This window comes from Waltera sp., assembly GCF_046969025.1.
GTDB classification, from domain to species: Bacteria; Bacillota; Clostridia; order Lachnospirales; family Lachnospiraceae; genus Acetatifactor; species Acetatifactor acetigignens.
Window position 1 is genome coordinate 57,672 of record NZ_JBKVQF010000007.1, and the last position, 94,735, is coordinate 152,406.

Sequence of the window (94,735 nt, forward strand, 5' to 3'; positions counted from 1 at the left end):
GAGCCTGGTATGTATAAAAGATTAAAAAAAATAAAAAAGCTTTTGCCACTATACATTATGGCTTTGCCGGCATTGGTTTATTTGTTTATTAACAATTATTTACCACTAACGGGTATGGTGGTAGCTTTTAAAGATTTCGACTACAGCAAAGGAATTTATGGAAGTGATTGGGCAGGCTTTAGAAATTTTTTGTTTTTATTTAAAAACTCAGTTGCTTTTATTATTACCAGAAACACAATATTGTACAATGTGGCATTTATTATAATTAATACATTTTTAGGTATTTTAGTAGCAATTCTTTTGAGCGAAGTGACAAGCAAAAAGGCTTTAAAAGTATATCAGACAGTGATTCTTTTGCCATATTTGTTTTCTATCGTCATTATCAGTTATCTGGTATTTGCTTTCTTAAGTACGGATGTAGGCTTTATTAATAAAGGGATCCTGGAGCCCTTGGGAAAAAGCACGATATCCTGGTACAATGAGTCAAAGTACTGGCCTATAATATTACCGATCGTAAATACATGGAAGTCATTTGGATTTCAGGCAACTATTTATTATGCCAATGTTATTTCTATTGATAGGTCTTACTATGAAGCGGCTCAACTGGATGGGGCATCAAAGCTTCAACAGGTACGGTATATCACACTGGTATTGTTGAAACCGGTTATTATAATGATGATATTATTGGCGGTAGGAAAGATTTTTTATTCTGATTTTGGTTTATTTTATCAGGTTACGCAGAACTCAGGAGCAATATACAGTACTACAAATACAATAGATACCTATGTGTACCGCACATTGATACAGACAGGAGACGTGGGTATGTCTGCAGCAGCAGGAGTATATCAGTCAGTAGTCGGCTTTTTAATTGTTTTAATTACAAATTTGTTACTTCGGAAGATCAGCCCGGAAGATTCTCTGTTTTAGGAGGTGTGAGATGAAACGAATGAAAGTAAACAAATCAGCATTAGTAGCACATATAGTTTTAATTTGTTTCGTGCTTTTCTGTACTCTTCCTACGTTGTTGCTGGTAACGTCTTCTCTGTCGGATAATGATAGTGTGTTCCGAAATGGTTATTCCTTTTGGCCCAAAGAGTGGAGTCTGGAAGCATATCGCTATATGGCGACGCAGGGGCAGACAATATTCCGTGCATACGGGATTTCAATACTAACTACATTTATAGGTACGATTTCCGGATTGATGCTTACAGCCATGCTGGGATATACACTTTCGCGTAATGAATTACCCGGAAGAAAGATAATCAATTTTCTCGTGTTTTTTACATTGCTTTTTAACGGAGGTATGGTTCCCACCTATTTATTATATGTAAATACGTTACATGTCAAAAATACTATATTTGCATTACTTTTGCCAAATAATATTTTGGTAAATGGTTTCAATGTTCTGCTGGTGAGAACATACTTTAATAACAATACGCCTAAGGAATTGATCGAATCAGCTATGGTAGATGGCGCTAAGGAGTTCCGAATTTTCTTTAGTATTATTATGCCGATTTCGAAACCCATCCTGGCTACGGTAGGATTGTTGATTGGTATTGGTTATTGGAATGACTGGTATAATGGTCTCCTTTATCTTACGAATACAAAATTATTCAGTCTGCAAAATTATTTGAATAGAATTTTGCTGGATATTCAGTTTATGACACAAAGTATGGCAGGAAGCGCAGAGGCTGCCAATGCCTTGGGTAAAATGCCTACCATCACGGTTCGTATGGCAATTGCAGTAATCGGTATTTTACCTCTTATGATTATATTTCCGTTTTTCCAGTCCTATTTTGCAAGAGGTATGACAGTTGGAGCAGTGAAAGGCTGAGAAGTGTTTTAAAAGGAGAGCGAAGGATGAATATTGTAAATTATAAAGGAACAAATTTGCGAGTGTCAGATATAGCGTTGGGAGGTGGAGTGCTCGGGAGCCGTATTTCCGACCAGGCATCATTCGATATCCTCGATTGTTTTGTAGGAAATGGGGGTACATTTATTGATACAGCGAATGTGTATGGAAGGTGGAATCCAGGAAATCTTCCACTATCTGAATTATTGATTGGAAGATGGATGAAACAGCATAGATTGAGAAGCAAGCTGGTAGTTGCGACCAAAGGAGCCTGCCATGCACTTGAAACACCGAACATAAAAAGGCTGGCGCCGGAAGAGATACGAGAGGATCTGGAGAGCAGTTTGAAAAGCTTACAGACTGATTATATAGATTTATACTATTTACATGCAGATGATCCGAAGCGTGAGGTTGGTGAAATTATTGAAACTTTGAACAGCTTTGTCAGAGAAGGAAAGGTGAGATATTTTGCTTGTTCGAACTGGTCGGCAGAAAGAATGTGGGCTGCAGATGCTTACGCGAAAGAGCATAATTTGAAATCCTTTGTCGGGCATGAAATTATGTTCAATTTGGCAAAACCGAATGACGAGGCAGTGGAGGCAGCTGTACAGACCCATATGACAGAGAACATATATGAATATCACCAAAAAACCGGTAAACCGGTAACTGCATATACTTCTCAGGCAGCAGGATTTTTTGTATTACATAAGGAAGAGGGATTTCTCAAGGACGATAAATTTGCTTTCCCCAGAGATATGTTTTATAATGCGGAATCCTTAAAAAGAGCGGAGAGAGTAGACGAACTATGCAAGCTCACGAATGCCACTCCATTGGAAATAACATTAGCATATCTTTATGCGCAGCCTTTTCAGGTTATTCCGATCGTAGGACCTTGCAGGGTTAAGGAACTGGAAGAGAGCCTTCGTGCATCAGAAAAGAGATTAACGCAAGAGGAAGTAGAGTTTTTGTTTTCATAATGGAGAGAGCTGACTTAAATGACATTCTATTTTTGCAATACATTTGGAAACACATCGACAGATGGGATATATCGTATTGACCTGGGGAGAAATGACAGCAGGGAAACTTTGGCTGCACCACTGAAAAATCTGGAATGGGCGTGTATTGCGCCCAACGGAATACTGTATGCGGTAGGACAGGAAGAATCAGGGGGAAGTTATATTCAGTCGTTTTATTTGAAGCAACTTACAGGAGAACTGTTTTTTTTGGAGAAAAGCTGTTTCCCTTGGAGAGGGATCAGCCATATGAGCTTTTGGGAGCAGGGAAAGGCTCTTTTGATTGCTGTGTATGGAGAACAAATGGTTGTATCAGTGGACGTAGCGGAGGGGCGCATCGGCAAAGAATCTGGAAGGGTGATTTTCAAAGGAAATGGTCCGGTAGTTAGCAGGCAGGAAGCGTCTCATCCGCATTTTGTAAAGTGGATGCAGGAGGAGTGCTGGATTGCCGATCTGGGCGCGGATGCAGTATATCATAGTAGTGAGAGCCAACTTTGGGGAAACCGGGACAACTGGAGAATAGAGCAACAGCCCCGGGGATCAGGTCCAAGATTTCTGGAGATACATCCATTAGGAAAAATCGTATACCTCGTTACAGAATTATCGAATGAATTGATCGTGTTGGAGAAAAATTCAGACGGAGGTTTGAAAGAAAAGCAGCGTGTCAGTTTGCTCCCTGCCGGAGCACGAAAAAGTCTTTCTTCAATTTTGTGTCCAGATTGGACAAAAGGAAGATTGTTCGTAGGAGTACGGGGAGCTAATCTGATCCGGGAATTGGTCGTTGAGCAAAACGGAATGATCCGGGAAGGGAGAATTTTGCAAACACTGGGATGGCCCAGGAGCTTTCTGTATCTGAAACAGCTGGATTGTTTGCTGATTGCTGATGAAGAATTTGCGGAATCAACCGGAAGACTGGAGCTTTTTGATCTATGTGAGGGAAAACGTTTATGGGAAAAAAGAATGCCAAGAGCTTATCAAATTTACAACGGAGAGTACAATGACGAAACGGAAAGGTAAAGATATGGAGAAATGGATGAAGTGTTACGTAGGAACGAACTCCTTGAGAGGATCGAAAGGTATTTACACATTGGAGATAAATACTCAAAATGGGGAAATGAGGGAAGTTTCAACAGTAGAGGCTGACGATTCTGCATATTTATATGTTTCGGAAAAGAGAAAATGTCTGTATGCGGTTATGGAATCACTGGAATATAAAGGTGTACCGGGTGGAGGTGTTGCTGCTTATCGCATAGAGGATAATAAACTTTCATTTTTAAATAGCAGATATGCTTATGGTGGCTGGCCATGTCATGTTATAGCGGATGAGGAAAAAGATAGTCTTTTAGTATCTGTTTTTCGTAATGGATTGCTGGTGGTGTACGGCATTAATCAGGATGGAAGCATTGGGGAGGAAAGACGAGTAGAGCATCACCAGGAACCAAATGGAAGGATGTCTCATATTCATGCATCCATGCCTACACCGGATGGAAAATATATTGCGGTTGCGGATTGCGGTCTTGATTATATATATCTTTATGATGCAAAAACGTATCAAAAAGTTTTCGAGTGGAAAGCACCGGAAGACAGTGGACCCAGACAACTCCGTTTCAGTCCGGATGGAAAATATCTATATATGGTATCTGAATTGAGCTGTCAAATTTTTGTGTTTGAGTATCAGCCGGATTGCAAAGATATGTTACGGAATGTCCAGGTAATATCGACGAGACGTGAGGATGGTTATGACCGGGAGAACTATACTTCGGCACTACAGATGCATCCATCCGGTAGATATCTTTTGGCTGGGAACAGAGGGCACAATTCAATTGTTGTCTATGAGGTAGATAAGGAAACCGGTTTGTTGATGTTGAAAGGACATACAATGTTGGCAGGTGATTTTTGCCGGGAGTTTTGTTTTGTACCAGATGGCTCTATGCTGATAGTGGGTATTCAGCATACAGATGTGGTACAGACCTTTTTCTTTGATGAAAATAAAGGGATTTTAAAGTGGAGCGGACAGGAAATTGTAATTCCCTCTCCTTCCTGTGTTATAATGGGCGACTCTGCAAAGTAATGTTGGCAGCGGTTAGAGATGCATTTGTAAGAACGTATAATTTGCGAGCTTATATATTTACTATATGAAGGTGTTGTATGCTTTTACTCCAAAAAATGATAATGTTTTTCTTGATTATGCTCATCGGATATATCTGTCGGAAAATCGGTGTGTTTAAAGATACTACAGGCAAAACAATTTCAAGTATAGTAATCAATATTGGAAATCCTGCGCTGATTATTGCCTCTGGTATGAATCCTGAGAGACTGGAGAATAAAGGAAAATTGTTGTTTACTCTGGGTGTTGTGCTGATCTATTTTGCAATTATGTTTGCTGTCGCGGAACTATTGCCCAGATTGCTTCATGCAGACAGAGAGGACTACGGCGCTTATCAGGTCATGACGCTTTTTTCCAATATTGGATTTATGGGTTATCCCTTGCTGGATGTCATGTATGGCAGCAATGCAATAATTCACGCTGTAATCTTCAACTTGTTATATAATGTCTTGATCTATACTTATGGCATCCACAAAATGCAGATTGGTGGTTGTCAGAAAAATATAAATTGGAAACAACTCGTGAATATAGGCGTAGGCTCTTGCATTATTGCGATAATTCTGTATATCACCAATCTTCCGGTCCCATTGATCCTTGAAGATACAGCAACTTTCACTGGTGCCATCACAGGTCCGTTAAGCATGTTGGTCATTGGTGACTCTTTGGCGCAGACCCGGTTAAGAGATTTGTTTACAGATGTGCGCCTACTCGTTTTCTCTGTAGTAAAACTGGTACTATTGCCGGCATTGCTTCTGTGGGGACTGTGCTTTTTTATCAAGGATCCGATATTCCGAGGCGTTTGTCTGGTAATGATGGCAACACCGGTAGGCAGCATGACAGTAATGTTGGCACAGCAGTACAATGGCGATTATCGGTTGACATCCAGGGGCGTGGCTCTGACCACATTGCTTTCCGTGATCACAATGCCGTTTTTGTTCTGGGCGCTGAAGCTATAGCTACCAATTTTCTGAGTGTAGTTCTATTCTGAATGTAAATATTCGTTTTTTGCGTTATCAAGATGTCGGGAGCAAAAGCTCCCGATTTTACTGTGTTGTCTATATAAACTTTTTTGTAGAAATTATCGCCATTGGAACCTAAAACAATGTCTGCTGCACATATCTCTCAGGGAATTCATTCAGGTAAGCGAAGCATTCCTTCGGGGAGCATAGAATACTATTGGCTGAGCAGGTATTGCGAATTAAGGCCATAAGTTCTTTGGCGTGAGGGCTGGGAATATCATAGGCATTTCCGTAAGTATGGACATATTTTTGCCGAATGCCGGGAAAATCACGATCCAGAGCCTGATAGAAAAATTCCCGATCTCCATCCCGCAACGTGACTCCTACATCGAACAGCAGGATTCCCTGAACTCCTGCCTGCAGGCAATAATCAAGCAAGCCTTCTATATTCTCCCTGGTATCGTTAATAAAAGGAAGAATCGGTGTCATCCACACAAGAGTCGGTATTCCTAACTCTTTACATCTCATCAACACTTCAAAACGCTCTCCCGTAGTAGACACATTCGGTTCAAGCTTCCGGCACAGATACTCATCATAAGTAGTGAGCGTCATCTGTACGACTGCCTTGGTCTTCTTATTGATAGATTGCAGCAGATCGAGATCCCGAAGCACCAGATTGGATTTTGTGAGTACCGTGACACCATATTCATACCGATCGATCAGTTCCAGACATCTTCTGGTCAGTTGCAGCTCTTTTTCAGCAGGAAGATAAGGGTCACACATGGCGCCCGTACCGATCATACATTTGTGTCTCTTTGAACGTAATGCCTGCTCCAGCAGTTCCGGCGCATTATCTTTCACTTCGACGTCTTCAAAGGCATGCGTAAAACCGTAACATTTGCTGCGGCTGTCACAATAAATGCAGCCGTGGGAGCATCCACGGTAAATATTCATTCCATTATTCTGAGATAAAATCCCCTTCGCCTGGACAAAATGCATGGCAATATTCCCCTCATTTGATCGTATAACTTTGTTTTTATGTTAACATAGGAAAAGTGAGAAAACAAAAAATAATTTTAACTAAAAATAAGCTAAAATAACTAGCTAAATAAAGATAATAATGATACAATACAAGAACAGGGATCGGCAAAGCTTTATGATAAAACAATTATGGAAAGGAAAACTATTGATGCAGAAATTTGATACAGAAAAATTTCATGGGGTGAATTTTGCGGTTTTTCCGCACAAAGGATTACTGGAATCTGGAGAAGCCAGAAAAAGTATGGAGGAAATGATACATAAGACCCACGCTAACTGGGTGATACTCACTCCTTCGGGGATGCAGGAGACCCCTTATAGCGAAGAAATTCGTTTCGATGGGGAGAAAAGCTGCACGGATGAGGAACTGTGTGATATGATCCGATATGCACAGAGTCTGGGATTAAAGGTGGCATTAAAGCCTACCGTGAATTGTGACAATGGTGTCTGGAGAGCAAGGATAAGCTTTTTTGATCATGATGTTCCTTGCGAACCGAAGTGGGGCAACTGGTTTGAAAGCCATATTGCTTTTCAGAAGCATTATGCACAGATCGCACAGCGGACAGGGTGTGAATTATTTCTTACAGGCTGCGAGATGACGATGACAGAGCACCGGGAGACGGAGTGGAGAATGCTGATCGCAGAGGTCCGCACAATATATGACGGGCCTGTCGGTTATAATTGTGACAAATACGGGGAAGATCATATTACATGGTGGGATGCAGTGGATGTGATCGCTTCCAGCGGATATTATCCTATCGATGATTGGGAGAATCAGTTGGATCGTATTGAGAAAGTGGTTCGAAAATATCAAAAGCCTTTTCTGTTCGCGGAAGCAGGATGCATGAATATTCATGGTTCCGCGCAGGTGCCAAATAACTGGGAACTGCAGGGTAAAGAGGATGATGCGGAACAGGCAGACTGGTACCGGGCAATATTTTCTGCCTGCCAAAAACGTGACTGGGTGAAAGGCTTCGGAATCTGGGACTGGCCGGGAAGTATGGAATGGAAGAGTCCTTATGCGGTCTGTGGTCGCCCTGCGGAGGCTGTGATCGCCGAAGAATACAGCCGTTGTGCCAAGAACCGGTGATAAGAAGGCGGGACAGCGAAAATCAGAACGACAGATAAGACAATGCACAGAGAGGTGTGGGAGAAAAGATGGAGCAAAAAAGGACAGTCAGTGTGGCAGCATTGCCGCAGGTACGGGTGTTGGGACGCACCACGGGAACGGACGTGGTGAATTTATTCTGGACAGGCAGCGGAATAGAATTTATCTATACCGGAAGTGAACTTCAGGTGGAGGTAAATGCCGATTACGACGCTTATGAACCTTGGCTTGCGGTGGAACTGAACGGCGTGCAGATCAGTAGAGTTCCATTAAATAAAGGGAAAAACGAAGTGTGCCTGTTCCGGGGGATGACGGTAGGAAAACCGAAGCATGTACGGATACTGAAGGAAGTACAGGCAATGCATCAGGATCCCGGGCATCTGTTACAGATTGTGGGATTGCAATATGCAGACGGTGAATTCCTGCAGTTGCCGGAGCCGAAGTACCGGCTGGAATTCGTGGGAGACAGCATTACCAGTGGGGAAGGTACGGTGGGAGCCGCCTGCGAAGAGGATTGGATCAGCGCTTTTTTCTCAGCAGTGAATACTTATCCCTGTGTGGTGGCAGACGCGCTTTCTGCGGAGTATCGTGTGGTATCCCAGAGCGGCTGGGGAATTGTCACCGGATGGGATGGAAATGTGGAGAATAAGATTCCTCCGTTTTACACACAGGTCTGTGGATTACTCACCGGGGAGAGGAATGCTTCCTTGGGAGCGTTGGAAGACTATGATTTCGAAGCATGGCAGCCAGATGCGGTCATTATCAATCTGGGAACCAATGATGCCACAGCGATTCAGTCCGCAGCGGAACTGGGGCAGGAATGGGCAGGAACACGGGACATAGAAGAAGTTAAAGAGATTCTGACAACAGCTATCTGCGATTTCCTGAAAGTAGTGCGGAACAGCAACCCCACAGCACAGATCATCTGGGGTTACGGCATGCTGGGAGACAACTTTCTGTCCGTCATCCGGGAAGCTGTGGAAGGCTATGCGAAGCAGACCGCCGATTCCCGGATTCACTTTTTACATCTCCCCGACACGACACCGGATACCGTTGGCAGCCGCCTGCATCCCGGAGTGAAAGCTCATCAAATCACCGCGAAAGAGATCGAAACATATCTGCAAGCACTGTTATAGAAGAAATTTATAATTTCTTAAGAAAAATGTGACGTAAAATGTGACAACTCCGCGCTATATTGAAACCCATAGAAAGTAATTCATTTGGAGGGGCTGGCAATATGACGCAGGAAAATCGTTCAAGCAGACAGGCAGAGATCCATATAACGCAGATGCGGAGGAATCCGTATCTGGTGGATTATCAAACCGGGAAAAATATGGGCAGACATATGGGAAGGCGCACAGAACGGTCACAACACAGCACACCTGCAATGCCGCAGGAGGGCACAAGGACAAGAACATATCCTCAGCACAGTGTAGCACCCCGGCAGGAAAATAGAACCCACCAGCAGAAGCAGCGAACTGCGGATGCGGTATATGGGGAAAATGTATACAAAGACAATACCTACAATACCCGTGCCAGGCACCGTCTGGCGAGGGCGGAGAGACAGCGCCGCCGCAGACGGGCAAGAATCCGCAGATATATTCGGCTGACTCTGCTTAGTGCAGGAATTCTGGTAGGAATCATTGCGTTGACAAAGCTTCTGAATGTGCCTGCCGGTACTGCGGAAGCCAGCACACCGATGGAAGCAATAGACATGGCGCAGCAGGTGGAAAAAGGGATTGAGAATACTATAGGAACCCGGATTCAGGGACTGTCGGCGGAGACTTACGCAGCGCACCCTGACTGGACAGAGGATTTCCTCACGGTAAATGAATATTCCAGACCGGGAGATCCTTTGACGGAGGTGAATAATATTTTCGTGCATTATACTGCCAACCCCGGCACCAGTGCAGCACAGAACCGCAGTTATTTCGAACAGCTTAAGGACAATCATGAGCGCAGTGCCAGTGCGCATTTTATCATCGGCTATAACGGGGAGATCCTCCAGTGCGTTCCTCTGGATGAGATCGCTTATGCGGTGCAGACCCGTAACGAGGATTCCATCTCTATCGAATGCTGCTATAAGGCGGACAACGGACAGTTCACGCAGGAAACCTACGACTCCCTGATCAGGCTGTTGAGATGGCTGATCGACGCCTATGAACTGGAACCGGAGGATATTCTCCGCCATTATGACTGCGGTGGGAAAAAATGTCCCATATATTATACGGAACACGAGGATGCCTGGGACCGGTTAAAAGAGGATGTCAAAAATCTATAGAAAAGAGGAACTTTTCCCGAAAGGAAAGGTTCCTTTTAGTTTGTCTTGTTTTAAGAATGCAAGTTTGTTAGAATAGACGCATATGGAATACGATTTCCTATTCATTGGGAAAAGTGCTGCAGACAAAGCCCGAAAGGGCAGAAATGAGGAGTATCATGAATATTTTATCACCTTCAATTCTTTCGGCGGATTTCTGGAAGCTGGGAGAAGATATCAAAGCTGTGGAAGGAGCCGGCGTGCCCTGGCTGCATGTAGACGTGATGGACGGACTGTTTGTGCCTTCGATCTCTTACGGAATGCCTGTTTTGAAGGCAGTAAGACCTCACACAGATATGTTTCTCGATGTACATCTGATGATCGAGAAGCCGGAGCGTTATGTGGAAGAGTTCGCTGCCTGCGGCGCGGATCTGGTGAATTTCCATCTGGAAGCCACAGAAGATGTGAAGGGATGCATTGATAAAATACGTGCCACCGGCAAAAAGGTCGGCATCACCATCAAACCCGCCACTCCGGCAGAGGCAGTGGAGCCTTATCTGGAACTGGTGGATATGGTGCTGGTGATGACTGTAGAACCTGGCTTCGGCGGACAGAAGCTGATTCCGGAATGCCTGGATAAGGTAATGGTGATCCGTAAAATGATCACGGACAGAGGGCTTGCTACTGATCTGGAAGTAGACGGCGGCATTCATCTGGACAATGTAGCGCTGGCACTGGAGAAGGGAGCAAATGTTATCGTGGCAGGCTCTGCTGTATTCAAGGATGACATTGCAGCCAATGCGAAGGCTTTTCTTGCGAAGATGCAGTGACATCGCTATAGGCAGGAACGAGGCGGGGAACATCTTATGGAAGGCGCAGACTGCCGGCAGACGGTGACGGAAGGACAGACAGTTGTCTGCGGAATGGAGATTGATATGGAGTTACAGATATTACACGCAATACAAGAAATTCATCAGGGATGGCTGACGGACGTCATGCGTCTTTTTACCACCATAGGAGAAAGCGGGCTTGTATGGATTGCCATCGCCATCGTCCTGACATGTATACCGAAGACCAGAAAATGCGGTCTGACTATGATGATCGCAATGGCTATTACCTATCTGGTGGGGAATCTGTTTCTGAAAAATGTGATCGCCAGACCCAGACCCTGCGCAGTCGACAACAGTGTCATATTGAAGATCCCGTTTCCTTCTGAATATTCGTTCCCTTCGGGACACAGCTCCAATGGATTCGCCGGTGCAGTGACGATCTTCTGCTATTATCGCAGAGCAGGACTCTTAAGTCTGCTCATGGCGGCACTTATTGCATTTTCCAGACTTTACTTCTTCGTGCATTACCCGACGGATATCCTGGGTGGAATCCTGCTGGGAACGCTGGATGCACTATTGGCGGTCTGGCTTGTGAAACATCTGGAGAACCGGGCGGATGCGCAGTCTGCATCGAACGCAGATAAATCCGAACACGTGCAGGAAAAATAAAATAATGGGACAGAAACCGGGATCAGACAGAAAGGGCAAAAACGGTGATGAACAGCAGAACGTTATGGAATGATAATTGGTATTTTGCCAAAACGGAATTAGGTGTGAACTGGGAAGACAGGCAGATCTGGGAAGCCAAAATGCAGCCGGTGGATCTGCCCCATGACTGGCTGATCTATGATACGAAGAATCTCTATGAAGACAGCATCGGCTGGTATCGGAAGAACTTTGCCTATGCCCCGGATAAAACAGAAAATGATGACCGTGTCATCCTCCGCTTTGAAGGTGTCTACATGGATTCTTCTATTTACGTAAATGGTGAGCACCTTGGTGACTGGAAATACGGCTATTCTACCTTTGACTGGGATATTACGGATGCTTTACATGAGGGAGACAATGAAATCATTCTGCGCGTCGTATTTCAGGCGCCCAACAGCAGATGGTACAGCGGTGCCGGAATCTACCGGAATGTGTGGATGATCCGGCTGCCGGAGACACATATTCCTCTGGACGGTATTTACACATCTTCTGTTGAGACAAAAAAGGGTTATGACCTGACCATCGACACGGAACTGGAATGGGGAACCGATAGTGGAAACTATGAACTGGAATACTGTCTGCGAGATACTGATAACAGCAAAAGTCCCATAGGAACAGAAACCCAGGAGCTTTTCCGGGTAAAACAGCCTCTCACCCGTGGACAGAACAAGATATCCATGACGATTCCTGTGGATAATCCTAGGAAATGGGATATTACGGATCCTTACTTGTATGATCTGCAGGTATGCCTGTGGAGAGAGCAGGAGACCAACAGCCGGGAACTATGTCAGCAGGAACATCTTCGCATCGGTTTCCGCACCATGCAATTTGATCCTGCCAGGGGCTTTTTATTAAACGGCAGAAAAGTGCGCCTGAACGGTGCCTGCGATCACCATGACCTCGGAGCACTGGGAGCGGCTTTTCACAAAGAAGCCATGCGCCGGAAATTTGAACTCATGCGTTCCATGGGTGTCAATGCTGTGCGGACTTCCCACAATATGCCCGCTGTGGAACTGATGGAACTGGCGGATGAGATGGGATTTCTGATCGTATCCGAAGCGTTCGATATGTGGGAGATGGCAAAGAATCCTTATGATTATGCCAGATTTTTCAAGGAGTGGATGGAGAAGGATGTACGCAGCTGGATCCGCAGAGACCGCAATCATCCTTCCGTTATCATGTGGAGCATTGGCAACGAGATTCCGGATACCCATGCGGATGCCCATGGACAGGAGATCACCCGTAGCCTCCTTGCAGTAGTCAGAAAGTGGGATTACCGGAAGGTGGCACCGGTGACGATCGGTTCCAATTACATGCCCTGGGAAAATGCCCAGAAATGTGCGGATATCGTGAAAGTGGCGGGCTATAACTACGCGGAAAAATATTATGCGGAACACCATGAAAAGCATCCGGACTGGGTCATCTACGGAAGCGAGACTTCTTCTGTCGTACAGAGCCGCGGCATCTATCATTTTCCGCTGGATCGGGCGACCTTGATCGAAGCGGATGAGCAGTGCTCCGCACTGGGTAACAGTACCACCAGCTGGGCAGCGAAAAATACGGAATACTGTATCACTATGGACAGAGATACCCCTTATTCCTGTGGTCAGTTCATCTGGACAGCCATTGACTATATCGGTGAGCCGACGCCTTATCAGACGAAAAACAGCTATTTCGGACAGATGGATACGGCGGTTTTCCCGAAGGATTCCTACTATCTCTTCCGCTCAGAGTGGACAGATGTGAAAAAAGATCCCATGATTCATGTCTACCCTTACTGGGATTTTAATCCGGGACAGCAGGTGGACGTGCGGATCACCAGCAATGCTCCGGAGGTGGAACTGTTCGTAAACGGAGCGTCACAGGGAAAACAGCAGATCGATCATCAGAAAGGAACGGTATTGCAGCCTTCCTGGAAAGTACCGTATGCGCCCGGCAGTATCTGTGCCGTGGCATACGACGAAACGGGTAGGGAGATAGCCAGACAGGAGAGACATTCCTTCGGCAACACAGATCATTATATAGTAAAAGCCAATAAATCTACCATGTGCGCCAACGGCGAGGATATGATCTTCGTGGAGATCTCTGCGGAGGACCGGGATGGATACCCTGTGGAAAATGCTTCCGATTATGTGAGAGTGACCGTGGAAGGCGCCGGACGTCTCATAGGCTTGGACAATGGTGACAGCGCCGATTACGATGCCTACAAGGGAACCGTACGTAAGTTGTTCCAGGGGAAATTACTGGCTATGATCGCAGCAAAAACTACGCCGGGGGAGATTCGTGTGACTGTGGAGGATGCATGGGCAGCCACAGTGAACAGCATGACCAATGAAACCGGCACTGGAACAGCAACGGCAGCTGCCGGACACCGCACGGCGACAGTGACGTTACAGGCAGTCGAAGCACCGATTCGTCCCGGTGTCTGCGCAACAGAAGAAAACAGAGAATATCCGCCCGCCTTTGTGGATCCCGGATTTGTTCCGGTGCGGAAACTGGAAATGAGCGCTCCCTATATGAGATTGACACCGGAGAAGCCGTATGTATTGCTACATACCCGTATCTATCCCATGGAAGCCACAGACCGTAAGCTTCTCTGGAGCATTACTGACGCTTCCGGTATCCCCAGCCCTGTGGCAAAGCTGGAGGAACTGGAAGACGGCGAGAGCATCCGGATCACAGGCGTCAGTGATGGCAGTTTTCAGGTAAGGTGTATGACCTGTAACGGAACAACCAATATTAAAATGATTTCCCAACTTGACTTTGCAGTGGAGGGCATGGGACGGACGTTCCATTCTCCGTATGAGCCGGTGGCGGGTATTTCTTATGTCGGAAGTTTTGGCGGAGACGTAAGCCGCGGAGTGGAGAACAGTGCCGGAACGGACAAGGCACAGCCTACCGGACTGGTCTATGAAGCGTTAGACTTTGGTGAATTCGGAAGTGACGAGATCACGCTGTCCATTTTTGCCAACGATAATGATCCCCACCGGATTCAGATATGGAAGGGAGAGCCCGAAGAGAGCGGTTCCGGGACACAGGGAACACTGGTGGGTGAAATAACCTATCAGAAGCCGGGCATCTGGGAAGTCTTCCAGCCGGATACCTTCGTATTGCCCCGGAGATTAAAGGGTGTAACAAAACTGACAATAGTGTCAGAAGATAAAATTTTCCTGAAAGAGTTTCATTTCACCAGACAGGAAAAAGCTTATGCAAGACTGAGTGCTCTCACGGACGGAGTTACTTATGGTGACAGCTTTGTGAGAACCGGGGATGCCGTTGAACAGATCGGCAATAATGTCTCTTTCGAATTTACGGATATGAACTTTGGAGAAGCGGGAACCGATAGCATTGTCATCTGCGGAAGAACTCCTTTACAGCAGAATACGATCCAGCTTAGGTTTACCGATGGAGCTACACAGGTACTTCCCTTCCCGCACAGCGAGGAATATAGGGAACTGCGTTTCCCTCTGGAAAGAGTGACAGGAGAGCAGAATGTGACCTTCGTTTTCCTGCCGGGATGCAATTTTGATTTCAAATGGTTCCGGTTTGAAAAAAGCGGATCTGAGGAGTAAGTGATAACTATGAGCAAATGGAACAGAAAAATATGGGCAGCAATACTGGTGGTGGGAATGACAGCGTCTCTGACTGCCTGTGGAGGCAGCAAAGGAGAAAACAGCAATGCGTCTGCTGCCGGTACACAGAATGAGACTGCCACCGTACAGGATGAGAGCACGGACAGTAACACTGACAGCACCGGCAGTACCACGTCTCTGGTGCAGGACAACCGGGTACTGCAGATCCCGGACGACAACTACCGTACCTACTATGAGCTTTTCGTATATTCCTTCTATGACAGCGACGGTGATGGCATTGGAGATCTACAGGGCGTACTGGAAAAGCTGGATTATCTGAATGACGGAGATGATACCACGGATATGGATCTGGGAATCAATGGTATCTGGCTCATGCCGGTGATGCCCTCCGTCACCTATCATAAATACGATACCACGGATTATGAGAATATCGATCCGCAGTACGGCACTCTGGAAACGTTTCAGGAGTTGCTGACGGCCTGTCATGACCGTGGGATCCGTGTGATCCTGGATCTGGCGATGAACCATTCGTCCAGTAAACATCCCTGGTTTTTGCAGGCTGTAGAATATCTGAAAAATCTGCCGGAAGGCACTGAGCCTGACTCCTCAGAATGTCCTTATGTGGATTATTACCATTTTTCAAGGGAAGCCCTGAGCGGATATGCACAGGTAAATGGGACAGACTGGTATTATGAAGCGAGATTCTGGGACGGAATGCCGGATCTGAATCTGGAGAATGAGGCGGTACGCCGGGAATTTGAGCAGATCGCGGACTTCTGGCTGGATATGGGTGTGGATGGCTTCCGACTGGATGCGGTGAAAGAGTATGTTACCGGATCCACAGAGGACAATGTGGAAATTCTAAGCTGGTTCGCGGATTATGTTCATGGCAAAGATCCGGAGAATTATCTGGTGTGTGAATGCTGGACGGATCAGAATACCTATGCCAAATATTATGAGAGCGGCGTGGACAGCATGTTTGATTTTGCTTTTGCCGACAAGTCCGGTATCATTGCCAATGTGATGAACGGTAAGGCATCGGCAACATCTTATGCAAAGAATCTGGAAACAGAGCAGGGCATGTATGCGCAGTACAATCCGGATTATATCAATGCTCCCTTCTACACCAATCATGATATGGGACGCAGTGCAGGTTACTATGCCGGGGAGAATAGCGAAGCTCAGACGAAAATGGGCAATGCCCTTAATCTCTTAATGAATGGCAATGTATTCCTCTATTATGGGGAAGAACTGGGCATGAAGGGCTCCGGCAAAGACGAGAACAAACGGGCCCCCATGTACTGGAACAAGGACGGCAATGCGGAAGGCATGTGTAAGGGCCCGGCAGATATGGATGATTTCCGGATGAAATTTGACAGTCTGGAAGAACAGCAGGAGGATCCCGATTCCATCTATAATTATGTGAAACAGGTGATCCGTGTCCGCAACCAGAACCCGGTGATCGCCAGAGGCACCACCGCTTATCTGGAGCAGTATTCCGGTGAACAATGCTTTGCCCTGACAAGAAGTGACGAGAACAGCAGCTTATTGATGTTAGGCAATACTTCTGCGGAGACCGCAACAGTAGATCTGAGCGGACTTACGATAGGAAAGACGGCAGCGGAGGAGCTGGTACTGCTTGGGGAGCTTTATACCGGAGAAGAGACTGCGGAGCGTACCGGTGCAGAAATCACGCTTCCGGCCTGGTCGATCCTGATCCTGGGAGAAGAATGATACAGAAAAAAGAATACAGAAATAAAAAACAGGTCTGTGGGCGAACCCTACAGACCTGTATGCTTTCTTACAAAATCTTCAAATTCGTTTACCGGTAACGGCTTCGAGAAGTAGTAACCCTGAATATCATCACAGTGAAGATTCTTCAGAAACTCTACCTGATCCGAAGTTTCTACCCCCTCTGCGGTAATAGTCATACCGAAGCTCTGCAGCAGCTGCGTGATGTGCAACAGCAGCTTTTCACCGTTCCGGTCACCAATGTAATCGATCAGACTCTTATCCAGCTTGATTGTATCGAAATGCATGACATTCAGCGAAGACAGAGAAGAATATCCGCTTCCGAAATCATCCAGCAGTAGAGTAAATCCCGCTTCATGGAACTGCTCGATCAGGGAGGAGATATCACTGTTATTAATGGTAGCACTCTCGGTGATCTCCAGCGGAACATATTTCGGATCCAGCTGGAAAGAATTCAAAAGCTCCCGGTACTTATCTACCACATTGCTGTAGTATAGGCTGACTCTGGAAATATTTACAGAAATCGGATACAATTTTGCTCCAGCCTGCAGCCATCTCTGCTGTTGTGCGCACACCGTGCGGAACACATATTCGTCCAGTGTTGTGATATTACCGTTTTTCTCAAATAATGGAATGAACTTGCCGGGAGAGAGCATGGTGCCGTCGGGGCGCTTCCAACGGATCAGAGCCTCCGCTCCCAGAATGTTTCCGGTGACGGGGTCTACCTTCGGCTGATACCACAGCTGGAATTCTCCGTTCTTCAGGGCATCTTCGAAGACATCTTCCATCAGACGATCCTCGGAGAGCTGTTTGATATCCAGCTCATCATAAAAAGCATAATGCCTGGTACGTTTTCCTTTTATCGGATACATGGCCTGTACAGCCTTGCCGTAATTCTGTTCGATTTCCTTATGATCGGCGGTCTCATAGATGCCGCACAGTGGGAACAGTTTCGGAATATTAAGCTTTGTGGACAAATTGGAAATATCCTGACACAGGCACTCCAATCTGGGTTCTAAGGTACACCGGTCATTATCCCGCAGGAACAGGATGAACCGGTCTGCATTGATGTGGGCAGAAAATTCACCCAGATGTGTACCGGTTTGCAGGAGCTTCCATACTTCCAACAGTGTTTCGTCACCCTTGGCCACACCACAGGTATTATTGATCAGCTTGAAATCCTGAAGATCCAGGGCAACATAGAAGCCGCTGTCTCCGCCTCGGTGGGATAATTTCTCCTTGAAGCAGGCAAAATTATCACCATTTGTCAGAGGATCCACATAAGCCAGACGATATAACTGCCTGCGCCGTGTCCGGATACTGTGCACAAAAGCAAAAGTACCGACTCCGGCGATCACAATGATCAGCAGGATCAGCAGCCGCACCTGAAACAATATCGGAGCGGAACGACTGGAAAGTACCTGATCGGGAACAATAGTCAGGGCGAACCACTGTCTGTCGCTGCGGAGATTGTCCATTGCAGCCGCATAGTAATAATACTTCTGACTGCCTCCATAGAAATGACCACCGCTGGAAGAAGAACTCTGAAGCAGCGTATGCAGATCCTGCAAGGGCTGGTCGTTACGGGCATTCTGAGTCAGATAATCGGACATACGGTCGGCTTCCTGCAGGGAAGCCGGTGCATTGGAAGATGTGGCGATCAGGTCACCGTCCTGATTTACCAGACAACTGAATCCTTGATTATTAAAGGATTGCACGCCTAAAATTTCTTCAAAATGCTGGTTCCGATAGGTGGCAAATAAAACACCGATAATGGAATTACTCTGATCATATACGGGAATGCTGAATACATTGATGGGCTCCGGAGTACCCATTCGATCCTGAAGAGTATTGGTAATACCGGGAAGCCCCTGCATACCATCTTTGAAAAAATCTCTGCTGGACAGATCTTGTACATAGCCGTCAGTGGCCATTGCCTGACCATCCGGTGAGATGAAGCCAATCCGCTTAAACCCATAGGTGGAGACGAAAGATTCCAACTGTGCGGCAATGGAGCTGGCATTGGCTGTACCCGGGGAAACACTGATCGCATCGGCAAGGCTGTATAATAAGTTGAAGTTTTCACGGATCTCCTGCTGTACGATCAGGGCGTTCTGCGTGGCAACATCCCGGAGAGTGGACTGTACTTCTTCCTCTGTATCCTGTGTGATCTGGGCAGAACTCCACATGACGGTGGAAATTACCAGTACCAGAGCAATGCCCAGAATGATCAAGGTCTGCTTTGGCAATTTACTTTGTTTCATTTTATATCCTCTTATGTATGTTATAAAAATTACCCTATATAATATAATATTATACACCTTTACGATTGCATGGCAACAAAAACTGCATTGACAGTCCGGATTTCCTGTGCTACTGTAAGAATACACAAATGCAATGAGGAAGAGAGTATCTATTTTATAGAAGTTTTACAGAGAACATTCCGGCAGGCTGAGAGGAATGAAACGGACAGATGGAGAAGATGGCTTCTGAGCGGCGCACCGAACGGACACCGGGACAGAACAAACGGTGAAAGCAAGGCTGCGACAGGATCCGCCTGTTACAGCGGATAGGGTTACGGACCCGAAGAGGTCTGTACTGTGAGGTACAGACGAAGAGAAGTGGTAACACGAGATAACGCTCGTCTTCTTGAAGAACATAAGGTTCTTTGAGGAGACTTTTTTAATGCCAACAAGGTCACAAGACAGAAATTACGATGTGCTTGCACGAGAGTAATTTTCTGTCTTGATGACCTGCCCCGATATGAGCATAGAAGAGAGGCGTAAGCCTTTCGATATGCGAATGGCGGGTAGGATTGCGGGAGCGCAAAGCGCGGAGCAATCCGTGTGGCATTAGATAGTGTTATAGGAGTAGAAAAGGAGAACAGACACAATGGAAAGCAAAGGAAAATATTATCTTACCACAGCGATTGCCTATACATCTGCGAAGCCTCATATCGGCAACAACTACGAGATCGTACTGGCTGACAGCATCGCACGTTTCAAGAGAAAGGAGGGCTATGATGTCTTCTTCCAGACCGGTACTGACGAGCATGGACAGAAGATCGAACTGAAGGCTGAGGCAGCCGGCATCACACCCAAGGAGCATGTGGACAAGATCGCCGGTGTGATCCGCGGACTGTGCGACCTGTTAAATATTTCCTATGATAAGTTCATCCGTACCACGGATGAGGATCATGAGAAGCAGGTACAGAAGATCTTCAAGCGTCTCTATGATCAGGGAGATATTTACAAGGGGGCCTATGAGGGAATGTACTGTACCCCATGTGAATCTTTCTGGACGGAGTCCCAGCTGGTAGACGGCAAGTGTCCGGACTGCGGCGGTGTCGTAAAGCCTGCTAAGGAGGAGGCTTATTTCTTCCGCATGAGCAAATATGCAGACAAACTGATCAAGCACATTAATGAGCATCCCGAGTTCATTCAGCCCGTTTCCCGTAAGAACGAGATGATGAACAACTTCCTGCTCCCCGGACTGCAGGATCTGTGCGTATCCCGTACTTCCTTCACCTGGGGGATTCCGGTGACCTTCGATCCCAAGCATGTCATCTATGTATGGCTGGATGCGCTGACCAACTACATCACCGGTATCGGCTACGATGCAGACGGCAACAGCACCGAACAGTATAAGAAGCTGTGGCCCGCAGACCTGCACCTGATCGGCAAGGATATCATCCGGTTCCATACGATCTACTGGCCTATTTTACTGATGGCACTGGGCGAGCCCCTGCCGAAGCAGGTATTCGGACATCCCTGGCTTCTTATGGGCGGTGGCAAGATGAGCAAATCCAAGGGAAATGTGGTCTATGCGGATGATCTGGTAGATTATTTCGGCGTAGATGCAGTACGTTACTATGTACTGCATGAGATGCCTTTTGAAAATGACGGTAATCTGACCTGGGAACTGGTAGCAGAGCGTACCAATTCCGATCTGGCCAACACCCTGGGCAACCTGGTGAACCGTACCATTTCCATGAGCAACAAGTATTTTGGCGGTGTAGTAGAGAATAGGAATGTACAGCTGACCGAGAACGATACAGCAGTGGATGCCGATCTGAAACAGACTGTGACCGGCACTTATGCAAAAGTAGTAGCCAAAATGGAAGAACTGCGAGTAGCAGATGCCCTGACCGAGATCTTCGGCATCTTCAAACGCTGTAATAAATACATCGATGAGACCGAACCCTGGGTACTGGCCAAGGACGAAGCCAAGGCAGATCGTCTGGCTACCGTTCTGTACAATCTGGTGGAAGGTATTATCATTGGCGCATCCCTGTTAGAGCCTTATATGCCCGAAACCGCAGAGAAGATCGCAAAACAGCTGAATACCTCCCTGCGTGACTTTGATCAGTTAGAGCAGTTCGGCCTGTATGAGAGCGGCAACAGGGTGACAGATCAGCCTGAGATCCTCTTCGCCCGTCTGGATATGAAGGATGTAGCAAAAAAAGAGGCAGAGCTGGAAGAAGCCATGATCAAGGCAGCAGCGGAGCATGAAGCGGAAGAGGCAAATGCCGAGGCAGAAAAGGCAGAGCAGGAAGCCATCGATATTGAGCCCAAGACAGAGATCGAATATGACGACTTCGCAAAAATGCAGTTCCAGGTAGGTGAGATCATTTCCTGTGAGGCAGTGCCCAAGTCCAAGAAGCTGCTGTGCAGCCAGGTGAAGATCGGCAGCCAGGTACGTCAGATCGTCTCTGGCATCAAAGCACATTACAGCCCGGAGGAAATGGTGGGCAAGAAGGTTATGGTACTGGTGAACCTGAAGCCTGCGAAACTGGCAGGAGTAATGTCCGAGGGCATGATCCTGTGCGCAGAAGACGCGGAAGGCAATCTGGCTCTGGTCACCCCGGAGAAGAATATGCCTGCCGGAGCAGAGATCTGTTAAATAGTATATGACAACGCAACTTTACGAATGAGGCGGGATGAACTGTTACTATTTTACAAAAAAAGCAATATAGGGCTTAAAATTTTATAAGAAATGATATATAATGAATAGGATGCCAAAGCAGATGATTGTAAAATTGACATTTGTTTTGTGCGTCCTATGATTTTCCAGTAACCAAGGAGGTCCTATGATTAAGGAAGAATTTTACTTTGATTCCCGGGACGGCGAAAGCCGTATCCATGCAGTGAGATATACTCCCGATGACGGCAATGTAAAAGGCATTGTGCAGGTAGTGCACGGAATGGCAGAGTATGTGGAGCGTTATGAGAACCTGGCTGAATTTCTGACTGCCAGAGGAATCCTTGTTACCGGAGAAGACCATCTCGGACATGGAAAATCTGTGGCGGAAGGCGGCACTTACGGTTACTTCTGCGAACAGGATCCGGCAACGGTAGTGGTAAGGGATGTACATCGGCTGAAGAAGATCACAGAGGAAAGCTATCCGGAGGTGCCCTATGTTATTTTGGGACACAGTATGGGTTCCTTTATTACGAGGAATTATCTGTGTCGTTACGGTAAGGGAGTCGACGGGGCGGTAATTGTCGGAACGGGAATGCAGTCCGGGGGATTGATCCTTTGTTCCAAAGCCATGGCAGGCATACAGAAGCTGTTCTGTGGTTCAAAGCATATCAGCCGTTTTATTGACAAGGCTGCTTTCGGCGGCTATAACAAGCGGATCGATGCTCCGAGGACATCCAGTGACTGGCTGAGCCGGAATCCGGAGAATGTGGACCGCTATATAGCGGATGAGCTGTGTGGATTTACCTTTACTGTGAATGGGTTCCAGACGCTGTTTGAACTGATCCGCAGACTGCAGAAGCAGGAGAATCTGGAGAAGGTACCGCAGAACCTGCCAATCCTTATGGTATCCGGTGCCGAGGACCCGGTGGGAGATTACGGTAAGGGTGTCCGGAAGGCATGTGATTCTCTGAAGAAGGCTGGTGTGAAAAATATTACCGTCAAACTGTACGAGAATGACAGACATGAGCTTTTGAATGAGGAAGACGGTGAACAGGCCATGGAGGACATCTATCAATGGATCCGCAGGGAGATTCCGGGACTGGATTAAGACCGGAAAGCTTTCGGATCAGAGAGGCGGTGCATCATGTCGGATACGGCAGCGGGCACTTACGAGATCAGATGGGCGGCAGACAAAGACTGGATTCCTGCCATGCATATGATCTGGAAGACATTTTTGAAATTTGAGGCGGTGGATTATACAGAGGAGGGAATCCGTAACTTTTATGATTTTATTACGGATGAACACCTCTATAAGTCGTTCCTGCAGGGAAGATACCAGATGATGGTGGCGCTGGACGGTGAGAGAGTCATCGGAGCGGCTTCCGTGCGGAATTATAATCATTTATCACTTCTTTTTGTCGATGAGGAGTATCATCATCGGGGAATCGGACGGGATCTGATGAGAAGAATGTGTGAATATCTGAAAAAAGAGGAAGGGGAACGGTATATGTCGCTGAAAGCAGCTCCGTATGCCGTAGAGTTCTATCGAAAACTGGGGTTTCATGCGGTACATGAAGAGGAAGCATTTTCCGGAATACGTGTGACCCCCATGGAAAAATTTTTATAAAACAGAAAAGGATAAGATGTAAATGAAAATTTTTGACCTGGATAGCCCTTTAATGAATGTACTGAACAAAATGGCAGATCTGATGTGGCTCAATATTCTGACACTGATCTGCTGCATCCCTGTCATTACCGCTGGAGCTGCGCTGACTTCCATGCATTATGTGGCATTGAAGATCGTGCGTAACGAGGAGAGTTATATTACAAGAAGCTTTTTTAAATCCTTTAAGACCAATTTCCGCCAGGCAACCCTGATCTGGTTGCTGCTTATGCTGGTAGCGGCGATCCTTGGCGGTGATTACTACATTATTACCAAATCCGGAATGCAGTTCAGCCAGGTGTTGGTGGTACTGATCATGGCAGCAGGAGTGCTGGTGATCTGCACTTCTTTATATGTATTTCCGGTACTTGCCAAATTTGACAATACAATCATGGGAACCATTCGAAATGCATTTATCATGAGTATTTTACAGCTGCCCAAGACCGTTGTAATGTTCGTAATGGCATTTTTTCCGTTGATTATTTATCTGGTATCTTTAAGACTGATACCCATTATTTTCCTGTTTGGTTTTTCGCTGCCGGCTTATGCCTCTGCCATGCTGTACAATAAATTCTTCCAGAAGCTGGAAGATCAGTTGTTGTCAGAACAGGAGCCTGCACCGGAAATCTCGCCGGAAGAGGATGAGAGAGTATTCCATGATGAACTGGATGAAAGCCTGAAAACAGACGTGAAGTAACAAAAATGTCCTGCGGGGGCATCAGACGAGAGGTGTTCGGAGTATGCAAAAGAGAAAATTTTGGGAAATTGTTTTCCAGTGGGTCTTTCCCTGCGCATTGCTGGTTGTTGCACTGGTTCTGAGTATTTACGAATTTAATAATAAAATGAATTCAGCCATACAGACGGTGGTGGATGATCAGGCAGAGCAGATCGGCTATTACTATTCCGCGGGAGTAGATGACAAGCTGGGGGCACTGGGAGATATCACGAGTGCCATGGCAAACATTATGGCGAGCCGGCCGGACAGAAGTGATGCTTTTGTATATGAGAAGCTGGACACCATTGTAAAAGCCAGCAACGCCTATATGTCTGCTTATTGTGCTGTGAACGGAAAAGGAATGCTGAGTGACCGCCGGGAGTTCGATATGTCAGAGTTAAACTATTATGGCAGCATCAGCGGAACCTCCGCCCATTATATTTATGCCGGCACGGATGGGATCAACGGACAGACTGCCTTTATCTATGTGTGTCCGATTGCGATATCCGGAAATGTCACAGGATATCTGCTCAGTTATATGAACCCGGATAACATGAAGGAATTCTTCGACAATTCTGTATATGGTGACAAGGCATTTTTCTCTCTGGTCAACCGGAACGGAACCATTATGGCATGCTACGGTGCCACTGACGGAACGGCTATTTTGCAGAATGATTTCTGGAATTCCCTGAAAGATATTTCGGAAAGCCTGGGAAGCTGGACCCTGTTTGAAAGACAGCAGCAGAAGGGCAACAGCGGCATTTTACATGTTAAGGAAGACGGTGTAGGCAAGATCGTCTGTCATTTTCCAATCCGCGGTACCGAGTGGAACCTGGTGGTCGGTATTGATGAATCCTATCTGTCTGGAATCCAGCAGTCCTTCCGCGGCCCGATTGTGAATCTGATCGTCAAGATCAGTATTTCCATTGCAGTAGCGCTTATTATTATCACCGCAATCAATATTCTGGTACGCATCAAAGCCTCTGAACACAGTAAGGTGTTGGAGGATAAAGCAGATACCGACCTATTGACGGATCTGAACAATAAGATGGCCACAGAGCGTAAGATCCGGGAATACATGGAAAAGTACCCGGACAAGCAGGGCGTATTGTTCGTACTGGATGTTGATAACTTTAAGAAGATCAATGATACTATGGGACATGCCTTCGGAGATGAAGTGCTCCGCAGCCTGGCAGTACGTCTGCAATCCATGTTCCGGGCTACGGATATCGTGGGTCGTACCGGTGGCGATGAGTTCATGGTGTTTCTGAAGGATATCCGCGAGATCAGTATGATCGAACGGGAAGGCAAGAAGATCGAACAGTTCTTCCATCAGTTTGAAGTGGGAGAATATGTAAAATATTCCGTAACGGCCAGCGTGGGAGCAGCGGTCTTCCCCGGGGACGGCAAGTCTTTCGAGGAACTGTACAAAGCCGCAGATAATGCGCTGTATGTGTCAAAAAGACATGGCAAAAACCAGCTTAGCTTCTATAAAAAGCCGGGAAATGAGACAAAGTAGGGCGATTCTTGTGGAATATGTCCAAGAAATGCGGGCGGATTTGTTCAATCTGACAAGCATTTCGAAAAAAAACAAACTTTATAAGCAATTCTTACAATAGGATTCAAAATCTTTGTGAAATAGTGGTATGGCACATTTTCGTGATTTTCGTTATACTGAATTCAGATTCAAACGAGACATATCGTTTCACAATGAGAGAAAATAACATTGGTAAATATGAAAGGAGTATTTTCAAATGGCAAGTTTATCTTTAAAGAATGTCTGCAAAGTATATCCTAACGGTTTCGAAGCTGTTAAGGATTTCAACCTTGAGATCGCAGATCAGGAGTTCATCATTTTCGTAGGTCCTTCCGGATGTGGTAAGTCCACCACCCTTCGTATGATCGCAGGTCTGGAAGATATCTCTTCCGGTGAACTGAAGATCGGTGACAGAGTAGTTAACGATGTAGAGCCTAAGGATAGAGATATCGCAATGGTATTCCAGAACTACGCTCTGTATCCTCATATGTCCGTATACGACAACATGGCATTTGGTCTGAAGCTGAGAAAAGTTCCCAAGGATCAGATCGATAAGATGGTTAAGGAAGCAGCTAAGATCCTGGATTTGACTCCGCTGCTTGATCGTAAGCCCAAGGCTCTGTCCGGTGGTCAGAGACAGCGTGTTGCTATGGGACGTGCAATCGTTCGTAACCCTAAGGTATTCCTGATGGATGAGCCTCTGTCCAACCTGGATGCTAAGCTGCGTGTACAGATGCGTATCGAGATCGCTAAGCTGCATCAGAGACTGGGCACCACCATCATCTACGTTACACATGACCAGACTGAGGCTATGACCCTTGGTACCAGAATCGTTGTTATGAAGGACGGCGTTATCCAGCAGGTAGATACTCCTCAGAACCTGTATGAGAAGCCCTGCAACCTGTTCGTAGCAGGATTCATGGGATCTCCGCAGATGAACTTCCTGGATGCTACTGTTAAGGTAGAAGGCGACATCGCTAACCTGGTAATCGCAGGCCACAGCATTCCCCTTCCTCCCGCTAAGTCCAAGAAGCTGATCGATGGCGGTTACGATGGAAAGGTTGTTACCTTCGGTATCCGTCCTGAGGATGTATATGATTCCGAGATGTACATCGAGACCTCTCCTCAGAGCGTATTTACCTCTACCATCAAGGTTTATGAGTTACTTGGTGCAGAAGTATATCTGTACTTCGATCTTGACGAGTTCCCTATGACCGCAAGAGTAGATTCTCGTACCACTGCAAGACCTGGCGATACCGTTAAGTTCGCTCTGGATGTTGAGAAGATCCACGTATTCGACAAAGAGACCGAGCAGGTTATTACCAACTAGTCTTAAGTTTCATAAGAGATTTCAAGGTCCTGTCTGTGAATGCAGACAGGGCTTTTTTTATGCATTTTGCTTGCACGAGGTGAGTAAATCAGATATACTAAGTATATATAGTTCTGACATAGATGAAAAGCGAGACTGTTTGCAGGTGGAGCTTTTCGCCTATGAACAGAACGAATGGATATGAGCAGGGAGGACAATAGTCCGGAATGCGAAGAGACGTTGCGAAATCGAGAACGCGAAGAGCGAAGAATTCGATATAGATTATGCTACAGAAAGGCGTGGACAATATGATTACAGGCCAGATTATACAGACAAGCATTGATGAATTAAAAGCAATCACTAAGGTAGACCTCGGAGTCTATGATCTGAACGGATCCGAAGTGGCATCTACCATGGAAAAGGATGACATAACCACAGATCTGATCACAGGCTTTGCGGCTTCTCCGGCGGATAGCCAGGTGATCGGAGTACATCACCTTCTGAAGATCCGTGACGAAGGGGATCTTTTATATGTACTGGTGGCACGGGGAATGACGGATGACGTATATATGGTGGGTAAGATTGCTGTCAGCCAGATTCAGAATCTCGTCATTGCCTATAAAGAGCGTTTTGACCGGAACAACTTCTTCCAGAATCTGTTACTGGATAATTTGTTGTTGGTAGATATCTACAACAGAGCGAAGAAGCTTCATGTGGAAGTAACTTGTCCCAGAGCGATATATCTGATCGAGACGAAGGATGAGAAGGACGGTATTGTATCGGAAGTGCTTAAGAGCATGTTCTCACCCCAGTCGGGAGATTATGTGACTGCTGTAGACGAATCCAGCCTGATCCTGATCAAGTCTGTGGAGAATACTACAACGCCGCAGGCATTGCACGAACTGGCAGAGACTATCGTAGCAATGATGAATGCGGAAGCTCTGCTGGATGTCAAGGTGGCTTACGGTACTGTGGTACAGGAACTGAAGGATGTCTCCAAGTCCTACAAAGAAGCTAAGATGGCACTGGATGTAGGCAAGATCTTCTATGCAGAGAAGAAAGTAATTGCGTACAGCACACTGGGAATCGGACGACTGATCTATCAGCTTCCGGTGAATCTGTGCAAAATCTTCATCGAAGAGATATTCGGAGACAATGTACCTTACGATCTGGACGAAGAGACATTGAATACATTGAACAAGTTCTTTGAGAACAATCTGAACGTGTCGGAGACTTCCAGACAACTGTTTGTACATCGTAACACTCTGGTGTATCGTATTGAGAAGATCCAGAAGAGCACCGGGCTGGACCTGCGCAGCTTCGATGATGCATTGACTTTCAAGATCGCATTGATGGTCGTTAATTATATGAAATATCTGGATAACCAGGAATATTAAGGACAACCCCCTGCATAAAGTTAGATAGAAACTTTATGCGGGGGGATTTTTATGTCATATCGGAAACAGATCAGTTATTTGGAATTACAGGAAAATGGACAACGGATCCGGGGAGCCGGGTATGCAAAGCTGGAAAGCTGGGAAAAGGAAGAGATTCTGATGGTGCAGCTGAGAGGACAGGGGATCGTGTCTGGCAAGGAGATGATGCTGTATCTGCAGCGGGAAAGCGGAGAAGAACTGTTATGTGAAATGACGGCAGAACGGGGGACCGTTTCCTGTGAAAAAAGAATTTCCAGAAAAGCGGATTGGGAGCCGACACTGGGGATACGCATTCCCCTGGAACGTAATTTTGAGATCATAGGGCGGTTTGCAGGAGCGGCTGGTGCGAAGAAAGTACCTGCGCCTGTGACTGCGATTGCACCGGTTACGGTGGGGGAAATCGAAGGACAGGGGCAAGGTGGAAACCAGCCGGAGCAGGCAAAGCGGCCGATACAGACAGAACAGCAGGAAACTCAAAATAGGGAGATGCAGCGGGAGCGGGTGCAGGAGCAAGGCAGGCAAGCCCGTGAACAGACCGAAAAAGTGGCAGAAACCGTAGTCGCAAACGAAAAAATGGTCAGTGGATCGGAAGCCCGGAGCTCGAAAAAAACTGCCACGGAACACACTCTCCACATGAAAGACACCAAATGGGAGCAATTAAGCAGTATCTACCCCCACATCCATCCCTTCCGGGATGCCAGGGAATTTCTTTCCGTGGGTCCGGAGGATTTCGTTGTGTTGCGGGAGCGTTGCTATCAGATGACCCACAACAGTTTTTTGTTGCATGGCTATTATAATTACAGACATTTATTATTAATGCGTCAGGAAGTCTCAGGGGAAGTGAAATATTACATAGGAGTCCCGGGTAATTTTTATGAAAGAGAAAAACAGGTAGCCAGAATGTTTGGCTTTGAAAGTTTTGAAGGAGCCAGAGAACCGGCATGGGAAGGGGATTTCGGATATTATCTGATCGCAGTGGAACTGTGAGAGAATCACAGTCCCCGCTCGTCAAATTCCGGAATAAAGCTTTCACAGGCGGAACTTCCCTCTTGCCGGAAGCCCTGTTCAATGCCGATTCGCTCCGCAAAGCGCAGGACCCGGTCATATTCCTCCGGTGTCACTGTGCGATTGAGTGCTTCAATATCTGCCACCTGCGGAAGAGGTGTATATTGATTCATAATGCTAATATAGATATGATCCCCGTAGGTCTCATGGAGATACCGCAGGATCTTCTTGGAGTTTTTCGCTTGTCCCGGCAGGAGCAGATGGCGTACGATCATCCCCCGCTGCATCAGCCCGGTGTCGGGATCCATGACCGGATCTAAGACCTGCCGGTACATTTCCGCAATGGCAGCGCAGGCAATCTCAAAATAGTCCGGGGCATGCGAATACGCAGCGGAAAGCTCCGGAGAAAAATATTTCAGATCCGGCAGATAGATATCCACCAGACCATCCAGATGGCGTAAAGCCTCCGGAGATTCGTAACTGCCGGTATTGTATACAATGGGGATGGACAGTCCCTGATTTTTGGCCTGCTGTAAGGCAATGACGATCTGGGGAAGAAAATGTGTGGGGGTAACAAGATTGATATTGTTAGCTCCCTGTTCCTGTAATTGTAGAAAGATTTTCACCAGATGTTCGGGAGTGATGACTCGTCCGGCTTTCCCCAGAGCGATGTTATGGTTCTGGCAGAAGACACAGCGCAGGTTGCATCCGGAGAAAAAGACGGTACCGGAACCGGAAGTACCGGAGATACAGGGCTCCTCCCAATAATGCAGAGAGGCTCTGGCAGCCATAATATCTGCCGTCTGGCCACAATATCCCACGCTACCATTCAGGCGATCGGCATGACAGGCCCTGGGACACAGGATGCAGTCGGACATGATTTTCCGGAACCATGTGGCATCTTGGGGAGCCAGATCGCCGGAAACGGATGCTATGCTGTTGGAAACCGAAAAAGGGGATGACATATCGCCTGACACAATCTATAACCTCTTAACTGACTTATCCATGAATTCACAGAACACTTTAAATATCAAAACCGCACATGCCGGACCAGGATAACAGCTCCACCCAGTTTCCTCACGGCACATGGAAGGTTCTACTTAGTGCTGCTTTGTTCCCAACCTGACACGGTTCGTAGATTCCCATTGCGTAAGACCGAGTTTCATCACTATTCCCATGATACCGGACATGTACGGCCTTTTTAGTGTATCCTGTTCCCCGGTTTTTGTCAAGCCTCTTTGCCTTGAAGGAAACAGGGAAGAGTGTTATAATCAAAATAATATGTAATTTTGTCGAAAGATAGTTGCCTACGGAGAAGGATCCATGAGAAACGAGCGAAAAAGTATATCCCTGCTGGGATGGATAATAGGTGCACTTTTACTGATATATCTGGGAGTATTTTGCTACCTGAACCTGTGTAAATATGCACAACATGTGGATTCGGATATTGCAGCAGAGGCTTTGCTGGCCCGGGAGATCTGGGTGGAGAAGGATATTACACCCAACGACTGGATCTCCAGCACGGAGAGACGGATCATTGGAATGCCTACGGTTGCAGCCGTATTTTACGGTATCACCGGCAGCATGCAGACGGCGGCGGGGATTACCTGCGTTCTATTGGGTGCGATTTTGTTGGGGACATTTTATTTTTTTCTGAGAAAATTATCTTTGAGCAGACCGGCATCAATTACGGCATTGCTGGTATTGTGTGCGCTGCCAATCAACGGTTTTCGCAATGAGGGGCAGATGGTTCCTTTTGTAGCGCTGCTTTTATTCCTATTTGCAGAGTATTATGTGTTTCATGGCATTTTTCTGTTTTTCAATATCCTGTTTTACCTGAAATTAAAAGAAAACCGGCAGATGACCCGGAAGACCTTTCTGGAGTGGCTGGTATTGTTTGTTGCCGCAGTTTTGCTGAACTGTGGAGGACAGAGATGTCTGCAGGTCATCATCCTGCCACTGCTTGTAGTGGAAGTGATCGCTTTATTCATGGAATCCGGACATCTCCGGCAGAAGCTGCCCGGTGGACGTTATCTTGCCACAGCCTATGTAGGAAGTCTTGTACTTGCTTTTCTGGTATCCTGTCTGTACGGCGGCAGAGGAGATTATGCAGTCTATCTGCTGCAGCCGGGAGAGGCAGTAGAGAAACTGCTTCTTGGTGTTCCGGCAGCCCTGTTGGAGAACTTCGGACTGGTGGGAAATGCAAAGGTAGGGAGCTTTGCTTCTCTGATGCAGCTTCTTGTCTGGGTGTTCCTGATCCTGTTGGGGTATGGACTCTGGTATGTGTTCCGGAAAAATACAGAGAGCACAGACAGACAAAAAGATGCACTGACAATTCTCCTTGCTTCTGTGGGAGTCACAGCATTTATCATCGGGATCACCAGCGCGGAGGCGGCCCATTATTACTTTTTCATGGCATGGTTCGCAGCAGCTGTTCTGGTAGCGGTGATGGTGGATCATATGTCGGAAGGACAGCCGGTGTTCGCTGGTCTGATCTTAACGGCCGTAGCGCTGTTCGCGGTGCTGAATCTGAAATACACCTACTGTGAAGCGGCCACCACACAGGATAACCTGAAGGAATATCAGGAAGTGGCGGATTATCTGACAGAAGCGGGAATCGACTACGGATATGCAGAATTCTGGGATGCCGAACGGATCTGTCTGATCACGGACGGCCGGGTGACGATGGGACATTCCTATACCATGGCCAGTCTTTCCGGATACTGGTGGCTCACCAGTACGAAATGGTATCCCCCGACGCTGCCCACGGAAATGCGGACCGCTTACGTCGTACGGACAGAAATGCGTGAAGCCTTTGAACAGCAATTTCCGGAAGGGGAAGCACCGATACTGGAATATGAGAATGAAAAGCTGGCAGTATATGTCGGTGACAGAAATTATGTGGAACTATAAGATAAAAATGAGGGAACATTAATGGAAAAAATATACCGTATTCTGTTGGGAATATTTCTTGTCTGTCTGATTCCCATTCTTTTGGTCCTGAGTTACTGGTCCTGTCGGTATTCTTATTACGGAACGGTGGATTACAGCATCAGAAATCTCCTGATAAAAGACAGTACCTGGAAACATTTTGTTATTTTCCTGCTGACATCTGTCCTTGTCTATGAGGGAGATAAATGGCTGAATGCTCAAAATCAGGAAAAACAGGAAAAAATCTGCATCTATACATTGTTGGCAACCAGTGTTACTGCGTTTCTGCTGGGAAGTATCTACGTTCTCAACAATCCCTATTATCCGGTAGGAGATCAGATCAGCGCCACGGCATTTGCAGCATATTGCCGGGATGGCAACTTCATTATGTTGTGCTCCGGAGGTTATGTGGGGATGTACCAACAACAAAAAGGGCTGGGAATATTGTATGAGATATTGTTTGCCCTGTTTGGAAATTTCAATTATACTCCGGCAAAAATCCTGCATGTAATATGGTGGGTACTGGCGATTCTGGCAGGATACGGTTTCCTGAAACTGAATACAGACAGAGCCATATTTAGAATCGTATATTGTATTATGATGTTGGGCTGTATTCCTTTTTTGCTGTATTTACCGTATATTTACGGGGACGTGCTCAGTATCAGTTTTGGAATGGTAATGTTCTGGGCGGTGTCTGCTTATGAACATTATGAGAAGAAGAGGTATATTGCGTTGGCGGCATGTGTGGCAGGGATTGCTGTGCTTGCCCGGAAAAATACATGGATCATACTCATTGGAGTGGGAATTTATGCAGTTCTGGTCTGCCTGAAGAAAAAGAAGGGACAATATCTGCTGGCAGGGTTTGCAATTCTTCTGACGGCAGCACTGACGGTGAAAGCGGTAGATGTAATGTATGAATACCGTTCCGGATATCCCAGTGACATTGGCATTCCGAGCATTCTCTGGATTGCGATGGGATTACAGGAGACGGATGGCATGGCGGGAGTGTACAATCGCTATCAGCAAACCACGTTTGCAGAACATGATTTTCAACAGGAGCCTGCCGCACAGGAAGGAAAGGAATATATTCGCGAACGATTGCGGGAGTTCCGGGAGAATCCGGCTATGGCCAGAGATTTCTTTAAGAGAAAACTGGAAGATCAATGGATCGAACCGCTGTTTTCCAGCCTCAAGGCAACAGAGTCGTTTGATACGGATGGAGAACCGCTGTCCTCCGGGATTACCAGTCTGTACTATGGGAACATACATGAAACCGTATGGAAGCTGGCCAATTATTACCAGAGTATCGTATACTTGGCAGGACTTGTACTTGGAATTGCTTTGTGCGGAAGATGGTGGCAAAAAAAAGAAATTCCGACAGCATTGTGGCTGCCGTTGATTGGCATAGTAGGTGGCTTCCTGTTCAGTATTATCTGGGAAGCGCAGAGCAGATATGTATTTCCGTACTATGTATTTTTGATCCTCTTTGTGCCGATGGGACTTTATGAAACGGGAAGAGCGATTTCCCGATTGCCGAAGCATAGAAGAAAAACAACCGAGCAGAACCAGACACAGGAAGAAAGCTTACGAGAGATCGCCTGATGCCTTTCTGGCAGCTTTCTCCTGTTTGTTCCGGATGCGGAGCTCTTCAAAAAAAGTCTTCAGCATCTGGCTGCATTCCGTTTCCAGAATGCCCCGGGTAACCTTCACCTGATGGTTAAACTGGGGCATTTCCAGTATATTTAGGATCGAACCTGCACATCCCGCCTTGGGATTCATGCAGCCCATCACTACTTCAGGGATACGGGCCTGCACAATGGCACCGGCGCACATCTGGCAGGGTTCCAGGGTCACATAGAGCGTGCATTCTTCCAGACGCCAGTCGCCGATCACTTTGCTGGCTTTGTTGATCGCTGTGATCTCTGCGTGCGCCAATGTATTCTTGTCTGTATTTCTCCGGTTGTAACCACGACCGATGATCTTACCTTCATGTACAATGACACAGCCGATGGGGACTTCCCCCAGGGCATAGGCTTTTTTCGCCTGCTTCAGAGCTTCCTTCATATATTTTTCTTCCACACTTTTGATTACTGCCATGGTATCTGTAGCCTTTCTGGCGCTTGCGCTGTCCGATTTATTCTGCCTTGGAAAACCTTTTCCAAAAAATCACACTATATTTCGTAAATGCTGTACATTGACGAAACTACCGTTAACTTATAGTATAGAGAATATATGAGTAAACGTCAAATGGAACGAGACCGCATTTTGCTGCGGTAACGGAGAGCAACGGGCGCAGGAACTGCGACCGGAACGGGGGATTTATGGTATCGATCAAAGAAGTTGCAAAACATGCCGGAGTGGCTATTTCCACAGTATCCAAGGTCTTAAATGGCTATCCTAATGTCAGTGAAGAGACGAAGAAAAAAGTACAGGACGCCATCAAGGAGTTGAATTATATTCCGAATTCCATTGCTGCGGCGCTTTCCTCCAAGCAGTTTGGAAGAATCGCGCTGGTGCTGGATCCCAATAGACAGACCCAGGCCATTGACCAGATCTTCATGCAGTATCTGGTAGGGGCACTGGATAAGGCCAAGGAACTGAACGTGGAAGTTGTGACGATCTTTCCGTCCATGATCGCGGGGATGACGGCGGAAGAGATCACAAGATCTTTTCTGTCCCAGAGTATTTCCGGCGTGGTGATCTATGGCATGTCTAAGGAGGACAAGGTACTGCAGAAGCTGATCCGGGAGAAACAGTTTGCCTGTGTGGTAGTGGATGCGCCGATTGTCAATTCCAGGACTACATCCATCAGCATTGATCAGGAACAGGCCCAGTATGATGTGGCGAAGAAGACCGTGTTGGATGACAACTGTAAACGAGTGCTCTACATTGCGGGCAGAAGAGACGGTTATGTCACGGATCAGAGATTGAAGGGGATGAAGCGTCTGGTGAAGGATCTGGATCTGACCATGATGGTCAGACAGGGAGACTTCAGTGAGCTGACGGCAAGAAACGTGGCATTGAAATATGCGAAGAATAAGGATGTGGTGGTCTGCGCTTCCGATCTGATGGCCATAGGTGCCATGAATGCATTGATCGATATGGATATTTTCCGTCCGGTGTGCGGCTTCGATGGTATCACCCTGATGGGATATGTCGGCAAGCAGATGAATACCATAAGGCAGGACTTCTACAGCATCTCCAGCAGAGCCGTGGAAGAGGTACACCAGCTGATGAACGGCGGGGAAGGGCATCAGGTAATCATGCCCCACAGTATCGTGAAAATGTACTATAAGGACATTATCTGTTAAGCTATTTTGCACAAAAAATCAGGAAAATTAAAGAAAAGGTTGCGGAAAACGTTTTCCTATGCTATCCTGTGTATTGTAAGAGAACAACATACACAAAATCTCAGTATTGCGAGGGTATGAAAAGTCGGAAAGTGCAGGAAATACCCAAGGCGCAGCAGCAGAAAAGGTATGGAGGCCAAAAAGGATAGGAAATACCCAAGGCGCAGCGGGAAAAAGGGTATAGAGGCCGAAAAGTGCAGGAAATACCCGGGGCGCAGCGGGAAAAAGGGTATGGAGGCCGAAAAGGATAGGAAATACCCAAGGCGCAGCTGAGACAAGGGGATGGGATACCAAAAATAAGTATAGTACCCAGACAAAGAAAAAGAATATGAAAAAATGAGTGTGGCACGGTACATTCATTTTGGCAAAAATAAAACTATCGTGCAGAATGGAGTTTGAAATGAATTTAGAGCAGACTTTAAATGAGATCACCGGCAAATTATATGGCAAGAATATCGGTGCCTGCACCGATGCACAGCTGTACACCGGAGTATTGCAGCTGACCAAAGAGAAGATGGCAGAGACTCCCGCCATTACAGGAGACAAGAAGGTATATTATATTTCCATGGAGTTCCTGATCGGTAAGCTGTTATCCAACAACCTGATCAACTTAGGTATCTATGAGGAGCTGAACGATATCCTGAAGAAAAACGGCAAGAATCTGGCAGACATCGAAGAGGCAGAGCCGGAACCTTCTCTTGGTAACGGTGGACTCGGAAGACTGGCAGCATGTTTCCTGGATTCCATCGCTACTCTGGGACTTCCCGGAGACGGTATCGGTCTGAACTACCACTTCGGTCTGTTCAAGCAGGTATTCAAGGATCATTTGCAGAATGCTGAGAAGAACGACTGGATCCAGAAGGATTCCTGGCTGAACAACACCGGCACAAAATTCGAAGTATCTTTCGGTGACCGCAAGGTGACTTCCGTATTGTATGATATTGACGTGGTAGGTTATGAGAACGGACTGAACAAGCTGCATTTATTTGATATTGAGACCGTGGATGAGAGCCTGGTAAAGAAAGGCATCACTTTTGATAAGGAAGCCATTGAGAAGAACCTGACTCTGTTCCTGTATCCGGATGATTCCGATGAGGCAGGTAATCTGCTGCGTATCTATCAGGAATACTTCATGGTATGCAACGGTGCCCAGCTGATCCTGAAGGAAGTAAAGGAAAAGGGTTATGATCTGCATACTCTGCCCGAACATGTGGCAATCCAGATCAACGATACCCATCCTACTATGGTTATCCCTGAGCTGATCCGTATCCTCACCACTGAGGAAAGTTTCACCATGGATGAAGCCATTGACGTCGTAAGTCGCACCTGCGCGTATACCAACCACACCATCCTGGCAGAAGCTCTGGAAAAGTGGCCTCTGGCTTATATTGAAAAGGTAGTTCCTCAGCTGGTTCCCATCATCAAGGAGCTGAGTGACCGTGTGGCAAAGAAATATAAGGACGAAAAAGTTCAGATCATCGATAAGGATAAAAGAGTGCACATGGCACACATCGACATCCATTACGGTTACAGCGTCAACGGTGTGGCAGCAATTCATACGGAGATCCTGAAAGAGAGCGAGCTGAATCATTTTTACAAGATTTACCCTGAGAAATTCAACAACAAGACCAATGGTATCACCTTCCGCAGATGGCTGCTGTCCTGCAACCATGAGCTGGCTGCGTTCCTGACCCAGACCATCGGCGACGGCTACAAGAAGGATGCCGAGGAATTACAGAAGCTGTTAGAGCACAAGGACGATCAGGCTGTACTGGATGCCATCTACGACATCAAGAAGACCAAGAAGGCAGAACTGGTATCCTATATCAAGGAGAAGGAGGGCGTGGAGCTGAATCCCGATTCCATCTTCGATATTCAGGTAAAGCGTCTGCATGAGTATAAGCGTCAGCAGATGAATGCACTGTATATCATTCACAAATATTTGGAGATCAAGGGCGGCAGGAAACCTTCTACTCCACTGACCTTTATCTTCGGTGCAAAGGCTGCGCCTGCGTATGTGATTGCTCAGGATATCATCCATCTTCTGCTGGTAATGTCCGACATTATCAATAACGATCCTGAAGTCAGCCCTTACATGAAGCTTGTTATGGTAGAGAACTATAACGTAAGCTATGCTGAGAAGCTGATCCCTGCCTGCGATATCTCCGAGCAGATCTCCCTGGCATCCAAGGAGGCATCCGGAACCGGTAACATGAAGTTCATGTTAAACGGTGCTGTAACACTGGGTACCAGTGACGGTGCAAACGTAGAGATCCATGAGTTGGTAGGCGATGACAATATCTACATCTTCGGTAAGGATAGTGACACTGTGATCAAGCATTACGAGAAGGCAGATTATGTCTCTAAGGACTACTACAAGAAGAGCCCTGTGATCAAAGAGGCTGTAGATTTCATCGTCAGCAAAGAAGTGCTCAAGGTCGGCAAAAAGGAGAACCTGGAGCGTCTGTACAACGAGCTGCTGAACAAAGACTGGTTCATGACCCTGCTTGACTTAGAGGACTACATCAAGGTAAAGGATCAGGCATTTGCTGATTACGAGGATCAGCAGAAGTGGAAGAAGATGATGTTAGTGAACATCGCCAAGGCCGGATTCTTCTCCTCCGACAGAACTATTGCAGAGTACAACAGAGATATCTGGAAGCTGAAATAAATGGAAAGTTAGTTAAATACATTGGCAAAATCCACGAACTCCCGGAGCATGCGATACACATGTCTCGATGTAAGGTCTCCGGATGTGAATTTTCTACGAAAAGTGATGAGTAGTTCTCGTCATGACGGGGCCGCCTACAGTCGACATCCATGTCGACAATCGGCTGACGCGGACATCGTGTCCGCTTTCCCCCTGCCTTTCAGCACTTTTCTAGAAAATATCAACATCCTCCGACAAACATCTTCGACATGGCACCGCATACGCCGGGAGTTCTGCGTTTTGGAAAGCTTTCAAAAAAACCAGTAGCCCCGGCTGGGTATAAGAATAAGCAGTGCCGTAAGCAGACGTCGGTACTTAGCGGTCGTATTGTGACCGCTTATGTACCGCTACGCTCTGCGACAGAGCGCGAGCGTGCCGCGTTTCTTATACCCTGCCAAGGGCTACGGGGATTTGATAGCATTTCTTTACTAACTTTCCATTTACAGCTTTGTGGTCCACTGGGACAGATCCCAGACCTGGGTAGCCAGGCCATCGTAGAATTCCGGCTCATGGCAGACCATGAGAATACTTCCCTTGTATTCTTTCAGTGCCCGTTTCAGCTCGTCTTTGGCATCCACATCCAGATGGTTCGTTGGCTCGTCCAGTAACAGAACGTTCGTGGCACGGTTCATGAGCTTGCAGAGTCTTACCTTTGCCTGCTCACCACCGCTGAGTACCTTTACGCGGCTCTCAATATGCTTTGTGGTCAGACCGCATCTGGCCAGGGCGGAACGCACCTCATACTGGGTAAACGCGGGAAATTCCTGCCAGATCTCTTCGATACAGCTGTTGTCACCGGAACCGGACATTTCCTGCTCGAAATAACCAATCTCCAGATAATCCCCCTGCTCCACTTCGCCGGACAGAGGCGGGATCAGTCCCAGAATGCTCTTCAACAGTGTGGTCTTACCGATACCGTTGGCACCGATCAGCGCTACCTTCTCGCCACGTTCCATGGACAGATTCAAGGGCTTGGACAGCGGCTCGTCATAACCGATGATCAGATCCTTTGTCTCGAAAATGATACGACCAGTGGTGCGGCCCTCCTTGAAAGAGAATTCAGGCTTCGGCTTCTCCGCAGCCAGCTCGATGACATCCATCTTATCCAGCTTCTTCTGGCGGGACATGGCCATGTTACGGGTGGATACACGGGCCTTGTTTCTTGCTACGAAATCCCTCAAATCGGCGATCTCCTTCTGCTGACGATTATATGCGGCCTCCAGCTGGGATTTCTTCATGGCATAGACTTCCTGGAACTTGTCGTAATCGCCCACATAGCGGGTCAGCTCCTGATTGTCCATGTGATAGATCAGGTTGATGACACTGTTCAGGAAGGGAATGTCATGGCTGATCAGGATAAATGCGTTCTCATATTCATTCAGATAACGCTTGAGCCATTCGATATGTTCCGCATCCAGATAGTTGGTCGGCTCATCCAGCAGCAGAATATCGGGCTTTTCCAACAGAAGTTTGCCCAGCAGAACTTTGGTACGCTGACCACCTGACAACTCTGTCACATCACGGTCCAGGCCGATATCCATCAGTCCCAGAGCTCTTGCCACTTCCTCCACTTTGGCATCGATCATATAGAAATCATGCATAGTCAGCAGATCCTGGATTGTTCCCAGGTCTTCCATGTACTGTTCCAGTTCTTCCGAGGTGGCATCTCCCATTTTGTCACAGATTTCATTCATCTGTGCTTCCATATCGTATAAGAAATCAAAAGCGGAAGCCAGTACCTGACGGATCGTCATACCGGGGGTCAGCACTGTATGCTGGTCCAGATAGCCGACGCGGACATTCTTCGCCCATTCCACTTTGCCCTCATCCGGCATCAGTTTACCGGTGATAATATTCATAAAGGTAGATTTTCCCTCGCCGTTGGCACCGATGAGACCGATATGTTCCCCCTTCAGCAGGCGAAACGATACATCGTTAAAAATAGCACGGTCTCCAAATCCGTGGGTCAGGTGTTCTACGTTTAATATGCTCATATTTCCTCACATTCTGCTGCTTTGCAGCGTCGTTTCCATCAATAGTCCTTTGCAAGTATAGCGTACTGTCCGTAGTTTTGTAAAGAAAGAAAGCAAAAAGGGTGGAAAACAATAATTTTTTGTTGTGAAAAAGAGCACATATGTGCTATGATGTACGCGGTTTTGCGAATGGGGTTCTGAATAGTTACTATTTCCTGATTAAATACAGAAAGAAGGCAGCGTATGCTTTTACTTCAACAAATGGTGATTTTTTTCCTGATCATGCTGATCGGGTACATCTGCAGAAAGGTCGGAGTATTCGGGGAAAATACCGGCAAGATGATCTCCGGTATCGTCATTAATATCGGCAATCCGGCGCTGATCATTGCCTCCGGCATGAATCCTGAAACATTGGAAAATAAGGCGGCATTGTTGGTTACGCTGGCTGTGGCGCTGATCTTTTTTGCTATCATGTTTGTGATTGCAGAGCTGATTCCGAGACTGCTTCGGGCAGACAGAGAAGATTATGGTTCTTATCAGGTCATGACGATCTTCGCCAATATTGGCTTTATGGGCTATCCTCTGCTGGATGCCATGTACGGCGGTGAAGCAGTGATCCATGCTGCAATTTTTAATCTGCTTTACAGTGTGCTGATCTATACCTATGGCATTAACAGGATGAAGACCTCCGGACAGCGGGAAAAGCTGAACTGGAAGCAGCTGATGAATGTGGGGGTGATCTCCTGCCTCATTGCAGTGACCCTGTATATCAGTAATCTTCCGGTTCCGATGGTCTTCAAAGATACTGCCACCCGGATCGGAGCTGTCACCGGACCATTAAGTATGCTGGTAATCGGTGATTCGCTGGCACAGATCCGGTTAAAGGATCTGTTTACGGATGTGCGGCTGCTGCTCTTTTCTGTTGTGAAGCTGCTGCTTATGCCGGCACTGCTTCTGTGGGGACTGCGTTTTTTCATTACAGACCCCATGTTTCTGGGTGTCTGTCTGGTCATGACGGCCACACCTGTCGGCAGCATGACAGTCATGCTGGCGCAGCAATATGACGGTGATTACCGGCTGACCTCTAAGGGCGTGGCGCTGACCACTGTGCTGTCCGTAGCTACAATGCCGTTTCTGTTCTGGCTGTTGAAAATTTAATGAAACTTTTTCTACCGGATTGTCGTCTGATAGAATAGGGATCCCCAAAAAGGGGATACTGCAACTGAACATGGGAAATATCCCTGCAAAACAAGGAGAGATTTTATGAAAAAGAAATTAGCATGTATGTTACTTATGAGTGCTCTGGCACTTTCTATGACCGCCTGCGGAGGCAAGGATAATAACGGTGCTGCATCAGACAACCAGCAGTCCACCATGGAGAGCACCGCAGCGGGACAGGAGACCGGCGAGGCCGGTAGTACAACCGCTGCACAGAATCCGAAGGACGCTGCGAAAGCGTTACAGAGTGCAAAAAAGGCAGTTACGGATGCACTGGGAGACAATTACTGGCCGGATTCCGAGATACCCGGGGAAATGCTGAACGAGACCTACGGTGTCAGTGCGGAGCTCTATGATGCCTACCTGGGAGAGGCACCCATGATCAGCGTCAATGTAGATACTTTATTGATTATTCATGCAAAAGATGGTAAGGTAGAAGAGGTAGAAAGTGCATTGAACGCCTACCGTGACAGTCTGGTGAATGACACGATGCAGTATCCCATGAATCTGGGCAAGATTCAGGCATCCCGAGTGGAACGGATAGGCGATTATGTATGCTTTGTACAGTTGGGTGCGGACACTTCCTCTGTGGAAGAACAGGGCGATGAGGCCGTGATCACTTACTGTCAGGAGCAGAATGAACTTGCCCTGGAGGCTATCAGACAGACTCTGGAGTAAATACGGAGTAGAGTGAATGGTATTCAGCAGTGTATTGTTTCTTTTTCGGTTTTTGCCGATTTTTATGATCTGCTATTTCCTGGTTCCCCGGAAGATGAAGAATCTGGTTCTCTTCCTGGGGAGCCTGGTCTTTTATGCCTGGGGAGAGCCCGTCTATATTTTCCTCATGCTTTTTTCTACCATATCCGATTATGTGTGGGGAAGGCTAATCGAAGAATACAGAGGGAAGGATCGCTCCAGGATCTTTTTGCTATGTTCCATTGGCATCAATCTTTTTATCCTAGGATTTTTTAAATATGCTGATTTCCTGCTACAGACGGTGAATACAGTATTTGGAACATCAATTCCGCTGTTAAAGCTTCCGCTGCCCATCGGAATTTCCTTTTATACGTTCCAGACCATGTCTTATGTGATCGATGTGTACCGGGGCGATACAAAAGCGCAGCGCAATATTCTGCAGTTCGGTGTCTACGTGACCATGTTCCCACAGCTGATCGCCGGGCCCATCTTAAAGTATCATCAGGTGGAGCGGTATCTGCAGGACAGGCGGACCGATCTGGATGCCATCAGTTACGGGGTAAAACGATTCGTGACAGGACTGGCCAAAAAGGTACTGCTGGCCAATAACCTGGGACTTTTGTGGAAACAGGTAACGGAACTGGGAAATGAGCAGATGAGTATTCTGATGGCATGGCTGGGAATTGCCGCCTTTGCATTGCAGATCTACTTTGATTTTTCAGGCTATTCCGACATGGCGATCGGACTGGGGGCAGTCTTAGGCTTCCATTTCCCGGAGAACTTCAATTATCCATACGTTGCCACTTCGGTCAAAGATTTCTGGCACAGATGGCATATTTCCCTAAGTACCTGGTTCAAGGAGTATGTGTATATTCCGCTGGGTGGCAATCGCAAGGGCTTGCCGAGACAGCTGTTTAATATTCTGGTGGTATGGATGCTGACCGGTATCTGGCACGGTGCGGGATGGAACTTCCTGTTCTGGGGGCTGTGGTTTGCGCTTTTCCTGATTCTGGAAAAACTGTTTCTGGGAGAAGTTCTGGAGAGTGTGCCCAAGGTGTTCGGCAGGATCTATACGTTGGCGGTAGTACTGATCAGCTGGGTGTTTTTTGCACTGGAAAGTCCCGGAGAGATCCTGGCTTATCTCCAGGCTATGTTCGGAATGAACGGAATAGGGCCGGTGAATTCGCTGGCAATGTTTTTGTGCAATGAGTATCTGGTGCTTCTGGTGATCGCATTGGTGGCATGTCTTCCGCTAGGCAGCAGACTGGTGCATGCTTTGAAAAGCAGTAAGACAGGCCCCGCCATGGCACTGTACCGGTTGGGAGAAAAGGTGATTCCGGCAGTACTGCTGCTTCTGTCGGTGGCGTATATTGTGGATGCGTCGTATAATCCCTTTTTGTATTTTCGATTCTGACCGGGAAGGAGGAACCGCATATGGATGATAAAAGAAATTCGCTGTTGACCATCGGACTGGTCTGTGCGGTACTTCTGGTTCTGGGAGTGGCAGATCTGTGGAACAGTGACAGAGTATATTCGGAAGCGGAGAACCGGGTGCTGGCATCCCGCCCCGTATTTTCCTGGGAGAGTCTTTTCACGGGAGAATACGGGGATGCTTATGAGGAATACATGTCCGACCAGTTCGTAGGACGGGACAAATGGGTAGGACTTAAGACCCGGGCAGATATCCGTTTCCGGAAAAAAGAGATCAATGGGGTCTATCTGGGAGCGGATCATTATCTGATCGGAGTGAACGATCCCGGGGAATACACGGAACAGATGGAGAACTCCCGTGTGGCATCGTTGACAAAACTGGTGAACCACTGGGATGCCAAAGTCATGCTGGTACCGACGGCGGACAACATTCTCACGGATAAGCTGCCGGCATTTGCACCTTATTATGACGAAGAGCGGCTGCTTACGAAGGTAAGGAATTCTATTGGAGAAGAGCATTATATAGATGTGTATCACGCTTTGCAGGAGCATGCACAGGAGCCCATCTATTATCGCACGGATCATCATTGGACCAGTCTGGGGGCATATTACGGTTTTCTGGCCTGGGCGGACAGTGTGGGACGTTTCCCCTACCCGTATGACGTAAACGGCATGAAGACGGTGTCGGAGAATTTTCAGGGAACCCTGCAGTCCCGTATCAATGTGGACTGGACGAAGGATAGCATACAGTATTTCCCGGAGACGGAGAAAAAAGCAGTATCGGTGACGTATGATTTTGCGGACACGGCTGATTCTCTGTATGCACCGGGTTATCTGGATACCAAGAACCAGTATGGGTTTTTCCTGAATGACAATCATGCATTTATTGAGATTCATACGGGATACAATCCCGGTAAGACGCTGTTTGTCATCAAGGATTCTTATGCCAACAGCCTGATTCCGCTGCTCACGGCCCATTATGAGAATATCTACGTGGTGGATCTGCGGTATTTTAACGGGAAACTGTTCCAACTGATGGAGCAGTATGAACCGGAACAGGGAATGGATGTGCTGGTGTTGTATGATTGTATTCATTTTTTAGAGGATTTTAAGTATTATTAAGGAGGCTTATTATGGCTTATTTGGGCATTCCCCAGAATACCATTGCGGTACTGCAGAAGTACCATTTCAATTTTCAAAAAAAATTCGGACAGAACTTCCTTATAGACACGACGGTTCTGGACCGGATTATTTCTTCTGCGGAGATCACGAAGGAGGACTGCGTGCTGGAGATCGGGCCGGGCATCGGTACCATGACCCAGTATCTTGCGGAGCGCGCGGGCAGCGTGGTGGCCGTGGAGATCGACAAGGCACTGATCCCTATTCTGGAAGAGACATTACAGGATTATGATAACGTCACGGTCATCAATGACGATATCCTGAAAGTGGACATTAACCGGCTGGTGGAAGAGAAAAACGGAGGACGCCCCATCAAGGTGGTGGCAAACCTGCCCTATTACATAACGACACCGATCATCATGGGCTTATTCGAGAGCCGTGTGCCGCTGAAGAGCATCACCATCATGGTGCAGAAGGAAGTGGCGGACCGTATGCAGGTAGGCCCCGGCACGAAGGATTACGGCGCCCTGTCTCTGGCGGTGCAGTATTATGCAAAGCCGGAAATCGTGGCGAATGTACCGCCCAACTGCTTCATCCCGAGACCGAATGTGGGCAGTGCGGTCATCCGCCTGACCCGCTACGAAGAACCGCCGGTACAGGTGAAGGATGAGAAGAAGATGTTCGCCCTGATCCGGGCTTCCTTCAACCAGCGCCGTAAGACCCTGGTGAACGGTCTGGGAAATGCGGGCCTCCCAGGCATCACCAAGGAATCCGCGGCAGCAGCCCTGGCACAGATGAGCCTGTCCCCTACCGTAAGAGGTGAGGCACTGACACTGGAGCAGTTTGCACGACTGAGTGATCTGTTGTAGAGCGACTTATCATGAAGCAGACAAGGAGTATACGTTCAGACAGCTGCAGATTCATAGGTCACTCCGTCTCCGACCGATAATAATTCCGGTATTTTAACGGTGTCATATTCCGGTATTTTTTAAACACCCGTTCAAAATAAGTAATATTTTCATAGCCCAACTGTTCCGCAATGGAAGTGATGCTGTCATCTGTTTCCAGAAGGAGCCGGTGGGCTTTTTTGATGCGGTTGACATTCAGGTAATCGTTGATGGTGAAACTGGTGACTTCTTTGAAAATACGGCTCAGGTAAAATTTGTTGATATAGAACCGCCCAGCGAGATCCTCCAGAGAGATCCGCTCAGTACAATGTTCTACAATATAGTGCGCCACTTCATCGACCTTTTGATATTTCGGGTTCGAATGTCTGGCCGGGGATGAGACAACGGGACCCTCGGGCTGCAAGCGCAGCACGGCAATGAAAAATTCTGCCAGCTTCGTCATGGCGGCCAGAAGATAGCCGGGCTTTTTGTGGATCAGCTCAGAGGCAATGTCCTGCAACAGAGACTGGATATAGGGGCGCATTTCTTCTGGCAGTGTCAGAATACTGCCCTGCTCCGTGAAAAAACTCTGCAGCTGCAATCCTCCGAAAGATGCCAGAAAGGTAGAAAAAGGCTCTTCCATGATTCCTAAAACGATCCGGTCGTGATGTGGTCCGGCGGAAGCCATACCGGTGCGGTGGATCTGCTCCTTGTCAATGAAGACCAGCGTTCCCGGGGTGACCAGATAGGTCTGCTGGTTGATAAAATAATACCGTTCCCCCTCTAAAAGATAATAAATCTCGTATTCTTCGTGAATGTGACGGATATCCATGGAATAATTATAGTCCCGTACAACACGGTCGATGTGGAATCCGTCTACAAGCTCATTATAGAGCCAGTGATCCTGAGGCGTCGAAGCAACAGCATTGTCCGCAACGCCTGATTCCGGTGGAGCCGGTGTCTGAAAATCCCCTGTTTCAAACATAATAGTGATCTCCTTTTTCCTATGCTATATTAGTGCTATATTAGACTGCATTCTGAAAAACAGTATGCGCAGGCTATATTACAAATCTATGGACTTGTATAAAAACAAAAGTCAATATAGTACGAAAATGGAAAAAAATACGCAAATAATAGCAAGATTATTATACAGCCATAGGCTATAATGTGCAATATAGAGAAGGCAGTACGGGCCGATGGAGCAGAGGATCCCAAGGACCGGAAACACATAAGGAGGATACAAAAATGGAGTATGCAGACGGAAAGGTAAAAGATTTACAGATCGCCTATATTGGCGGTGGTTCCAGAGGATGGGCATGGACATTTATGACGGATCTGGCCATGGATGAAGAACTGTCCGGAACCATCCGCCTGTATGATATTGATGCGGAGGCGGCAAAACACAATGAGATCATCGGCAACAGACTTTCTGCAAGAGAGGATGTGGTGGGCAAATGGAACTATACTGTTTCTGACAGCTTACAGTCCGCATTGACCGGTGCGGATTTCATCGTGATCTCTATTCTGCCGGGAACTTTTGATGAGATGGCTGTGGATGTACATATGCCGGAACGACTGGGAATCTATCAGTCTGTAGGAGATACCGCAGGCCCCGGCGGTGCCATGAGAGCACTGCGTACAATTCCCATGTATGTGGAGATCGCACAGGCCATCAGGGCATATGCACCGAAAGCCTGGGTCATTAATTACACCAACCCCATGTCCCTGTGCGTGAAGACTTTGTACTATGTTTTTCCGGAGATCAAAGCTTTTGGATGCTGCCATGAAGTATTCGGTACCCAGAAAGTGTTAAAGGGTATTCTGGAAGAGACCATGGGGCTTAAGGATGTGAAACGTGAGGATATTCAGATCAATGTACTGGGTATCAACCATTTCACCTGGTTTGACTATGCTTCCTATAAGGGAATCGATCTGTTCCCCATTTACCGGAAATATACCGAGGAGCATAAGGAAGACGGCTACAAAGAAGCAGATAAAAACTGGGCGAACTCTACTTTCGAGTGTGCCCATATTGTGAAATTTGATCTGTTCCGCAAATATGGTCTGATCGCAGCAGCAGGCGACAGGCATCTGGTGGAATTCATGCCCGGTGTGGGTGACAGTTACCTGAAAGATCCCGAGACGGTAAAGAGATGGAAATTCGGTCTGACTACCGTAGACTGGAGAAAGAAGGATCTGCAGGAACGTCTGGCAAAGAGCGCGAGACTGGCAGCCGGTGAGGAAGAGATCGAGTTGAAGCCTACCGGGGAGGAAGGTATCCAGCTGATCAAGGCACTCTGCGGACTGACCCGCAAGATCAGCAATGTCAATATTCCCAATACCGGACATCAGATTGCCAATCTGCCGGAAAGTGCGGTTGTAGAGACCAATGCGGTATTCGAGAGAGATGCCATCCGCCCGTTGTATGCCGGAGAGCTTCCGGAGCAGATCAAGGAGCTGGTGGATCCCCATGTGGCAAACCATGAGCGGATTCTGAAAGCAGCTATTCTGTGTGATTTTGATCTGGTGGTGGAAGCATTCCTGGAGGATCCGCAGGTGAAAGGAAGAGCTTCCAGAGAACAGGTGGAAGAGCTGGTAAGGGATATGCTCCGCAGCACGGCAAAATATCTGCCGGAAGGCTGGAAAAAGTATCTGTAAAAATAAAATAGAAAAAAGAACCCGGGAGGTGCTGCAGAAGGATGAGGCAGCACCTCTTTTTGTGTATACGATGAGCCAGGTACAGATTTGTGCTTGCACAAGAATCTGTACCTGGCGAATGTACATCATCGAGCTTTTAAGCGAGATGGTGTACAAAGTATAAAAATCGAGTAGGAGACAGTCCGCTCGAGGGGTTAATTATTTGAAAAAAGAATATAAGCGGCAGAAGAATTATAAAGTCATTGTGAAAATGCACAAAACTGCGAGAAGTATTTTGAGAACAATATACAAACTTCCAGGGATTTACAGAAAAGCACTTGCAACAAGTTCGTGAATGTGCTATTTTCTAATTACAGCAACGGAAACGTTACCGGGAACAATACCGAAACCGTTTCCGACAACCTGACGGGAGTATAGCAAGAATTATGAAGGGTTCCCGTTCCAACAAAAAAGGAGAGGTAAGATTATGAAGAAGAAACTGGCAAGTGTTTAACTTTGTGCAGTAATGGCAGCTTCCATGCTGACCGGTTGCGGAAATGCTGACAATGCAACAGCAACCACCCCTGCTACCGACAACAAGACGGACGCAGCAACAACTACCGAGGCGGCAGAGAAGACCGCAGAGAAGACCGCAGAGGCAGCAGGCTCTGTATACTATCTGAACTTCAAACCTGAAGTTGACGAAGTATGGCAGAAGCTGGCTAAGGAATATACCGAGGAGACCGGTGTTCCTGTAAAGGTTGTAACTGCAGCAAGCGGTACCTACGAGCAGACCCTGATGTCTGAGATCGCTAACAAGGAAGCACCTACCCTGTTCCAGATCAACGGACCTATCGGTTATCAGAACTGGAAAGACTACTGTGCAGACTTAAAGGATACAGACCTGTACAGCTGGTTAATGGATAAGAGCCTGGCAATCACCGGTGAAGACGGTGGTGTATACGGAATCCCTTACGTAGTAGAGGGTTACGGTATCATTTATAACGACGCTATCATGCAGAAGTACTTCGCACTGGATGGTGCTAAGGCAGCAAGTATGGATGAGATCAACAACTTCGCTAAGTTAAAAGAGGTTGTAGAAGATATGCAGGCTAAGAAAGATGAACTGGGTATTGAAGGCGTATTCGCTTCCACATCCCTGACTCCCGGTGAAGACTGGAGATGGCAGACTCATCTGGCTAACATCCCTGTATACTACGAGTTCAAGGACAAGGGTATCACCGATACCGATAACCTGGAGTTCACTTACTCCGATAACTTCAAGAACATTTTTGATCTGTACATCAACAACTCCTGCACAGCACCCGGTCTGCTGGGAAGCAAGTCTGTAGACGACTCCATGGCTGAGTTCGCTCTGGGTCAGGCAGCAATGGTACAGAACGGTAACTGGGGTTGGAGCCAGATCAATGGCGTAGACGGTAACACTGTTAAGGCTGAGGATGTTAAGTTCCTTCCTATTTATACCGGCGTTGAAGGTGAAGAGAACCAGGGACTGTGCACCGGTACTGAGAACTTCTTCTGCATCAACAAGGAAGCTTCTGCTGAGGATCAGGCAGCATCTATCGCATTCGTTGAATGGCTGTTCTCTTCTGAAACCGGTAAGGCAGCAGTAACCAATGACCTTGGCTTCATTGCTCCTTTCGATACCTTCAGCGATGATGAAAAGCCCACCGATCCTCTGGCACAGGAAGTTCTTCGTTACATGGCAGATACCTCCAAGACATCTGTATCCTGGAACTTCACTTCCTTCCCCAGCCAGCAGTTCAAGGATGACTTCGGTGCAGCTCTTCTGGAGTATGCTTCCGGTTCCATCGACTGGGACGCTGTAAAGACAAAAGTAGTTGACGAATGGGCAGCTGAAAAGGCCGCAACCGCAGCTAACTAATTGATCTCAACTTATAACTATTCTAAATCGTTATCCATCTTATATAACTTCAGACACAGGGGGCGGTGGTGGTACCACGGCCCCCTTGTTTGTAAAACCCGGAATATCATGTAAAAAGGAATTAATAGGAGAAGGCTTATGCAAAAGACATTAAAACGATATTTTCCCATTTTTGTACTGCCTACATTGATCGCATTTTCCTTTGCATTTATCATACCGTTTGTTATGGGCGTATATCTGTCCTTTTGCAAATTTAAAACGATTACAAATGCACAATTTGTAGGCCTGAAAAATTATATCAAAATTTTTGCGGACAAAGATTTTGTCAACGCATTCGGTTTTACCTTAAAGTTTTCTGTTGTATCTATCATTACCATTAACGTGTTTGCGTTCATTCTGGCACTGGCACTGACCAGAAAGATCAAAGGAACCAACCTGTTCCGTACCGTATTCTTCATGCCGAACCTGATCGGTGGTATCATCCTGGGTTATATCTGGCAGCAGATGATCAATGCGGTATTGTTGAAATATGAGACCACACTGGTAGCTAATCCTACCTATGGTTTCTGGGGATTGGTCATCCTGATGAACTGGCAGATGATCGGTTATATGATGATCATTTATGTAGCCGGACTACAGAATGTACCTACAGACCTGATCGAAGCAGCACAGATTGACGGAGCTACTTCGTTACAGACTTTATTCAAAGTGAAAATTCCGATGGTTATGCCATCTATTACTATATGTTTGTTCCTTACTGTATCCAACAGTTTCAAGCTCTTTGACCAGAACCTGGCGCTGACTGCCGGTGCTCCCAGCAAAAAGACCGCAATGCTGGCTCTGGATATTTACAATACTTTCTACGGCAGAAACGGTTACGAAGGTGTCGGTCAGGCAAAAGCAGTACTGTTCTTCATCGTTGTGGCAGTCATAGCCCTGGGACAGCTGGTACTTACCAGACGTAAGGAGGTAGAACAATAATGACTAAGAAAAAAACTTCCAATGTGATCATATTTTGTATCCTGTGTCTGCTGGTAGTTGCATTTTTAACACCTATTTTCTTCGTGCTGATCAACTCCTTTAAGGGAAAACTGTTCATCAGCAACAATCCGTTTGCACTGCCTACCGCAGAGACCTTTGTGGGATTGACCAACTATGTGAACGGTATTGAAAAAACCGGTTTTTTCACAGCTTTCGGTTGGTCTGCATTTATCACTGTATTTTCCGTGGCAGCGATCATTCTGTTCACTTCCATGACTGCGTACTATCTGACCAGAGTGAAAACCGGCGTGACCAACGTGCTGTATTACATGTTCGTATTTTCCATGATCGTGCCTTTCCAGATGGTAATGTTCACTATGTCTAAGCTGGCTAATATGACCCACCTGAACAACCCTCCCGGAATGGTGCTTCTGTACCTGGGATTTGGTTCCGGCCTGTCCGTGTTCATGTTCTGTGGATTCATCAAATCGATTCCACTGGACATCGAAGAGGCAGCCATGATCGACGGATGCAACCCTTTGCAGACCTTCTTTGGTGTCGTAATGCCGATCTTAAAGCCGACTGCCATCACCGTAGCCATCCTGAATGCCATGTGGATCTGGAACGACTATCTGCTGCCTTATCTGGTAATCGGCCTGAGTACTAATTACAAGACCATACCGGTTGTAGTACAATACCTGGTAGGTTCTTACGGCGCAAAGGATCTGGGTGCCATGATGGCACTGCTGGTACTGTCCGTAATCCCTATTATCGTCTTCTATCTGACCTGTCAGAAGTACATTATCGAGGGCGTGGTAGCCGGTGCAGTTAAGGGCTAAAAAATAGAAAGATAGGGTTATTAATATGAGAAAAAGCGGAATATTACTGCCGGTGAGCAGCCTGCCGTCCCGCTACGGAATCGGCTGCTTTTCCAAGGAAGCATATAAATTTATTGACAGATTAAAAGAAGCCGGTCAGGCCTATTGGCAGATTCTGCCATTAGGACCCACCAGCTACGGAGATTCTCCGTACCAGTCTTTTTCCACTTTTGCGGGTAATCCCTACTTTATTGATCCCGAGGATCTGGTGGCGAGAGGCTATGTGACCGCAGAGCAGTGCAATACCTATGACTTCGGCACGGATATCCATTCCGTGGATTACGGCAAAATCTATAAGAGCCGTTTCCGCCTGTTGAAGGAAGCGTTTGATAACAGCCATATTGAAGAAGATGCGAGATTTCAGGAGTTTGTACAGAAGAATGCATACTGGCTGGAGGATTATGCACTTTATATGGCCATCAAGGATGGTTTCCGCGGCATCTGCTGGGTAGCCTGGGAAGAGGATATCAAGCTAAGAACCCCGGCTGCCATGGACAAATATCGCAGAAAATATGCGAAAGAGATTATGTTTTACCAGTTCCAGCAGTATCTGTTCCAGGTACAGTGGGAGAAACTAAAGACCTATGCCAACGATAACGGCATCAAGATTATTGGGGATATTCCCATTTATGTGGCATTTGACAGCTCAGATGCCTGGGCGAATCCGGAGCTGTTCCAGTTCGATGAGAATTGTGAGCCAGTAGCAGTGGCGGGATGCCCTCCCGATGCGTTTTCCGCCACCGGACAGCTGTGGGGCAATCCTCTGTATAACTGGGAACATCACAAGGAGACCGGTTATGCCTGGTGGATGCAGCGGCTGGCAGCCTGCTTTGAACGCTATGATGTGGTACGTATCGATCATTTTCGTGGATTCGATGCTTATTATGCGATTCCCTATGGGGAACCCACTGCGGAGCACGGCCACTGGGAACATGGCCCGGGATATGATATTTTCCGTTCCATGAAGGAAAAATTGGGAGAAAAAGAAGTTATTGCAGAAGATCTTGGCTTTTTAACACCATCTGTGATAGAATTAGTGAAGAAATCCGGTTATCCAGGTATGAAAATTTTGCAGTTTGCATTTGATTCCCGTGAGGAAAGTGATTATCTGCCGCATAATTATACACATAATTGCGTGGTATATACGGGAACTCATGATAATGATACTGTGATGGGGTGGTATGACACCTTGAAGGGAGCTGACAAAAAGCTCTGTGACGACTATCTGCGTCTGAAAAATGCGGACGGAGAGCCGATTCCCAGAGAGCAGCTTCCCTGGGAATTTGTGCGTGCCGCAATGTCCAGCGTAGCGGATCTGGCGATCATTCCCATGCAGGATTATCTTGGACTGGGATCGGAGGCCCGCATCAACATTCCTTCCACACTGGGCATCAACTGGAAGTGGAGAATGGGGAACGGAGATTTTACAAAGGAGCTTGCAGGACGGATCCGCAGTATGACGAAGCTGTACGGCAGATAGGTCTGTAGGCTTGGAAAGGTTTGTGCTCCATGGAGGAAATCACGATCAAAGACATCGCAAGAATCTGCGGTGTCGGTGTCAGCACGGTATCCCGTGCCATAAATAACCACCCGGACATCAATCCTGAGACCAAGGAAATGATCATGCGGGTGATCAAAGAGAATAACTACGTACCCAACAACAGTGCCAGAAACCTGAAACGTCAGGATGCCAAGGCAATTGCAGTACTGGTCAAAGGTATTAACAACTCTTTCTTCAGCCAGATGATCAAGGTATTGGAAGAAGAGATCAAGGAAAAATCTTACGCCATGGTATTGCAGCATGTAGACTATGACGAGGACGAAGTGGAAGTGGCACTGAAGCTGGTCAAGGAAAAAAGACTTCGCGGCATTATCTTCCTCGGCGGTTATCTGGTGCACAGTGAGGAAAAGCTGGCACAGCTTCATGTGCCGTTTATCTTAAGTACCACGGGAATGCTACCCAAGGGCTTCAGCCGCAACACCTATTCCTCCGTAGCGGTGGATGATACCAAGGAAAGCTACAAGATGGTGGACTATCTGTGCAAGAACGGACATAAGGATATTGCAATCCTCTGTGCCCGCAAGACCGATGCATCTATCGGTAAGCTGCGTCTGGAAGGCTATAAAAAGGCGTTGAAGGATAACGGAATAGAAGTAAGAGAAGAACTGATCCTGCCTATGAGGAGTGATTTGGAAGATTACTCCCTGGAGAATGGCTATATGGTGACGAAGGAATTCCTGGAGAAGCAGATTCCGTGCACGGCGATCTTCGCAATCTCCGATATGCTGGCAATCGGTGCAGGAAAAGCATTGTCTGATGCCGGATACAAGGTGCCGGAGGATATTTCCCTGACAGGCTTTGATGGTGTGGAAATCGGGAAATATGTTATCCCGTCCTTGACGACTTTAAAGCAGCCGGTGGACAGCATGGCGAGAGAGACGGCCCGGATCCTGTTCGACATCATCGGGAAAAAGGCGAAGCACCAGCACTGCGTGTTCGACGGAGAACTGGTGGTGCGGGATTCCACTATGCCGAGGACTTAGACTATGCAGATACATGGTTTTAACAAGACAACTTTATTAGATTATCCGGAACATATTGCAGCCACTGTTTTTACAGGAGGCTGCAATTTTCGCTGTCCGTTCTGCCATAACGGGGAACTGGTGCTGGATCCCGGATGCCAGCCGCTGATCCCGGAAGAGGAGGTGCTCGCGTATCTGAAAAAGAGACAGGGCATTCTGCAAGGTGTCTGCGTCACCGGCGGAGAACCGACCCTACAAAAGGATCTGAAGGAGTTCTTACAGAAGATCAAAGAACTGGGATACCCGGTGAAACTGGACACCAACGGCTATATGCCGGGAGTGCTGTGGAAACTGTTGCAGGAGCACCTGATCGATTACGTGGCTATGGATATCAAGGCGTCCAGAGAGAATTATGCCCATGCCGCAGGCCTTAAGAATATGGATATCTCCCGGATCGAGGAGAGCATCGGCATACTGAAAAGCAGTGGGATTCCGTATGAATTCCGTACCACTGTGGTAAAAGGAATCCATACTGTGGAAGAGTTCGAGAATATCGGCAAATGGATCGCCGGCTGCCCGGCTTATTATCTTCAGAGCTATGAGGAAAATGCAAACTGCCTGTACCGGATGGTACAGACAGTGGAATGTGACGATGTGAAACCGGGCGGAGTAGATCCGTTCGGCGCATTTTCCAGAGAGGAACTGGAACAGATGGAGGAACTGGTCCGGAAATATGTGGGGAAAGTTATCCTGCGGGGCGTGGAATAGACGCTGCGTCCCGCAGTTACATAAGCTGTTGTATTTTTACAAACTCATCAAAGCGAGGTAAGGCCAGCGTGACTTTCCCGTATTCTTTGGAAATAATGACACCTTTTCTCTTTAAACGCTCACGATAGACAGAGAAAAGTTCAGATTTCATATCTAATCGCTCACGGAGAGCTTTTACCTGAGTCTCTCCGCTGAGAGACATTTCAGTTACGATTTTTTTATCCAGATCGGATAATTCCGACCATATTTTACTGTATACATATTCATCCAGATATTGGTCATATTCCGGCAAAATCTGTTCCAAAGTCTTTTTATTGCGATTTTCCCAGTAGAGATAACCAAGTACCTGAAAGGCAAAAGGATAGCCTTTGGTCAGTGAAGCCAGTTCTCCGGCAGCATCTATATCCAGAGAAAAGATATCCATATATTGTTTGCGGATAGCGGTATAATTGAGTGGCTCCAGGATTAATTTGGGTGCACGGTATAAAAAGGTCAGTACTTTATCATTTTGAAGATTATAAATATTTTCATATAATCCCGTCATCAGTAAAAAGATGGGATAGTCGTTTCGTAAAAAAATCTGAAAGGAGCTTGCAAAGATTCGGATATATTCGGAATTCGTCACTTCGTCAACGCTGATCAGCAACCTTTTTTCACTTTTCTGGATATATTTCAACATGAGTTCCAGAGCGTTTTCGATATCCGTGACCGGAGCAGCGTTTTCAATGGATACTCCCAGACCAAAAGCAGAAAAGTCAAGTTTTGCATTAATGAACAGCGTGTGTAATTCGGGAATGCTGTAGATTTTTGCAGCAAGACTTTGCAGTAAATCTCTGGTAGGATTCAGTTCCACAACGATCCAGTCTTCTCTTTTTCGTAATTCCGAAGCAATATTTGTCATCATTACAGTCTTGCCAGAGCCACGGACACCGGTGATCATGTAGATCTGATTGGATGGAATCTCGGCACAAAAGCTTTCCAGAATTTGGTTTGTTTCCGTGAGACGGGAGATATATTGCAACGGTTTTTTTCCAAAAGATACCGTAAACGGATTGGTACTCATAATGAAAACCTCCTTTTCTTATATTAGTTTATATAACTTTTAAAATCTTATATAACTTTATATAAGTGTATATAACTTTGTAATTATTATATAAGTTTATATAACTTTTGGCAAGAGATATTGCGGCTATGGGAAATGAATGCAGAAGGAAAATGTAAACGCTTACTCTTCCTAAATAGACATTTCATGAGAAAATGTGCATATTTTATAAAAAATAAATGTTGCGCAAAAATATTAGCTAAAAATTACTCAAAAAATATATGAATAACTTCCAAAAATATTCAAAATACACAAAAATGGTTTACTAATGTGAAGCGATAGTGCTAATATATAGTACATAGTGTTGTAAGAGCTTACAAATATAATCGTTTATAACACATGCTAAGTGGAGGTATGGGAATGTTAGGCAGGAGAGGAAGAAAAGAGAGAAAACGACTGATGGCATTGCTTCTTGCGGGAGCCATGGTGCTGTCGGGAATGGGAATCAGCCCCATCTCTGTACAGGCAGAGGAAACGGAACCTGTGGTAGAACAGGTAAGTGAGACGGTTTCTGACGGAAATGCGGAAACAACCAGAGAAGTGTTGGGAGAGGAAAAAGGTATTGCGGCAGCTTCGACAACACAGGATGCGAATGCAGCAATGGCTGCTGTGCAGAGTGGAACGGAAAAAGACCTGTATGAATTGGATCTGAGCAAGGGTCTGACAGCAGGAACAACGTATGATGGCGGAATTTCTGTACTTGAAACTATGAGTTTTAAATCTGGTTCAGCTAGTTTAGATGGGGTAAAGTATACAGGATGTGTACAGGGAGATAATTCGCCTAACCCGAACAAAGGAAAAATTCCTATCAGTGGTGCTGCAGTAAAACTGGAGGCGGAAAAAGATGGCAGAATCAAAGTTGTATTTAAAGCAAAAGGCAAAGATATTTATTTTTTGCAGGATGTAGATGGCAAGCCCCAAGGGATTGAGACCTTTAAGGCGGGAGAAGACCTGATTGCCAAAACTTATGAGGTGGAAAAAGGGGGCACTTATTATTTATATGCAAGTGGTAGTAAGATTATGATCTATGCTCTGACCGTAGATTACAGATCTTCCGTAAGCTGGGATGACATAGCAGCTCCCGTTCTGGGAACACCTTTTGTCAAGGACGGAACCATCACCGTTCCGTACACTGCACAGATCGGTGGAATCTATGCAAAATCTTTGGAAGTGACGATGTATGATGCTGATGGTAATGCGGTGGAGACAAAATCCGTTACTGCACAGGGAACCTCTGGAAATGCAGAGTTCCAGCCTACAGCGTCCGGCACTTACAGCTTTGAAGCAAAACTGATAGGAGAAGGCGAGAATACAAAAGCAAGTAATAAGACAACAGCAATAGAATTTGTATTACCTATGGCAACGCCGAAGGGCTTAAATGCTGAGAATAAGGGACACGGCAATGTGAAACTGACCTGGCAGGCAGTTGCCGAAGCAGAGAGCTACAAGGTATCTGTGGACGGCACGGTTGTTGAAGAAGGAGTGACTGCATTGGCTCAGACGATCAAAGGATTGACGGTAGGTCAGGAATATACATTTCAGGTAGCTGCAGTCAGAGGAGAAAATGTATCCACTCCGGCGGAAGTAAAACTGACAATCACTGAAGATGCAGTGAAGACCTGGAATTTTGCAGCATTTGGTCAGGGCGTTGACAACAAAACAGCGAATAACGGTTATAGTGGAAGCCTGGATACAGGTGATTTGAAGATCTGGGAGAAGAACAGCAAAGGAAAGCTGGTAGCAGCTTCAACGGATGGTCTGGCATTCTACTACACCACGATTGATCCGGCAACAGAGAACTTTACGTTATCTGCAGATATTACGGTGGACGAATGGACATACACCAACGGACAGGAAGGCTTTGGCCTTATGGCAGCTGACCGTGTGGGTGAGAATGGAGATTCCGGTATTTTCTGGAACAATTCCTATATGCTGAGTGCTACAAAGGTGGAATATCTCTGGGATGCCACAGAAGGCAAGGTATCTGATGCCGGAGACAAATACACCATGAAACTTGGTATCGGTTCCCAGGAAAAAATAGGTGTAACACCGGAAAATATGAATGACAGTCCTACAGATCAGGGCTTCCGGTCTACCATGACTACTCTGGAGACCAGTGCTGCAAACAGCGGAAACGGCGCGGGAACTTATAACATAGTAGGCAAATATACCAATTCTGCAGAAGCTGTGAAGGATATTACGGATCTGAACGTGCAGACCACTTTCCACATGACTTTGCAGAGAAACAATACCGGTTATTTCCTGAGCTATACCAATGTGGAAACCGGTGAGACCGTAACCAATAAATACTATCACGGCAAAGACGGAGACGAACTGACCAGATTGGATGCAGAGAACATCTATGTAGGTTTCTTCACTTCCAGAACTGCAACCATCAGCGTTGCCAATGCAGTGCTGACAACAATCGATCCGGCCAAAGATGCTCCGGCAGAATCCAGACCGGTCACTTATGTAACACCGAATTATACGATTGATTCTGCTTCTGTAGCCAACAGTGCAGATTACGAACTGGTATATTACGGCAATGCGGACGGAACATTGAAAATTACCAACAGTGACAATGAAACCGTATTGTCAGATGCGGGTGTAAAGGCAAATACCAAGGTATATACCCATACGACACTGAAAAGCGGAAGCAACGTTTTCCATGTAGAGTTTACCCCGAATGCGGATTACAGACCTTCAGAGTATTCTCTGTTGAGTAGCTATGATACAGTAACATTTGACTTTACAGTAAATTATAATGTAAAGGGTAGAACGGTTATTTATGCTGCTCCTGAGGGAAGAAGTACGGGAAGCGGTACCAACAGTGATCCTGTGGATATTTATACCGCAGTGAAGAGCGTGGCTCCGGGCCAGATGATCGTGTTGAAGGGCGGTACTTATGCACTGGATAAGACGGTGACGATAGACAGAGGTGTCAGTGGAACTACAGATGCCAGAATCTATATGATTGCCGATCCGGACAGCACTTCTCGTCCGGTACTGAATTTCCAGAGAAAATGTGCAGGTATGATCCTGGCAGGTGATTACTGGTATTTCCAGGGATTTGATGTAACAGGTTCTGCTAATTCCCTCAAGGGTATTCAGGTATCCGGCAGTCACAATACACTGGATGATATTATGGCATATAGAAACGGCAATACTGGTATTCAGATCAGCCGTTACAAGAGCACAGACGGAAGAAGCGACTGGCCTTCCTATAACCTGATCCTGAACTGTACTTCATATCTGAACGCAGATGCGGGATATGAGGATGCAGACGGATTTGCAGCTAAGCTGACGATTGGTGAGGGTAATGTATTTGACGGATGTATCGCAGCATACAATGCCGATGACGGTTGGGATCTGTTCGCAAAGGTAGAGACAGGAGCTATCGGTCAGGTGGTCATTCAGAACTGCGTGGCATTCAAGAACGGTTATGTACTGGATGAGAACGGACAGGAAGTAGATGCCGGTAACGGTAACGGCTTCAAGATGGGTGGTTCCAGCATCAGCGGACATCATATTTTGCGCAACAGTGTATCATTCGGCAATAAGGCAAAGGGTATTGATTCCAACAGCTGTCCGGATATTGAGGCATATTCTTCTACCAGTTATAACAATGAGTCCTTTAACGTGGCATTCTATACAAATGACGCAAAGAATACTGCATTTATAGCAAAAGGAATCCTGTCCTTTAAGGATAGCAGCAATGCAGCAGGGCAGACGGTTGCAGAACAGTTCAAACCGAAAGGAACTCAGGAGACCAGTGCCTACGAAAATGCAATGAACTATTATTGGAGAGGCGAAAACTCTACCAACAGTGAAGGAATAGCAGCTACAGCAGAATGGTTCCAGAACATGGATATGAACAGTGCAATCCACGGAGGCATTCGCAGAAATACGGACGGTACCATCAATATGAACGGTTTCCTGGCAGTGACTTCCGCAGTACCAGCAGGTGTTGGAGCCAGAATGACCGGAACCCCTTCTGCTGTATTTACGGTAGCGGCAGATGAGGTGAACAACGATGATGACGATGATGATGACAACAGCGGTTCCTCTGCAGCACCTGCAGTAGACTGGACGGATGTAAGCAACTCTGTACAGGATAAGGTGGCAGAGATGATGAAAAATCCTGCTATTGCAAGTGTCAACATGAACTTTGTATGCAGCGGTGAAGTCAAGGTGCCTCAGAATATACTGAATACCATTAAAGGTACGAAGCTGACGGTGGCATTCCACAGCGGAAACGGTGTGGCACTGAGCATCAGTGGACAGGATCTGAAGAATAAAGATCTGTCAAAGATTCAGAATATTGATCTGACAGTAGACCAGACGAGCAACACAATCCCGGCAAATGTGGTATCCGCAAAGTCCGGAACCGTGAACAGACAGCTGGGTATCCGAGATACCGGCAGCTTCGGAGTGAATGTCAACATTCATGTAAATGTAGGCAAGGACAATTCCGGCAAGAGTGCAAACCTGTATCGCTATAATACAGAGAAGGGACGCCTGGAGTATTGCGGATCCTTTACCGTAACTTTCACCGGACAATCCATGTTCGCATTGAAGCGCGGCGGCAATTATCTGGTAACTGTTACTGACCGCAGACCTTCCGAGAGCATCTGGTATACAGAGGGCGGTTATACGGTAAAGAGTGGTGATACGCTTTCCAGGATCGCTAGGAGAAATCACATGACTCTGGCACAATTGCTTCGCAGAAATGTACAGATTACAAACCAGAATGTGATCAGAGTTGGTCAGAAACTGAATCTGGACTGATCGTAAAAACTGTAAGAGATAGAGAAAAAGGACAAGACGGGAAACTGAAAAACGAGAAAACGGATGGCTTGGGAGGGCCATCCGTTTTTTGTGTATACGATGAGTCAGCCTACTCGATTGGAAATATTTTATTGCACTTGATTGGGGTTCTTCTTTCCACTTTCGAAATCCAGAGCATTCTGCAAGGTAGTCTCTGCAATGGCTTCCAGTGCTTCTTTTGTGAAAAATCCCTGATGGGATGTTATCATGACATTGGGGAAGGACAAAAGCCTTGCGGTGGTAGAATGCTCCAGAATCTCATCGGAACGATCCTCGAAGACGTTTTTCGTCTCTTCTTCATAGACATCCAGACCGACCCCGGCGAACTTGTGCAGGCGGATGCCCTCGATAAGATCCTCGGTCTTGACCAGAGCACCCCGGGAAGTGTTTACCAGAATGACGCCATCCTTCATTTTCTTGATGGTGTCAAGCTGGATCAGGTGGTAGGTGGAATCCATCAGCGGGCAGTGAAGGGAGATCAGATCACTTTGCGCCAGTAATTCGTCTAAGGTCACATAGGTGACGAAGTCTTTCAGATCCGGGTTCTCGTAGACATCGTAGGCGATGACTTTCATGCCGAAACCGTTACAGATCCGGCACATAGCTGCACCGATCCGGCCGGTTCCGATGATTCCGGCAATCTTACCATAGAAATTGAAGCCCATGAGTCCGGCGAGGCTGAAATCATTTTCCCGGACCTTGTTATAGGCTTTGTATAAGCGGCGGTTGCAGGCCAGAGCCAGAGCCATGGCATGCTCTGCGACAGCTTCCGGAGAATAACCGGGGACACGCATGACACATATGTCATATGCAGCTGCCTTTTCCAGATCCACGTTGTTGTATCCTGCGCAACGCAGCAGGACCAGACGGACACCTTTTTCGTGGAGAATTTTTAATGTGGCTTCGCTCACATTGGAGCTGACGAAAGCACAGACGGCATCGAAGCCGTCGGCCAGAGCAGCAGTACGGGGATCCAGATCCGACCGGATGTAATCAATCTGGATGCCGGGATATTTTTTCAGAGTTGCCTCGAAAGATTCTTTATCATAGCTTTTGGTATCATAAAATAATATTTTCATAACAGTCCTCCTCGGGTTGATTTTTATAGTATGTGTATCGTTATTTTTAATCATACCCAGATTTGGCTTTACTATAGCTCAAAATATGGGAATTGTCTATCATATTTAAAAAGTGAAATCGAGAAAAATTATAAAAATGATGCAGATATGATGCAATCGGCAGATATACTGGCATCAGGAGGCGAGGAGTATGAAAAAAATATTTTTTGCAGCAGTATTTGCAGGAGCACTGTTAGGTTTTACATCCTGCGGAAACCGGGAGATGGTGACGGATCCGGAGATGGAGACAGTTATAGACAGCATCAAGGAGACACAGAGCGGTCAGACGACGGAAGAGACGACGGCCGGGACTGAGGAGACTTCGGAAGTGCCCACACAGACGGAACCGACAGAAGGCCAGAGTGAAATACAGGGAAGTGAATGGGTGCAGTTTACCACAGAGGATCACGAGGGTAGCAGTGATCCCGAAGACAAGACCAGAAGTTATACCTATTACTATCCAACAGTTACAGTGACGATTCCGGGCAATGAGACGGTGCAGATGAAGATTCAGAAAGAGCTGGATGAATATGTAGACAGTTTTGTAGAAGGAATCAAGAACGGGGAGTTTGGTACACTTTATGAGGATATGCCGGTGTATGAGCAGAGCTATGAGGATCTTACTTTCCATGTGATCCGCGCGGATGATAAGGTGATCAGCCTGTCGTGGGGGCTGGAAGGGTATGATCAGGGGGCTCATGGATGGTATACTTTGTACTATATGAACTATTATACGCAGACCGGAGAGAGAATTACTTTTGACAGTCTGGGGAGCGGATTCCGCGACAAAGCACTGGAACTTGTGACAGCAAAGGCAGCGGAAATGCAGGCAAAAGAGGACTGCTTCTTTAACGATTACGAGAAGAGTATCAAACTGGTGGTGTTGGATGGTACGGAAGATTTGAATGCTATCTATCAGGAAATTTATGGGCCGGACATTGCAGGTACGGATAATGGCCCCGCAGACCCTACATTCTACATTACAGAGGATGGCGTTGTATTTGAATCCGGCCAGTATGTATTACAGTCCTATGCAGTTGGAATTGTTGACTTTGAGATTCCGGCAGCAGACTTCGGGGATGATCTCACAGCAGATATTTTTTAATGGAGTACAGGATGCTGGCGGGTATATTTGCAAAATATAGGACTTTACATGGGCGGGCACCGTGTATATAATAAGAACATCGGGAATGAGGTTCTCCCGGAAGCACAGGCTTCGAACCGCCGGAATTTGAACATACGAATTCGATTTGGCTGATGACTTCTGCAGAATATGCAGGGGACACCAGCCTTTTTTGTTGGAATTCAAAATGTCCTGCTGCGAGAAAACGGAGGAATTTTTATGCTTACATCACTGGGACTGATCTTTTTACTGGGATTACTCATGGCGGCGGTCTGCCAGAGGATTCACCTGCCCCGTATTATCGGGATGCTGCTTACGGGTATTATTCTGGGGCCTTATGTGTTGGATCTGCTGGATGTGTCAATCCTGAATATCTCATCGGAACTGCGGCAGATCGCGCTGATCATCATTTTATTGAAGGCCGGATTATCATTGGATCTGAAGGATCTGAAAAAAGTGGGCCGCTCCGCAGTCATGCTGGCTTGTGTTCCTGCCACTTGCGAACTGCTGGCTTTTGTGATATTTGCACCCATGATCCTTAACATCAGCAGAGTGGATGCAGCGGTCATGGGAGCAGTTCTGGCAGCAGTGTCACCTGCGGTTGTGGTGCCGCGGATGGTGTATCCCATGGAGAACAGCTATGGTACGGAGAAAAGCATTCCGCAGATGATTCTGGCCGGGGCTTCCTGTGATGACATCTATGTCATAGTATTGTTTTCCACTTTTGTTGGAATGGCACAGGGTGGACAGGTCAATGCCCTGGATTTTGTGAATATCCCGGTATCGATCCTGACGGGTGTGTTGTTCGGTGCATTGGTGGGTTGGCTGCTGGGGCAGCTTTTTGAACTGTTGTACCGAAAGGGCAGTTATGTGCGCAACAGCATGAAAGTTATTATCATCATGGGGGTATCTTTCTTATTAATGGCGCTGGAAACGCTGTTAAAGGGAACTGTGGCCTTTTCCGGCCTGTTGGCGGTGGTGAGCATGGCCTGCGCGCTGAAAATACGGGCACCTAGGGAAGTCACCGGCAGACTGTCTGCTAAATTCGGTAAACTGTGGCTGGCAGCGGAGGTAGTGCTGTTCGTACTGGTGGGCGCGGCAGTGGATATCCGCTATACTATGGAAGCTGGACTGGCAGCCATAGGAATGATCCTGTTGGCATTGATATTCCGCTCCATTGGCGTGACACTGTGCCTGTTAGGAACGAATCTGAATAAGAAGGAGCGCCTGTTTTGCATGATCGCCTATCTGCCGAAGGCTACGGTGCAGGCCGCCATCGGTTCCGTGCCCCTGGCCATGGGATTGCCCTGCGGCAAGATCGTTCTGTCCGTGGCGGTGCTGGCGATCCTGATTACGGCACCCTTGGGAGCACTGGGAATGGATGCCACATACCGGAAGCTGCTTCAGAAAAATGGAGATAATAATATCATTTGACAGCCATCCGGCACGTGATCGAGTCCCGGAAGGAAGCCGCAAAAACGTCCACAACATCTACACCATAAGAACCGCAGGCACGCTCTCGCTCTGGCGCAGAACGTAGCGGTACATAATTGACCCCAATACGGTCAATAAGTACCGACGTCTGCTTACAGCCTGCTTGTCCTTATGGTGTAGATGTTGTAGCGCAAACTACGAATATCCAATGCAAAACCCCGGCAGCTACAACAACTGCCGGGGTTTTAAGGAGGATAGAAATCGTTTTAAACTATGTACATCAGGTTTATTAACCCATGGTAATAACTACGTTGTACTCTTCTTTGCCCTTTTCGTAAGGAATGATGTGTCCGTCTACTGCCTTGCCATCCACGGTCATGGATGCGACACCCTTTTCCACGTTCTGAGGGTTCTTTACCTGAATGTGATAGGTGCCCTCACGGAACTTACGGGTGATGGAGAAATCACCGAAGCCCTTGGGAATACAAGGATCTACGGACAATCCCTGATGAGTGGGATATACACCCAGTATGTATTGGGAGATATTTACGAAAGTCCATGCAGCAGTACCGGTCAGCCAGCTGTTCTTTGCCTCACCGTGGAATTTTGCATCCTTACCGGCTACCATCTGGGAATATACATAAGGCTCGGTACGATGGATCTCACTGATATCCTCAATGTATGCGGGACAGGTCTTGCGGTAGATCTCGAAAGCTCTGTCACCTCTGCCCAGAACGGTCTCTGCGATGGATACCCAGGGATTGTTGTGGCAGAAGATACCGGCATTCTCCTTATATCCGGGGGGATAAGAGGATACTTCACCAAGTTCGAGGTGATACTCCGTGTATGCAGGTTGTAAGATCATGACACCATACTTGGTATCCAGTCTCTCTTTTACAGAATTCAATGCCTTTTCGGCAAGTCCTTCCTTCACACCGACACCGGCCAGTACGCAGAAGCCTTGAGGCTCGATGTAGATCTGACCTTCGCGGCATTCCCTGGAACCTACTTTGTGGCTGTATGCATCGTAAGCACGTACGAACCAGTCGCCGTCCCAACCATCCTTCAGGATCGCATCGTACATTGCCTGTACTTCCTTACGTGCGCGGGCTGCTTCGGCATCGTCACCCATCAGCTCGCACAGCTGAGCATATTCTTCGCCGTATTTTACGAACATACCGGCAATGAATACGGATTCTGCAACGGGTCCTTCACTGGGACCGAAGGTCTGGAAAGATTCTCCGGGATGAGCGGAGAAGCAGTTCAGGTTCAGACAGTCATTCCAGTCGGCACGGCCGATCAGAGGCAGATTGTGAGGGCCTTTGTGGTTGATGATATAGTCTAAGGAGCGTTTTAAGTGATCCATCAGAGGAGCAGCTACGCTCATATCGTTGTCAAAAGGAACCATCTGGGTCAGGATGGAGGTATCGCCGGTCTCTCTTACATAAGCACTGGTACCTGCAATGAGCCACAGAGGATCATCATTGAAGCCACTGCCGATATCGGAGTTGCCTTTCTTGGTCAGAGGCTGGTACTGATGGTAAGCACTACCGTCCTGGAACTGGGTGGAAGCGATATCAATGATACGCTCTCTTGCACGGTCCGGAATCAGATGTACGAAACCGAGCAGATCCTGACAGGAATCACGGAAACCCATACCACGGCCGATTCCGGATTCGTAATAGGAAGCGGAACGGGACATGTTGAAAGTAACCATACACTGATACTGGTTCCAGGTGTTGACCATACGGTTGACTTTCTCGTCAGCGGAATCTACCGTGTAGCGTGCCAGCAGCTGTTTCCAGTAAGTCTGTAATGCTGCAAAAGCCTCATCTACCTGTGCATCGGTCTGGTATTTTGCCAGCATTTCTTTGGCACGGGTCTTGTTGATCACACCGTAGGATTCCCATTTCTCGTCTTCGGGGTTCTCGATGTAGCCCAGAACGAAGATAAAGGTCTTGGTCTCACCGGCTGCCAGATCCACGTTGATCTGATGGGAAGCGATGGGAGACCAGCCGCTTGCCATGGAATTCGTGCACTTGCCGTTCTCTACAGCTTCGGGAGAATCAGCCCCCCTGTAAGCACCCAGGAAAGCATCTCTGCTGGTATCGAAACCGTCAATCTTCGTATTTACGGAATAGATCGCATAATGATTACGACGCTCACGGTACTCGGTCTTGTGATAAATGGTGGAATCCTGTACCTCGACCTCACCGGTGCTTAAGTTACGCTGGAAGTTCTTCATATCATCGTCAGCGTTCCACAGACACCACTCTACATAAGAGAATACGGACAGCTTCTTGTCCTCGGAGCTACCGTTGGTCAGGGTCAGCTGGGAGATCTCACAGTTATCGTTCAGAGGAACGAAGGAGAGCACGGAAGCCTTGACACCGTTCTTGGAAGAGGTGAAGCGGCTGTAACCGATACCGTGACGGCACTCGTAAGAATCCAGCTCGGTCTTCGTGGGCTGCCAGCCGGGGTTCCATACGGTGTCCCCGTCCTTAATGTACAGATATTTACCGTTGATGTCGGCCGGTACGTTATTATAACGATAACGGGTCAGACGCAGCAGCTTTGCATCTTTATAGAAAGTATATCCGCCGCAGGTGTTGGATATCAGACTGAAAAACTCATTGCAGCCCAGGTAGTTGATCCAGGGAAGCGGAGTCTTGGGAGTGGTGATGACATATTCCTGATGCACATCATCAAAATGACCATACTTCATAAGAAAATCTCCTTCTTTCATGTTGTTGTATGTTGAGTGTTTGTTTTTTCGTTGCGGAGTGCTTAATGTTAAGTAAACGATTAAGTGCTCCGGATTTCTGATTTGTATTATACAGAAGCAAAGGGAAAAATGCAATACGAATCTTGAAAAAGCCCGTAAAATGCGCAATGTATACAAAAACAGTGGGGAAACATGGGCAGAAGATACAAAATGAAAGAACCTTCGAAACACCGGTTTTACGAAACAAAATAATAGCAAACGTTATCGCACACTTTGCCTTTATATAGAAGAAACACAATCTATGTACAAGCCAAATGTACAAAACAGCCTATCTGAAATTGTTAATTATAGACAAAGTGGATACTTTTTTGAAAAAAACTGCAAAAAAGTATTGCAAAATGCTCAAAGGTGTTATATATTAAAACTACGAAAACGATTAAGTTACAAAACAGGTCGGACGGAATGACGAAGACATGGAACAGGAGAAAGATATGGCATCACTGAAAGACATTTCCAAGATTTGTGGAGTCTCCGTTGCAACTGTCAGCAAGGCACTGAACGACCACAAGGACATTGGAGAAGAAACAAAAGCAAATATCAGACGGGTCGCAAAGGAAATGGGATATTCCCCGAACCTTTCCGCAAGAGCTTTGAAGACGAACAGGACCTACGGCATCGGAGTCCTCTTTGCAGATGAAGCCAGAAGCGGTCTTACCCACGATTACTTTTCCAGTGTGCTGGACAGTTTCAAGAGGACGGCAGAGAAGAGCGGTTACGACATTACATTCATTAATAGCTGCAAGAACCGGCCGGATCGGATGTCCTACCTGGAACACAGTAGGTACAGAGGCTTTGACGGAGTGGTGCTCGCCTGTATTGATTTCGGAGATCCCGAAGTCATCGAATTAGTACAGAGTTCCATCCCGGTAGTCACCATTGACTACCTGTTCAACAATCGTATCGCAATCATGTCGGACAATGTTGCGGGAATGAAAGAACTGCTGGAGTACATATATAGTAGAGGACATAGGAAAATTGCTTATATTCACGGAGCAATGTCAGCGGTTACCTCGGGACGGTTGTCCAGCTTCTACCGGACGGCGGAACGTCTGGGACTGGAGATTCCGGACGAGTATATCAGAGAAGCAGCTTACAGAGACACAACAACAACCTATCGTGTGACCAATGAACTGCTGGATCTCCCGAATCCACCGACATGCATCATCTATCCGGATGACTTTGCTTCTTTCGGAGGCATCAACGCTATCAGACAGAGAGGATTACAGATCCCTGAAGATATCTCGGTAGCAGGCTATGATGGCATACAGGCAGCAAGGCAGTTGGAGCCCAGACTGACCACAGTCCAACAGGACACAGAACAGATCGGCTGCCTGGCAGCCAGAGAACTGATCAGTCTCATTGAGAGACCCAAGACCACCATCATAGAACAGGTCATCGTACCCGGGAAAGTTGCTGAAGGCAAGTCGGTGGCCAGAATTCCGACAGACAATTAATCAGGCATTTATATGGAAGCGACGCAACCGCCGACATATGAATATAAATGCAACAAACACTTACAACAAACATTCAACAAAAAATGGGAGGAAACAAACATGAAGAAAAAAGTACTTAGTGCTTTACTTACAACTGCTATGCTTGCCAGCATGCTGGTAGGTTGTGGCAGCAGCAATGAAGCTCCTGCAGCATCCACCGATGCGGCACCCGCAGCTTCCACCGAAGCTAAGACCGAGGCGCCTGCATCCACCGAGGCAGCAGAGCCTGCAGCAGCAGAAGAAGGCAAAGTCTTCAACATCTACTGCTGGAACGAAGAGTTCAAGAGCCGTCTGACAGATCATTATCCCGGATATGAAGAAGTAGACGGAACCACCGGTAAGATCGGTGACATCACTGTAAAGTGGAACATCACTCCTTCTGATGACAACGCTTATCAGAACAATCTGGATGAAACACTGTTAAAGCAGGCTGATGCAGCAGCTGATGACAAGATCGACCTGTTCCTGATTGAGGCTGACTACGCATTGAAATATGTTGATACCGACTACACAATGCCTGTTAAGGATCTGGGCATCACCGATGCAGATCTGGCTAACCAGTATCAGTACACCAAGGATGTTGTTACCGACTCCAACGGCAATCTGAAGGGTGTTTCATGGCAGGGCTGCCCCGGCGTTCTGATTTACAACCGTGAGGCTGCTAAGGCTGTTCTGGGAACCGATGATCCTGCAGAGGTTCAGAAGTCTGTATCTGATTGGGATACCTTCACCGCAACCGCTGAGAAGATGAAAGCAGCCGGTTACAACATGGTATCTTCCGTAAACGATACTTATCGTGTATACTCCAACAACGTATCCAGCAAATGGGTACAGGATGGCAAGATCGTAATCGATGACAACCTGATGAAGTGGGTTGATGACTCCAAGAAGATGGTTGACGCTAAGGAGACCGGTACCTTTGACCTGTGGTCTGATGACTGGAGCAAAGGCTTCTATCCCGATGGCAAAGTATTCTGCTACTTTGGACCCGCTTGGCTGATCAACTTCTCCATGGCAGCTGATACCGATGGATCTATCGCAAATCAGGGTGGCTGGGGCGCTACTGAAGGACCTCAGGGCTTCTTCTGGGGCGGTACTTGGATCTGCGGTGCTACCGGAACCGACAACGCTTCTCTGGTTAAGGATATCATCCTGAAGATGACCACTGATGAAGACATCATGAAAGAGATCGTTGTAGCTGATGATGATTTCGTAAACAACAAACCCGCTATGGAAGCTATGGCAGCAGATACCTCTTATCAGAGCAAGGTATTGGGCGGACAGAACCCTCTGGCTATGTTCTGCGCAGGCGCTGAGAAGATCGATCTGAGCAACCTGTCTGCATACGATCAGGGATGTAACGAAGAGTTCCAGCATGCTATGAAGAACTACTTCGATGGCAAGGCTTCTCTGGATGATGCACTGAATCTGTTCTACAAGGCTGTAGAAGAGAAGTATCCTGAGCTTACTCACTAATCCGAAATGATAAGCGAATAGCGAAACAATAAGGAATTGAGAACCGTGCCTGCCTGGCTGGTCAGGTAGGCACGGTTTTTCTCTCAAAATTCCCGGTTGGCAGAAGCTTTTTTCAGAAGAAGATAATTAAGAACAAAAAGAAGAGAGCTGCTGCGAGCCTGATCGGAAAAAAGATGGCACGAAAAAACGTAAAGTCGCTAAGAGAGCATGACGGCAAAAGGGAGGAATCATTATGGCAAAGGTAAAACGCGGAAAGGTGGTACGCTATAATAAGTGGGGGTATATTTTCCTGATCCCCTTTGTAGTAGTGTATGTATTATTCCAGTTGATCCCGTTGTTCAGGACATTTTATTACAGTTTTTTTGAAAATTACCGTTCCGGACTGACACAGATCGGACCGAATTTCATCGGATTTGGTAACTATGCAAAGCTGTTGTCCAATCCGGACCTGTGGATGTACACCAAGAATACATTGATCATGTGGGTACTGGGATTTGTACCGCAGATCATCATATCTCTGCTTCTGGGTGCATGGTTCTCGGATCCCAGCCTTAGATTAAAGGGACAGAGATTCTTCAAGACAGTTATCTATCTGCCGAACCTGATCATGGCTTCCGCATTTGCAATGTTGTTCTTCACGCTGTTCTCTGATGGCGGTCCTATCAATGAAATGCTGATGCAGATCGGAATCTTAAAAGGGCCATATCAGTTCCTTACAAACGTATGGAGTACCAGAGGTCTGGTAGCATTGATGAACTTCCTGATGTGGTTTGGTAATACAACGATCCTCCTGATGGCAGGTATGATGGGTATCGATACTTCCCTCTTCGAGGCAGCCGAGGTAGACGGAGCAACCTCTACCCAGGTATTCTTCAAGATTACATTACCTTTGTTGAAGCCGATTCTGATCTACGTAATGATCACATCCCTGATCGGTGGTCTGCAGATGTTCGATGTACCTCAGATTCTGACCAACGGTAAGGGCGATCCTATGAGATCCAGCATGACCCTGATCATGTACCTGAACAACCATTTGTACAGTAAGAACTACGGAATGAGTGGTGCGTTGTCTGTAATGTTGTTCATTATCACAGGTATCCTGAGCTTGATCGTATTTAAGTTCTCGAACAACAAACAGGATAAGTAGGAGGTGGCAGAAATGTTGAGCGTAGAAACAAACGAGACAAAAAAAGGTCTGGGCATTCATGCCAGAAGAGCACTTGCATATATCGTACTGGTTATTATGAGTTTTCTCTGCCTGTTCTGGTTCTATATACTGTTTGTAAATGCAACCAGATCCAAAGGCGAGCTGACACAGGGATTTACCCTGCTGCCCAGCACACATCTGATCCAGAACTGGAAGGGTGTCATGGCAGGAACCCTGCCGATAGTCAGAGGTATGATCAACAGCCTTGTAGTAGCAACCTGCAGTGCTGTGCTGTGTACCTACTTCTCTACCATGACCGCATATGCGATCCATGTATATGATTTTAAGTTAAAGAAGTTCATGTTTACCTTTATCCTGGCAATCATGACCATTCCTACCCAGGTTACCGCACTCGGATTTATCCAGTTGGTAGCTGATATGAAGCTGGAGGATAACTTTATCCCCCTGATCATCCCGGCAATCGCAGCACCTGCTACTTTCTTCTATATGAAGCAGTACATGGAAAGTGCATTGCCCCTGTCTCTGGTAGAGGCAGCCAGAATCGATGGTTCCGGTGAGTTCCGTACATTTAATTCCATCGTATTGCCGCTGATGAAGCCGGCAATCGCAGTGCAGGCGATCTTCACTTTCGTAGCGAACTGGAATAACTACTTCACACCGGCACTGGTTCTGCATGATGACAAGATGAAGACATTACCTATCCTGATCGCTCAGCTGCGTTCCGCAGACTTCCTGAAGTTTGATATGGGTCAGGTGTATGTAACGATTGCATTCTCTATCTTCCCTGTTATCATCGTATACCTGTTCCTTTCCAAGTACATTGTCCAGGGCGTGGCAATGGGAAGCGTCAAGGGTTAATATTTCGCCAGCAACATTCAATACATAAATCTCTCCTGAAAAGCGGCACTCTTCCCCGGAGTGGCGCTTTTCGCTTGCAAAAAAACGGGGAAACGGGTATAAAATAAAGAGAAGGGTGAATGCGTATTTTGAGGAAGAAAGAGGTAATTGCCATGCAGATGTATGAGGTGACAGCACTGGCACCGGAAGGACCGGAGGAAGTCTATCAGGCGATGGTGTTTGCAGAAGATGAAGATGATGCGTTGAACCAGCTGGAGGAACAGCTGAAGGAGCAGGGTATTGCCCATGGAATGTGTATGGCGGAAGAAGTGTAGTGTAAAGTGTGAAAAGAACTTCTAATCACTCAGAGCAAAGGCTCTTTCGCGAAGAAGTTCTATGTTTCGCACGCAAATTTGCGCCAATGCGCAAACTTTGCAGGTTATGGAAGGATGTGAGTGTTGCAAATGGAAAATTCCTATCGTTTTTTTGAGAATAAAGATTGTAAATATTTCCCCTGCCACAAGGGACTTGCAGACTTCAACTGCCTGTTCTGCTACTGCCCCATGTACCGCTTGGAGCACTGCCCCGGGAATCCCAGGTATTTCGAGAAAAATGGCAGACGGATCAAGGATTGCTCGGGCTGCACCTTCCCGCATGATCCGGAGCATTATGATACGATCATGCAGATTCTGCGGGAGGCATAACACATTTTTCTGGAAAATAAACACGTTTTTTGCACATTTTTCTAAAACTAAAAGCCGATAGTCTGTTTTGACAGATTACCGGCTTTTTATGTGCGGAGACGGTGGGATTTGAACCCACGTGCCCGAGAAGGGCTAACGCATTTCGAGTGCGCCCCGTTATGACCACTTCGATACGTCTCCAAAAGATTACAACGTAGATTATTTTATCTGAAAAATAACCGTTTGGCAAGGGGAGAAACGAAAAAACCTAGTAGTTTCTATTGTTTGCGATGGCATTTACCACCTGGCAAGGGAATTACGCTTTTGTAGCGGTAATTTAAAAAAAGATGTTGACAGAACAACATCTGTGTAGTATATTGCATTTAAATACTTTGATAGTCAAAATATTTTACCGACGGTAATATGGAGAAAGCATAAGACCGGTGTTGCAAACATTTATGAATGAAAAGTGAACACGCCGGAGACGACAAAGTAGTAAAGCAAGGTATCAGAAACACAATAATGAAATGCATAAGGAGAGCAAAAACATGTTAGAAAAAGTAGCAGCCATCATCAGAGAACAGTTAAATCAGGAGAATGTAGAGATCACAGAGGCAACCCGTTTCAAGGAGGATCTGGAAGTAGACTCCCTGGATCTGTTTGAGCTGGTAATGGCGTTTGAAGAGGAATATGGTGTATCCATTCCTTCCGAGAAATTGGAAAATATGGCAACAGTAGGTGACGTTATCAGATATATTCAGGAGCAGGCATAAGGACTGCATATCTGCCCTCATGTGGGCTTAGACCTTTTGACCTTGGTATCATCAGAATATGTAATATAACGCAGAATGACGAGAAGGATCAGAAAGACAATGAAAACAAAGATCACGGAACTTCTACAAATAGAATATCCCGTTTTCCAGGGCGGTATGGCCTGGGTGGCAGAACATAAGCTGGCAGCAGCGGTATCAAATGCCGGAGGCTTAGGCATCATCGGTGCCGCTTCTGCTCCGCCTGAGGTTGTCCGGGAGGAAATCCGTAAATGCAAAGAACTGACTGACAAACCCTTCGGCGTGAATATCATGCTGCTCAATCCCAATGCGGAGGATGTAGCGAAGATCGTCGTGGAAGAAGGAGTAAAAGCGGTAACGACTGGTGCTGGAAACCCGGGAAAATTCATGGAACTGTGGAAGAATGCCGGAGTGAAAGTCATTCCGGTGGTAGCCAGTGTGGCTATGGCGAAGATGATGGAGCGTGCCGGAGCGGACGCTGTGGTGGCGGAAGGCATGGAAAGCGGTGGACATATCGGTTCCACCACGACCATGGCGCTGGTTCCGCAGGTAGTGGATGCGGTATCTATCCCGGTGATCGCAGCTGGAGGTATCGCCGATGGCAGAGGAATGGCGGCGGCTTTTATGCTGGGAGCGGAAGGTATCCAGATGGGCACCCGGTTCGTCGCATCAAAGGAATCCATCGTCCATGAAAATTATAAGAATCAGATCATCAAGGCAAAGGATATTGATTCTGTAGTGACGGGAATGTCTACCGGACATCCGGTGCGTTCTTTACGTAATCAGATGACCAGGGAGTATCTGAAGCTGGAAAAAGAGAATGCCGATTTCATGGAACTGGAAAAGCTGACGCTGGGATCTCTCAGGAAGGCAGTGCAGGACGGAGATACCGTAAACGGAACACTGATGGCGGGACAGATTGCAGGCTTGATCCGCAGAGAACAGACCTGCCGTGAGATTATTGAAGAAACAGTACAGCAGGCGCAGGAGTGCATAGCGGCACAAGGACAGCATAAATAAAATATAGCGACAGGTAACCGCTGACAACAGATTTCGAACAGCGACAGGTGGCGTAGTTATATGGAAAACGGCGCATTATAAAAAATGTGCTGTAACCGAGGAGAACAATAGCATCACATAGTAATTAGGAGAGGACAAAATGAGCAGGATCGCATATTTATTCCCGGGACAGGGCTCCCAGTACATAGGAATGGGCAAGGAGTTCTATGATACTTACCCGGAAGCACAGGCGGTATGGAAGCTGGCAGACAAGGTGCTCCAGAATCTGTATTGGCAGGACAAGCGGGAAGTACAGGCGGAAAGCGGACATCCGTACTCCATGGAACAGCTGACCTTTGAAGAAAATCCTTATATCAACATTACGGAATATACGCAGATCGCCATGCTGACCATGGAAGTAGCAATTCTGAAAGTATTGGAGGCAAAAGGACTGAAAGCAGAGATGGCAGCAGGCTTAAGCTTGGGAGAATATGGGGCACTGGCTGCCGCTGGTGTGATGGAGCTGCCGGATCTGTTCCGGATCATCCGGATGCGTGGTATCTATATGCAGGAGGCCTATCCGGAAGGCGGAGCCATGGCAGCAATATTAGGACTGGACGGAGATGCTGTGGCAGCAATCTGCGGACAGACAGCAAAAGAAACCGGCAAAGTCGTCTCAGTGGCAAATTATAACTGCCCGGGGCAGATCGTGATCACCGGAGAGGCAGATGCAGTAGCAGCAGCATCGGAAGCGCTGAAAGAAGCAGGTGCAAAACGCTGTATCCCCTTAAAGGTCAGCGGACCGTTCCACTCAGCCCTGTTAAAAAATGCAGGAGAACAATTGGCAGAAGAACTGAAAAGCGTCAAGCTGTCAACCCCTTGGATTCCTTACGTGTCCAACGTAACAGCGGATTATGTGACAGATGCGTCACAGGTTGCGGAACTGCTGAAACAACAGGTATCCAGTCCCGTTCATTTCACCCAGAGCGTAGAGCGGATGATCGCAGATGGCGTGGACACTTTCATAGAGATCGGCCCGGGGAAGACACTCGGCAGCTTCGTACGGAAAATTGACAGAAATGTCAAAGTATACAATATCGAGAAACCGGAGGATCTGGACCGGGTGATGGAGGAACTGGCATGTTGACAGGAAAAAGTCTGACAGGACAAGTTGCTATTGTCACAGGGGCATCACGGGGCATCGGAAAAGCAGTGGCACAGGCACTGGCAGCAGAAGGAGCCACGGTGATCATTAATTATAACGGCTCTGCAGAGGCGGCGGAAGCAGTGGCGGAGGACATTCGAAGCCAAGGCGGCATGGCGGAGACTGTGAAGTGCAATGTTGCGGATTTTGCAGAGAGTGAAGCCTTTGTAAAGGCAGTAACAGAGAAATACGGCAGAGTTGACATCCTTGTCAATAACGCCGGGATCACACGGGACAATCTGATCGTGCGGATGACGGAAGAAGAATTCAATGCAGTCCTGGATACGAACCTGAAAGGCGCATTTCACATGATCCGGCATCTGACGAAGACCTTTATGAAGCAGAGATATGGGAAAATCATCAATATCTCTTCTGTCAGTGGCATCGTCGGGAATGCAGGGCAGGCTAATTATTCCGCCTCCAAGGCGGGACTGATCGGTCTGACGAAAAGTGTAGCGAGAGAACTGGCATCCCGGAATATCTGTGTGAATGCCGTGGCACCCGGATTTATCCGGACAGATATGACAGATAAGCTTCCGGAGGCGGTACAGGATAATGCGGTTGGACAGATCCCGCTTAAGAAAATGGGAAGACCGGAGGATGTCGCACAGGCGGTTCTGTTCCTGGCAGGAGATGCCTCGGACTATATTACCGGCCAGGTGCTGTGCGTGGACGGCGGTATGGCAATGTAAAAAATACCTCCGGCAACAGTAAAGCAGAATAGAAAATATGTCCGCTAACAGTACAGCAGGATAGAAAATAAGTCAGGACGCGAGGGAGTATATCACGTATGGGTAAAAATAGAAGAGTTGTAGTAACAGGCATGGGAGCTATCACTCCGATTGGAAACAGCGTAGAGGAATTCTGGAATGGTATCAAAGAGGGCAAGACCGGATTCGGTCCTATCACTTATTTTGATACTGCGGATTACCGTTGTAAGCTGGCGGCGGAAGTGAAGGATTTTGATCCCGCACAATATATGGACAAAAAATCCGCCCGCAGAATGGAGCAGTTCTGCCAGTTTGCTGTGGCGGCTGCCGGACAGGCCATCTCGGATGCTGGTCTTACTATGGAACAGGAAGATCCTTATATGGTGGGCTGCAGTGTGGGAAGCGGCATCGGAAGCTTACAGGCCATGGAGCGGGAATATGACCGCCTGAAGGAAAAAGGCCCCGGCCGGGTAGGCCCCATGCTGGTGCCTCTGATGATCTCTAATATGGCAGCAGGCAATGTCAGCATTGCCTATGGGCTGAAGGGCAAGAGCCTGAATGTGGTTACTGCCTGCGCAACCGGTACACATTCCATCGGAGAAGCATACCGTACGATCCAGTACGGTGATGCGGATGTAATGATAGCGGGAGGAACGGAAAGCTCCATTACCCCCATCGGAATTGCCGGATTTTCAGCACTGACAGCGCTGTCATTTAGTGAGGATCCGGAACGGGCATCCATTCCTTTTGACAAGGAGAGAAACGGCTTCGTCATGGGAGAGGGTTCCGCTATCGTGGTACTGGAAGAGCTGGAGCATGCAAAGAGGCGCGGGGCGAAGATCTATGCGGAACTGACCGGCTACGGCTGTTCTTCGGATGCTTATCATATTACATCCCCTGCGGAGGATGGCAGCGGAGCAGCCACCGCCATGCTGAATGCCTTAAAAGACGGCGGGGTGGCACCGGAAGAGCTTACCTATATCAATGCCCATGGAACCAGCACCCATCATAATGACCTGTTCGAGACCAGAGCGATCAAGCTGGCATTTGGAGAACATGCGTATGACCTGAAGATCAATTCCACCAAATCCATGGTGGGACATCTTTTAGGAGCAGCAGGTGCAGTGGAGTTTGTCACCTGCGTAAAAGAAATTCAGGAAGGCTATATCCACCGCACCGTGGGACTGCGTGAGACGGAGGAGGAACTTGACCTGAATTATTGCCGGGACAGCTACAAAGAAGAGGTGCCTTATGCATTGACCAATTCGTTGGGCTTCGGCGGACATAATGCGAGTCTGCTGTTGAAGAAGTACACAGAATAACTGCAGCAGATGTTCAAGACACAGGATAGAAGGCAGAGCATCAACGAGGACGATTGCAGAATGCGAGGAAGTAGTTGATACGACAGCATTCGCGGAACGGAGGAACAATGTCAGTTTATAACACCCAGGAAATCATGGAGATTCTGCCCCACAGACATCCCTTTCTGCTGATCGATACTATCGAGGAGCTGGAGCCCGGTGTTCGGGCAGTGGGACGAAAAAATGTGACCTTTAACGAACCGTATTTTGCCGGGCATTTTCCGGGGAATCCGGTGATGCCGGGCGTGTTGATCATGGAAGCACTGGCACAGACAGGTGCGGTTGCAATTCTGTCTCTGCCGGAGCATCGTGGCAAGACTGCTTATTTTGCCGGGATCGATAAGGCAAAATTCAAGCAGATGGTGCGCCCCGGAGACACCTTGGAGCTGGAGACCACCATTATCCGCAGTAAGGGACCGGTGGGTGTCGGGGAAGCGATCGCCACGGTAAACGGAAAACTGGCGGCGAAGGCAGAGCTTACCTTTGCGTTAAAATAAGAATAGTCTGCGGAAGTGATTTTTTATGAGCGGGACAGAGAGATAAAAGTGACGCAGAATAAGAGGTGCAGGTATGGGAAGTGTAGATACAGAAACAGAGATCAAATGCCCGAAATGTAAGAAAATGATAAACAGAGACCGGGCAGCGAAAAATAAATATGTCTGCTATGAGTGTGGTTATTATTTCCGGGTGAAGACCCACAACCGGATCCGCATGGTGGCAGACCGGAAAAGCTTTCAGCCCTGGTTCGAGGAGATAGAAGAGAGCAATCCACTGAAATATGAGGGCTATGAGGAAAAGCTGTCGGAGGCCAGGGAAAAATCCGGCGTAAAAGAAGCTGTGACCGTAGGTGAATGCGAGATCTACGGGGAAAAGGCTGTGATCGGCATCTGCGAATCCAAATTTATGATGGGCAGTATGGGGCATGTGGTCGGCGAGAAAGTCACCCAGGCGATTGAAAAGGCGACAGAATTGCGGCTGCCTGTATTTTTGTTCTGCTGTTCCGGCGGTGCGAGAATGCAGGAGGGAATCGTGTCACTGATGCAGATGGCAAAAACCTCCGCAGCGATCAAACGACATGGAGAAGCAGGACTTCTCTATGCGACTATTTTGACAGATCCCACCACAGGTGGTGTGACGGCCAGCTTTGCCATGCTGGGAGATGTGATCATGGCGGAACCGGGAGCCTTGATCGGCTTCGCAGGACCGAGAGTTATTAAGCAGACTCTGGGACAGCGCCTCCCTGATGGCTTCCAGACAGCGGAATTTTTGCAGGAGCATGGTTTTGTGGACGGTATCGTCCGCCGGGAGAATCTGAAGAAGACCTTATATTTCCTGATCACGACGCATCGGTGCAGTGAGGGGAATTATGCGGATTTTAAGAAAAATTTTGACTTCCATTTTGAACCTACGGAGATCGTGAAGGAACGGTCAATACTGACACTACCCAGAACGGCATGGGAAAAGGTCAAGACCGTCCGGAGAGTGGACAGACCGGCAGCAACCGACTATATTCCCTACATTTTCGATTATGTAGTGGAGGCTCACGGAGACCGTTATTATGGGGATGATAAAGCACTGGTAGGTGCAGTGGCATTCCTGGACGGGCAGCCGGTGACAGTGCTGGCAGATGTGAAGGGCAAGGATTTTGCGGAGTGTGCCAGACGCAATTACGGCATGCCCATGCCGGAGGGGTATCGTAAGGCACTGCGCCTGATGAAGCAGGCGGAGAAATTCAACAGACCCATTATCAGCTTTGTAAATACGCCGGGAGCTTTCTGCGGCGTGGAGGCAGAGGAGAGAGGACAGGGCGAGGCTATTGCCCGGAACCTGCTGGAGATGTCGGCCCTGAAGGTACCGGTATTGTGCATCCTTATTGGAGAAGGCGGCAGCGGCGGAGCATTGGCTACGGCGGTAGGCAATGAGGTATGGATGATGGAAAATGCCACATACTCGATCCTGTCTCCCGAAGGCTTTGCTTCTATATTATGGAAGGATGCTGACCGTGCCAGAGAAGCCAGTGAAGTCATGAATATTACATCCGAGGACCTGAAACGCCTCGGAGTGATCGAGAGGATCGTACCGGAATACGGCGGGGCAGACCAAAGTACCGTGGAAGCCATCGGCGGGTATCTCAAGGAACATATCAAGGAATTCCTGCAAAAATATACCGGCATGACCGGTGAACAGATCGCAGAGGAACGTTATGAAAGGTTCCGCAAGTATTAAAGCGGTAATGAGAGGTGATGTGGGATGAAGCACGGAAAAATGATCCTGGGGGAATTACATGCAGATATTCCCGTGATCCAGGGAGGCATGGGTGTGGGAATCAGCCTGTCCGGTCTGGCGGGAGCAGTGGCAGCCGCCGGTGGGATCGGCATTATTTCTACTGCCCAGATCGGTTTCCGGGAGCCGGATTTTGACAGAGATCCCATCGCCTGTAATCTGCGTACTATCGGAAAAGAAATAGAAAAAGCAAGACAGACCGCAAGAGGCGGTATCGTCGGTGTCAACATCATGGTGGCAACGCAGCGTTACGAGGATTATGTCAGGGCAGCAGTGCTGGCAGGTACCGACTGCATTATCTCCGGTGCCGGACTGCCGCTGGATCTGCCCGGAGTCGTGGCAGAGACGGAAAACGGAATGCCCGGGCGCAGCCACCGGACGATGCTGGCTCCGATCGTGTCGAGCACCCGTGCCCTGTCGGTCGTCACGAAATACTGGATGAAAAAATACGACAGAAAGCCGGACTTTCTCGTGGCAGAGGGACCGTTGGCAGGAGGACATCTGGGATTTAAGCGGGAAGAACTGGATGCTTACACACCGGAGAACTATGAGAGAGAACTTACGGCAATGATCCGGCAGGCAGCAGAACTGGAAATTCCACTGATCGCTGCAGGCGGTATTTATGACCGGAGGGATCTGGAGCATTGCCTGTCCCTGGGGGCAGCAGGTGTCCAGCTGGGAACCAGGTTCGTGACCACCGAAGAGTGTGATGCGGCAGATGCATACAAGCAGGCATATCTCAGCGCACGGAAAGAAGACATTGTCATTGTGAAAAGCCCGGTGGGAATGCCAGGCAGAGCTATACAGAATGCTTTTCTGGAAAAGGTGGCGGCCGGGGAACGGTTTATGACCGGATGCAGACATTGCATTAAGACCTGCGATCCGAAGACAGCACCGTATTGCATCACCAGAGCATTGATCAATGCGGCAATGGGAGATGTGGATAATGGACTGCTGTTCTGTGGCAGCAATGCCTGGAGGGCGCAGAAAATAGAAAGAACAGTGGATATCATGGAGGAAATGGCGTGAGGACCATAAGAATCACCGGAACCGGAAGTGCACTTCCGGGAAGGATCGTTACAAATAAAGAATTGGAGCAGCTGGTGGAGACATCGGATGAATGGATCCGGGAGAGAACCGGTATTGCTGAACGACATGTGTCAGTTGGCGAAACGGTTGTGACACTTGCGTCAGAAGCGGCCCGCAAAGCATTGGAACAGGCAGGAAAAACTGCAGAAGAAATCGATCTGATCCTGGTGGCAAGCTGTTCTCCGGAGCAGTATCTGCCCTGTTGCGCCTGCCAGGTACAGGCGGCCATCGGTGCGGTGAATGCATTGGCTTTCGATGTGAATGCGGCCTGCTCCGGATTTTTATTTGCCCTGAATACTGCGGATGCCTATCTGCGGACGGGACTTGCGGAAAATGCGCTGGTCATCGGCAGCGAAGTGTTGTCCAAGCTGGTGGACTGGACGGACCGGGGCAGCTGCATCCTGTTCGGAGACGGCGCCGGGGCGGTAGTTGTGGAGAGATGCAGGACGGAGTCTCGGGCGGTGGAATACAGTAACGCTTTGCCGGAGACAGAGAAAGGGATGCAGGAGACGGCGGAGGAGAAACGGATACCGGCAGCAGGAATTCTGGGACGGGTGCTCCACTCCGACGGCACCGGCGGTGGCGTCTTACAATGTGGAGCAAGAGAACTGGCAACCCCTTATGCAAGAACTTCGGCAGCAAAAACGGACCAAAACCAGCCGACGGACGGCAGGGAACATTATATTCAGATGGACGGACAGGAAGTGTACCGGTTCGCCACCAGACGGGTGCCACAGTGCATCGAGGAAGCACTGTCAGATGCCGGACTTACTGTGCCGGATATTGATATGTTCGTATTGCATCAGGCCAACGCACGGATTATTGATGCAGTGGCGAAAAGACTGCATGCAGACAGAGACAAATTCCCCACCAATCTGGAAAGGGTCGGAAATATGTCCTCTGCCTCCATTCCGGTGCTTCTGGATGAACTGAACAGGCAGAGAAAGCTGCACCGCGGCGACCGCATCGTTCTGGCGGGATTCGGAGCCGGGCTTACGATTGGGGCTTGCGTGATGACCTGGTAGACGGTATACTGATAACGACTAAGGACACGACAACGGCATGGACGCGGTCCGGTAGACAGGAAGCCTGCGGTCCGGGAGCATTGCCGGTATACCAGAGAGGCATTTATTGGGAAAACTATGGGAAAAAGCAACAACCGGGTATTGAATGAACTGCTAGTGAACCTGTTCCATAACGTGATGTATGCAGAGGCCAAAGCCGTAATTACAGAAGAATTCAAAGATATTACAAATAATGATATGCACATCCTCGAAGCTATCGGCATCGAGGAACCAAAGAGTATGTCCCGTATCGCTGGGGAACTCCACGTTACCGTGGGTACCCTGACCACGAATATGAACAGTCTGGAGAGAAAAGGATATCTCACCCGCAACCGCAGCACCAGAGATAAACGTGTAGTGCTGGTGACCCTGACAGAGAAGGGGAGAAAAGCTTTTTTCCACCACAGAGATTTCCACAGGAAAATGATCCACACCATCATACGGGATCTGGACGAGGAAGAAATGAAGACATTGATCAAATGTCTGGGAAAACTGGATATATTTTTCAGAGATGGCAATGCAGAGTGACCGGAGAGTTCCGGTTACTTTCAGACTGTAGACAAAGCTCCCTCACAGGAAGGAACTTTGTCTACAGTCTGAAACGAGATCAGTTCCTATGATCTTGTAAATTTTATGCGTGACTTCAGGGTCGCAGACAAAGGCGATGGAACTTAATATCAATATTTCCCAGAACCAAAGCGTTCATGAAAAAATCAAAAAAATAATCGGTTTAACCAATCTCGATGCACTGTATCTGACAGAAAAAGAGATTGAAAATATCTTTGAGTTCACCATGCTGATTGACAGCTGAGTACTAGGTTTTGAGAGAAACGACGGAAGTCAGGTGATATTGCACAAGACTGAAAAGCGCAAGACGGTATTCAGCATTTTTGCCAACAACCAACTTTTACAAAAAAATAGTAAATGGTAAAAGTGCATAATAAATGCCCGCGAAAATCCGGCGATGTGCCAAAAAGAGACGAAATAGCAAGATTGTAAAACAAGTGAGCAAGATAATGATTGCTAAAAAACTGGAAAAGCACTACACTTAAATCACCGCGAAAGGGAGGTAATCCCGACACAGAATTTACACTTAGGAGGAAAACACGAATGAAGAAGATTGTTGCACTTTTGATGGCTTCTGCTATGGCAGCATCTCTGGCTGCTTGTGGTGGCAATACTCAAAACTCGGAGGCTACCTCTGCTACTCCTGCTGAATCCACGGCTGCCGAGTCTACGGCTACCGATGGCAAGAAGTACGAGGGCGTTGAGTTGACCATGTGGTCCATGTGGTCTGCCGGTGAGGTTCAGGCAGCCGCAATTCAGGCCGCCGCCGACGCTTTCGAGGCTGAAACCGGCGCACAGGTCAACATCGAGTGGAAAGGCCGTGATGTCAACACCCTGATTTCTGCCGCACTGGAATCTGGCGAAAAGCTTGACATTTTCGAGGATGATTACAACCGTATCGGTCACGCTTATGCCCCGTACACCTACGACCTGACCGAGATGGCAGACGCTGTCGGTTATGATGACTTCAGCTACGCTTGCTTCAATGATCAGGCCAAAGAGTGGGCTGGTTATCTCAACTCCATCGTAGAGCAGCCCCAGATTGGCGGCATCTTCTACAACAAGGACATTTTCGATGCCTGCGGTATCACCGACACCCCCAAGACTTGGAATGAGTTCCTGACAGTCTGCCAGACCCTGAAAGACAACGGCTATGAGCCGCTGGCACTGGACGGTGCTTACGCAAACTTCAACTTCTACAACCATCTGGTCCGCCATCTGGGCGAGGACACCATTGCCGAGTTGGGTAAGAACGGTGGCTGGGCTGACAATGAAGCTGCTGTAACGGCTGCACAGGAAATCATTGATTTCGTGAACGCTGGTTATCTGGCCGAGGGCGCGCCCGATGCTTATCCTGCCAGCCAGACCAAGGTTGGCCTTGACACGGCTGCTATGGTTGCTTGCGCAAACTATGTCACTTCCGAGGTTGATGCTGCTGTTGGTGAGCCTGTAAACTGGGGATTCTTCAACTATCCTGAAGTCGATGGCAATGTTGATGCTTCTGCTTACGCCGGTGCAAACTCTCTGGCCATCTCCTCTTCCTGTGAGAACCCGCAGGCTGCATTTGACTTCATTATGACCATTGTTACCGGCACCTGCGGGCAGGAGCTGGTTGACAAGGGCGGTCAGATCCCCGCTGACACCCGCCTGAAAGAGTCTGTCCTGGCTGGCTCTGTTGAGACACTGAAGAATACCACCACCCCGATGAGCTGGTGTGGTTCTCTGAACACGCTGGACGACTGGTCCCTCATCAAGAGTTCCATGATCGAGCTGTTCGAAGGCAAGTACGCAACCGGCGCTGACTACTGCGCTTACTTGGATACCCTGTGCGACTAATCCTATAATAAATCATGGTACGCCGTCAAGCGATGCGGTTATAATGGATTTATTCAGGATTCCCTCGATCTGAATGGAGGCGGCACCTGAATGGGTGCTGTCTTTGCCTATGACATTTCATTTTTGAGGTATTACCAGTATGAAAAAGAACAAGACAATGATTTTCCTATTCATTCTGCCCATCGTTCTTTGCCAGTTGTTCATGTATGTCTATCCGGTCGTTCGGACGATTATCATGAGTTTCTTTAAGGTAGAGAGCCTTACGGCATCTACAAGTACATGGAGCTTCTATGGGCTGCAAAACTATTTCAAAATCCTGCGTAATGCCGGCTTTATCAGTTCCATGAAAAATATGGTGATGATTTGGCTGGTGGGCGGCATCATTACCATGTGCCTGTCTATGCTGATGGCCGTGATTTTGACCAGCGGCATCCGCGGCGCAAAATTCTTTAAGGCCGCCATTTATATGCCCAACATCATTAGTGCCGTGGCGCTGGCTACCATGTGGATTCAGTATGTGTTCAACTATGATTATGGTCTACTGAACCAGATCGTCAAAGTATTCGGCGGTGAGAATGTCCGCTGGCTGGGTACAGATCTGATTTTCTGGGCCATGATGATTGCCTTCATTTTTGGCAGCGTTGGTTACTATATGCTGATTTTCATCAGCGGCATCGAAAGTATCCCGCAGGATTTATACGAAGCTGCCACCATCGACGGCGCGAATATCTTTGACCGCTTCTTCCAGATTACGCTGCCCCTGCTGAAAGGTGTGATTCGCACCTGCGTTACTTTCTGGAGCATCAATGCGACTACATTCTTCCTGTGGACGAAGATGTTCTCCCCCATCAATACAGAAACGGCTACCATTGTGCCCGTTGTGTACCTGTACGATACAGTGTTCGGCGGCAAGGGCGTTGTCGAGCGCGATGCTGGTGCGGGCGCAGCGGTTGGCGTTGTGCTGACTTTGATTATCATTGCTGTGTATGTTATCACCAATCTGATCTTGAAAGATTCGGATCTGGAGTATTAAGGTAGGAGAGCGGTTATGGGAAAATATCACGATAGAATCAACTGGAAGAAAGAGCTTCGGCTTCTGCCCGGTTATATCATTGTTTGCGCATGGATCGCACTCACGGCTGCCATCCTGTTATGGATCGTCTGCGCCAGCCTTTCCTCAACAAAGGAAATTCTGACGGGCAGAGTTATGGACTTTTCCAATGGCCTGAAGTGGGATAACTACGTTACGGCTTGGAACACCCAAAATGTATCGCTGTATTTCTTCAATAGCTTGGTTTATGCCATTGTTTCCTGTGTGGGCGTGCTGCTGATTTCCGCGCCTGGTGCTTATGTGCTTTCCCGCTGGAAGTTCGTCGGCGGCAAGACCATCCGTATCGGCTTGGTCATTGCCATGAGTGTTCCCACTATTATGATCATCATGCCACTGTACTCTTTGGCTGTGCAGTGGGGCATCAAGGGTCGCGTGCTGTTGGTTGTGCTGTATATTATGCTGCGCGTACCGTATACCACGATTTACCTGCTGGATTTCTTCTCATCACTGTCCCGGTCTTATGAGGAGGCGGCCTACATAGACGGATGCAGCCATTCTCGGACGTTCTGGCAGATTATGCTGCCACTGGTTCAGCCCGCCATTATTACCGTTACGATTTTCAACTTCATGTCTGTGTGGAACGAGTTCTTCATGGCGCTGATTTTCACCACCAGCGATTCTATGACCCCTGTTGGTGTCGGTTTGTTGCAGATTGTCAATGCAATGAAGTATTCCGGCCAGTACGGTGCTATGTTTGCCGCAGTTATCATTGTGTTCCTGCCTACTTTCCTGCTGTATCTTTTCCTGTCTGAAAAGATTATTGTCGGGGCTACCAGTGGCGGCGTTAAGGGTTGATTTGACTTTCCTCCATTCAAAATATTACGTTTTAAGGAGAATCATTATATGAATGATGTAAGAAAAATGGGTCGTGTAACGATCCCCACCGATATGGACGCCGTCCCTGAAACCCTCGACCTGCTCAAGCGCTTGGGCGCGGATGCCATCCGCGACTGCGACGGCACCGAGTTCCCGCAGGAGTTGAAGGACACTGGCGCCAAGATTTATGCCACCTACTACACCACCCGCAAGGACAACGCATGGGCAAAAGCCAATCCCGATGAAACGCAGCAGTGCTACATTATGACGCCGTTCTACACCGCTGCGGACGATGCGCTGACCATCCCCCTGATGACGGGCATCAGCCGCGAACTGATGATGGTCAACGACCACGATGACATCACCCGTTTGTGGGAGGTCATCGACCGCACGACGGGCGAGCCTGTCCCCACCGCCGACTGGCACTATGATGCCGCCAGCGAAAGCGTTGTCATCGACGCCCCCGCCGCCTACCACGAGTACACGGTCAGCTTTTTGGCGTACCTGATCTGGGATCCCGTCCACATGTACAATTCGGTCATCAACGACTGGAAGGATGTCGAGCACCAGATCCCGTTCGATGTGCGCCAGCCCAAGACCCACGCCTACACCCTACGCCGCCTACGTGAGTATCTGGAAAGCCATCCCTATGTCAATGTCGTGCGCTTTACGACCTTCTTCCACCTGTTCACGCTGGTGTTTGACGAGCTGCGCCGCGAGAAGTACGTGGATTGGTATGGCTACTCGGCCTCTGTCAGCCCCTACATTTTGGAGCAGTTTGAAAAAGAGGTCGGCTATAAGTTCCGCCCGGAGTTTATCATCGACCAGGGCTACTACAACAACCAGTACCGTGTGCCCAGCAAGGAGTACAAGGACTTCCAGGCTTTCCAGCGCCGCGAGGTCGCCGGTCTGATGAAAGAAATGACCGACATTGTCCACGCCTACGCCAAGGAAGCCATGATGTTTCTTGGCGACCACTGGATCGGCTGCGAGCCGTTCATGCCCGAGTTTCAAAAGTCCGGCGTGGATGCTATCGTCGGCAGTGTTGGCAACGGCAGCACGCTGCGCCTGATTTCCGACATTCCCGGCGTCAAGTACACCGAGGGACGCTTCCTGCCCTACTTCTTCCCCGATACCTTCCACGAGGGCGGCGACCCCGTGCGCGAGGCCAAGGTGAACTGGGTCACGGCTCGCCGTGCCATCCTGCGCAAGCCCATTGATCGTATCGGCTACGGCGGCTACCTGAAGCTGGCCTGCGAGTTCCCGGAATTTCTCGATTATGTCGAGAGCGTCTGCAACGAGTTCCGCGAGCTGTACGAGAACATCAAAGGCACCACGCCCTACTGCGTCAAGACCGTGGCTGTGCTTAACAGCTGGGGCCAACAGCGCGCCTGGGGCTGCCACATGGTTCACCATGCACTGTACCAGAAGCAGAACTACAGCTATGCGGGTGTTATCGAGGCTCTGTCCGGTGCGCCGTTTGATGTGAAGTTCATCAGCTTTGACGACATCAAGGTCGACCCGAAGGTACTGGACAGCATTGATGTCCTTATCAACGTAGGCGACGGCGATACCGCCCATACCGGCGGCAAGGTCTGGGAGGATCCGGAGATTTCCTCCGCTGTCAAGGGCTTTGTCCACCGTGGCGGCGGTCTGATCGGCGTCGGCGAACCCGGCGGCCACCAGTATCAGGGCCGGTATTTGCAGCTGGCCGCGCCGCTTGGTGTAGAAAAAGAAACGGGCTTCACCCTGAACTACGACAAGTACAACTGGGACGAGCACCGCGATCACTTCATTCTGGCCGACTGCCCCGACCATGATGTGGACTTCGGCGAGGGCAAAAAGAACATCTTCGCGCTTGAGGGCACCGAGATTTTGATTCAGCGTGATAAGGAGGTCCAGCTGGCCGCCCACGAGTACGGTCAGGGTCGCGGCGTCTACATCAGCGGTCTGCCCTACAGCTTCGTGAACAACCGCGTGCTGTACCGAGCCATCCTGTGGGCCGCCCACGACGAGGCCGACCTGCACAAGTGGTTTAGCACAAACTACAATGTCGAAGTACATGCCTATGTCAAGAACGGCAAGTACTGTGTCGTGAATAACACCTACGAGCCGCAGGATACCACTGTTTACACTGGCGACGGCAGCAGCTTTACCCTGCACATGGACGCCAACGAGATCAAATGGTATAATCTATAAAGCAGGACAAGGGTGTGCCGCACTGTGCGGCACCCTTTGGCTGCAAAAACATTGATACGAGGTTTGTTATGGATAAACATCCTAATATTATCCTGCTTATGGCAGACCAGATGCGCGGCGACTGCCTTGGTATTGCCGGTCACCCGGATGTAAAAACGCCGTTCCTCGATGCACTGGCCGCCGAGGGCGTGCGGTATGAAAATGCCTATTCTGCCTGTCCGACCTGTGTTCCCGCGCGGGCTACGCTGTATACAGGCATGTCCCAGGAGCACACGGGTCGCGTCGGGTACGAGGATCTTGTGCCGTGGGATTATCCCCACACACTGGCCGGGGAGCTGAGCAAGGCCGGGTACTATACCCAGTGTGTCGGCAAAATGCATGTTCATCCGCTGCGCAACAACCTGGGTTTCCATGATGTACGGCTGCATGATGGCTATCTCCATGCCTACCGCCGCCCCACCACGCCCAGCTATGAGGATCAGCGTGTGGCCGATGACTATTATTGGTGGCTCAAACAGCAGCTTGGCGTGGATGCAGACCCGGTGGACACTGGTCTTGACTGCAATAGCTGGGTCGTGCGCCCCTGGATCTACGAGGAAAAGTATCACCCAACCAACTGGGTCGCCAGCGAGTGCCGAGACTTTCTGCGCTGCCGTGACCGCTCGAAGCCATTCTTCCTGATGGCCAGCTTTGTGCGGCCACATCCTCCGCTGGATGCCCCGGAGTATTACTTGAATTTGTACAAAGATGAGTCACTGGCCGAGCCTTGGCGCGGTGATTGGAACGACTGCGTCCGCTGGGAACGTGACAGCCACAGCTACCATGCCCAGACGGCACCTTCGGATGAAAGCTACATCCACCAGTTGCGGGCGGGTTACTATGCGGCCATCACGCACATGGATCATCAAATCGGGCGTTTAGTCTCCGCACTGGTGGAGGAGCAAATCATGGATAATACCATAATTCTGTTCGTGTCCGACCACGGCGAGATGCTGGGCGACCACCTGATGTTCCAGAAAGCAAAGCCGTTCCAGGGCAGCATCCGGGTGCCGCTGTTTATCTCCGGACCGGAGCGCTATGTGGGCAAGCATGGTACGGTTTGCACTGATTTGGCAGAACTGCGCGACGTCATGCCCACGCTGCTGGAGCTGGCGGGCGCACCGATTCCCGAAACCGTGGACGGCACGAGCCTGTTGCACCCCGTCGAACGCGAATATCTGCACGGTGAGCATACACTGGGCGAGGATTCCATGCACTTTATCCTGACGAAAAAGGATAAATATATCTGGTACTCTCAGACCGGGCGAGAGCTGTACTTCAACCTGCGCGACGACCCGAATGAGACGAAGAACGTGCTGGAGGAAAACCCAGAGCGCGTGACGGCGCTGCGCACTCTGCTGATTGATGCTCTAAAAAACCGTGAAGAGGGTTACACCGATGGGTACACCCTGCTTGTGGGCAAAACACCCGTGACCGTATTACAGCATACCGAGGTGCTATGAAGCAGCTTCAATTCCTGATTAAACCCGCAGCGGGCTACTGCAACATGCGCTGCCAATATTGCTTTTACCGAGATGAGCAGCAGAATTGCGTGAACCCCGACGACTGTATGATGTCACAGGCAACGACGGAAACGCTGATTTAACGCTGCTTTGCGGAACTTGAGCCGGGCGGCTTTGTTTCGTTCGCCTTTCAGGGCGGCGAGCCAACGCTGACCGGACTGGATTTCTTTTGTTTCTTTACGAAGACGGTGCGAAAGTACAACCAAAAGCACGTTGCCGTGCAATACGCTATCCAGACAAATGGTCTTGCCATTACCGATGGATGGGCTGATTTTTCAGCAAAGAACACTTTCTCGTAGGTATCAGCTTGGACGGCACCCCGGATGTGCATGATGCCCTACTCCCTCACACCGGAACTGTATGCGCAGTTCCTGTGCGCACTGTTCGACGCATGGTACCGCGACTGGAGAACCATCACCTATGTCAGCATCCGCCTGTTTGAAGATTATATTCAGCTACTTTTGGGTGGCCCGGCGGGAACTTGTTCCACGACCGGAACCTGCGGTGTCTACATGGTCGTGGAGGAGAGTGGCGCAGTGTATCCGTGCGACTTCTTCTGCTTGGATGCCTATAAACTTGGTACGATTCAAAACGATACCCTGCAATCGCTGCTTACCGGCGAAAAAATGCGAACGTTTATCACGGATGGCTGGCAGATACCTGCAGAATGTCAGCAATGCAAATGGGTACGGCTGTGCCGTGGTGGCTGCAAGCGCGACCGAAATACGGCAGCTGCAGCGCAGCGCAGTTGCTATTGCAACGCCCTACAAAAGTTTTTCGCCTACACGGAACCGCGCCTGTACGAAATGATCCGCGCTGTTCAAATGTATCACTGAAAAGGAGACCGATTCTATTGGACAAGAAAAATAAATACTGGCAGCTGTTTCTCTCTACCTTTAAGCTGAGCGCCTGCACCTTCGGCGGCGGCTTCGTCATTATCCCTTTGATGCGGGAGCGCTTCGTGAAAGAACTACATTGGATTGACGAGGAAGAAATGCTGGATCTAACGGCGATTGCCCAATCCAGCCCCGGCTCCATCGCCATCAATGCCTCTATTTTGGTAGGTTACCATGTGGCAGGTATCCCCGGCGCACTGATTACTGTGGTGGGTGCAGCACTGCCGCCGCTTATCATCATTTCCATCATCTCCGTGTTCTATCAGGCGTTCCGCTCCAATAAGTACGTGAGCATGACGATGGCCGGCATGCTGGCCGGGGTGGCGGCAGTCATCTTTGACGTCGTCATCAATATGATGTGGCCTATTCTGAAAAAGAAACGCTGGCTTCCCATTACGGTCATGCTGGCGGCTTTTGTGGCGACCCGCTTCTTCTCGGTGAACATCATCCTGATTATTCTGGTCTGTGGTGTCATCGGTGCGCTGGATACCCTGTATCTGCAAAAGCGGGAGGGCGACAAATGATCTACCTTGAACTGTTTTGGAGCTTTTTCCAAGTTGGCCTGTTCAGCATCGGCGGCGGCTATGCGGCTATGCCCTTGATTCAGAATCAAGTGGTGGATATTCACCCCTGGCTGACGATGACAGGCTTTGCGGACATCATGGCCATTTCCGAAATGACGCCCGGCCCCATCGCGGTGAACGCTGCGACGTTTGTTGGCATTCAGGTGGCGGGGCTGCCCGGGGCACTGATTGCCACGATTGGCTGTATTTTCCCGTCCTGCGTCATCGTCATGGCGCTGGCCTACATGTATTACCGTTTCCGCGGCCTTAGCGTTATGCAGGGCATCTTGATCGGGCTACGCCCCGCCGTCATTGCTATGATCGCCTCCGCCGGTATCTCCCTGTTATGCATGGCCCTGTACGGGCAGCGCACTTTCCCTGCGGAGTTTGGCAGTATGGATTTGATTGCAGTAGCTATTTTCCTTGTGGGCTTTTTTATTTTGCGCAAGTGGAATCCCAGCCCCATCAAGGTCATGGCGGGGGCCGCCGTGTCCGGCGTCGTGTTGTACAGCATCGCGGCATAAACGAAACCTGAGAGGATATTTTATGATGAATGAAATTTTGGCTGCATGGCAATGGAATGGCTCGGTGTCAGAGCCTGTTCCCTATGGCGAAGGGCATATCAATCAAACGTATGCCATTATGGTAACGTCTGCGCAGGGGGCAAAGCGCTACATCCTGCAAAAGATCAATACTGATACATTCAAGGACCCTGACGGTCTGATGGAAAACATTTGCGGCGTAACGGATTTTCTGCGCGAAAAGGCCAAACAGTGTGGGAATGACCCGGCACGCGCCACGCTCCATGTTGTGCTGACCAAAGCTGGAAAGCCTTATTACCGGGCCACCGATGGCAGCTGCTGGCGCATCTATGATTTTGTAGAGAACACCGTCTGCTTGCAGCAGGTGCAATCCGCCGAGAATTTTTACCAAAGCGCCGTAGCTTTTGGTGATTTTCAACACCAGCTTGCCGACTACCCGGCAAATACCTTGCATGAGACGATTCCTCACTTCCATGATACACCAAAGCGCTTCGCTGACTTTCAGTGCGCTGTAGCCGAGGATCGTATGGGCCGCGTAGCACAGGTGCAGCGTGAGATCGAGTTTGTTCGCGCTCACGAAGCAGATTACCATGTCATGGTGGACCTGCTGGCGGCTGGCAAGCTGCCGCTGCGCGTCACCCACAATGATACCAAGCTGAACAACATCCTGTTCGATAAAACGACCGGCGAGGGCCTTTGCGTTATCGACCTCGATACCGTCATGCCGGGTCTGGCCGCCAACGATTTCGGCGATTCCATCCGCTTCGGTGCCAACCACTGCGCCGAGGACGAAGCCGATCTCTCGAAGGTCAATTTCAGCATGGAACTGTTTGAAATTTACACGAAAGGCTTTTTGCAAGCTGCAGGAGAAGCATTTACTACATTGGAAAAGCAGACCCTGCCTTGGGGTGCCAAGCTGATGACGATGGAGTGCGGTATGCGCTTTCTTGCCGATTATCTGGAGGGCGACCATTATTTCCACATCAACTACGAACAGCAGAACCTCAACCGCGCTCGGACGCAGTTTAAGCTGACTGCAGATATGGAAGAAAACTGGGATGCTATGCAGAAGATAATTGAGAAATACTGCTAATAGACTTATTATGCCATTTTTGACTTTACGTTTTGCAAAATACTAAATAACGTCTTCTCCTTTTTATAACGCCCACGCCTGGCAAGCGCGGGCGTTTTTTACGTGTGCAGGATATCGAAATCTTTCGGAAATTACACGTAGGGTAAAGTTTTTGTAGGAAAAGTTAATAGAAAAAAGAAAGAAAGCACCG

Annotated in this window: 76 protein-coding genes, 1 tRNA gene, 1 other RNA gene, 1 riboswitch and 1 other annotated feature; of the genes, 67 read left to right on the forward strand and 11 right to left on the reverse strand. The window is 48.0% G+C overall.

What is annotated here, in order from left to right:
• Positions 1 to 9 precede the first annotated feature (9 nt).
• The 6 genes from ACLTOH_RS05365 (at position 10) to ACLTOH_RS05390 (ending at position 5,928) form a co-directional block, all read left to right on the forward strand.
• Positions 10 to 927, forward strand: coding sequence for an ABC transporter permease (locus ACLTOH_RS05365; RefSeq protein WP_412223553.1), 918 nt, complete (start codon positions 10 to 12; stop codon positions 925 to 927).
• A gap of 10 nt (positions 928 to 937) precedes the next feature.
• Entirely contained in the window at positions 938 to 1,834 is an 897-nt protein-coding gene (locus ACLTOH_RS05370) for a carbohydrate ABC transporter permease (RefSeq protein WP_022312721.1), read from the forward strand.
• Positions 1,835 to 1,860: 26 nt separating this feature from the next.
• The gene (locus tag ACLTOH_RS05375) at positions 1,861 to 2,829 is read left to right on the forward strand and encodes an aldo/keto reductase (protein ID WP_178015797.1); all 969 of its coding nucleotides are present in this window, start codon (positions 1,861 to 1,863) and stop codon (positions 2,827 to 2,829) included.
• Between the two features lie 18 nt (positions 2,830 to 2,847).
• The gene (locus ACLTOH_RS05380) at positions 2,848 to 3,882 is read left to right on the forward strand and encodes a lactonase family protein (RefSeq protein ID WP_022312719.1); all 1,035 of its coding nucleotides are present in this window, start codon (positions 2,848 to 2,850) and stop codon (positions 3,880 to 3,882) included.
• A gap of 4 nt (positions 3,883 to 3,886) precedes the next feature.
• Positions 3,887 to 4,936: a lactonase family protein gene (locus tag ACLTOH_RS05385; protein ID WP_227733601.1), complete on the forward strand. Its 1,050-nt coding sequence runs from the start codon at positions 3,887 to 3,889 to the stop codon at positions 4,934 to 4,936.
• 77 nt (positions 4,937 to 5,013) lie between these two features.
• Positions 5,014 to 5,928, forward strand: coding sequence for an AEC family transporter (locus tag ACLTOH_RS05390; protein WP_412223554.1), 915 nt, complete (start codon positions 5,014 to 5,016; stop codon positions 5,926 to 5,928).
• A 138-nt stretch (positions 5,929 to 6,066) separates the two neighbouring features.
• Here ACLTOH_RS05390 and ACLTOH_RS05395 read toward each other — a convergent pair whose 3' ends face one another.
• Entirely contained in the window at positions 6,067 to 6,930 is an 864-nt protein-coding gene (locus tag ACLTOH_RS05395; protein WP_412223556.1) for an SPL family radical SAM protein, read from the reverse strand.
• 190 nt (positions 6,931 to 7,120) lie between these two features.
• On the opposite strand from ACLTOH_RS05395, the gene ACLTOH_RS05400 reads away from it, so the two are divergent.
• The 7 genes from ACLTOH_RS05400 to ACLTOH_RS05430 all read left to right on the forward strand — a co-directional run bounded on the left by ACLTOH_RS05400 (position 7,121) and on the right by ACLTOH_RS05430 (position 17,199).
• The gene (locus ACLTOH_RS05400; RefSeq protein WP_412223558.1) at positions 7,121 to 8,059 is read left to right on the forward strand and encodes a glycoside hydrolase family 113; all 939 of its coding nucleotides are present in this window, start codon (positions 7,121 to 7,123) and stop codon (positions 8,057 to 8,059) included.
• Positions 8,060 to 8,127: 68 nt separating this feature from the next.
• The gene (locus ACLTOH_RS05405; RefSeq protein WP_412223560.1) at positions 8,128 to 9,213 is read left to right on the forward strand and encodes an SGNH/GDSL hydrolase family protein; all 1,086 of its coding nucleotides are present in this window, start codon (positions 8,128 to 8,130) and stop codon (positions 9,211 to 9,213) included.
• A 101-nt stretch (positions 9,214 to 9,314) separates the two neighbouring features.
• A complete protein-coding gene (locus ACLTOH_RS05410) occupies positions 9,315 to 10,358 on the forward strand; it encodes an N-acetylmuramoyl-L-alanine amidase family protein (protein ID WP_262594635.1) in 1,044 nt (347 codons plus the stop codon).
• Positions 10,359 to 10,513: 155 nt separating this feature from the next.
• Entirely contained in the window at positions 10,514 to 11,164 is a 651-nt protein-coding gene (gene rpe / locus ACLTOH_RS05415; protein ID WP_412223562.1) for a ribulose-phosphate 3-epimerase, read from the forward strand.
• A 36-nt stretch (positions 11,165 to 11,200) separates the two neighbouring features.
• Positions 11,201 to 11,833: a phosphatase PAP2 family protein gene (locus ACLTOH_RS05420; protein ID WP_412223564.1), complete on the forward strand. Its 633-nt coding sequence runs from the start codon at positions 11,201 to 11,203 to the stop codon at positions 11,831 to 11,833.
• A gap of 47 nt (positions 11,834 to 11,880) precedes the next feature.
• Positions 11,881 to 15,444 (forward strand): glycoside hydrolase family 2 TIM barrel-domain containing protein, encoded by a 3,564-nt coding sequence (locus ACLTOH_RS05425; protein ID WP_412223593.1) that lies wholly within the window; start codon positions 11,881 to 11,883, stop codon positions 15,442 to 15,444.
• 9 nt (positions 15,445 to 15,453) lie between these two features.
• A complete protein-coding gene (locus ACLTOH_RS05430; protein WP_412223566.1) occupies positions 15,454 to 17,199 on the forward strand; it encodes an alpha-amylase family glycosyl hydrolase in 1,746 nt (581 codons plus the stop codon).
• A 47-nt stretch (positions 17,200 to 17,246) separates the two neighbouring features.
• Here ACLTOH_RS05430 and ACLTOH_RS05435 read toward each other — a convergent pair whose 3' ends face one another.
• A complete protein-coding gene (locus ACLTOH_RS05435; RefSeq protein WP_412223567.1) occupies positions 17,247 to 19,481 on the reverse strand; it encodes an EAL domain-containing protein in 2,235 nt (744 codons plus the stop codon).
• 124 nt (positions 19,482 to 19,605) lie between these two features.
• Positions 19,606 to 19,869, forward strand: a binding site (T-box leader).
• A 240-nt stretch (positions 19,870 to 20,109) separates the two neighbouring features.
• Between ACLTOH_RS05435 and metG the strand changes: the two genes are divergently transcribed.
• The 8 genes from metG (at position 20,110) to ACLTOH_RS05475 (ending at position 29,787) form a co-directional block, all read left to right on the forward strand.
• Positions 20,110 to 22,119, forward strand: a complete 2,010-nt coding sequence (metG, locus tag ACLTOH_RS05440; protein WP_412223569.1) for a methionine--tRNA ligase — start codon at positions 20,110 to 20,112, stop codon at positions 22,117 to 22,119.
• A gap of 187 nt (positions 22,120 to 22,306) precedes the next feature.
• Positions 22,307 to 23,248 carry an alpha/beta fold hydrolase gene (locus ACLTOH_RS05445; protein WP_227061897.1) on the forward strand — a complete coding sequence of 314 codons (942 nt, stop codon included), beginning with the start codon at positions 22,307 to 22,309 and terminating at the stop codon, positions 23,246 to 23,248.
• Positions 23,249 to 23,284: 36 nt separating this feature from the next.
• Complete coding sequence (locus ACLTOH_RS05450; protein WP_262594629.1) at positions 23,285 to 23,767, forward strand: GNAT family N-acetyltransferase; 483 nt, start codon at positions 23,285 to 23,287, stop codon at positions 23,765 to 23,767.
• Between the two features lie 22 nt (positions 23,768 to 23,789).
• Positions 23,790 to 24,500: a YesL family protein gene (locus ACLTOH_RS05455; protein ID WP_117466013.1), complete on the forward strand. Its 711-nt coding sequence runs from the start codon at positions 23,790 to 23,792 to the stop codon at positions 24,498 to 24,500.
• Positions 24,501 to 24,543: 43 nt separating this feature from the next.
• Positions 24,544 to 26,037: a sensor domain-containing diguanylate cyclase gene (locus ACLTOH_RS05460; protein WP_262594628.1), complete on the forward strand. Its 1,494-nt coding sequence runs from the start codon at positions 24,544 to 24,546 to the stop codon at positions 26,035 to 26,037.
• A gap of 235 nt (positions 26,038 to 26,272) precedes the next feature.
• A complete protein-coding gene (locus ACLTOH_RS05465) occupies positions 26,273 to 27,385 on the forward strand; it encodes an ABC transporter ATP-binding protein (protein ID WP_022153948.1) in 1,113 nt (370 codons plus the stop codon).
• Between the two features lie 287 nt (positions 27,386 to 27,672).
• Entirely contained in the window at positions 27,673 to 28,761 is a 1,089-nt protein-coding gene (locus ACLTOH_RS05470; protein ID WP_412223571.1) for a PucR family transcriptional regulator, read from the forward strand.
• A gap of 51 nt (positions 28,762 to 28,812) precedes the next feature.
• Positions 28,813 to 29,787, forward strand: a complete 975-nt coding sequence (locus ACLTOH_RS05475) for a DUF6128 domain-containing protein (protein ID WP_412223572.1) — start codon at positions 28,813 to 28,815, stop codon at positions 29,785 to 29,787.
• Positions 29,788 to 29,792: 5 nt separating this feature from the next.
• Here the strand turns inward: ACLTOH_RS05475 and ACLTOH_RS05480 are convergent, their stop codons facing one another.
• Both ACLTOH_RS05480 and ffs read right to left on the reverse strand, forming a co-directional pair.
• A complete protein-coding gene (locus ACLTOH_RS05480; protein ID WP_412223594.1) occupies positions 29,793 to 30,683 on the reverse strand; it encodes a radical SAM protein in 891 nt (296 codons plus the stop codon).
• A 154-nt stretch (positions 30,684 to 30,837) separates the two neighbouring features.
• An RNA gene (gene ffs, locus ACLTOH_RS05485) (signal recognition particle sRNA large type) lies at positions 30,838 to 31,006 on the reverse strand.
• 122 nt (positions 31,007 to 31,128) lie between these two features.
• Here ffs and ACLTOH_RS05490 point away from each other — a divergent pair.
• Together ACLTOH_RS05490 and ACLTOH_RS05495 are read left to right on the forward strand one after the other, a co-directional pair.
• On the forward strand, positions 31,129 to 32,718 hold the full coding sequence (locus ACLTOH_RS05490; RefSeq protein WP_412223573.1) for a hypothetical protein: 1,590 nt from the start codon (positions 31,129 to 31,131) through the stop codon (positions 32,716 to 32,718).
• Positions 32,719 to 32,739: 21 nt separating this feature from the next.
• Entirely contained in the window at positions 32,740 to 34,338 is a 1,599-nt protein-coding gene (locus ACLTOH_RS05495) for a hypothetical protein (RefSeq protein WP_118538626.1), read from the forward strand.
• On the opposite strand, the gene tadA is transcribed toward ACLTOH_RS05495, so the two are convergent.
• Complete coding sequence (gene tadA, locus ACLTOH_RS05500) at positions 34,321 to 34,833, reverse strand: tRNA adenosine(34) deaminase TadA (RefSeq protein WP_022312641.1); 513 nt, start codon at positions 34,831 to 34,833, stop codon at positions 34,321 to 34,323. The genes ACLTOH_RS05495 and tadA overlap by 18 nt on opposite strands.
• Positions 34,834 to 35,057: 224 nt before the next feature.
• Between tadA and ACLTOH_RS05505 the strand changes: the two genes are divergently transcribed.
• The 3 genes from ACLTOH_RS05505 (at position 35,058) to ACLTOH_RS05515 (ending at position 38,757) form a co-directional block, all read left to right on the forward strand.
• Positions 35,058 to 36,047 carry a LacI family DNA-binding transcriptional regulator gene (locus ACLTOH_RS05505; protein WP_022312642.1) on the forward strand — a complete coding sequence of 330 codons (990 nt, stop codon included), beginning with the start codon at positions 35,058 to 35,060 and terminating at the stop codon, positions 36,045 to 36,047.
• 168 nt (positions 36,048 to 36,215) lie between these two features.
• A complete protein-coding gene (locus ACLTOH_RS05510) occupies positions 36,216 to 36,359 on the forward strand; it encodes a hypothetical protein (protein ID WP_172594678.1) in 144 nt (47 codons plus the stop codon).
• 127 nt (positions 36,360 to 36,486) lie between these two features.
• Positions 36,487 to 38,757, forward strand: coding sequence for a glycogen/starch/alpha-glucan phosphorylase (locus tag ACLTOH_RS05515; RefSeq protein WP_412223575.1), 2,271 nt, complete (start codon positions 36,487 to 36,489; stop codon positions 38,755 to 38,757).
• Positions 38,758 to 39,236: 479 nt separating this feature from the next.
• On the opposite strand, the gene ACLTOH_RS05520 is transcribed toward ACLTOH_RS05515, so the two are convergent.
• The gene (locus ACLTOH_RS05520) at positions 39,237 to 40,790 is read right to left on the reverse strand and encodes an ABC-F family ATP-binding cassette domain-containing protein (RefSeq protein WP_022312428.1); all 1,554 of its coding nucleotides are present in this window, start codon (positions 40,788 to 40,790) and stop codon (positions 39,237 to 39,239) included.
• A 222-nt stretch (positions 40,791 to 41,012) separates the two neighbouring features.
• Between ACLTOH_RS05520 and ACLTOH_RS05525 the strand changes: the two genes are divergently transcribed.
• From ACLTOH_RS05525 to rsmA, 5 genes are all read left to right on the forward strand, one after another.
• A complete protein-coding gene (locus tag ACLTOH_RS05525) occupies positions 41,013 to 41,927 on the forward strand; it encodes an AEC family transporter (RefSeq protein ID WP_117466394.1) in 915 nt (304 codons plus the stop codon).
• Positions 41,928 to 42,032: 105 nt separating this feature from the next.
• Positions 42,033 to 42,665, forward strand: a complete 633-nt coding sequence (locus tag ACLTOH_RS05530; RefSeq protein ID WP_118504930.1) for a DUF4358 domain-containing protein — start codon at positions 42,033 to 42,035, stop codon at positions 42,663 to 42,665.
• Between the two features lie 16 nt (positions 42,666 to 42,681).
• Complete coding sequence (locus tag ACLTOH_RS05535) at positions 42,682 to 44,097, forward strand: MBOAT family O-acyltransferase (protein ID WP_412223577.1); 1,416 nt, start codon at positions 42,682 to 42,684, stop codon at positions 44,095 to 44,097.
• 20 nt (positions 44,098 to 44,117) lie between these two features.
• Positions 44,118 to 45,236 (forward strand): DHHW family protein, encoded by a 1,119-nt coding sequence (locus ACLTOH_RS05540; protein WP_412200577.1) that lies wholly within the window; start codon positions 44,118 to 44,120, stop codon positions 45,234 to 45,236.
• An 11-nt stretch (positions 45,237 to 45,247) separates the two neighbouring features.
• Complete coding sequence (gene rsmA / locus ACLTOH_RS05545) at positions 45,248 to 46,102, forward strand: 16S rRNA (adenine(1518)-N(6)/adenine(1519)-N(6))-dimethyltransferase RsmA (protein WP_022312434.1); 855 nt, start codon at positions 45,248 to 45,250, stop codon at positions 46,100 to 46,102.
• 58 nt (positions 46,103 to 46,160) lie between these two features.
• Here the strand turns inward: rsmA and ACLTOH_RS05550 are convergent, their stop codons facing one another.
• The gene (locus tag ACLTOH_RS05550; protein ID WP_118539375.1) at positions 46,161 to 47,105 is read right to left on the reverse strand and encodes a helix-turn-helix transcriptional regulator; all 945 of its coding nucleotides are present in this window, start codon (positions 47,103 to 47,105) and stop codon (positions 46,161 to 46,163) included.
• 260 nt (positions 47,106 to 47,365) lie between these two features.
• Here ACLTOH_RS05550 and ACLTOH_RS05555 point away from each other — a divergent pair, with 260 nt between their 5' ends.
• From ACLTOH_RS05555 to ACLTOH_RS05585, 7 genes are all read left to right on the forward strand, one after another.
• Positions 47,366 to 48,778, forward strand: a complete 1,413-nt coding sequence (locus ACLTOH_RS05555; RefSeq protein WP_118539377.1) for an alpha-glucosidase/alpha-galactosidase — start codon at positions 47,366 to 47,368, stop codon at positions 48,776 to 48,778.
• Between the two features lie 505 nt (positions 48,779 to 49,283).
• Complete coding sequence (locus tag ACLTOH_RS05560) at positions 49,284 to 50,663, forward strand: ABC transporter substrate-binding protein (RefSeq protein WP_412223578.1); 1,380 nt, start codon at positions 49,284 to 49,286, stop codon at positions 50,661 to 50,663.
• A gap of 138 nt (positions 50,664 to 50,801) precedes the next feature.
• On the forward strand, positions 50,802 to 51,644 hold the full coding sequence (locus ACLTOH_RS05565; protein ID WP_412223579.1) for a carbohydrate ABC transporter permease: 843 nt from the start codon (positions 50,802 to 50,804) through the stop codon (positions 51,642 to 51,644).
• Positions 51,644 to 52,483: a carbohydrate ABC transporter permease gene (locus tag ACLTOH_RS05570; RefSeq protein WP_022312439.1), complete on the forward strand. Its 840-nt coding sequence runs from the start codon at positions 51,644 to 51,646 to the stop codon at positions 52,481 to 52,483. Before ACLTOH_RS05565 ends, ACLTOH_RS05570 begins: the two co-directional genes overlap by 1 nt.
• 25 nt (positions 52,484 to 52,508) lie before the next feature.
• On the forward strand, positions 52,509 to 54,002 hold the full coding sequence (gene malQ / locus ACLTOH_RS05575) for a 4-alpha-glucanotransferase (protein WP_337763662.1): 1,494 nt from the start codon (positions 52,509 to 52,511) through the stop codon (positions 54,000 to 54,002).
• A gap of 29 nt (positions 54,003 to 54,031) precedes the next feature.
• Entirely contained in the window at positions 54,032 to 55,066 is a 1,035-nt protein-coding gene (locus ACLTOH_RS05580; protein ID WP_262594621.1) for a LacI family DNA-binding transcriptional regulator, read from the forward strand.
• Positions 55,067 to 55,069: 3 nt separating this feature from the next.
• A complete protein-coding gene (locus ACLTOH_RS05585; protein ID WP_412223580.1) occupies positions 55,070 to 55,813 on the forward strand; it encodes an anaerobic ribonucleoside-triphosphate reductase activating protein in 744 nt (247 codons plus the stop codon).
• Positions 55,814 to 55,829: 16 nt separating this feature from the next.
• Here ACLTOH_RS05585 and ACLTOH_RS05590 read toward each other — a convergent pair whose 3' ends face one another.
• Positions 55,830 to 56,876, reverse strand: a complete 1,047-nt coding sequence (locus ACLTOH_RS05590; protein ID WP_262594619.1) for an ATP-binding protein — start codon at positions 56,874 to 56,876, stop codon at positions 55,830 to 55,832.
• Between the two features lie 399 nt (positions 56,877 to 57,275).
• Here ACLTOH_RS05590 and ACLTOH_RS05595 point away from each other — a divergent pair, with 399 nt between their 5' ends.
• Positions 57,276 to 61,703 (forward strand): LysM peptidoglycan-binding domain-containing protein, encoded by a 4,428-nt coding sequence (locus tag ACLTOH_RS05595; protein ID WP_412223582.1) that lies wholly within the window; start codon positions 57,276 to 57,278, stop codon positions 61,701 to 61,703.
• Positions 61,704 to 61,831: 128 nt separating this feature from the next.
• Here the strand turns inward: ACLTOH_RS05595 and ACLTOH_RS05600 are convergent, their stop codons facing one another.
• On the reverse strand, positions 61,832 to 62,821 hold the full coding sequence (locus tag ACLTOH_RS05600) for a 2-hydroxyacid dehydrogenase (protein ID WP_412223583.1): 990 nt from the start codon (positions 62,819 to 62,821) through the stop codon (positions 61,832 to 61,834).
• Between the two features lie 190 nt (positions 62,822 to 63,011).
• On the opposite strand from ACLTOH_RS05600, the gene ACLTOH_RS05605 reads away from it, so the two are divergent.
• Together ACLTOH_RS05605 and ACLTOH_RS05610 are read left to right on the forward strand one after the other, a co-directional pair.
• Positions 63,012 to 63,965, forward strand: coding sequence for an RsiV family protein (locus tag ACLTOH_RS05605; protein ID WP_337631134.1), 954 nt, complete (start codon positions 63,012 to 63,014; stop codon positions 63,963 to 63,965).
• Positions 63,966 to 64,037: 72 nt separating this feature from the next.
• A riboswitch (Fluoride riboswitch) is annotated at positions 64,038 to 64,134 on the forward strand.
• 68 nt (positions 64,135 to 64,202) lie between these two features.
• Positions 64,203 to 65,417, forward strand: a complete 1,215-nt coding sequence (locus ACLTOH_RS05610) for a cation:proton antiporter (protein ID WP_412223584.1) — start codon at positions 64,203 to 64,205, stop codon at positions 65,415 to 65,417.
• A gap of 289 nt (positions 65,418 to 65,706) precedes the next feature.
• On the opposite strand, the gene ACLTOH_RS05615 is transcribed toward ACLTOH_RS05610, so the two are convergent.
• On the reverse strand, positions 65,707 to 68,142 hold the full coding sequence (locus ACLTOH_RS05615; protein WP_337544883.1) for a GH36-type glycosyl hydrolase domain-containing protein: 2,436 nt from the start codon (positions 68,140 to 68,142) through the stop codon (positions 65,707 to 65,709).
• Positions 68,143 to 68,633: 491 nt separating this feature from the next.
• On the opposite strand from ACLTOH_RS05615, the gene ACLTOH_RS05620 reads away from it, so the two are divergent.
• The 6 genes from ACLTOH_RS05620 to ACLTOH_RS05645 all read left to right on the forward strand — a co-directional run bounded on the left by ACLTOH_RS05620 (position 68,634) and on the right by ACLTOH_RS05645 (position 73,880).
• Positions 68,634 to 69,656: a LacI family DNA-binding transcriptional regulator gene (locus tag ACLTOH_RS05620; protein ID WP_022312874.1), complete on the forward strand. Its 1,023-nt coding sequence runs from the start codon at positions 68,634 to 68,636 to the stop codon at positions 69,654 to 69,656.
• A gap of 99 nt (positions 69,657 to 69,755) precedes the next feature.
• The gene (locus tag ACLTOH_RS05625) at positions 69,756 to 71,171 is read left to right on the forward strand and encodes a carbohydrate ABC transporter substrate-binding protein (RefSeq protein ID WP_337770105.1); all 1,416 of its coding nucleotides are present in this window, start codon (positions 69,756 to 69,758) and stop codon (positions 71,169 to 71,171) included.
• A 232-nt stretch (positions 71,172 to 71,403) separates the two neighbouring features.
• Positions 71,404 to 72,318, forward strand: a complete 915-nt coding sequence (locus tag ACLTOH_RS05630; protein WP_412223585.1) for a carbohydrate ABC transporter permease — start codon at positions 71,404 to 71,406, stop codon at positions 72,316 to 72,318.
• A 12-nt stretch (positions 72,319 to 72,330) separates the two neighbouring features.
• Positions 72,331 to 73,197, forward strand: a complete 867-nt coding sequence (locus ACLTOH_RS05635) for a carbohydrate ABC transporter permease (RefSeq protein ID WP_412223586.1) — start codon at positions 72,331 to 72,333, stop codon at positions 73,195 to 73,197.
• Positions 73,198 to 73,325: 128 nt separating this feature from the next.
• Positions 73,326 to 73,511, forward strand: coding sequence for a hypothetical protein (locus ACLTOH_RS05640; RefSeq protein ID WP_337417256.1), 186 nt, complete (start codon positions 73,326 to 73,328; stop codon positions 73,509 to 73,511).
• Between the two features lie 129 nt (positions 73,512 to 73,640).
• Positions 73,641 to 73,880, forward strand: coding sequence for a cysteine-rich small domain-containing protein (locus tag ACLTOH_RS05645; protein WP_022312878.1), 240 nt, complete (start codon positions 73,641 to 73,643; stop codon positions 73,878 to 73,880).
• A gap of 93 nt (positions 73,881 to 73,973) precedes the next feature.
• Here the strand turns inward: ACLTOH_RS05645 and ACLTOH_RS05650 are convergent.
• Positions 73,974 to 74,060 (reverse strand) — tRNA-Ser (locus ACLTOH_RS05650).
• A gap of 347 nt (positions 74,061 to 74,407) precedes the next feature.
• On the opposite strand from ACLTOH_RS05650, the gene acpP reads away from it, so the two are divergent.
• The 20 genes from acpP (at position 74,408) to ACLTOH_RS05750 (ending at position 94,545) form a co-directional block, all read left to right on the forward strand.
• Positions 74,408 to 74,632 (forward strand): acyl carrier protein, encoded by a 225-nt coding sequence (gene acpP, locus ACLTOH_RS05655; protein WP_412223588.1) that lies wholly within the window; start codon positions 74,408 to 74,410, stop codon positions 74,630 to 74,632.
• A gap of 99 nt (positions 74,633 to 74,731) precedes the next feature.
• On the forward strand, positions 74,732 to 75,670 hold the full coding sequence (fabK, locus tag ACLTOH_RS05660; protein ID WP_022312880.1) for an enoyl-[acyl-carrier-protein] reductase FabK: 939 nt from the start codon (positions 74,732 to 74,734) through the stop codon (positions 75,668 to 75,670).
• Positions 75,671 to 75,809: 139 nt separating this feature from the next.
• Positions 75,810 to 76,796 carry an ACP S-malonyltransferase gene (fabD, locus tag ACLTOH_RS05665; RefSeq protein WP_022312881.1) on the forward strand — a complete coding sequence of 329 codons (987 nt, stop codon included), beginning with the start codon at positions 75,810 to 75,812 and terminating at the stop codon, positions 76,794 to 76,796.
• A complete protein-coding gene (gene fabG, locus ACLTOH_RS05670) occupies positions 76,790 to 77,545 on the forward strand; it encodes a 3-oxoacyl-[acyl-carrier-protein] reductase (protein ID WP_022312882.1) in 756 nt (251 codons plus the stop codon). Before fabD ends, fabG begins: the two co-directional genes overlap by 7 nt.
• A 98-nt stretch (positions 77,546 to 77,643) precedes the next feature.
• On the forward strand, positions 77,644 to 78,885 hold the full coding sequence (gene fabF / locus ACLTOH_RS05675) for a beta-ketoacyl-ACP synthase II (protein ID WP_118731313.1): 1,242 nt from the start codon (positions 77,644 to 77,646) through the stop codon (positions 78,883 to 78,885).
• A gap of 107 nt (positions 78,886 to 78,992) precedes the next feature.
• Positions 78,993 to 79,421: a 3-hydroxyacyl-ACP dehydratase FabZ gene (fabZ, locus tag ACLTOH_RS05680; protein ID WP_118668822.1), complete on the forward strand. Its 429-nt coding sequence runs from the start codon at positions 78,993 to 78,995 to the stop codon at positions 79,419 to 79,421.
• 73 nt (positions 79,422 to 79,494) lie between these two features.
• The gene (gene accA, locus ACLTOH_RS05685) at positions 79,495 to 81,150 is read left to right on the forward strand and encodes an acetyl-CoA carboxylase carboxyl transferase subunit alpha (protein ID WP_118668821.1); all 1,656 of its coding nucleotides are present in this window, start codon (positions 79,495 to 79,497) and stop codon (positions 81,148 to 81,150) included.
• Between the two features lie 24 nt (positions 81,151 to 81,174).
• Positions 81,175 to 82,236 (forward strand): NAD(P)H-dependent flavin oxidoreductase, encoded by a 1,062-nt coding sequence (locus tag ACLTOH_RS05690; protein WP_412223590.1) that lies wholly within the window; start codon positions 81,175 to 81,177, stop codon positions 82,234 to 82,236.
• A complete protein-coding gene (locus ACLTOH_RS05695) occupies positions 82,233 to 83,321 on the forward strand; it encodes a beta-ketoacyl-ACP synthase III (RefSeq protein ID WP_412194787.1) in 1,089 nt (362 codons plus the stop codon). Before ACLTOH_RS05690 ends, ACLTOH_RS05695 begins: the two co-directional genes overlap by 4 nt.
• A gap of 117 nt (positions 83,322 to 83,438) precedes the next feature.
• Complete coding sequence (locus ACLTOH_RS05700; protein ID WP_412194788.1) at positions 83,439 to 83,888, forward strand: MarR family winged helix-turn-helix transcriptional regulator; 450 nt, start codon at positions 83,439 to 83,441, stop codon at positions 83,886 to 83,888.
• A gap of 136 nt (positions 83,889 to 84,024) precedes the next feature.
• Positions 84,025 to 84,171, forward strand: a complete 147-nt coding sequence (locus tag ACLTOH_RS05705; protein WP_337544918.1) for a hypothetical protein — start codon at positions 84,025 to 84,027, stop codon at positions 84,169 to 84,171.
• Positions 84,172 to 84,470: 299 nt separating this feature from the next.
• Positions 84,471 to 85,763: an ABC transporter substrate-binding protein gene (locus tag ACLTOH_RS05710; RefSeq protein WP_148448117.1), complete on the forward strand. Its 1,293-nt coding sequence runs from the start codon at positions 84,471 to 84,473 to the stop codon at positions 85,761 to 85,763.
• A 139-nt stretch (positions 85,764 to 85,902) separates the two neighbouring features.
• A complete protein-coding gene (locus ACLTOH_RS05715) occupies positions 85,903 to 86,796 on the forward strand; it encodes a carbohydrate ABC transporter permease (RefSeq protein ID WP_148448118.1) in 894 nt (297 codons plus the stop codon).
• Positions 86,797 to 86,811: 15 nt separating this feature from the next.
• Positions 86,812 to 87,669, forward strand: a complete 858-nt coding sequence (locus ACLTOH_RS05720; protein WP_148448120.1) for a carbohydrate ABC transporter permease — start codon at positions 86,812 to 86,814, stop codon at positions 87,667 to 87,669.
• Positions 87,670 to 87,717: 48 nt separating this feature from the next.
• A complete protein-coding gene (gene gnpA / locus ACLTOH_RS05725; protein ID WP_148448122.1) occupies positions 87,718 to 89,889 on the forward strand; it encodes a 1,3-beta-galactosyl-N-acetylhexosamine phosphorylase in 2,172 nt (723 codons plus the stop codon).
• Positions 89,890 to 89,957: 68 nt separating this feature from the next.
• A complete protein-coding gene (locus tag ACLTOH_RS05730) occupies positions 89,958 to 91,391 on the forward strand; it encodes an arylsulfatase (protein ID WP_148448124.1) in 1,434 nt (477 codons plus the stop codon).
• 383 nt (positions 91,392 to 91,774) lie between these two features.
• Complete coding sequence (locus ACLTOH_RS05735; RefSeq protein WP_148448126.1) at positions 91,775 to 92,287, forward strand: SPASM domain-containing protein; 513 nt, start codon at positions 91,775 to 91,777, stop codon at positions 92,285 to 92,287.
• Between the two features lie 17 nt (positions 92,288 to 92,304).
• Positions 92,305 to 92,871 (forward strand): chromate transporter, encoded by a 567-nt coding sequence (locus tag ACLTOH_RS05740; RefSeq protein ID WP_412223591.1) that lies wholly within the window; start codon positions 92,305 to 92,307, stop codon positions 92,869 to 92,871.
• On the forward strand, positions 92,868 to 93,434 hold the full coding sequence (locus ACLTOH_RS05745) for a chromate transporter (RefSeq protein ID WP_148448128.1): 567 nt from the start codon (positions 92,868 to 92,870) through the stop codon (positions 93,432 to 93,434). The genes ACLTOH_RS05740 and ACLTOH_RS05745 overlap by 4 nt, the downstream gene beginning before the upstream one ends.
• A 22-nt stretch (positions 93,435 to 93,456) precedes the next feature.
• Positions 93,457 to 94,545: a phosphotransferase enzyme family protein gene (locus ACLTOH_RS05750; protein WP_148448130.1), complete on the forward strand. Its 1,089-nt coding sequence runs from the start codon at positions 93,457 to 93,459 to the stop codon at positions 94,543 to 94,545.
• The last annotated feature ends 190 nt before the right edge of the window (positions 94,546 to 94,735 follow it).

What these genes read in the sequence shown, in the direction of transcription:
- ACLTOH_RS05365 (WP_412223553.1), top strand. Translation starts at nt 10, where the DNA reads ATGTATAAAAGATTAAAAAAAATAAAAAAGCTTTTGCCACTATACATT.
- ACLTOH_RS05370 (WP_022312721.1), top strand. Translation starts at nt 938, where the DNA reads ATGAAACGAATGAAAGTAAACAAATCAGCATTAGTAGCACATATAGTT.
- ACLTOH_RS05375 (WP_178015797.1), top strand. Translation starts at nt 1,861, where the DNA reads ATGAATATTGTAAATTATAAAGGAACAAATTTGCGAGTGTCAGATATA.
- ACLTOH_RS05380 (WP_022312719.1), top strand. Translation starts at nt 2,848, where the DNA reads ATGACATTCTATTTTTGCAATACATTTGGAAACACATCGACAGATGGG.
- ACLTOH_RS05385 (WP_227733601.1), top strand. Translation starts at nt 3,887, where the DNA reads ATGGAGAAATGGATGAAGTGTTACGTAGGAACGAACTCCTTGAGAGGA.
- ACLTOH_RS05390 (WP_412223554.1), top strand. Translation starts at nt 5,014, where the DNA reads ATGCTTTTACTCCAAAAAATGATAATGTTTTTCTTGATTATGCTCATC.
- ACLTOH_RS05395 (WP_412223556.1), bottom strand. Translation starts at nt 6,930, where the DNA reads ATGCATTTTGTCCAGGCGAAGGGGATTTTATCTCAGAATAATGGAATG.
- ACLTOH_RS05400 (WP_412223558.1), top strand. Translation starts at nt 7,121, where the DNA reads ATGCAGAAATTTGATACAGAAAAATTTCATGGGGTGAATTTTGCGGTT.
- ACLTOH_RS05405 (WP_412223560.1), top strand. Translation starts at nt 8,128, where the DNA reads ATGGAGCAAAAAAGGACAGTCAGTGTGGCAGCATTGCCGCAGGTACGG.
- ACLTOH_RS05410 (WP_262594635.1), top strand. Translation starts at nt 9,315, where the DNA reads ATGACGCAGGAAAATCGTTCAAGCAGACAGGCAGAGATCCATATAACG.
- rpe (WP_412223562.1), top strand. Translation starts at nt 10,514, where the DNA reads ATGAATATTTTATCACCTTCAATTCTTTCGGCGGATTTCTGGAAGCTG.
- ACLTOH_RS05420 (WP_412223564.1), top strand. Translation starts at nt 11,201, where the DNA reads ATGGAAGGCGCAGACTGCCGGCAGACGGTGACGGAAGGACAGACAGTT.
- ACLTOH_RS05425 (WP_412223593.1), top strand. Translation starts at nt 11,881, where the DNA reads ATGAACAGCAGAACGTTATGGAATGATAATTGGTATTTTGCCAAAACG.
- ACLTOH_RS05430 (WP_412223566.1), top strand. Translation starts at nt 15,454, where the DNA reads ATGAGCAAATGGAACAGAAAAATATGGGCAGCAATACTGGTGGTGGGA.
- ACLTOH_RS05435 (WP_412223567.1), bottom strand. Translation starts at nt 19,481, where the DNA reads ATGAAACAAAGTAAATTGCCAAAGCAGACCTTGATCATTCTGGGCATT.
- metG (WP_412223569.1), top strand. Translation starts at nt 20,110, where the DNA reads ATGGAAAGCAAAGGAAAATATTATCTTACCACAGCGATTGCCTATACA.
- ACLTOH_RS05445 (WP_227061897.1), top strand. Translation starts at nt 22,307, where the DNA reads ATGATTAAGGAAGAATTTTACTTTGATTCCCGGGACGGCGAAAGCCGT.
- ACLTOH_RS05450 (WP_262594629.1), top strand. Translation starts at nt 23,285, where the DNA reads ATGTCGGATACGGCAGCGGGCACTTACGAGATCAGATGGGCGGCAGAC.
- ACLTOH_RS05455 (WP_117466013.1), top strand. Translation starts at nt 23,790, where the DNA reads ATGAAAATTTTTGACCTGGATAGCCCTTTAATGAATGTACTGAACAAA.
- ACLTOH_RS05460 (WP_262594628.1), top strand. Translation starts at nt 24,544, where the DNA reads ATGCAAAAGAGAAAATTTTGGGAAATTGTTTTCCAGTGGGTCTTTCCC.
- ACLTOH_RS05465 (WP_022153948.1), top strand. Translation starts at nt 26,273, where the DNA reads ATGGCAAGTTTATCTTTAAAGAATGTCTGCAAAGTATATCCTAACGGT.
- ACLTOH_RS05470 (WP_412223571.1), top strand. Translation starts at nt 27,673, where the DNA reads ATGATTACAGGCCAGATTATACAGACAAGCATTGATGAATTAAAAGCA.
- ACLTOH_RS05475 (WP_412223572.1), top strand. Translation starts at nt 28,813, where the DNA reads ATGTCATATCGGAAACAGATCAGTTATTTGGAATTACAGGAAAATGGA.
- ACLTOH_RS05480 (WP_412223594.1), bottom strand. Translation starts at nt 30,683, where the DNA reads ATGTCCGACTGCATCCTGTGTCCCAGGGCCTGTCATGCCGATCGCCTG.
- ACLTOH_RS05490 (WP_412223573.1), top strand. Translation starts at nt 31,129, where the DNA reads ATGAGAAACGAGCGAAAAAGTATATCCCTGCTGGGATGGATAATAGGT.
- ACLTOH_RS05495 (WP_118538626.1), top strand. Translation starts at nt 32,740, where the DNA reads ATGGAAAAAATATACCGTATTCTGTTGGGAATATTTCTTGTCTGTCTG.
- tadA (WP_022312641.1), bottom strand. Translation starts at nt 34,833, where the DNA reads ATGGCAGTAATCAAAAGTGTGGAAGAAAAATATATGAAGGAAGCTCTG.
- ACLTOH_RS05505 (WP_022312642.1), top strand. Translation starts at nt 35,058, where the DNA reads ATGGTATCGATCAAAGAAGTTGCAAAACATGCCGGAGTGGCTATTTCC.
- ACLTOH_RS05510 (WP_172594678.1), top strand. Translation starts at nt 36,216, where the DNA reads ATGGAGGCCAAAAAGGATAGGAAATACCCAAGGCGCAGCGGGAAAAAG.
- ACLTOH_RS05515 (WP_412223575.1), top strand. Translation starts at nt 36,487, where the DNA reads ATGAATTTAGAGCAGACTTTAAATGAGATCACCGGCAAATTATATGGC.
- ACLTOH_RS05520 (WP_022312428.1), bottom strand. Translation starts at nt 40,790, where the DNA reads ATGAGCATATTAAACGTAGAACACCTGACCCACGGATTTGGAGACCGT.
- ACLTOH_RS05525 (WP_117466394.1), top strand. Translation starts at nt 41,013, where the DNA reads ATGCTTTTACTTCAACAAATGGTGATTTTTTTCCTGATCATGCTGATC.
- ACLTOH_RS05530 (WP_118504930.1), top strand. Translation starts at nt 42,033, where the DNA reads ATGAAAAAGAAATTAGCATGTATGTTACTTATGAGTGCTCTGGCACTT.
- ACLTOH_RS05535 (WP_412223577.1), top strand. Translation starts at nt 42,682, where the DNA reads ATGGTATTCAGCAGTGTATTGTTTCTTTTTCGGTTTTTGCCGATTTTT.
- ACLTOH_RS05540 (WP_412200577.1), top strand. Translation starts at nt 44,118, where the DNA reads ATGGATGATAAAAGAAATTCGCTGTTGACCATCGGACTGGTCTGTGCG.
- rsmA (WP_022312434.1), top strand. Translation starts at nt 45,248, where the DNA reads ATGGCTTATTTGGGCATTCCCCAGAATACCATTGCGGTACTGCAGAAG.
- ACLTOH_RS05550 (WP_118539375.1), bottom strand. Translation starts at nt 47,105, where the DNA reads ATGTTTGAAACAGGGGATTTTCAGACACCGGCTCCACCGGAATCAGGC.
- ACLTOH_RS05555 (WP_118539377.1), top strand. Translation starts at nt 47,366, where the DNA reads ATGGAGTATGCAGACGGAAAGGTAAAAGATTTACAGATCGCCTATATT.
- ACLTOH_RS05560 (WP_412223578.1), top strand. Translation starts at nt 49,284, where the DNA reads ATGGCAGCTTCCATGCTGACCGGTTGCGGAAATGCTGACAATGCAACA.
- ACLTOH_RS05565 (WP_412223579.1), top strand. Translation starts at nt 50,802, where the DNA reads ATGCAAAAGACATTAAAACGATATTTTCCCATTTTTGTACTGCCTACA.
- ACLTOH_RS05570 (WP_022312439.1), top strand. Translation starts at nt 51,644, where the DNA reads ATGACTAAGAAAAAAACTTCCAATGTGATCATATTTTGTATCCTGTGT.
- malQ (WP_337763662.1), top strand. Translation starts at nt 52,509, where the DNA reads ATGAGAAAAAGCGGAATATTACTGCCGGTGAGCAGCCTGCCGTCCCGC.
- ACLTOH_RS05580 (WP_262594621.1), top strand. Translation starts at nt 54,032, where the DNA reads ATGGAGGAAATCACGATCAAAGACATCGCAAGAATCTGCGGTGTCGGT.
- ACLTOH_RS05585 (WP_412223580.1), top strand. Translation starts at nt 55,070, where the DNA reads ATGCAGATACATGGTTTTAACAAGACAACTTTATTAGATTATCCGGAA.
- ACLTOH_RS05590 (WP_262594619.1), bottom strand. Translation starts at nt 56,876, where the DNA reads ATGAGTACCAATCCGTTTACGGTATCTTTTGGAAAAAAACCGTTGCAA.
- ACLTOH_RS05595 (WP_412223582.1), top strand. Translation starts at nt 57,276, where the DNA reads ATGTTAGGCAGGAGAGGAAGAAAAGAGAGAAAACGACTGATGGCATTG.
- ACLTOH_RS05600 (WP_412223583.1), bottom strand. Translation starts at nt 62,821, where the DNA reads ATGAAAATATTATTTTATGATACCAAAAGCTATGATAAAGAATCTTTC.
- ACLTOH_RS05605 (WP_337631134.1), top strand. Translation starts at nt 63,012, where the DNA reads ATGAAAAAAATATTTTTTGCAGCAGTATTTGCAGGAGCACTGTTAGGT.
- ACLTOH_RS05610 (WP_412223584.1), top strand. Translation starts at nt 64,203, where the DNA reads ATGCTTACATCACTGGGACTGATCTTTTTACTGGGATTACTCATGGCG.
- ACLTOH_RS05615 (WP_337544883.1), bottom strand. Translation starts at nt 68,142, where the DNA reads ATGAAGTATGGTCATTTTGATGATGTGCATCAGGAATATGTCATCACC.
- ACLTOH_RS05620 (WP_022312874.1), top strand. Translation starts at nt 68,634, where the DNA reads ATGGCATCACTGAAAGACATTTCCAAGATTTGTGGAGTCTCCGTTGCA.
- ACLTOH_RS05625 (WP_337770105.1), top strand. Translation starts at nt 69,756, where the DNA reads ATGAAGAAAAAAGTACTTAGTGCTTTACTTACAACTGCTATGCTTGCC.
- ACLTOH_RS05630 (WP_412223585.1), top strand. Translation starts at nt 71,404, where the DNA reads ATGGCAAAGGTAAAACGCGGAAAGGTGGTACGCTATAATAAGTGGGGG.
- ACLTOH_RS05635 (WP_412223586.1), top strand. Translation starts at nt 72,331, where the DNA reads ATGTTGAGCGTAGAAACAAACGAGACAAAAAAAGGTCTGGGCATTCAT.
- ACLTOH_RS05645 (WP_022312878.1), top strand. Translation starts at nt 73,641, where the DNA reads ATGGAAAATTCCTATCGTTTTTTTGAGAATAAAGATTGTAAATATTTC.
- acpP (WP_412223588.1), top strand. Translation starts at nt 74,408, where the DNA reads ATGTTAGAAAAAGTAGCAGCCATCATCAGAGAACAGTTAAATCAGGAG.
- fabK (WP_022312880.1), top strand. Translation starts at nt 74,732, where the DNA reads ATGAAAACAAAGATCACGGAACTTCTACAAATAGAATATCCCGTTTTC.
- fabD (WP_022312881.1), top strand. Translation starts at nt 75,810, where the DNA reads ATGAGCAGGATCGCATATTTATTCCCGGGACAGGGCTCCCAGTACATA.
- fabG (WP_022312882.1), top strand. Translation starts at nt 76,790, where the DNA reads ATGTTGACAGGAAAAAGTCTGACAGGACAAGTTGCTATTGTCACAGGG.
- fabF (WP_118731313.1), top strand. Translation starts at nt 77,644, where the DNA reads ATGGGTAAAAATAGAAGAGTTGTAGTAACAGGCATGGGAGCTATCACT.
- fabZ (WP_118668822.1), top strand. Translation starts at nt 78,993, where the DNA reads ATGTCAGTTTATAACACCCAGGAAATCATGGAGATTCTGCCCCACAGA.
- accA (WP_118668821.1), top strand. Translation starts at nt 79,495, where the DNA reads ATGGGAAGTGTAGATACAGAAACAGAGATCAAATGCCCGAAATGTAAG.
- ACLTOH_RS05690 (WP_412223590.1), top strand. Translation starts at nt 81,175, where the DNA reads ATGAAGCACGGAAAAATGATCCTGGGGGAATTACATGCAGATATTCCC.
- ACLTOH_RS05700 (WP_412194788.1), top strand. Translation starts at nt 83,439, where the DNA reads ATGGGAAAAAGCAACAACCGGGTATTGAATGAACTGCTAGTGAACCTG.
- ACLTOH_RS05705 (WP_337544918.1), top strand. Translation starts at nt 84,025, where the DNA reads ATGGAACTTAATATCAATATTTCCCAGAACCAAAGCGTTCATGAAAAA.
- ACLTOH_RS05710 (WP_148448117.1), top strand. Translation starts at nt 84,471, where the DNA reads ATGAAGAAGATTGTTGCACTTTTGATGGCTTCTGCTATGGCAGCATCT.
- ACLTOH_RS05715 (WP_148448118.1), top strand. Translation starts at nt 85,903, where the DNA reads ATGAAAAAGAACAAGACAATGATTTTCCTATTCATTCTGCCCATCGTT.
- ACLTOH_RS05720 (WP_148448120.1), top strand. Translation starts at nt 86,812, where the DNA reads ATGGGAAAATATCACGATAGAATCAACTGGAAGAAAGAGCTTCGGCTT.
- gnpA (WP_148448122.1), top strand. Translation starts at nt 87,718, where the DNA reads ATGAATGATGTAAGAAAAATGGGTCGTGTAACGATCCCCACCGATATG.
- ACLTOH_RS05730 (WP_148448124.1), top strand. Translation starts at nt 89,958, where the DNA reads ATGGATAAACATCCTAATATTATCCTGCTTATGGCAGACCAGATGCGC.
- ACLTOH_RS05735 (WP_148448126.1), top strand. Translation starts at nt 91,775, where the DNA reads ATGTGCATGATGCCCTACTCCCTCACACCGGAACTGTATGCGCAGTTC.
- ACLTOH_RS05745 (WP_148448128.1), top strand. Translation starts at nt 92,868, where the DNA reads ATGATCTACCTTGAACTGTTTTGGAGCTTTTTCCAAGTTGGCCTGTTC.
- ACLTOH_RS05750 (WP_148448130.1), top strand. Translation starts at nt 93,457, where the DNA reads ATGATGAATGAAATTTTGGCTGCATGGCAATGGAATGGCTCGGTGTCA.